Origin of the sequence: Pseudomonas sp. (assembly GCF_040514055.1) — a bacterium.
GTDB lineage: Bacteria > Pseudomonadota > Gammaproteobacteria > Pseudomonadales > Pseudomonadaceae > Aquipseudomonas.
In genome coordinates, this window is sequence record NZ_JBEVDL010000009.1 from 1 (window position 1) to 111,146 (window position 111,146).

The window sequence follows — 111,146 nt, forward strand, 5'->3', positions numbered from 1 at the left end:
GGGGCCATCGAGCTGCGCCTGCAACCGCAGAAAAAACAGATACTGCAGGGCCTGCTGGCAAGCGAAGAGCGCTTCGACCTGACCCTGTGCAATCCGCCCTTCCATGCCTCGCTGGCCGAGGCCACCCGCGGCAGCAGCCGCAAATGGCGCAACCTCGGCAAGCAGGACCCTAGTCGCAAGCTGCCGGTGCTGAATTTCGGTGGCCAGGCCGCCGAGCTCTGGTGCGAGGGCGGCGAAGCGGCCTTTGTCCGGCAACTGGTCGAGGAAAGCCGGCTGGTGGCTCACCAGGTGCTGTGGTTCAGTACCCTGGTCTCCAAGGCCAGCAACCTGCCCGGTTTGCTGGCAGCGGTGAGCAAGGCCGGTGCCCAGGCCGTGCGCACCGTCGACATGGCCCAGGGCCAGAAACAAAGCCGTTTTGTCGCCTGGACCTTTCTCGACAGCACCCAGCAGGGCGCCTGGGCACGCGCGCGCTGGGGCGCCCCGGGCGCACAACGCGCGGAGCCTACGACAGGGCTGTAGCGGTGCTGCGCCAGACGCGCGCTACCTGCGACTTGATGCCTAAGTCGCGGTAACGGCGCAGCCTGGGCTGCGGCAGCCAGCGGAATGCGCAATACTGCCCTGCAGTACCGTGATGATGGTGGGGAGAGCGGATGAAGTGCGCGAACCTGTGGCTCTGCTCGATCCTGCTCAGTGGCGTGGCGCGGGCCGAGGTCTTGCAACCGCTGTCGATCAGTATCGGCGACTGGCCTCCCTACCTGTCGGCGGACCTGAAACACGATGGTGTGGTGGCGCACCTGATCAGCGATATATTCGCCGACGAGGGTTACCGGGTCAGCTACAAGCGCCTGCCCTGGCCACGGGCCTATGCCGAGGCGGCCAGCGGTCGAGTGGCCGCCAGCGCGATCTGGATGCACAAGACCGAGCGTGAAGCGGATTTTCTCTTTAGCGCCCCGGTACTGGAGGAACAGTTCGTATTCTTCCACCTTAAAAGTTTTCCCTTCGACTGGCAGCAGCTCGACGACCTCAAGGGCATGACCCTGGGCGGCGGCCTCGAGTACAGCTACGGTCCGGCCTTCGATGCCGCACTCGCGGCCGGCACCTTCAGCATGGAACGGGTCTCCAGCGATCAGCAGAACTTCGAGAAGCTGCTCAAGGAGCGGGTGGTGCTCTACCCGCAGGAGGTCAATGTCGGCTACTACGCGCTGATGAAGCACTTCCCGGCGCAAGACCTGGCCAAGATCACTCACCATCCCAAGCCCTTGCTCAACAACGCCAGCTACCTGATGCTGCCCAAGCGTCTGCCAGGCAGCCAGGCGCTGATGCAGCGTTTCAACCAGCGACTGGCACAGTACCGGGCCGATGGGCGATACCAGCGCTACTTCGAGAACTTCCAGAACGGCAGCTACTTTCCCGACCCGGCCGCCGCCCCCCTGCCCTCGCCGCTCGGCGAATAAACCCGCTGCCCACGAACCTGTAGGGCGGCCTCCGCGCGCCGTCCGGCAACGGCCCGCCGAGGGCAAAGGCGAGCAGCCGGAAGTCCGCGCGCCTGGATACCCGCCTACGCGGGTATGACGATCAAGGGCAACCGACACCTTCCTGCGGAAGTAGCGTGGCCTCGGCGAGCAACCGAAAGCCCGCGCGCCGGGATACCTACCTAGGGGGTATGACGATCAAGGGCCTCGGCACGCTGTCCGGCGACACCCCGCCGCTGTGGCTCAGGCAACAGGCTCCGGCACCATCCAGGGTTCCAGTAAATCCGCCACCGGCACCGCGACGGCCAGGCGGCAGAGGTTCCAGTAGTGCCCTTCCAGGGTGCGATTGACCAGCAACGTACTGGGCGAGGGTTGCAGGCTGCCCAGGGCGCCCAGCACATTGGGCATCAGGGCCATCAATTGCTGGTGAATCGGCGTTTCGGCGAAATCCCAATTCTCGCCCGGTTGCAGCAGCGGCCCGAGCAGGCCGTGCAGCCGGCGATACAGGCCATTGGGTACCGTGGACGAGGGCTGCCGTGTGCCCAGGGCCTGGAAAGCATTTTCCAGCTGGGCCGAATCCTGTGCCTGCAGGGCGCGAAACAGCTGCACATAGGCCTCACGCAGGGGGGCTCCCAAGGCCTGCACCGAGCCGAAGTCATAGACCACCAGCTCGCCGGCCTCGGTGTAGGCGAAATTGCCCGGATGGGGGTCGGCATGCAACAACCCCAGCTCGAACGCCTGGGCGCCGAGCCAGCGCACCAGGGTCACGGCCAGGCGTTGACGCACCTCAAGGCTGGCCTGGCCCACCTCGGCGAAGGGCAGGCCCGGCTCGTCGGTCAGCACCAGCACGCCGGGCCGGCACAGTTCGACCTGGGGCACGGGCAGGCGCAGCCCGGGCCAGTCGGCAAAAAACGCGGTAAAGCGGCACAACCGCTGCATTTCCGCTGCATAGTCGAGTTCGTCGGCGATCGCCGCTTCCAGTTCGCGGTAAACCCCCTCCAGCTGCGCCGCCGGCGCCCTGAACAACCGCCCCAGGGGCAGCAGACGGCGCAATTGGCGCATGTCGGCGGCACAGATCTCGGCAATGCCCGGGTACTGCACCTTAAGCACCAGCGCCTGGCCGTCCAGGCCCACGGCGCGGTGCACCTGGCCCAGCGAGGCGGCCGCGAAGGGCTGCGCCTCGACGCTCCGGAAAAAATGCCCGAGGTCCTCGCCATACACGGCTTCCAGGTGCGGCAGCAGGGCCTCGAAGGGCAAGGCCGGCACGCGATTCTGCAACTGCGCCAGGGCCTGCGCCACCGGCGCCGGCAACACATCTTCCCACTGCGAGGCCAACTGACCCAGCTTGAGCACCGGGCCTTTCATTTCGCCCAGGACGCTGCCGAGCAAGTCGCCGACCGGTTGCCAATCGGTGGCGCCCGGCCGCAGTTGCTGGCCGAGCAGGTTGCCGGCAATACGCGTGCCGGTGCCGGCCAGTCGCAAAAACCGGCCCAGGGCCGAGGGTGCAGCGGGTGTCCGTTCCATGGTCGAGGCGCCTGCGGGGCTGGGTAAGGCCTCGATCATGCGCCTCGTGGCTTTATAGCGCCATTGCCGGGGCTCAGAGTCGCGGCCACAGGCCGCGCCTACGTCAGCGGGCCAGGTGGCGTCGAGGGGTACTGTGCTTTTAACAAGGCCTCGAACTGGTCACGGGCCAGCGCGGCGCCGAACAGAAAGCCTTGGCCGAAGTCGCAGCCGGCGCGACGCAGGGTGTCGCACTGTTGCCGGGTTTCAACCCCTTCGGCCACTACCTTCAAGCCCAGCTTGTGCGCCATCACGATTATCGCGTCGCATAACGCGACGCTGTCCGGGTCCTGTTCCAGGTTGCAAACGAAGGATTGGTCGATCTTGATAAAGTCGATCTTGAACTTGCGCAAATAGGACAGCGACGAATAGCCGGTGCCGAAGTCGTCCAGCGTCAGCTGCATGCCGGCGACCTGAAACGCCCGCAATTGTTGAATGACCGACGCATTGGAGGCGAGCAGCAAGCCTTCGGTAATCTCCAGCCCGATCGGCGGACGACCATTGCCGACGAGGTAGTCAGGGTTTTCGCATTGACGCAGCCACTCGCCGTGGTAAGGGCCATTGCAGCGGTAAAACTGCGCGGGCGATACGTTGACGTTAACCGTGAAGTCGGCGCGCAAGGCGCGCCAGCCACTGGCTTGGCGCAGCGCCTCGTGAAACACCCAATCACCGATCGAAACGATCAGGCCATTGTGTTCCGCGATCGGGATAAACCGATTCGGGCTGATCAGGCCCTGCTCCGGATGCCACCAGCGCAGCAGGGCCTCCGCCTTGCATATCTGCTCGGACGCCAGGTCGACTATCGGCTGGTAAAACACCTGCAACTGGTTACCGTTGATCGCGCGCCGCAGGTCGTTGCTCAGGGTCATGCGCATCTGCGCCACCTCCTGCATGCTGGCGGTAAAGTAGCTGAAGCGGTTACGCCCCGCCCCTTTCGAGTGGTACAGGGCCTGGTCGGCATTGCGCAACAGGTCGCTGGCGTTAAGCGCGTCCTGAGGGTAGAGGGTGATGCCGATGCTGGCGGAGATATAAGCTTCTTCGCCGCTCAGTTGAAAGGCCTGGCTCAAACCCTCGAGGATGCGTTGCGCCAGGTCAGTGGCGGTATCCACATTTTGCAATTCGCCGAGGGTTATGATGAATTCGTCGCCGCCGAAACGCGCCACCGTATCGGTGCCCCGCACATAGCTGGACAGGCGCTGCCCGACTTGCCGAAGCAACTGATCACCGATCTGATGCCCCAGGGTGTCGTTGATCTCCTTGAAATGGTCAAGGTCGATAAACAGCAGGGCCAACGGCAAATGGCTGCGGTTCGACCGTTTGATCTCCATCTCCAGGCATTGCTGCAATACATTGCGGTTGGGCAAGCCGGTCAGTCGGTCAAAATTCACTTCCCGCAACGCCTGTTCGACCAGCAGGCGGTCATGCACTTCGGCCGCCAGGGCGAAGGCTTGCTGCTGGAGGTCGGCGACATCGCGCCGCAGGGCGCCGACGTCCGCCTGTGGATCGTAGCTTTCGGCCGGCAGCACGGCGCTGTGCAGCTCACAGACCTGGCGGAACACGCTACGGTCCTGTTCCTTGGGGAAGGCGCTCAGCGGATAACCGCAGAGCAAGGTGAAATGATGCCGCTCCAGCAGTTCGTTGAAATAACCTTCCACCTGCAGGGCGGCCTCATGTTTGCCCAACGCGAGCAACGAGCAGGATTCGAGCCCGCAGAGTATCGCCACCATTTCACCGTAGATATACAAATGACCCGCATGATTGGTGGCGGCCTGGACGATGATCGCGCCGACTTCCTCAAGGAAGCGCACCCGGTCCGGCATGCCGTCGTCCATAAACAGCGGCAGCAACTGATCGACCTCCAAGGCGATGAAACGCCGATTGAGTTCGACGTCCGCCTCGGGCAATAAGCCTCGGGCCCGCAGGCTCTGCTCGAGCTGCTGCAAATGCGGCTGGGTGGCAATCACAATGCCCTGGTCGCCGCCACTGAGCGCTGCCCCGATGTACTCGGTCACGCTGCTGATCAGGAAACTGTCGTTCTCGTAAAACTGCACAGAATGCGCGCTGCCGCTTCCCATGGTCCCCCCGTCTGAGCTCGGTCCTAGTGGGGAGGAGTCGACCGCGGGAACTTAGTTCCAGGGTTCGGCGCGCGCGCTGACGCCGCTGGTCTTATAGCTGAAGTCGCCAGCCAGAGCCTCGCGACCCTGGGTGAATCATCGCCAGGGTCCGTTGGCCGGCCTTCGACCTCGCTGCCGGGGGACGCTCAGCGCGCTGCTGGGGATTGGCCCGACGTGCCCAGAAACGGCTCGCGGGTCCCCAGCAACCAATCGCTCCAGGGTTTGGTCACGCACCAGTTGGCGTGTGGGTTGGGGCCCATATGGTGGTCGTAGTGCCAGGGCAGGTGCCGTCGGGCCCAGTCCGGCTGCTCGTGGGCTTTTTTATGGGTCAGGTAATAATTGAGGGCGCAGTACCAGAGGGTCAGGCATAACCAGGGGGCCCAGAGGACCAAGGGCAAGATCGACAGGCTGGCGACGATCAGCGCCCAGGCTTCCTTGCCCTGGGCATGCCAACCCAGCGGGAATTGGCCGTAGCAGGGATCGCGAAACGCATGCTGACGCGCATTGCGATGGTGCTCGTGGAAATGAAAGCTCCAGAAAGTGCCGCGGCGGCGCCCCAGGCCATGCAGCACCTTGCGGTGAAACCACCATTCGGTGAAATTGCCGAGCAGCAGGCCGGCGAAAACGCTCAAGGGCAGTTCGAGATAAAGGGGCATGGGGCACTCCGGGGCCAGGGAAACAGGGCCCCAGTTTCGCCTGCCCACGCTGTCCGTACTTGACCGACCAGGAGCGCGCAGCCGGTCGCTGCGGTCAACCCGCCAGAGCACGCTGTTGTCGGCGGTAGTCGCCGGGGGCACAGCCCTGCCAGCGCCGGAAGGCCCTGGAAAAACAGCTCTGCTCGGCGAACCCCAGCTGATAGGCGATCTCGCCCAATGAACGGTCGCTGTGTTGCAGGTAGAGCCGCGCCAGGTCCTGGCGCACTTCGTCCTGCAGCACGGCAAAGGACAATCCGGCGTCGGCCAGGCGCCGCTTCAGCTGTCGCTCGCTGAGGCCCAGGCGCTCGGCGATCTGCTGCTGCACCTCCCCCAGCGGCAGCGCCTCGCACAGCGCCACGCGCAATGGGCCAGCAGTCAGGCCGTCCTGTGCCAGCTCCGCCTGTGCCTGGCGCTGCATCCACAGGCACAGGACCGGATCCGCCGTGGGCAAGGGCAGCTGCAGCAAGGCGCGCGGAAAGATCAGCGCATTGCGCCCGGCACTCCCGCGCACCGCGCAGCCAAACAACTGCGCGTAGCGCTGCGGCGCATCCGCCAGAGCATGCTGAAACTCGATTCGCAGCGGTTCGGCGTGGCCCTCGCTCAACCGCCGGCCCAGGCTTACCCAGCCGCTCAGGGCAATCTCCACCGCCTGGCGCGGTACCCAGGGCAACGCCCCGGGCCGCCAGCTGAGCACGGCCTCCCCCGCCTCCTCGCGCAACTCGGTCCGGCCAATGTCCCAGACCAGCGTTTCCAGGCGTTGCAACTGCCCAATGGCGTCGCCCAGGGTCGCGCTGCTCAGCGCGGCATAGCCCAGCAGTTGAAAGGCACGTGGTCGCACGGCCAAGCCCAGGCGCAGCCCGATCAAGGGATCGCCGCTTTGCTGTTCGGCCCGCAGCAGCAAATCGAAAGCCTTGAACAAGGGCAGCCGCTGCCCTTGGCGTTGCAGCTGGGCCGGTGACAGCCCGGCGTCGGCCAACAGCGGTTCGACCTGCAGGCCCAAGGCCTGGGCCGCGGGCAGCAGCGCCTCGAGGTAGCTGGCGGCCAGCCCGGCCGCCGAGCGGTGCAGGCTTAACAACCGGTTGGACCAGGGGAAAGTCATCGCCGCTCCGCAGGCAAAAACCCAGGGTGCCGATCGCGTGGCCTGGCCGGAAGCCATCTTTCGGCCAGTGCCCGATTTTGCCCCTCCAGGCGTACCAGGGCCGGGCGTTCAGCGGTAAACTCGCCGCCCATTTTCCGTACTTGCCCAGGCCACGCCCATGAACACCCGACTGCCCCTGCCCAACACCATCAAAGGCTGGGCCCGCGAGGTCCTGCAGGCCCTTGAGGAAGCCGAGGTCATTCGCCAGCAGAGCGAACAGATGGACCAAGACTCGCTGTTCAAGCTGGCCCCGGCCTTTGGCGCGCTGTACCGCGGCATCGAGGAGCCCGAGCTCAAGGAGCGGATGCTCAAGCATGCCTGCGGCACGGTATTTATGATCCACGAACACATTCCCGGCTACAGCGCGTTGTACAAGCGCTGTTTTGTCCATTGCTACCTGGATGCCATGATCCTGATCAAGGTGCTTAAACTGGGCAAGGCCGAACAGGTGATCGAGTTCCTCGAAGCCAAGGGCAAGGTCGAAGCCTGGCAGGCCTGAGGTTTCCCTCGGCGGCCCACCCGCCGCCTCTTTCCACCGGCCCCGAACAGGTGACCCTATGACCCTCTACCCCCACGCCCTTGCCGAGACCCGCGCCTGGGTCGACCGTGCCGTGATCGGCTTGAACCTCTGCCCCTTTGCCAAAGCCGTGCAGGTCAAGGGCCAGGTCCGCTACGTACTGTGCGAAGCCAGTGAACCCGAAGCGCTGCTCGAAGCCCTGTGCCAGGAGCTGACCGCCCTCGCCGAAGGCCAGGCCGAGCAGGTGGACACCACCCTGCTGGTGCATCCCGGCGCGCTGAACGATTTTCTCGATTTCAACGATTTCCTCGAAGTGGCCGACGCCGCAGTGGAGGAACTGGGCTACGCCGGCCTGCTGCAGGTCGCCAGTTTCCACCCGCAGTTCCAGTTCGCCGATACCGAGCCGGACGACATCGGCAACGCCACCAACCGCTCGCCCTACCCGACCCTGCATATCCTGCGCGAAGCCAGCATCGATCGTGCGGTGGCCGCCTTCCCCGAGGCCGAGGTGATCTTCGAGGCCAATATCCAGACCCTGGAAAAGCTCGGCCCGCAAGGCTGGGCCGAGCTGCAGGCGCAGTGCCGGCGGGATGCCGAACTCAGCGCCGAGTAAACAGCCGCCAGGACCGACAGTCAGGATCAGTGGCGCTGCCTGGCAGGCATTTTAGCCAGCAGTGGGCAGCGTGGCCGGCGCCACGCCTCGCCCCTGGCGCAGCGTGGCCACGACCACCAGCACCAGCAGCACGCCGAGCAGGACCAGGGACGAGCCGACCGTGCCGAACCCCAGGCCGCCCTGTTCATGGCCCTTGGTCAGTACGTCGCCCAGGGTTGCGCCAAAGGGCCGGGTCAGGACGAAGGCGACCCAGAACAGCAGCACCGGCGACAGCCGGGTGACCGAGCGGGCCAGTACCACCAGCGCAATCGCCCCGCCGATCAGCAGCGCGCCGCCCGCAAAGCCCAGCCCCGAATCATCTGCCAGGTAGTCGCCCAGCGCCGTGCCGAGGGTGTTGGAGATCAGGATCGCGGTCCAGTAGAACAGTTCGGCGCGGGTGCTGCGCACCGAGTCGACCGCCAGCGAACGCTCCTTGGCGTACCAGAGGGCGAACACCGCCAGCAACAGGCCAATCAGCACCGTCGAGCCACTGGCGTAGCCCAGCCCCAGGGTCCGGTCCATAAAATCCGACAGGGTGGTGCCCGCCGTGCTGGTGGAGAGGATTACCGACCAGTACAGCGCCGGGTGGTAGCGTGTGGAGAACAGCTGAAACACCAGCGTCACCAGAAAGGCTGCGAGCAACACCAGGGTGCTGAGGGCGTAGCCCAGGTTCAGGGTCATCGACAGCAAGTCACCGGCCGTTTCGCCGAGGGTGGTCGCGCAAATTTTCATCACCCAGAACGCCAGGGTGATCTGCGGCAGCTTGTTCATGGTGGTTATCCGGGGGTCGTTCGCAGGGCTGGCCTGACGCGGCGCGTCCGCCAGGTGGTGGCACGAGCGCAGGCTGCGCGAGCCGCCGTGAAAAGCCGGTGAAGAAAAGATGAAAAAAACCTCGTCGCGCATGAGTCGGGGCCGGTTCGTCCGGGCCCCAGACTGGTGCTCAGGCCTTCGCTTTAGCCCTGCCCTTTGCCCGGCTCGGCGCCCTTGGTCGCGCCGCGGGCGCGGGCAAGGCTGGCGAGGCGGGACGCAGAAAGGCGCGAATCGAAGCGGCGGTCTCCGCAGCGCTGGTGACGATGAAAAAATGGCCCTCGTCGGGCAGCACCACCAGGGTCGAACGACGAATCGCCTTGTTCAGGATGCGGGCGTTGTACAGGCGCGTCACCGGGTCGGTTTCGCCCGCCAGGATCAGGGTTGGCGCACGCAACCGCCACAGTCGGGTGAGGCTGGTCCAGCCGAGCACGGCGATCATCTGGTGGTAGTAGGAGCGGGTGTTCAGGCTGACCATGCGGTGCACGCCGCCGACCCTGAGCAAGGAGCGCGCCGAATTGCGGCCACTGGGCTGGGCCAGTGCGCGGCTGGGGCTTTTGATCCCCGTGCCGAAAAAGGCCAGCAGATCGCCCGGTTTCATCAGCAAAAACGGACCCGCCGAGGTGGCCGCAAGAATCAGCCGACCGACGCGCGCGGGATAGCGCAAGGCGAATTCCTGGGCCAGCGCCCCGCCCCAGCTGACCCCAAAAACATCCACCCGTGCCAGCCCCAGTTCGTCGAGCAGGGCCGCCAGCACCTCGGCATGGGCCGGCATGCGCAGCGGCGAAGGCGGTTTTTGCGACAGACCGACCCCCGGTACATCCAGGGTGATGGTGGTGAAGTCCTTGAGTCCGGCGCGCAGCGGATCGAACGAACGGATCAAGCCGCCCAGGCCATTGATCAGTAACAAGGGTGGCCCCTTGCCCCGCAGCGAGACGTTGAGCGTGAGCCCCTTGACCTCGATCAGCCGACTGTCAGCGTTTACCGCCATGGAATGCCCCCGATGCTGCCGTTCAGCGGACCGTCCGCGTCAGCGCTCTAAGGGTTTGGACCGACAGCTGGCGCATTTGTGCGGCCCAACGCAGCGTGCTCACAGTGGCTGTGCCGTTTGCGCCTGGGACGAGCACAGCCCAGCGCACCGGGCCGCTACGGGAGCCACAACTGGCCGGACGCGCCGCTGAAGTCGAGGGTGGTCAATGCCTGCTTGGACAGCGGCGCACCCGTCCAGATATAGGCCTTACGGGCGCCCGCCACCAGGGCCAGCTCGGTGAATCCGCGGACCTCGATCTGGGTCAAGCCACCCTCCAGGCGCGAGAGCAAGTGCACGATCACCGTGGGCGCGGGTCGCAACAAAGATGGCGGCACCAGTGCCTTGACCAGCAATTTGAGGGTGGCTTCTGCCACGGAGAAATCCGCCAGCAAGGTGCGCGGATGCTCGAAGCCATTGCTCAGGGTCACCCCCGGCTGCCCGGCGAGCGCCAGGGCGGCGCTGCCGATTGCCAGGGGGACCCGCTTGTTCTGCACCTGCCGAAAGGCCAGCACGGATGACTCGCTGAGCTGCTTGCCCGATTCCAGGTGCAGGCCGGTCAAGCGATCGACGTGCACCTGGATATACAGGGTGCAGGGGAAAAAACGGCGGTTCCAACGCATGGCACCCTCAATGACGGCGAGCAGAAGCGGCAGTATGCCAGGCGAGCAGCGGCACGACTGTGCCCTGGGTTTGACGGTAGCCGTGCAGGAGTTGATCGACCTTGAATGGGCAAGGAGCCCTGCCTTGGAGGCTCCAGCGTCAGTCTCTGCGGCAAACCGCAGGCCGTTAATCGCCCACGGCGAAACGCCGGTCCAGTGCGCTATAGCCCATGCCCACGCCCTTGTGCACCTTGAGCTGCACCGGGATTCGCTCTTTGAGCGCCTCGACATGGCTGATCACGCCGATCATCTTGCCACTGGCGTTCAGGGCGTCCAGGGCATCCAGCGCCACCTCGAGGGTTTCGCCATCCAGGGTACCGAAGCCCTCGTCGAGGAACAGCGAGTCGATGCTGGTCTTGTGGCTGACCAGGTCGGACAAGGCCAGCGCTAGCGCCAGGCTGACCAGGAAACTCTCGCCGCCGGACAGGGTCTTGCAATCGCGCGCCACGTCACCCTGCCAGGTGTCGACCACCTCCAGCTCCAGGTCGCCACCCTCGCGCCGCCCGAGCTGATAACGGCCATGCAGCCGCTGCAGTTGCTGATTGGCCAGATAGACCAAATGGTCCAGGGTCAGGCCCTGGGCGAACTTGCGGTACTTGGCGCCATCGGCCGAGCCGATCAGACCGTTGAGGTGCTGCCAGAGGTCATGCACCTGCCCCTTTGCGGCGATTTCGGCGAACAGGCCTTGCTGGCCACGGCGCCGAGCCTCGTCGCCTTCCAGTTGCGCGCGTATTTCACCCTGGCGCTGGCCGAGGCCTTTCAACTGCTCGCCAAGCGTCAGCAGCTGTTCGTCCAGCTGCTGGCGATCCAGCGCGTCGCGATTTTCGGCCCGCAGCGCTCTCAGGCCTTGCTCCGCCGCAGCCTGCAGGGCCTCGGCCTCGGTCAGGGTCTTGTCCAGGCCGCTCTTGAGGCCGTGCAGCCCATCGCGCTGCTCGTCGGTCAACAGCGCCGTCCGAAAGGCTGATTCGTCGACGAACGGGCTTTGGGTCAGGGCCTGGACCCAGACCCGGGTCTTCTCGACCTGTTCATGCTGCTGGCGCAGCAGCTGTTCGCTCAGCGACTGCTGGCGACCCAGCAGCCCGTGGGCCAGGGCCTGAGTCTGGAGCAGTTCGGCCTCGACCTCTTGCAAGGCCGGCGCCGGTTCGGCGCAGGGCGCCAGATCGGCCGGCGCGTCCAGCGCGAGGGCGGTCCAACCCCGCTGCCAGTGGGTCGCCTGTTGGGTCGTGTTGTCCCGCGCAGCGCGTTGCGCCAGCTGCTGGCGCTCCAACTGGTGCAGCTGTTCCTGGGCCTGCTGCCAGGCCTGCCATTCCCGTTCCCGTTCAGCCAGCCAAGCGCCGCCGTCCGCCGGCAAGACATGGCCCAGGGCCTCGAGGGCGGTGGCCAGGGCGTTTTCGAGTTCCTTGGACTGGCGATCCAGGTCCTGCAGGCGCGCGGCGCTGGCGCTTAGCTGGTTCTGGTTGTGCTGCTGGCGCTCGTGCAACAGCGCCCGCTGCTGGGCGGCCGCGAGACAGCCGCCGTCGAGGGCCTGGCGTGTGGCCTTCGACGCCTCCAGCGCGGCCTTGAGCCGCTCCAGCTCGCCGAGTGCGCTGTGCAGGTTGGCCAGGGCCGCGCCGTGGCGCGCCTGCTGGGCGACCAGGGCCGGCTCGTCGGCCAACTCGAGGCCGAGCGCCAGGCACAGCCGTTGCCATTCTTCGTCCAGTTGTTGCTGCTCGGCCTGGCCCTGCTGCAATTGCCGCTGATACTCCTCGAGATGGGCGGCCAGGGCCGCCAGCTCGGCAGCGAAGGCCTGGCCCAGACTGGCCAGGTCTTCCAGGGCGCAGCGTTTGTCCGCCAGGGCCCGCTGGGTCGCAGAACCATCCAGGGCCTGGTAGGCGGCGATCGCCGGGTGTTCGTGGGAGCCGCAGAGCGGGCAAGCTTCGTCGGGCCGCAGCTGGGCACGGTGGGCCTCCAGCGCCTGGATGCGCTGCTCCTGCTCCAGCAATTTTTCCTTGTCGACAACCTGCTGCTTGAGGTCCTTGTAGGCCGTTCGCAGCTTGCCCAGTTCGAGGGTCCTGGCCTGCTGCAGCGCGCCCTTGTCGGCCAGGGCCTGGTTCAGCTGCGCTTCCTGGTCCACCAACTGTCGCCGGCTGCGGCCCAGCTGCTGCAGCCGCTCCAGCCCATGCTGCTGGTCGCTCAGGTGCTGCCACTGCAGGCGCAAGTCGGCCTCGGCCTGGCCACCCAGCAACGCGTCCAACTGGGTCTGCTGCTCGGCTTCGGCAGCCATGGCCGCGGTCAACCGGCCCTGCTCGACCGCCAGCAGTTGGTCCTGGGCCCGCACTTGCACCGCCAGGTCCTGCTCGGCCTGCTGCTCCAGCCGCTGCTGGCCGCGCAGGCTGGCGAGTTCCTGGCCGAGCTGCCGACGCGCTTCGAACTGCTGGCGCCAACCGCTGAGCCGCTCGCCCAACAGGCTGTGCTGGGGGTGTTCGGCCAGGTGGCGCTGCAATTGGCGAAGCTGCTCATCGAGCCGGTCCAGCTCGGCCTGCTGCGCCTGGGCGATCTGCCGGCTCAGCTGATGGGCCTGCCAATGCTGCTGGCCGAGCCGCAGCGCGGCCTGCTGCTGCTTGCCGGCCGTTTGCGCCAGGTCCTGCTCGCTGCGCGCCACCGCCTGTTCGATGGCCTGCCAGTCGGCATGCCAGGGCTGCAGGCGAGCGGCCGGTTCGCTGGCGGCCAGGCGCTCAAGGTGCGGCTGGGCCTCGGCCAGGGCCTGGCGGGCCTGCTCGGCCTGCTGCCGTGCCGCGTCCTGCTGCTGTTCGGCCTTGGCCAAGTCCTCGCACCACTGGCGCTGGGCCTGCAACTGGCCGAGCCGGGCGCTCAGGGCCGCTTCCTCGGCCACCCGCTCCCGCGCCTCGGCCTGCAGCGCCTCGCGCTGTTCGTCACTGAGCAGTTCGACGCCGGCGGCCTGGGCCCGCAGCTGGTCCAGGGCGATCTTCACCTCGCGGGTGCGTTCGAACACCCGCTGGGAAATCTGCCCGTAGATGTCGGTGCCGGTCAGCTCCTCGAGCAACTCGGCGCGCTGGTTGGCATTGGCCTCGAGAAAGGCGGCAAACCCGCCCTGGGCCAGCAGCATGGATTTGGTGAAGCGCTCGAAATCCAGGCCGGTGAGGCTTTCGGTGAGTTTCAGCTTTTCGCCGAGCTTATGGCTAAGGATCTGCCCGGCGCCGCTGAGCGGGTCGATCCGCACCAGCTCGGCCTTGGGCGGCTGCAAGTCGCCACTGGGCTTGTCCCGGGCCCGGCGCTGGCTCCAGAAGGCGCGGTAGCCCTGGCCCTTGACCTCGAATTCGACCTCGGCCAGGCAGTCGGCGGTGTGCCGGGTCATGAGTTCGTTGCTGCCCGACAGGCTGGCCATGCGCGGGGTGCGGTGATAGAGGGCCAGGCAGATGGCGTCCAGCAGGGTGGTCTTGCCGGCGCCGGTGGGCCCGGTGATGGCGAACAGGCCGTTGTCCTTGAAGGGTTCGCGCCGGAAATCGATCTTCCATTCACCCTTGAGCGAGTTGAGGTTTTTCAGGCGCAAGCTGAGGATCTTCATGCCGGCTGCTCCTGCAGCTCGCCGAGCACCTGGCGGTACAGCCCCTCCAATTGGTCCTGTAAGGCCGGGGCGAGGGTCTCGCCAGCCAGGCGCTGGGCGAACACCTGCTCGGGGCTCAGTTCGTCCAGGGTTTCCCGGGCCACGGCCTGCAGGCGGGTCGTGGCCGTACCACGGGCGCGGCGAATGCGCAGCACCTCCACCGGCAGGCCGTCGCACAGGGCGGCGATGCGCGGCTGCAGGTCACTGAGGTAATCGTCGCCGCTGACCTGGATCTCCAGCCAGGCGGGGCACTGCGCCGTGCCGTGGCGCGCCGCATCGCCTATCACCAGCTGCAGCTCGGCCAATGACCCCGAAAGCGCCAGCAGCGGCTGGAAGCGTGGCACCGCCAGCGGCGTTACGCCACGCAGGCCGCCCTCGTCCAGCTCCACCAGCAGCACTTCCTTCTGCTGCCGGGCCTCGTCGAAACTCAGGGGAATGGGCGAGCCGCTGTAGCGGATATGTTCCAGCCCGCCGACCTTCTGTGGCTTGTGGATATGGCCCAGGGCGATATAGGCCGCTGGCGGAAAGGCGCTGGTGGGAAAAGCCTCCAGGGCACCGACATAGATTTCGCGCACCGACTCGCTGGCGCTGGCGCCAACGGTGGTCAGGTGACCGGTGGCGATGATCGGCAAGCGACCACCCAGCTCGTCGCGGCGGCTTTCGGCCAAGGCATAGAGCCGCTGGTAGTGCAGGTGGATCGCCGCCTGCAACGACAGCTGTTTTTCTTCGGCGCTTTGCCCGGCCTGGCTCAGCAGGACATCCCGGGGGCGGATAAAGGGAATGGCACAGAGGATGGCGCCGGGCTGGCCCTGGCGGTCGTGCAGCACCAGCACCTGCTGCTCAAGCTCGGCACAGACCCCCGGGATCACCCGGGTGCCCAGTTGGGCCAGCAGGCTGCGGCTTTCCCCGAGCATGGCCACCGAATCGTGGTTGCCGCCCAGCACCACCAATTCGGCGCCGGTGTCGCGCAGGGCGACGACAAAGCCGTTGTACAACTCGCGGGCGTAACTGGGTGGCGCACCGGTGTCGAACACATCGCCGGCGATGATCAGCGCATCCACGCCCTGGACCCGCACCTGTTCGATCAGCCAGGCCATAAACGCCTGATGCTCGGCCTGGCGGCTCTTGCCCATAAAGTGCTGGCCGAGGTGCCAGTCGGAGGTGTGCAGGATGCGCATGGCAAAAACCTTGGACGAAATCAGGCGCCCATCTTAATGCCTGAGGCGGGGCAACGTCCCGCGAACCCATGGTCGCCAACCCTCGCGGCCGCCGCGTCGGGCGAACGCGCGGCCTCAGGCGACGGCGTACATCTTGTTGACGATCAGCCAACGGCCGTTCTCCTTAAGCAAGCCGAGAAAGTCCAGATAGCGCTGCCCAAGCAACGGACAGTCCACCTTGACCATCGCCTGTTCCTCGAGCACCTCGAGGGCGAGCACCTTGAACCCATAGGCATCGCCTTGCTGCTTCGGTACGGGACGTGCGGCGACCTGCGACAGCCACTCTTCCAGGCTGCGCCGCAGCCCGGGGGCTTTCAGGTAGGCGTCCGGATGAAACAGGCCGCGCAATTTGTCCACGTCGGCTTCATAGAGGCCATCGAAGTAGTCCTGCATCAACGCCAGCACCGCCTTGAAGGCCGTGATCTGTCCGTCCCGGGAAGGGTTATCGGCATGTGGCCGCTCAAGGGAACTCATGTCCTGGCTCCATTCGAGCGTTGGCAGCCCTGCTGCGCAGGCGGGTCGACAGGGGTACGGCCGCCAGCCGGGTAAAAATAGCGATCCATAACGAAGCCTCGGAACTGGGACAGGGATCTCAGCCTACGGCCGCTCATTGTCAACATAAAGACCTAGAATAGGGATGAACTGTTCTTAAAATGGAAACATCGTGGATAAACTGCGGGCTATGCACCTCTTCGTTCGCCTGGCCGACCTGGGCAGTTTCACCAAGGTCGCTGACGCGCAAAACAGTTCAAAATCCCTGGTCAGCAAGGAAATCAGCCGCCTTGAAGCCACGCTGGGTGCACGCCTGATCCACCGCTCCACCCGCAACCTGCAACTGACTCCCGTTGGCGAAGGCTACCTGCAACGCTGCCGCGCCCTGCTGCTGCAACTGGAGGATGCCGAGGCCTATGTTCAGGACCAGCAAACGCAACCGCGCGGCAGGTTGAAAATCAACGCCCCCATGGCCCTTGGACTGACCGATCTGTCGCGGGCCTTTTCCGCCTTTATGCAGGCCTACCCACAGCTCGAACTGGATATTCACCTGGGCGACGAGTCCCTCGACCTGGTCGAGCATGGCTTCGACCTCGGTTTGCGCGCCAGCAGCCGTCCCTTCGACTCCAGCTTTGTGGGCAAACCCCTGACCTGTTTCAGCTACAAGGTCTGCGCCGCACCCACCTACCTGCTGCGCCATCCGCCCATCACCGAGGTCCAGCACCTGCAGCGGCACAACGGCTTCCTGTACAGTTACTTCAAGGGCAAGCACATCTGGCCACTGGAGGGGGGTATCGCCATCCAGGGCACACTTAGGGTGAACAGCACGCTGTTTATGAAGCAGCTGGTACTGGACGGGCTGGGCATCGGCCTGCTGCCGGATTTCGTCTGTCACCAGGAGCTCGCCAGCGGGCAGTTGGTGGAAGTTCTGCCCCAGGCGGCGCGCCCACAACTGACCCTCTATGCCCTGTACCCGGCGCGCCAGTTCGTGCCGCCCAAGCTGCTGCACTGCATCGCGTTTATGCAAGACTGGTTCAACCCCACGTGACCGCCCAGCAGTACCTGCGAGCGGCCATGCCTGGGGCCACGAGCCGTACAGCGCGACATACCCGCCGTCAGCGCGCCGGGTCGGGTAAACTGTCCGGTCTTGGCCCCCTGCGCAACGTTAGAGAGACCCATGCCGATTCGTCATTGCATCGTCCACCTGATCGAGAAAAAACCCGATGGCACGCCCGCGGTGCTGCACGCCCGCGACAGCGAGCTGGCCGAGTCCCAGGCCATCGAGAACATGCTGGCGGACCTCAACGAGAGCTATAACGCCAAACAGGGCAAGGCCTGGGGTTTCTTTCACGCCGAGTCCGGCGCCCACCCCTTCAGCGGCTGGCTCAAGGAGTACCAGGACGGCAACAAGGATTTCACCGCGTTCAGTCGCCAGGCCGTGGAGCACCTGCAGAAGCTGATGGAGGAATCCAACCTGTCCACGGGGGGCCATGTGCTGTTTGCCCACTACCATCAGGGCATGACTGACTATCTGGCCATCGCCCTGCTGCACCACAGCGACGGCGTGGCGGTAACCGATTCCCTGGACGTGCAGGCGGCCAAGCACCTGGACCTCAGCCAGCTGCACCTGGCGGCACGGATCAACCTGTCCGAGTGGAAAAACAACGTCCACTCCAAGCAGTACATCTCCTTTATCAAGGGCAAAAACGGCAAGAAGGTGTCGGAGTACTTCCGCGACTTTATCGGCTGCCAGGAAGGCGTCGACGGCCCGGGTGAAACCCGCACCCTGCTCAAGGCTTTCAGCGATTTCGTCGAAAGCGAAGACCTGCCTGAAGAGGCCGCCCGGGAGAAAACCAAGACCCTGGTCGACTATGCCAGTAGCCAGGCGCGTATCGGTGAGCCCATGGGCCTGCAGGAGTTGTCCGGGCTGATCGACGAGGAGCGCCCCCGCGCCTTCTACGAACATATCCGCAACAAGGACTACGGCCTGTCGCCCGAGATCCCCGCGGACAAACGCACCCTGAGCCAGTTCCAGCGCTTCACCGGCCGCGCCGAAGGCCTGTCGATCAGCTTCGAGGCACACCTGCTCGGCTCCAAGATCGAATACGATGAAGCCCAGGACATGCTGGTGATCCGCAACCTGCCGACGCAGTTGACCGACCAGCTGAAACGCCGCAAGCACTGATTCAGGAGGCACGATGTCACGCCTGCCCGACGCGCTGCTGGACGACTGCCGCTGGGATTCCAGCCGCGGGTTCGAGCGCGATCCAGCACGCCACTGGGACCTGGACGAGGCCGACGGCCTGGAGCGCCTGGAGCGCCTCAAACCCTGGCTGAACGACCAGCAGACCCGCCTCTGGGCCAATCGACAGGACGCCCTGCTGCTGGTATTGCAAGGTCCGGATGGCGCCGGCAAGGATGCGGTGATCCGCCGGGTGCTGAATGCCTTTGCCCCCCAGGGGCTGCGCCTGAGCAATTTCAAGGCACCCGACGTGCATGAACGGCGTCAGGATTTCCTCTGGCGCTACCGCCAGCAACTGCCGGAGGCCGGATTGCTCGGCGTCTTCAACCGCAGTTACTACGAGGCCCTGGTCAGCGACCCGCAGGCGGGACTGTGCCCGCCGGACGAGGTGCCCGCACGCCTGGTGCAGATCTGCGGTTTCGAGCGCTCGCTGGCGCAGCCGCCCACCCACCTGCTCAAGTGCTACCTGCATATCTCCCCGGCTGAACAGCAGCAGCGCCTGCAACAGCGCCTGGCGTTGCCGCACAAACGCTGGAAGCTGCAGGCCAGCGACCTGCTCGAAGCGCCGTCACAGGCGCACAGCCAGGCGCAGTGGACCCAGGTCATGACTGCCAGCGACAGCCCGCACGCACCCTGGTACCTGATCCCCGCGGATCACCGCTGGTTACGCGACCTGCTGGTCGCCAGCCTATTGGCGCGGGTGTTCGAGCGCCTTGAGCTGCAATGGCCCCAGGCACACCTGCCGGCGGACCTGGACGCGCTGCGCGACGCCTGACTCGGCGGACGGACGCTGCGCAGCCGCCCAGGCTTAGCAGGCCTCGACGCGAAAGCCGTAGCGCGGAAAGTGCACATGCACCACGCCGGCCCGTTCGTCCTCGCGGCGCAGGATCAGCTCTTCAGTACCGGCGAACAGCAACTCGCCCTGCACCGGATCGACCCCGTAATCGGTGGCGGCGATCGCCACTTGCTGTCCGGCCTTGAAGCCGTTCGGATCGCTGAAGGTTTCGTCCGGCAAGGCCGCCGGGGTCGCTTCACGGGCGATGGCGATGGCCTCCTCGCCGCTGAGCTCGCTGTGCGAGCCATGGCCGAAGCCCAGCACCCGGTTCAGCCATTCGACGACGGCCGGATGCTCGTCCACCAGCGGCGCGGTCACCGGGGTGCCGCGCAGGAACCACAGCGGGTGAGCCATGGCGAAGTCGGCGATCGAGGCCTCGCCAAACAGGAAGTCGCCGCTCTCGCGGGACAGCTGCTGTTGCAGGCGCGCCATCAGGGTCGGCCATTGATGGCGTGCCTGCTCCAGCGGCAGGCGACTGGCTGTGCCGCCACTGAACAGCCCGGCGCGGTCGCTGAGGAACCCCTTGACCGCCTCGGGCGACAGGCGGGCAAAGCGCAGGGCAATGGACTCCGGCTGAAAGACCAGGCTGACCGCATGCTGGAACACCACCGAGTCGGCCCATTGGGCGAAGCTGGCCACATTGAATTCCTCGCCTTCGGGATACAGCGCCGGGGTGGCCTTGTGCGCCTCGAGGCGGCGGGCGATCAACGCGGTATCGCAGTAGATATCCGCGCCGACCTGCAACACCGGGGTTTTGCGGTAACCGCCGGTCAGGGCCGTCAGGTCGGGCTTGGGCATGACCGCCGGGATGCTGACCGAACGCCAGGACAGCTGCTTGAAGCCCAGCAGCAGGCGCGCCTTTTCGGCGAACGGCGACGTCGGGTAATGGTGCAGGATAAGTTCGGACATGCGGGCCTCGGCGGCAGGGACGGTGACTCCGAAGCTTACGCGTCCCCTCCACGCGGGCCTACCCGATCAGACTGATAGTCGATCATCCAGGCCATCCATAAGACCCGCCACCAGGCGCTCCTTGGCGCTTTTCTTGAGCGCCTTGATCGCCCGCTCGCGGCGCAGGGCCGCGCCCTTGTCGGCGCACGCCTCGACATGGACCAGGGCCACCGCCGGACTGGAGTGAAAGAAGCGCGCGCCGCGGCCGCTCTGGTGCACGGCGAAACGCCGCTGCGGGTCGTCGCTGATCCCGCAATACAAGGCGCCGTTTTCAGCCCGTACCAGGTAAACGAACCAGGCTTTGAGCGTGGCTTTTACCGCCCCGGCAACGTCTTCAACCAGGTGGACAGGATCTTCGCACTGAGGAGATTTCGCGGCGGTAGGCATCGCTGGCTTCGACAAAATTGGCGGCATCGAGCTTACCAGAGATAATCCGCGCCACGCCCAACGACTTACCTGAACCGGGAACCCTATGAATATCCAGATCTTCACCACCGGCGGCACCTTCGACAAGGTCTACTACGACGCCCTGTCCGACTTCCAGATCGGCGAGCCGATGGCACCGGAAATCCTCCGCGAAGCAGCGGTGACCTTCGAGTACGCGGTGGAAAGCCTGGTGAAAAAGGACAGCCTGGAACTGACCGACGAGGACCGTGCCCTGATCCGCGCCAAGGTCGCGGCTTGCCCGGCCCGGCATATCCTGATCACCCACGGCACCGATACCATGACCCTGACCGCCGAGGTGCTCAAGGACCTGCCGGGCAAGGTGATACTGTTCACCGGCGCCATGCAGCCGGCGCGCATGCGCAGCACCGACGCACCCTTCAACCTGGGCGTCGCCATCGGCGCCCTGCAGTGCCTGGCCGATGGCATCTATGTAGCCATGAGCGGGCGAATCTTCGAAGCCGGCAAGGTGAAAAAGAACCGTGCCGCAGGCCGCTTTGAAGACAGCCAGGGCTGATTCCCAACCCGGGTGGCCGCTGCCTGGCCACCCTGCTCAGAGCCGCGGCCCTGTAGCCTTTCGCAACTTAGCGCCCGCCGCGAAAGGCTGCCAGGCCCTTGGCGGCCTGGGCCCGAATGGCGTTGTGCACCAGCGGCGTCCAGCCCAGCAGCAAGCCCTTGATACCCAAGGCCTGGCGTGACCAGCGCCACAGGTCGAAACGATCCCGGTGCTGGCAGATCTTGCCGTCGCGAAAGACAAAACGCGCCCGGATATCGTTGACCACGGTACGACCGGTCTGGCTGAACAGGTAGGTCGCCACCCAGCGCGCGCGCCCCTCGCGGTCATCGGCCTGGACCTCGGAAAACTTCAGGGAAAAGCCCTGGGCCCGACTGGCCAGCATGCGCCACATATCCGTCGCCTGGGCGCCGCGCAGGTCGGTGAAAACCGGGTCGCTGAACTGCACATCCTCGGTGTAACAGGCGGCCATGGCCTCGGCGTCCAGGTGCTGGAACGCCTGATAAAAACGGGTGATCAGTTCGGCATTGGGGTGGCTCATGCAAAAACTCCGGCGATTGGCAACGACGCTCAGTATGGCTGGCAAAGGTCGGGACAACGATTGGCTAAATGGCCAGCTTTGTGTCCATAATCGCCAATCGCTCGAATGACCACCGCCATGCTCAGCCTCGCGCTCTATGTCTGCCCGCAAACGGTCTGCTCCAGCCTGAGCATGATCGGCGACGCCTTCGGCCTGGCCAATCGCCTGGCCGGGCAGGCGCTGTTCCGCATCCAGCGCTTCAGCCTCGACGGCCAACCGGTGGAGCTGGACTTCGCCCGTATCCGGGTCGACGGTGGCCTGGCGCTGGCCGACCAGGCCGACCTGGTGCTGTTGCCCGCGACCGGCACGGCCATCGAGCTGACCTTGGCGGCCAACGCGCCCCTGCTGCCCTGGCTGGCCCGGCGCGCCGCCCTGAGGCCACTGGCGAGCCTGTGCAGCAGTGCCTTTCTCCTGGGGGCAGCCGGGGTGCTCGACGGGCGTCGGGCCACCACCCATTGGGCCTTGGCCCAGGGATTTCGCCGACGTTTTCCCGCTGTACGGCTGACCATCGATGAACTCCTGACCCACGACGGCAACCTGCTCTGCTCCGGCGGCGCCCAGGCGGGGCTGGATCTGTGCCTGTACCTGGTTGGCCTGCATGCCGGCGACGGGCTGGCGCAACGGGTCGCCGCGGCACTGGTGATCGACAGCCAACGCGGCCAGCAGTCGCGCTTCGCGCCCCTGCTGCCGGAACCGGGCGGCGGCGATGGGCTGATCGATCCGCTGCTGGACTGGCTGCAGGCCCATTACGCCGAACCCATGGACCTGACGCGCCTGGCGGAGCAAGCCCATTGCTCGCCGCGCACCCTGCTGCGGCGCTTTCGCAGCAGCACCGGGCTGACGCCCAACGACTACCTGCAGCGCCTGCGCATCAGCGCCGCGCAGACCGCCCTGCGCCATCCAGGCCGCACCCTGGAGCAGATCGCCGGCCAGGTCGGCTACAGCGACCGCGCCGCCTTCGCCAAATTGTTCAAGCAGCTCTGCGGTGAAACCCCGGGCGCCTATCGCCGCAGGGTACGGCACTCCAATTGAGCCCGGCAGCGGAACGGAAAGGTTCGGCATCACCGGCAGCCCGTAGGATGGGTTGAGCGCAGCGATACCCATCGCCGCAAAAAAACCAGCAACCCGCCGCGGCCCAAAACGCTGGACGGTCGCCGAACCACGCACCGAGCCCACCCCACATCCTCGCTGGATAGCCGCCTTCGCGGGTATGACGAGGTCCTGAGGATTACCGTTCTGGAGCGGAAAGGTTCAACGCCACCGGCAGCCCCGTAGGAGGGGTTGAGCGCAGCGATACCCATCGCCGCAAAAAAACCAGCAACCCGCCGCGGCCCAAAACGCTGGACGGTCGCCGAACCACGCACCGAGCCCACCCCATATCCTCGCTGGATACCCGCTTTCGCGCGATGCCGACCTCTGTGCGCCGCCGTGCGCCCTGCCAATAAAAAAGGAGCCTTGCGGCTCCTTTTCACAGCTCGTACAACCAGAGGATCAGTGGATGATCTGGCTGAGGAACAGTTTGGTGCGATCGTTCTGCGGGTTGGTGAAGAAACTGTTCGGCTCGTTTTCTTCGACGATCTCGCCCTTGTCCATGAAGATCACCCGGTTCGCCACGGTACGGGCAAAGCCCATCTCATGGGTCACGCAGAGCATGGTCATGCCGTCCTCGGCCAGGCTGACCATGGTGTCCAGCACTTCCTTGACCATTTCCGGGTCGAGGGCCGAGGTCGGCTCGTCGAACAGCATGATCTTGGGTTTCATGCACAGGGCACGGGCAATGGCCACACGCTGCTGCTGGCCGCCGGACAACTGCCCCGGGAATTTGTGGGCCTGCTCCGGGATGCGCACGCGCTCCAGGTAATGCATGGCCACTTCCTCGGCCTGGCGCTTGGGCACATTACGGACCCACATGGGCGCCAGCGTGCAGTTCTGCAGCACGGTCAGGTGCGGGAACAGGTTGAAGTGCTGGAACACCATGCCCACTTCACGACGGATCGCTTCGATGTGCTTGAGGTCGCTGGTCAGCTCGGTACCATCGACCACGATGCGACCCTGCTGGTGCTCTTCCAGACGGTTGAGGCAGCGGATGGTGGTCGACTTGCCGGACCCGGACGGGCCACACAGGACGATACGCTCGCCCTGTTGCACGTTCAGGTTGATGTCCTTGAGCACGTGGAACTGACCGTACCACTTGTGCACGCCCTGCATCTGGATCATGCCTGGCGCGGCGCTCGGGGCCTGCTTGTTAACTTCACTCATGACAAAACTCCTAACGCTTGTGGCCAGTGTCCAGCTTGCGCTCCAGGTGCATGGAGTAGCGGGACATGCCGAAACAGAAGATCCAGAAAATCAAGGCCGCGAAGACATAGCCTTCGGTCGCCATCCCCAGCCAGGCCGGGTCGGTGGTGGCTTGCTTGATGCTGTTGAGCAGGTCGAACAGGCCGATGATGATCACCAGGCTGGTGTCCTTGAACAGCGCGATAAAGGTGTTGACGATACCGGGGATCACCAGCTTCATGGCCTGCGGCAGAATCACCAGGCCCATCATCCGCCAATAGCCCAGACCCATCGCCGCGGCCGCTTCGTATTGACCCTTGGGAATCGCCTGCAGGCCACCGCGAACCACTTCGGCGATATAGGCCGACTGGAACAGGATGACGCCGATCAGCGCGCGCACCAGCTTGTCGAAGCTCAGGCCCTCGGGCAGGAACAACGGCAGCATGACCGAGGACATGAACAGCACGGTGATCAACGGCACGCCGCGCCAGAACTCGATAAAGGTCACGCACAGCACACGGATCGCCGGCAGGTTCGAGCGTCGGCCCAGGGCCAGCAACACACCCAGCGGCAAGGCGCCGGTGATGCCCACCGAGGCGATCACCAGAGTCAGCATCAACCCGCCCCACTGGCTGGTGGACACTTCGCTCAGGCCAAAGAACCCGCCGTGCAGCAGCCAGTAGGCCAGCAGCGGGAACACCACCAGGAAGCCCAGGCCGTAGACAGCCTTGCGCGGCATCTGCGGAATAAACAGCGGCGCAGCGCCAAAGATCGCCAGCCACAGGGTCAGGTCCACCCGCCAACGCAATTCACTGGGGTAGAACCCGTACATGAACTGGCTGAAACGCTGCTGCACAAACACCCAGCAGGCGCCTTCCCCGGTGCAGTCGGCACGGGTGGTACCGGTCCAGTCCGCGTCGATAAAGGCCCATTGCACCAGCGGTGGGATGATCAGCCAGACCAGGTAAGCAGCAAACAGGGTCAGCAGGGTGTTGAACACGCTGGAGAACAGGTTGGCTCGCAGCCAGGCGACCGCGCCGACACTCATAGGGGGTGGCGGCAGGTTCGGTTTGAAAATATGGGTCGTCATGCGTTTTTCCTCACCGCTCGACTAGCGCAATGCGCTTGTTGTACCAGTTCATCAGCAGCGAAATGCTCAGGCTGATGGCCAGGTACACGCTCATGGTTATGGCGATCGCCTCGATGGCCTGGCCGGTCTGATTCAGCACCGTGCCGGCGAACAGCGACACCATGTCCGGGTAGCCGATACCGGCGGCCAGCGAGGAGTTCTTCGCCAGGTTCAGGTATTGGCTGGTCAGCGGTGGAATGATCACGCGCAGCGCCTGGGGAATGATCACCTTGCGCAGCGTCACGCCGGGCTTGAGCCCCAGGGAGCGCGCCGCCTCGGTTTGGCCGTGGTTGACGGCCTGGATCCCGGAACGGACGATCTCGGCAATAAAGGCCGCGGTGTAGATGGTCAACGCCAGGGTCAAGGCGATCAATTCGGGGATCAATACCCAACCGCCGCGGAAGTTGAAACCGGTCAGGGTGGGTATGTCCAGGGTGAGCGGATTGCCCGCCACCAGCACCGACAGCCCCGGGACCACCACCAGCAAGGCCAGCGAGCTGATCAGCAGGGGGAAGGGTTTACCGGTAGCCTCGAAACGCGCACGGCCCCAGCGCACCAGCAGCACAATGCCGATCACGGTGGCGATCAACGTCAGCAGGAACGGCATAAAGGCTTCGGTCGGCACCGGCGACGGCAGGTAGAGACCGCGGTTGTTCAAAAAGAACGCCCCGCCCAGGTCCATGCTCGCCCGCGGTCCCGGCATTGCCAGCATCACCGCGAAGTACCAGAAGAAGATCTGCAGCAGCGGCGGGATGTTGCGGAAGGTCTCGATATAGACGGTGGCCAGCTTGCGCAACATCCAGTTCGGTGACAACCGCGCCACGCCCAACAGAAACCCCATCAGGGTCGCCAGCACGATGCCGATAACCGACACCAGCAGGGTATTGAGCAGGCCGACGACGAACACCCGTCCGTAGGAGTTGCCTTCGTTGTAGTCGATCAGGTGTTGGGCGATGCCGAACCCGGCACTGTTGTTGAGGAAGCCGAAGCCGGAAATGATTCCGCGCTGGGCCAGGTTGTGCTGGGTGTTGTCGAACAGGTACCAGCCGAACGCGATAACCGCGATAACGGCAATAATCTGGAAGAGCCACGCGCGAATCTGCGGGTCGGTCCACACCGACCCCCGAGGACGCGGGGCATTGGCAGTAGTTTGCATAACAGCCCTCTTGGAAGCCCGACGCCCGCAAGTGCGGGCGTGGGGTTCACATGGTCAAGAACGACACCACGGCGCCAGGACTGGCGCCACGGTGCGGATGGTCAGCGCACTGGCGGTGCGTACTGCAGACCACCCTTGTTCCACAGGGCGTTGAGGCCGCGTTCGATCTTCAGTGCGCTGCCGGCACCGATGTTGCGATCGAAGACTTCTGCGTAGTTACCCACTTGCTTGACGATCTGTACGGCCCAGTCTTTCGGCAGTTTCAGATCCTTGCCGAACTCACCCTCGGTACCCAGCAGGCGCGCGATGTCCGGGTTCTTGGTGGTCTTGGCGGTTTCCACCACGTTTTTCGAGTCGATACCCAGTTCTTCGGCGTTGACCATGGCGTACAGCGACCAGCGCACGATATCGAACCACTCCTCGTCACCCTGGCGAACGGCCGGGCCCAGAGGCTCCTTGGAGATCACTTCCGGCAGTACCACGTACTGATCCGGTGCGGCCAGCTTGATGCGCTGTGCGTACAACTGCGACTGGTCGGAGGTCAACACGTCGCAACGGCCGGCTTCGACCGACTTGGCGCTTTCGTCGGAGGTGTCATAGGTGATGGGGGTGTACTTCAGGCCATTGGCACGGAAGTAGTCGGACAGGTTCAGCTCGGTGGTGGTACCGGCCTGGATGCACACGGTCGCGCCATCCAGTTCCTTGGCGCTGGAGACGCCGAGTTTCTTGTTCACCAGGAAGCCCTGGCCGTCGTAGTAAGTCACGCCGGTGAAGTTCAGGCCCATGGCCGCATCACGTGAACTGGTCCAGGTGCTGTTGCGCGAGAGGATGTCGACTTCGCCGGACTGCAGCGCGGTGAAACGCTCCTTGGCGGTCAACGGGCTGAATTTAACTTTGCTGGCATCGCCAAAGACAGCAGCTGCCACGGCACGACAGACGTCCACGTCGATACCCAGGTAATTGCCTTTCTCGTCGGCATAGGAGAAGCCCGGCAGACCATCGCTGATCCCGCACTGAACGAAGCCCTTCTTCTGCACTGCATCAAGAGTTGCGCCCGCCTGAGCGAAGCTGCTGACACCGAGTACCGCTGCAGTGGTCAGCACTGCCAGGGTGGATTTCACCATCTTCATTAAAAACCTCCAGTTGCTCTTGTTGTGTTGGAGTCTCGGTCCTAGCACCGTACCCTTGTGGGGCGGGTTCCACTCGCTCGAACAGCGTCGAGCGGAACCGGGCGCGGACCTCAGGCGCGAGTTTAGATGGCCATGGTCGTCAAGGCTAAAACTCACCCCCCGCCCATCGGTCAAATGGACTGGAGACACATCATCGTACGCGTTAACGCCACGGAGCGGCGCATGAAGAAACGGGCTTTTTTCGAAATCCCCGCCTGCGGATTTCGCGCTGTACGCCACCTGTCTGCCGCAAGAGTGTTACCGCAGGCACGTCCCGTTCAGTGCGGGGCTGAGCATAGCAAAGCCCGTACCAGACCCACCGCCAGGACGGGATAAAAACAGGTCAAGAGCAAAACGGTCAGCCTTGCGACATCTTGTTAAGCAATTCAATCAACCCTTGATCGGCGCACGCCCCATTTTAGGGCGACCGCACCGCACCGGAGCTTTTATGCACGAGCCGCTGCTACTTCAGCCCACACAAACCGCCGATGCCTGCGTGATCTGGCTGCACGGTTTGGGGGCGGACCGTTATGACTTCTTGCCCGTCGCCGAAGCGCTGCAAGCGCGCCTGCGCAGTACCCGATTCGTCCTGCCCCAGGCGCCGGTGCAGCCCGTCACCATCAATGGTGGGCACCCCATGCCCAGTTGGTATGACATCCTGGCCATGAGTCCGGCCCGGGCCATCGACCGGGTGCAGCTCGAGCGCTCCGCCCTGCAGGTAATGGCACTGATCGAAGCCCAGCGCGACAGTGGCATCGACCCCGCGCGTATTATCCTGGCGGGCTTCTCCCAAGGCGGTGCCGTGGTCCTGCACACAGCCTTCCTGCGCTGGCAGGGCCCTCTCGGTGGCGTGCTGGCCCTGTCCACCTACGGCCCCACGTTCGGTGACGGGGTGCAAGTGCCTGCCGCCGCCCAACAAATTCCCGCCTGTTTTCAGCATGGCCGTTTCGACGACGTGGTGCAGCCCGCCATGGGCCGCGGTGCGCACGACTTCCTCGCCGCCCAAGGGGTGACGGTCAGCTGGCAGGAATACCCCATGGCCCACGAGGTCTTGCCCCAGCAGATCCGCGATATTGGCGACTGGCTGAGCATTCGACTGGCCGACACCGGCCCATGAAGGGCTGATCGGAGCAAAGTGATGTTAATAGGCTGCCATTCGTCGATTTTTTTAAGTCGCCAAAAAAATGGCGCCTGGAATTTTCACGCCCGGCTCCACCCCGACAAAGGCTCTGGCTGGGGCACTGGCGCGAACCGGGAGCCAGCTCGGCCGGCCCTGGCGCGTTCCCCCTCGGGTCGCCGCCTGGTGTCAGGTGCCCGACACAGGCGAACTAAGTGCGCGTGCCTGGCTCCAAGGCCACAACCACTGGTCGCTTGGGTTTTTCCCGCGCATTGCCAGTCCTGAGAGACTTGCCTATGGTCGCATCAGGAGTCCGCCCCCCGACAGGATGTGTCTGTGATGCCCTCCGCTTCCCTTGATCGTTGTCTGAATCGCCTGCCAGGCCGTTAATCCCTTGATGAAAAGTGCTCGTTGGCAGGAAGACCTGCAACAACTCCGTCATTTGCGACTGTTCCAGAATGTCGCCGCCAGTAGCCTGCAACAGCTGCTCAAAGAGTTTCGCGCCTGTGAATTGACCGCGGGCGAAGTGCTGCTGTCGCCCTTCAACCGCAACCAGTACCTGTACCTGCTGCTCGAAGGCCGGCTGAAAGTCTATCTGGGCTCGCTGGACAACCAGGCGGTCAGCACGCTCGAGGCGGGGGAATGCGTCGGTGAAATCAGCTTTATCGACAATGATCGGCCGTCGGCCTACGTCGTGGCCGATGAACCCTCGCTGGTGCTGCGCCTGCACCGCGCTTCGCTGATCAACCTGTTCAGCCAGTCGCCACAACTGATGCAGAACTTGCTCGAACTGCTGTGTGAGCGGGTGCGCCAGGGCAACCGCTTGATTCTCGACAGCGAACAGAATGCCAACCTCGACACCCTGACAGGCTCCTACAACCGCCGCTGGCTGGAACATGCGTTCGAGCGGGAAAGCACCCGCTGCCGCTTCAATGACCAACCGCTGAGCATGCTGATGCTCGACGTCGATCACTTCAAGCGCTTCAACGACCAGCACGGCCACCTGGCGGGCGACTACGCCCTGTGCCTGGTCGCCCACACCTTGCGCAACCAGCTGCGGCTCAAGGACATCGTGGTGCGCTATGGCGGTGAGGAGTTCGTCATCCTGCTGCCGGAAATCGCCGCGGAGGAAGGCCGCGCCATCGGCGAACGGCTGCGCGAGAGCCTGGAACAAGCGCGAACCTTTCATTCGCCCGTGGGCATGTTGCCCGGCGTCACCGTGTCGCTGGGCCTGGCACAGCTCACGGCCGAGGACAGCTTGCAGACCTTGATCGCGCGGGCCGACCGCGCGCTGTATCAGGCCAAGCAGGACGGCCGCAATCGCCTCAGCGGCTAAGTCGCTGCCCTGTCCAGTCCTTGCTACAGTGAGCGCACCTGACCCTGCATGGACGCCTGTTGAATGCGCACTCTTGGCCTGATCCTGCTAGCCCTGCTGACGCTGGGGATCGCCCTGTTCTTCGCCGCGCCTAACCTGATGGACCGGCGAATGAACACGGTCGCCACGCCAGGCCCCTACCCGGCCAGCGACCCGGCGCGGCAACTGCACCAACAGCTGTTTATCGCCGACCTGCACGACGATGTGCTGCTCTGGCAACGCGACCTGCTCGAGCGCCACGCCCGGGGTCACTCGGACCTGCCGCGCCTGCTGGAAGGGCGGGTGGCGCTGCAGGTGTTTTCCACCGTGACCAAAAGCCCACGCGGACTGAACTACGAGCGCAACGCCGCCGACAGTGACAACCTTACGCCGCTGGTCATGGCCCAGCGCTGGCCCCGGGCGACCTGGGACAGCTTGCTGCAGCGTGCGCTGTATCAAGCCGAGAAACTGCACCAAGCCGCCGCGGCCAGCGACGGCCGCCTGGTACCCATCAAAACCCGCGGTGATCTGGCGCAGTTTATCCAGGCCTGGCCGCAGGAACCACGCCGCGTCGCCGCACTGCTGGCCACCGAGGGTCTGCACCCACTCGAAGGCCGCCTGGAGAATGTCGACCGGCTGTACGAGGCGGGTTTTCGCATCACCGGCTTGACGCATTTTTTCGATAACGAGGTCGGCGGCTCTGCCCATGGACTGGAAAAGGGCGGACTGACCCCCTTCGGTCGCCGGGCAGTGGCGCGCCTGGAAGAAAAAGCCATGCTGATCGACCTGGCCCATGCCTCGCGCGCGCTGATCGAAGACGTGCTGGCGATCAGCAGCCGCCCTTTGCTGGTGTCCCACACCGGTGTCGAGGGCACGTGCCCCGGCCCACGCAACCTCAGCGACCAACACCTCAAGGCCATTGCTGCGGGCGGTGGCGTGATCGGCATCGGCTACTGGAATGGCGCGGTATGCGACACCTCGGTGGCGGCCATCGTCCGTGCGATCCGCTACACCACCCACCTGATTGGCGTCGAGCACGTCGCCCTGGGCTCCGATTTCGACGGCGCGGTGCACACCCCGTTCGACACCAGCGGCTTGGCGCAACTCACCCAAGGTCTGCTGGAGGGCGGCTTCACCGCCGATGAGATCAGCGCGATCATGGGCGGCAATGTAAAGCGCCTGCTCCTGGAAAACCTGCCACGCTAAAAAACGCATCTGGCCCCGGGAACCCGCGAGGCCCCTGAGGCGCGAAATCGGGGTACTTCGCCACATGACCTTCTTGCTTTACACTGGCCGGCGTACATTCCTTAATCAATTGACGAGATGCCCGTGCTCAAAGCACTGAAGAAGATGTTCAGCAAAGGCGAAGGCGAACTGCCCAGCGCTGGCGTGATCGCCACGCCAGCCGCCTCGACTGCCGAAAGCCCGAACCCTCCCCGCGCCGCCTCGCCGTTGCCGATTGCCGAAACCGCAGCCCCGCACGCACCGGCGACAGCCGCTGACGCGGCCCCCGCCAAGGCGGTTAAACCCCGACGTGAGCGGCAAGCCAAGCCGGTGGACACCTGGACGCTGGCGGATTTCGAGGTAGCGCCACAGCCAGGCAAGACCCGTTTTCATGACTTCGCCCTGGCGCCCGAGTTGATGCACGCCATTCACGACCTCGGGTTCCCTTATTGCACGCCGATCCAAGCCCAGGTGCTGGGCCATACCCTGGCCGGCAAGGACGCCATTGGCCGGGCCCAGACCGGCACCGGCAAGACCGCGGCGTTTCTGGTCTCGATCATCACCCAGCTGCTGCAGACGCCCCCCCCCAAGGAACGCTACATGGGCGAGCCGCGCGCACTGATCATCGCGCCGACCCGCGAGCTGGTGGTGCAGATCGCCAAGGACGCCGCCGGGCTTACCCGTTACACCGGCCTGAACGTGATGACCTTCGTCGGCGGCATGGACTTCGACAAGCAGCTCAAGCAGCTCGAAGCCCGTTATTGCGACATCCTGGTGGCGACCCCCGGCCGCCTGCTGGACTTCAACCAACGCGGCGAAGTGCACCTGGACATGGTCGAGGTCATGGTGCTCGATGAAGCCGACCGGATGCTCGACATGGGTTTTATTCCCCAGGTCCGGCAAATCATTCGCCAGACCCCGCACAAGGGCGAACGGCAGACCTTGCTGTTCTCCGCGACCTTCACCGAAGACGTGATGAACCTGGCCAAGCAGTGGACCACCGACCCGGCCATCGTCGAGATCGAGCCGGAGAACGTCGCCAGTGAAACCGTCGAACAACATGTCTATGCCGTCGCCGGCAGCGACAAATACAAATTGCTCTACAACCTGATCAACGACAACAGTTGGGAACGGGTGATGGTCTTCGCCAACCGCAAGGACGAGGTCCGCCGCATCGAAGAGCGCCTGGTGCGCGATGGGGTCAATGCCGCGCAGCTGTCCGGCGACGTGCCTCAGCACAAGCGAATCAAGACCCTGGAAGGCTTCCGCGAGGGCAAGATTCGCGTGCTGGTGGCCACCGATGTGGCCGGACGCGGCATCCATATCGAGGGCATCAGCCACGTAATCAACTTCACCCTGCCCGAGGTACCGGACGACTACGTGCACCGTATCGGCCGGACCGGCCGCGCCGGGGCCAGTGGCGTGTCGATCAGTTTTGCCGGCGAGGACGACTCCTACCAGCTGCCCTCGATCGAGGCCCTGCTCGGGCGCAAGATCAGCTGCGAGATGCCGTCCGCCGAACTGTTGCGCAGCGTGCCGCGCAAACACTAAGGACAGCACACGCCTCGGGTACAGCAGGCGAAGCCGCATCACGCGCTTCGCCTTTTTTGTGCCCGGTGCTCCCAACCGTGTCGCGACCGCTGGCACGCTCGTCTCCCTTAGGCAGCCGGCGGAGACATCCCGCCTGCGCACCCGCTGTTAAGCCCACCGGAGATCGTCATGCCGTTTACGTTCACCGCAGAGGATTTGACCCGCGCCGTCGGTGCGGGCGTACTGCAACCCGGCCAGGACCGCGCCCTGCTGGAGTTCCTGCAGGGACAGTCAGCCAGCCGCGGCAGCTTTCAACTGGCCCATATCGCCTACTATTTCGGCGCGCTGCTGATCATGGGCGCCCTGGGCTGGCTGCTCACCGAAGCCTGGATGAGCATCGGTAACGGGGCGCTGCTGACTATCGCCCTGACCTATATGGGCCTGTTCACCCTGGGCGGCATCAGCCTGTGGCGGCGCGGCCAGCAGATTCCCGGTGGCTTGCTGGGCGCGGTGGCGGTCAGCCTGACGCCGCTGGTGGTATTCGCCGTGGAACGCCTGACCGGGCTCTGGCCGATGGACGACGGACAGTCCGATTACGGCAACTACTACCAGTATGTGCAAGGCGGCTGGCTGGCCATGGAAGCGGCGACCCTGGTGGTCGGCCTGCTGATGCTGCGCCTGCTGCCCTTCCCCTTTATCGTCCTGCCGATGGCCGTGGCCTTGTGGTTTATGTCGATGGACCTGACCGAACTGTTCTACGGTGAGTCCTTCGACTGGGAAGCGCGGCGCTGGATCTCCCTGTGGTTTGGCCTCGCCCTGCTGCTGGTCAGCCTGCTGGTGGACGCCCGCACCGAACAGGACTTTGCCTTCTGGGGCTACCTGGCCGGCCTGCTGGCGTTCTGGGGCGGACTGAGCCTGATGGACAGCGGCAGTGAGTGGGGCAAAGCCGGCTATGGGCTGATCAACCTGGGGCTGATGGGCCTGGCGGTGCTGCTGCGACGGGCCACGTTCATGGTCTTTGGCGCACTGGGCGTGGCCGGCTACCTGGGCTACCTGGCCTACGAGGTGTTCGACGACTCGCTCTTGTTCCCGATCGTGCTGACCTTGATCGGCCTGGGCATCATCGCCCTGGGGTTGTTCTACCAGAAACGCCGCGAAGCCCTCAGCGCCACGCTACGGGCACAGCTGCCAAAGGGCTTGCTGGCCTTTATTCCGGCGCTGGGTCGTTAACCACCAGGGGCGTTTGGCAGGCTGAGGACAGGTCCTCGCCATTGCCCCAACGTGCAGCGGCCTGCTGGTCGCTGGCACGGCCTTCCACCCAGCGCGGGCCGTCGGCGGTGTCTTCCTTCTTCCAGAACGGCGCGCGGGTCTTGAGGTAGTCCATGACAAAGGCACAGGCTTCAAAAGCCGCCTCGCGGTGCGCGCTGGCGGTGCCGACGAAGACGATGGGCTCGCCCGGTTCAAGCCGACCGATGCGATGGACGATCTCGATATTCAGCAGCGGCCAGCGCTGCCCGGCTGCTTCGGCGATACGGGCCAGGGCTTTTTCGGTCATGCCCGGAAAGTGCTCGAGAAACATGCCGGCAACCTCGCGCCCCTCGTTGAAATCACGCACGTAACCGACAAACCCGACCACCGCACCAACGCCGACCTGGGCGGCATGCAGCGCGTTGAGTTCGGCACCGGGATCGAAAGCGGCCTCCAGCACACGAATACTCACCTCAACCTCCGGTCACAGTGGGAAAGAACGCCACCTCGTCCCCCTCGCGCAGCGGCTCCTGCAGGCTGCACAGTTCCTGATTGCGCGCGCACATCAGGTTCTGTTCGGCCAGCACCTCCCAGACCCCGCCACGGGCCAGCAGGTGCAGGCGCAGGTCGTCCAGGGTGGCGAACTCGCCGCTCAGCTGCTCGGCCTCGATACCCAGCGCCTCGCGGTAGCGGGCGAAATACTGCACCCGGATCATTGCGCAGTCTCCGCCTGGTAGTGCCCGCTCTTGCCGCCGAGCTTTTCCAGCAGACGCACAGACTCGATAACCATGCCACGGTCCACCGCCTTGCACATGTCGTAAATGGTCAGGGCGGCCACGCTCGCGGCGGTCAGGGCCTCCATTTCCACCCCGGTCTGCCCCGACAGCTTGCAGCGCGCGACGATACGCACCGCATCCGCGCCTTCGGTCGTCAGCTCGACCTTGATGCCAGTCAGCAGCAAGGGATGGCAGAGCGGAATCAGATCGGCGGTTTTCTTCGCCGCCTGGATACCGGCGATGCGCGCCACGGCCAGGACGTCACCCTTGGGGTGGCCGCCGTCCTGAATCAGTTGCAGGGTTTCCGGGCGCATGCGCACCCAGGCCTCGGCCACCGCTTCACGGAATGTCAGCGCTTTGTCGGTGACATCGACCATATGCGCGTGGCCTTGGGAATCGAGATGGGTCAGCATGGCAGGGGCTTCGTTGAAAGGATGGCCTATTGTACACCGCAGTCATAAGCGGCAAGCCATTGGCCGTAAGGGGTAGTCGTAAGGGATGAGCTGCAAGCCTGGCGTGGGAGCCAGGCTTGTTGCTCTCTCTTAGCGCTTGCAGCTTTTAGCTGCGCGGCACGCGCCCCTACATATTGGCTTCGGCGTATTCGGCCAGTACCGAACGTGGCACCCCTTGCAGGGTGATATGCACACCGTGGGGGAAATCCTTGAATCGCTCGGTGAGGTAGGTCAGGCCCGAACTGGGCGCCGACAGGTAAGGCGTGTCGATTTGTGCCAGATTGCCCAGACAAACCACCTTCGAACCGGTCCCGGCACGGGTGATGATGGTCTTCATCTGATGCGGCGTCAGGTTTTGGCATTCGTCGATCAGGATCAGGCTCTGCTGGAAGCTGCGACCGCGGATATAGTTCAGCGACTTGAACTGCAGCGGTACCTTTTGCAGGATATAGTCGACGCTGCCGTGGGTGTTTTCATCGTCCATGTGCAGCGCTTCCAGGTTGTCGGTGATGGCGCCCAGCCAAGGCTCCATTTTTTCCGCCTCGGTGCCCGGCAAAAAGCCGATTTCCTGGTCCAACCCCTGCACGCTGCGGGTGGCGATGATGCGACGGTACCTCTTGCTGACCATGGTCTGTTCGATGGCAGCGGCCAGGGCCAGGATGGTCTTGCCGGAACCCGCGGCCCCGGACAGGTTGACCAGGTGGATATCGGGGTCGAGCAAGGCATAGAGCGCCAGGCTCTGGTAGATGTCCCGCGGCCGCAAGCCCCAGGCTTCCTGGTGCAGCAGCGGCTCCTGGTGCAGGTCGAGGATCAGCAATTCGTCGGCCTTGATACCCTTGATCCAGCCGACGAAACCCTGGTCGTCGATGATAAATTCGTTGATATGCACCGCCGGCAGGTTGTCGGTCAGTTGCACCCGGTGCCAGGTACGGCCGTGGTCCTGACGCGTCTCGACCTTGCTCACCCGGTCCCAGAACGAGCCGCTCACCGTGTGGTAGCCGCGGGGTAACAGCGAAATATCGTCGACCAACTGGTCGGTGTGGTAGTCCTCCGACTCGATGCCACAGGCGCGCGCCTTCAGGCGCATGTTGATGTCCTTGGTCACCAGCACCACGGACAACCCCGGGCTGTGGGCTTTCAATTCCACCAGTTGGTTGATGATCTTGTTGTCGTTGAGGTCTTCGGGCAGCCAGGCGATCGGATCGGTCCGTTTGCTCATCAGGATCGAGAGAAAACCGCAGGGTTGGTTCTTGCCCCGCGGGATAGGAACGCCGTGCTCCACCTCCTGAGGGGTGGCGGTGCCGAGGATCTGATCGATCAGGCGAATGGCTTGGCGACACTCGGCGGCGATGCCTTGCTTGCCCGTTTTGAGCTTGTCCAGCTCCTCCAGCACCGTCATCGGAATGGCGACATGGTGCTCTTCGAAATTCAGCAACGCGTTGGGGTCGTGAATCAGCACGTTGGTATCGAGAGCATAGAGAATCGGTGCGGTCAGGCCAGAACGTCCATGGTCATCCATACTCGGTCACCTTTGTTACGAGGGGCCAAGCGGCGGAATGCCCGAACAGCCCTCCGCCGCGGAGGACCGCCGACTTCTCGAGCCAGGAGCGGGAGAAGGTGCAACGAGGTGAGGGCCAAGGCTCGCCACCTGTCTGCAGGGTTCGGCGGTCTGCCTTTGGTAATACCGCAAAAAGCATGACAAAAAAAAGCTCTTTTCATCTTTTTGCAGTTTATTCGTCACCACGACGAATAGCCCTTGGCGCTGGGCTGAGGTGCCGTTAAAGTCAAAGGTTCTCCCTTACCCAAAACAGGCCGACCACGCGCTCGCGCATGTGCTTGCCCTGCGCTCGCCGAATGACCTCAGCGCCCCAACCACAGGCTGGGGCGGCCAGACCCGGAGCATCGAATCGATTGGAATGGCAGGCGGCCGAGGCCCCGCAACAACGCGTCCAAAGAACCTCCCATCGGACCTGTCAGTGCACCGGCGCAGACGCTGCCCCCCTCGAGGGCCTAGAATCGCGCACCTTTTCCGACCTGGAGACCGCGCCATGCTGATGGTGATTTCCCCGGCCAAAACCCTCGACTTCGAGACGCCGCCGGTAACCGAGCACTTCACCCATCCCGAACACCTGGACCACGCCCAGGAGCTGGTCAGCCAGTTACGCACCTACAGCCCGACGCAGTTGGCTGAACTGATGCACCTGTCGGACAAGCTGGCCGGCCTGAATGCCGCCCGGTTCGGCAGTTGGACGCCCACCTTCAGCCCGGACAATGCCAAGCAGGCCCTGCTGGCATTCAAGGGTGACGTCTACACGGGCATGCAGGCTGAAACCTTCGATGAGGCAGACTTCGCGTTCGCCCAGACCCACCTGCGCATGCTGTCGGGCCTCTATGGCCTGCTGCGACCGCTGGATCTGATGCAGCCCTATCGCCTGGAGATGGGGACACGTCTGGGCAATGCACGCGGCAAGGACCTGTATGCCTTCTGGGGTGACTTGATCAGCGGCTGGTTGCAGCAGGCGCTGCGCGACCAAGGTGACCAGGTGCTGCTCAACCTGGCCTCCAACGAGTACTTCAGCGCGGTGCAACGCCCGCAACTCGATGCCAGGATCATCGATGTCCAATTCCGTGACCTGAAAAACGGCCAGTACAAGATCATCAGCTTCCATGCCAAGAAGGCCCGCGGGCTGATGAGCCGCTACGTGATCAAGGAGCGCCTGCGCGATCCCCTGGGATTGCAGGACTTCAACGCCGAAGGCTACCGCTACGCGCGGGAGCAGTCGCAACCCGACCGGCTGGTGTTTCTGCGCGAGCCGCAGTGACACGGCCCTTCAGGCACAGGGTCCAGGGTAACGCCCCCACCGGCAAGCGCCTGTAGCACGGCCCACGGCGCAGGCGCCCGCCCTCCATGCCGACAAGGCGTCCGCCGATCGGCGACATGCAAGGGAAGCGGCGCCATAAGGGCCCGCCCAAGCCATCAAGGCGCTGCGGCGCCCAGTGCAGGAGGTCACAGCGGCGTGAGCCGCTCTGCGGAACCCGTCGCATAGGCGCGCAGCCAATTGTTCAGCAAACTGACATAGCGCACACATAAAGCCGAAACAGTCGGCATTCCGAAAAAAACCTTTGGAAGTTCTGTCATGAGTTGTCATTAAGTAAAATCGTCCAACAATCTCATATTACAACTGGATAACAGCCGGCCAACTTCACAAAACGCGGAAACTGGCACTTGCGTTCAGCTACAATGATGGCAATGAGTCAGCTCCGCTACAGCCCGCTATATTTACGGCATTGAGCGGACATGCCATCATTATGAAATTACTCATTACGAAAAAATTATTTCGAATCACTTCGCAAAAATGACGAACGGTATGAACTAACACTCCGCCGCTGCGTTCATACTCCCTGAACAATTTCGGCGCGGCTTCAAAGCCCATCGCACCAATGTCGGCAAAGGATTGCGGAAGTTCCAAGTGATGTCTTGAGGCTATAGGTTTAACCGTCAAAGACTGGAGAGCACACCCCCTGACAATGACCCCACAAGCGGCCACCTAGAGGCCTCGTGCTCCAGAATGGAGCACTTCGCTGCATTTAAGGGCGATCCTTCATAACAAGCCCAACTTCAGCACAATTTATATTGGTGCCATGTCTTCTTTATGCCTGCGCCCGACCGATTCAATATATTGAACCGGGCGCCATAGAGGACGTGTCATTTTACTGCCGCCATATTAACGGCGAATTAACGGATTAAGGTGAGCGCTATGCGTATTAGTATTTTTGGCCTGGGTTATGTCGGTGCAGTCTGTGCAGGTTGCTTGTCTTCGCGCGGCCACGAAGTGGTTGGCGTGGACATTTCGGCCACTAAGATCGACCTGATCAACAACGGCAAGTCCCCTATCGTCGAACCTGGTCTGGAAGCCTTGCTGGAAAAAGGCATCAAGTCCGGCTTGCTGCGTGGCACCACTGATTTCGCAGCGGCCGTCCGTGACACCGAAGTGTCTTTTATCTGCGTCGGTACTCCGAGCAAGAAAAACGGCGACCTGGAACTGAACTACATCGAGTCGGTTTGCCGTGAAATCGGCTATGTCCTGCGCGACAAGAGCCAACGTCACACCGTGGTGATCCGCAGCACCGTGTTGCCGGGCACGGTGAAAAACGTGGTGATCCCGATCCTCGAAGACTGCTCGGGCAAACGCGCCGGCGTCGATTTCGGTGTAGCGGTCAACCCCGAATTCCTGCGCGAAAGCACGGCGATCAAGGACTACGACTTCCCGCCGATGACCGTGATCGGCGAGCTGGATGCCCAGTCCGGCGACCTGCTGCAAGAAATCTATCAGGAGCTCGACGCGCCGATCATCCGCAAGGACATCGCTGTTGCCGAGATGATCAAGTACACCTGCAACGTCTGGCACGCCGCCAAGGTGACCTTCGCCAACGAAATCGGCAATATCGCCAAGGCCTCGGGTGTCGACGGTCGCGAAGTGATGGACGTGGTCTGCCAGGATCACAAGCTGAACCTGTCCAGCTACTACATGCGCCCCGGCTTCGCCTTCGGCGGCTCCTGCTTGCCCAAGGACGTGCGCGCCCTGACCTACCGTGCCGGCCAGCTGGACGTGGATCACCCGATGCTCGGCGCGATCATGCGCAGCAACGTGGCCCAGGTACAGAATGCCTTCGACATCATCGCCAGCCACGACAAGCGCAAAGTCGCCCTGCTGGGCCTGAGCTTCAAGGCCGGTACCGACGACCTGCGCGAAAGCCCACTGGTCGAACTGGCTGAAATGCTGATCGGCAAAGGTTACGAGCTGAGCATCTACGACAGCAACGTCGAATACGCACGGGTTTACGGAGCGAACAAGGACTACATCGAATCCAAGATTCCCCATGTGTCCTCGCTGCTCAACAGCGATTTCGATCAAGTCATCGACAAGTCCGACATCATCGTGCTGGGTAACGGCGATGAGAAATTCAGGGCACTGGCACAGCACGCACCGGACGGCAAACAAGTCGTCGACCTGGTGGGCTTCATGACCGCCGCGACACGTGGCGGCGCTGAAGGCATCTGCTGGTAGCACCTTTCTCCGCAGGCGTCCCTGACGCCTGCGGGGCTTTAACACCTGCCTTAACCCCATCGATTCGCCGCAGCGCGAAGTGAGGCCTTTGCGCCCGTTTTTTGCTGCGTTGGATCGTGCGAAACAGATCATGGATGCAGCTATGCACAGGCTAAAAAACGGTCTTATCGAGGCCGCTGGTTGGCTGTTCTACCTCAGTTTATTGATGGTCATCGCCCTGGCGTTGCCCCGCACCGTGTTCGACCCCGACTCCAAGGACTTTCTCCTGTTGATCGGCGTGGTCGGCATCTGGCGTTATTCCATGGGCGGGATCCATTTCCTGCGTGGCATGCTGTTCCTCTACCTGGTGTTTCCTTATTACCGGCGCAAGGCGCGCAAATTAGGTGCCGCGGCCGACCCCTCCCACGTGTTCCTGATGGTCACCAGCTTCCGTATCGACGCCCTGACCACTGCCCAGGTCTACTGCTCGGTGATCAAGGAAGCGATCGACTGTGGTCTACCGACCACCGTGGTCTGCTCCATTGTCGAGCTGTCCGACGAGCTGCTGGTCAAGACCCTTTGGGCCAAGTACAACCCACCCGCGCGGGTCAAGCTGGACTTCGTGCGCATCGCCGGCACCGGCAAGCGCGACGGCCTGGCCCACGGCTTTCGCGCCATCTCCCGGCACATGCCGGATGCCAACGCGGTGGTGGCGGTGATCGACGGTGACAGCGTGCTGGAAAGCGGCATTGTTCGCGCCACCGTGCCCTACTTCAAGCTGTTCCCGAATGTCGGCGGCCTGACCACCAACGAGTTCTGCGAGGTACGCGGCGGCTATATCATGAGCGAGTGGCACAAGCTGCGCTTCGCCCAACGCCACCTCAACATGTGCTCCATGGGCCTGTCCAAACGCGTGTTGACCCTGACCGGCCGCATGTCGGTGTTCCGCGCCCAGGTGATCGTCGATCCCGAGTTCATCGCCGACGTCGAGAGCGACTCGCTGGACCACTGGCGCCTGGGCCGTTTCAAGTTTCTCACCGGCGATGACAAATCCAGCTGGTACAGCCTGATGCGCCTGGGCTACGACACCTTCTACGTACCGGACGCCGCGATTTATACGGTGGAACACCCGCCGGAGAAGAGCTTTATCAAGGCCAGTCGCAAGCTGATGTTCCGCTGGTACGGCAACAACCTGCGGCAGAACTCGCGCGCCATGAAACTGGGGACCAAGCGCCTGGGCTGGTTTACCAGCCTGGTGCTCTTCGACCAGCGGGTATCTATGTGGACCTGCCTGCTGGGCCTGGCCGTCGCCTTGATCGCCAGCCTCAAGTACAGCCTGGTCTACCTGCTGATCTACCTGTTGTGGATCGGTACCACACGGTTGGTGTTGACCCTGCTGCTGTCGTTGACCGGCCATGCCATTGGCCCGGCCTACCCGCTGATCCTCTATTACAACCAGATCGTCGGCGCCTTGGTGAAGATCTACGTGTTCTTCCGACTCGACCAGCAATCCTGGACCCGCCAACCCACCAAGCTCAACCGCGACCTGGCCAGCTTTCAGCGCTGGTTCAACACCTGGTCGTCACGAACCATGACCTTTTCCGCCGCCAGCGTCTTCATCGCCGCGCTGCTGATAGTGGTTTGATCGAACATGAATGGATCTTCTAGGAATACCGCCATGAATACAGTCGTGAACCTCAACGTCGTGCATGAATCAGAAGCCCAGCGCCAACATGCGCGGATCAAGCTGCCGGCGAAGATCCGCTTCGCCAGCGGTGGCCAGGCCGTGGCCGAGCATCAATTGGTGGACTTGTCTGCCGGTGGCTTCAGCTTTATCAGCGGCAAGCTGCCGGTCAAGGTCGGCGACTACCACAAGGGCAAGCTGGTGTTTCAGGTCGACAATATCGGCCTGGCCATCGACGTGGAGTTCCAGGTCTGCTCGCTGGACGCGGCCAGTACCCGGGCCGGCTGCCAGTTCCACAACCTCAAGGCGCGGGAGATTTCCACCCTGCGCTACCTGATCAGCGCCCACCTCAGCGGCGAACTGATGAGCGTCGGCGACCTGCTCACCACCCTGCAGCGAGACAACTTCACCAAGGCCCGCAAGAACGGCGGCGGCATGGCCGGCATGGGCATGCTGGGTCGTCTGCGCGCCGTCAGTTTTAGCCTGGGGATCTTCCTGGTCGGCCTGACAGCCTTCGGTTTCATCTTCAAGTCCATCTATGGCCTGTACTTCGTCACACACGCCGAATCCGGCCTGGTGAGCATGCCGCGCCTGCAAGTGACCATGCCCCGCGAAGGCACGGTGCAGAGTCTGGTCGGTGCCGACGGGATGGTGAAAAAGGGCGCGCCCATCGCCGCGTTCAGCACCTCCATGCTGGAGATGCTCAAAGGCCACCTGAGCGAAGAACAACTCAGCCCCGCCAGCGTCGAGCAGCTGTTCGGCGAGCAGATGAAAGGCACCCTGACCAGCCCCTGCGACTGCATCGTCACCGAGCAGTTGGTCGCTGATGGCCAATTCGCCAGCAAAGGCGCGGTGATCTTCCAACTGGTGCCGCGCAACAGCCAAGCCACCATCGAAGCCCGCTTTCCCTACAAGCATTTCCGCCAGGTCAAACCCGGCGCCAGCGTGACCTTCCAGGTCGCCGGCGAAGAGAACGTGCGTCGCGGCACTATCGTCAGCAGCAGCCTGAATGACGGAGACCTGTCGGCCGATATCCGCGTGGTGATCAAACCCGCCGAGCCGCTGGACAGCACCCTGGCCGGGCGCCCCGTGGAAGTGAGCGCCGACCACGGCCCCTCCTTCGACTGGATGCTCGATAAAGCCCTGGCGGCCGGTCGCTAAGGAGAGATGACGGTGTTTACCACTCAACGACTCCTGCTGCTCACCGCCCTTGGCCTGGGCGGTTGCGCGGGACTGCCGGACCAGCAGCTGGCCCAACAGGCGCTGAAGAACGGTGACACGGTCACCGCCGAGCGGCACTACCGGCAACTTGCAGAGCTCGGTTACGCCGATGCCCAAGTCGGCCTCGCCGACCTGCAGGTCGCCAGCGGCGATGCGGAACAACTGCGCCTGGCCGAACAGACCTACCGCCAGGCCCTGGACAACTCGCCACGGGCCAAGGCACGTCTGGGCAAGTTGCTGGCTGGCAAGCCCACGGCGACCGATGCCGAGCGCATCGAAGCCGAAGGCCTGCTGCGCGAGGCCTTCGAGCATGGCGAGCAGGGGGCATTGGTACCCCTGGCCACGCTCTACCTCAATCACGCCCGGCTGTTCGCCGGCGTGGACCTGGAGTCACGCCTGAAGCAATGGCGCCAAGCCGGCTTCACCCAGGTCGACCTGGTACAGATCCAGCTGTATCGCAGCCAAGGCAGCTACGACCAGCACCTGGCGGAGATCGAGCAGATCTGCGTGCAGGCTTTGCCGCGCAACGATGCCTGCTACCTGGAACTCGCCACCGTTTACCAGAAAGGTGAACGCGGCGACGACCAGGCCGCCTTGCTCGAACGCTTGAAGTCGGCCTATGCCGGCGGCTCCGTACCCGCCAGTCGGGTCGAAGACGTCGCCTTGGTGCTGGCCAATGCCGAGCTGGGCAAGACCGACGAAACCACCGCGCAAGCCCTGCTGGAAGAAATCGCGCCGGCGTACCCGGCGGCCTGGGTCAGCTTGGCCCGCCTGCTCTATGAATACCCAGCGCTGGGCTCGGTCGAGAAGATCATGGAGTACCTGGAAGCCGGGAAAGCGGCCGCCGTGCCGCGGGCCGAACTGCTGCTGGGCAAACTCCACTACGAGGGCAAGTTGGTCCCCCGCGACCCGCAAAAAGCCGAACAGCACCTGCTACAGGCCGCGCTCAGCGAAAGCAGTGCGCATTACTACCTCGGGCAGATCTACCTGCGTGGCTACCTGGGGCAGATCGCCCCGGACAAGGCGGTCGAGCACCTGCTGGTGGCCGCCCGAGCCGGCCAGGCCAGCGCGGACTTCGCCCTGGCCCAACTGTTCTCCCAAGGCAAGGGCTTTCAGGTCAACCGCGTCAATGCCTATGTATTCAGTCAGTTGGCCGTGCACACGGCCACCGCGCCACTGCCGGAGCGGCAAGCGCTGGCGCAGGCCATCGACGCGCAGCTGCAACCGCAAGAACGCCCCCAAGCCCTCCAGCTGTTGCGTGAAGAGCAGCAGCTGCGTGGCGCCGCCGCAGTGCCCGATGGCGCGCTGCAGGCCATGCAACTCAAGCAGGTACCGTTATGATACTGACTCACTGGAAGGGCTGCGGCCCACGCATAGGCCTGGGACTCGGCCTGTCGTTGCTGGCCACCAGCACGGCCTGGGCCGTGCAGATGGCCGATAAAAATTTCGGCGTGGATATCAAGATCACCGCGCAGTCCGAAGATGACCGCGACCTGGGTACGCGCAGCGGCGGCGATGTGCAAGGCCTCGGCCTCGACGTCCGCCCCTGGGCCTACGGCCAATGGGGCCACTGGAGCGCCTATGCCATGGGCCAGGCGGTCACCGCCACCGATATCATCCAGACCGACACCTTGGAGTCCGACGACTTGCAGGGCGCGAGCCAGTCGAGCGATGACGGCCGTGAACCGGAAAAAAACTACCTGGCCCTGCGCGAATTCTGGGTCGACTACGCCGGCCTCACCGACTACCCGGGCGAACACCTGCGCCTGGGTCGCCAGCGATTGCGCAACCCCGACGGCCAATGGCGCGACACCAATATCGAAGCGTTGAACTGGACCTTCGACACTACCCTGCTGCGCGCCCACCTGGGCCTGGCCGAACGCTTCAGCGACTACCGCACCGATCTCGACGAACTGTCGGCCAACGACGAGGATCGCACCCATCTGTTTGGCGATGTCGCCACGCAGTGGACGCCCGGTCACTGGGCCGGCCTGCGCGCGCACCACCGGCGCGATGACGGCCAGCTGTCCAGCCCGGATGGCGAGGTCGATATCGACGACAAACGCTCGATCGGCGACCTGACCTGGCTGGGTATCACCGCCGACAGCGATGCCTATGATTTCCGCAACCCCAACGCGCTGAACTACTGGGCCAGCCTGACCTGGCTGACCGGCGATCGCAAGACGCTGCTCAACCCGCTCGACCCCATCGACGGGCGTACCGTGCAGAGCAGCGACGTCAGCGCCTGGGCCACCGATCTCGGCCTGCGCTGGCGCCTCGACCCACAGTGGCAGGTGGGCGCCGCCTATGCCCGTGGCAGCGGCGGCGGCAACAACCGTGACCAGCAGTTCGAGCAGACGGGCCTGGAAAGCAACCGCTCCAATTTCACCGGCACCCGTTCGAGCAGCCACCGTCTCGGCGAAGCCTTCCGTGGCGAGCTGAGCAACCTGCAGGCCGTCAGCCTGTTCGGCTCCTGGCAGCTGGCCGAGGACTATGACGCCAGCCTGATCTACCACCGTTTCTGGCGCCTCGATGACGACCAACAGATCGGCAGAAGTGGCATCAATGCCCAACTCGACGACGGTGGTTTCAGCCGTCCGCTGCTGCAGGGTGAAAAAGACCTTGGGCAGGAAGTCGATCTGGTAATGACCAAGTACTTCAAACAGGGGCTGCTGCCGGCCGCCCTTAGCCAATCCCTGGACGAACCCTCGGCACTGGTGCGCTTTCGTGGCGGCCTGTTCGTCCCGGGCGACGCCTATGGCGAGGATGTCGATTCGCTGATGCACCGCGCGTTCGTCGACGTGATCTGGCGCTACTGATGCAAACGGGAATCGCATACGCCATGAGCCATTTCAACGCCCCCGGTCGGCCGCGCCGCTTGTCCCTGCTGGCTGCCGCCCTGCTACTGGGCAGCAGCTGGGTACAGGCCTCGTCCCCCGAGGCGGTCAAGGAGCTGCGCACCGCCAAGACCTATACCGTCAGCAGCGCGCCGATCGAACCGCTGCACCTGGACCCACCGAAACTGCCCGACCTGAGCGGCTACACGGCCGCCGCGGTGCAAGCCAAGATCGTCACCAGCCCTGGTGGCAGCGTGACCGTGCGGCGCATGCTGCAACAGGACGCGCTGAAGGACTTTATTGGCGGCAACAACCGTATGTCCGAGTGGGTGACTCGCCAGCGTGGCATGCCCCAGGCGATCTTTATCGAAGGCGGCTACGTCAACCTGACCCAACTGGCGCGGCAGTTGCCCAAGGAGTACTTCAGCGAAACCGCGCCGGGCGTTTACCTGGCGCGGCTGCCAATCGTCGTGGGCCACGATGCGACCCTGCACATCGACAAGCAGACCCAGGAGTTGCGTCTGTCCGAGGAGCGCGGCTCCTTTATGGTCAACGACGGCAAATTGTTCGTCACCGACAGCAAGATCACCGCCTGGCGCGAGGCCGACAACGGTCCGGCGACTTTCCGTAAAGCCACCGAATTTCGTCCTTTCCTGCTGGCCTGGGGGGGTACCGAGACCTATATCCTCAACAGCACCCTGACCAGTTTCGGCTACGAGACCAGTAAGTCCTACGGCGTCAGTATTTCCCAGTACACGCCCAACCAGCATAAGGTCATGCAACGTCCTGAACCAACGGGTTGGGTGCTCGACTCCGAGTTCATCGACATGTACTACGGCTTCTATTGCTACGAAGCCCGCGACGTGGTGATCAAGGGCAATACCTACCGTGACAACGTGGTCTATGGCATCGACCCCCACGACCGCTCGCACCGCTTGATCATTGCCGAGAACACCGTATTCGGCACCAAGAAAAAGCACGGCATCATCATTTCCCGCGAAGTCAACGACAGCTGGATTTTCAACAACCGCAGCTACGACAACAAATTGTCGGGCATGGTGATCGACCGCAACAGCGTCAATAACCTGATCGCCTACAACGAGCTGTACCGCAACCACTCCGACGGCATCACCCTGTACGAAAGCCCGGATAATCTGTTGTGGGGCAACCGCATCCTCAACAACCGCCGTCACGGCATCCGCTTGCGCAACAGCGTGAACATCCGCCTGTATGAAAACCTCTCGGCGGGCAACGCCCTGACCGGGGTCTACGGGCACATCAAGGATCTCAGCGACACCGACCGCAACATTGCCCTCGATCCCTTCGACACCGAAGTCTCGATGCTGGTGGTGGGTGGGCGCCTGGCCGGCAACGGCTCGGGCCCGCTGTCGATCGACTCGCCCCTGAGCGTCGAACTCTATCGCGTCGACCTGCTGGCACCGACCAAGACCTCGGGCATCAGCTTCAGCGGCATCCTCGGCGAACGCCAGGAGGAAATCCTCGACCTGATGGTACGCCAGGGTAAAGCCGTATTGATCGACCCGGTTGAAAGCCAGGCCGAATTGCAGAACACAGGACACTGACCCATGCGAGCACGCACCCCTTTCCGGCTAGGCGCCCTTAGCGCCGCCCTACTCGCCGCCACGTTGGCCCCAACCGGGTTGGCGTTCGCCGAACCGCACTACAGCGCCCAGGTGATAGGCCCGCTCTGCCCCAAGGCAACCGACGTCCGCCAGTACAACACCCCGTACCTGAATTTCTTCAGCAGCCTGGTGCAGGCCCAGGACGACTGGCTGTTCCGCACCCGCTACGACCTGCGCACCGACTTTGGCACCACCGCGGCCGGCTATGCACAGTTCAAGCAGCTGAGCCAGGCGCTCAAGCGCAAAGGCATCGAACTGCTGGTGGTCTACCAACCGACCCGCGGCCTGGTGCACCCCGACAAACTGATCGGTGCCGAACGGGCCAGCTTCGACTACGAACTGGCTAAACGTAACTACCTTGACACCGTCGAGCAGCTGCGCAAGACCGGTGTTTGGGTCACCGACCTGTCGCCGCTGTTCGCCGAGCACGAACAGCGCGCCTACTTTTTCAAGGGTGACAACCATTGGACGCCCACTGGCGCTAACCGTACCGCAGCGCTGGTCGCCGAAACGCTGAAACAGATGCCGGGCTTCGAGACAATTCCCAAGCAGGAGTTCGTCAGCAAACGGGTCGGTCTGTTTCCCAAGGAAGGGGCGCTGCACAAAGTCGCCGGTCAGTTCTGCAACACCAGCTACGCCACCGAACATGTCGACCGTTACGAAACCGAACCCGTGGGTGAAAGCACCAGCGACGACGCCCTGTTCGGAGAGGAAAAAACCACCGAGGTGACCGTGGTCGGCACCAGTAACAGCGGACCGGCCTATAACTTCGTCGGTTTCCTGCAGGAGTACAGCGGCGTCGAGATGCTCAACCTGGCGGTCAGCGGTGGCGGCTTCGACAGTTCCATCCTGCAGTACATGAGCAGCAAGGACTTCCACGACAAACCGCCCAAAATTCTGATCTGGGAATTCGCCCCCCACTACGACCTGGCGCAGAAGAGCTTCTACCGCCAGGCGGTTCCCCTGGCCGACAACGGTTGCGATGGCCGGCCAGCAGTACTCAAAAACAAGATCAAACTGCGCCCTGGCAGCAACGAAGTATTGATCAACGCCCACCCGGATAAGCAGCAGCTGCGTGGTGGCGACTATCAGGTCGATCTGACATTCAGCGACCCCTCAGTACACGCGGCCCAGGCCACCCTCTGGTACCTCAACGGGCGCCGTGAACAGTACAAGCTCGAGCAAAGCGAACGCGTCGACACCGGCGGACGCTATGTCTTTGAGCTGCGTAACGATCCGGATTGGCGCGACCTGAACCTGTTGGCCATGGAAATCCAGGGTGCCACCGACATGCCGGAAAACCTCAGCGTCGAGGCCACCCTGTGCAAACGCCCTGACGGCAATCGCCTGACGGCGCAAAGCGAATGAGGCTCAAGACCGCCATGAAACCCTTGTGCTACCCCACGCTGCTTGGCCTGGCGCTGTACAGCGCCGTCAGTCAGGCAAGCGCCCTGGTGCCGCCGCCGGGTTACTACGCGGCGGTGCCGATGCAACAAAAATCCAAGGTCGAGAAGTGCCCCACGGTACCTGCGCCCTTTACCGGCGCCCTGATCTTTCACAGCAAATACGAAGGGTCGGATAAAGCCCGGGCCACCTTGAACACGGCGGCGGAACAGTCCTTTCGTGACCAGACCCGCGACATCACCGACATGGAGAAGGGCCTGACCAAACTGGTCATGCACTACCTGCGTGATGGCCAACCGCAGCAACTGGAGTGTGCTCTGCAGTGGCTGGACAGTTGGGCCCAGGCCGATGCCTTGCGCTCCGAGGACTTCAACCATACCGGCAAGTCGATGCGCAAATGGGCCCTGGGCAGTCTGGCTGGGGCCTACCTGCGCCTGAAGTTTTCCGCCTCGCAGCCGTTGCAGCCCTATGGGCACCAGACCCGCGCGATCGAAGCCTGGTTTGTGCGGCTGGCTGATCAGGTGGTGGGCGACTGGAGCGAGCTGCCCCTGAAAAACATCAACAACCACAGCTACTGGGCCGCCTGGTCGGTCATGACCGTCGCCGTGGTGAGCGATCGCCGCGACCTGTTCGACTGGTCGGTGAAACAACTCGAAGTGGCGGCCCAGCAGGTTGACGAGCAAGGGTTCCTGCCCAACGAGCTCAAGCGCGAGCAGCGCGCCCTGGCTTATCACAACTACAGCCTGCCGCCCTTGCTGATGATCGCGGCCTTTGCCCAGAGCAATGGCGTGGATCTGCGCGAGACCAACCACCGCGCGTTACAACGCCTCGCCCAACGGGTCATCGAAGGCGTGGACGACGCCGATGCATTTGTCGCGCGCACCGACGAGGACCAGGACATGGCCGGGTTGGAAAAGAGCGGCAAGCTCGCCTGGTTGGAGCCCTACTGCGCCCTCTATGCATGCACAGCCGACGTGCTCGAGTGGCGGGACTCACTGCAGCCGTTCAAGACGTCGCGCCTGGGCGGCGATGTCACCCCGTTGTTTCAGCAAGCCCTGCCCGGCGCCCCGGCAGCCATTGCCGAACGCCCGGTGGAAAAAAAGCGCTTCTGGTTCTGGTGAAGGAACCCGGCTGACCCTGGGGTCGGCGGTGCTGTTGCAGCGTTTTACCGGTCGCTGAGGCCGGTATCAGCAACAAAAGGGGAGGTCCAACGGGGCCTCAAAGTTGGCACGTGTTAGTGAGACTGGCGTTATGGTTTTTTCATCCAACGTGTTTCTGTTTTTGTTCCTGCCGATATTCCTCGGCCTGTACTACCTGAGCGGGCAACGCTATCGCAACCTGCTGCTGCTGGTGGCCAGCTACGTGTTCTACGCCTGGTGGCGTGTGGACTTCCTCGCGCTGTTCGCCGGCGTCACCCTGTGGAACTATTGGATCGGCCTGAAGGTGGGGGCCGCCGGGGTCCGCACCAAACCGGCGCAGCGCTGGCTGCTGCTCGGCGTGGTGGTCGACCTGTGCATCCTGGGCTACTTCAAGTACGCCAACTTCGGGGTCGACAGCATCAACGCCCTGATGTCCGGCTGGGGCTTCGAGCCCTTCATCCTGACCCATATCCTGCTGCCGATCGGTATCTCGTTCTACATTTTCGAGTCGATCAGCTACATCATCGACGTCTACCGGGGCGACACTCCGGCGACCCGCAACCTGATCGATTTCGCAGCCTTCGTGGCGATCTTCCCGCACCTGATCGCCGGTCCGGTGTTGCGCTTCAAGGACCTGGTCGACCAGTTCAACCACCGCACCCATACCGTCGACAAGTTCTCCGAAGGCGCCACTCGCTTTATGCAGGGCTTTATCAAGAAGGTGTTTATCGCTGACAGCCTGGCACCGCTGGCCGATCACTTCTTCGGTCTGGCCAATCCCAGTACCGGGGATGCCTGGCTGGGTGCGCTGGCCTACACCGCCCAGCTCTACTTCGACTTCTCCGGTTACAGCGACATGGCCATCGGCCTGGGCCTGATGATGGGCTTCCGTTTCATGGAGAACTTCAACCAGCCCTACATGAGCCAGTCGATCACCGAGTTCTGGCGGCGTTGGCACATCAGCCTGTCGACCTGGCTGCGCGACTATCTGTACATCAGCCTGGGCGGCAACCGTGGCGGTACCTTTGCCACCTACCGCAACCTGTTCCTGACCATGTTGCTGGGCGGCCTGTGGCACGGCGCCAACTTCACCTACATCATCTGGGGCGCCTGGCATGGGGTCTGGCTGGCGATCGAGCGCTACTTCGACGTGGACGCCGCGCCGCGCCGCCTGAATCCGCTGAAGTGGGCCTTTACCTTCCTGCTGGTGGTACTGGGCTGGGTCATCTTCCGCGCCGAGAACCTCGATGTGGCCTGGCGCATGTACGGCGCCATGTTCAGTCCGGCGATGTTCAGCCTGCAGGGTTGGCAGCTCTCGGAACTGGGTCGCGCCAGCATTACCCAGCTGCAGAGCACCACCCTGGTGTTGGCCTACGTCACCCTGGCCGTGTGCGGGCTGCACCAGTTCTACCGCAACCCCATGTCCAAGAGTGCGCCCAAGGCCGAGGCCAAGCTGACCGCGGCGCAAGCAGGCGCTGGCGGCGCAGCGCCGCTGGCCACGGCCGGAGGCGCAGCACCCACCGCCGCCTGGACCGCCGCGCTGCCCTTGTACGGCCTGCGCGCCATGATCCTGTTGCTGTTCTGCGTGTCGATCCTGAAGTTGTCGGCGCAGAGCTACTCCCCTTTCCTGTATTTCCAGTTCTAAGCGAGGACGAGCATGACGCTTAAATTAAGACTCCTCTATGTCGGGCTGTTTATGGGCCTGCTGCTGGGCCTGGGTGCCTGGTCGGTGCGCAGCTTCGGCGAGTTCAGCGCCCCGCCGGACGGCAAGTTCCTCCAGGGCCAGTGGGCCAAGGCCTTCGAGACCCACTACGACAAGGAATTCCCGATCAAGCGCCTGGGCACCAACCTCTGGGCCGCGCTGGATTACCAGGTGTTCGGCGAAGGCCGCCCCGGGGTGGTGCTGGGCCGCGAGGACTGGCTGTACAGCGACGAGGAATTCAAGCCGGTGGCCAATGCCCAGCAGCATATCCAGGACAACTGGGCGCTGATCGAAGGGGTGCGCAATCGCCTGGCCGAGAAGAACATCAAGCTGGTGTTGGCGATCCTGCCAGCCAAGGCGCGGCTGTACCCCGAGTACATCGGCGAGACCGTGCCGGCGACCTTGCACGGCGACCTGTTCCAGGCCTTCCAGGCCCGTGCCCGCCAGGCCGGGGTGCTCGCCCCGGACCTCTTGGGGCCGTTGCAGCAGGCCAAACTGAGCGGCGACGTATTCCTGCGCACTGACACCCACTGGACACCACGGGGGGCTGAAGTGGTGGCCCAACAGCTGAGCGCGGTTATCCGTCGCGAGGCACCGCTGGCCGTCGCACCGCAAGCCTTCGTCACCGAGTCGGTGGGCGAGCAGGAGGCCTACCAGGGCGACCTGGTCACCTTCCTGCCGCTGGACCCGCTGTTCAGCGACATGCTGCCGGCCCCGGACCAGGTCCAGGTGCGCAAGACCCGCGCCGCCGAGGAAGGCGCGCCCCAGAGCGACGACGCGCTGTTCGGCGAAACCCAGGTGCCACTGGCGCTGGTCGGCACCAGCTACAGCGCCAACGCACGCTGGAATTTCGCCGGCGCGCTGCGCCAGGCGCTGGGCAGCGACCTGGTCAACCATGCCGAGGACGGCAAGGGACCGGTGTTGCCGATGCTCAAGTACCTGCAGAGCGACGACCTGAAGAACGCTGCGCCGCAAGTGGTGATCTGGGAATTCCCCGAGCGCTACCTGCCGGTGGCCAACGACCTGAGCAGCTTCGATCCGAACTGGATCGCGCAGCTGAAAAAGACCGCCCCAACCGACCAGGGATTGGCCAGCCTGATGGCCGACCCATCCACCTCATCCATCATGCCCACCCGGGCTCAGCAATGAGGGGCACCAGCCCCGTCAATGGAGAAACCCCATGATTCGTTCCACCCTGTCCCGTCGTGTCGCCCAGTCCAGTGCCCTGCTCTTCGGGCTAATGGCCCTGTCCACCAGCCAGGCCGGTGAAGGCGGCCTGTACGGTCCAACCGCGCCCAAGGGCTCGGCCTTCGTCCGGCTGTACAACGCCACCAATCAGGAGGCCAGCGCCACCGTCGGCACCGCCAAGGTCAACGACGTCGCGCCGCTGGGCAGCAGCGACTTCAGCTTCCTGGCCAAGGGCGACTACACCGCCCAGGTCGGCAGCCAGAACCTGCCGGTGCAATTGGGCGCCGACCAGTACTACACCCTGGTCAACCTGCCGAGCGGCGCTCCCAAGCTGGTCGAGGAGCCGCTGTTCAAGAACAAGCAGAAGGCCCTGATCCGGGTGCAGAACCTCAGCGACACCACCCTCACGCTGAAAACCGCCGACGGCAAGACCGACGTGGTCAAGGCCGTGGCCGCCGAAAGCCGTGGCGAGCGTGAAATCAACCCGGTCAAGGTCAGCCTCGCGCTGTTCGATGGCGAGCGCAAGGTCAGCGACCTGAAGCCCGTGGTGCTGCCCCGTGGCGAAATCGTCAGCCTCTACATCACCGGCTCGGCCGGCAACCTGTCGCCGGTCTGGGTCAAGCGTCCCGGTGCCGAATAAGCCCTGACCCTCGAACAATCAGCGCCCACGCCTGGCGGTGTGGGGCGCATAGAAACGACACACACAAAGTGGCAAACCTTCCGAATGTTCAAGGAGAGACATCATGATTCCGGTGATTTTGTCAGGTGGTAGCGGTTCCAGACTCTGGCCGTTGTCGCGCAAGCAGTTTCCCAAGCAGTTTCTCGCCCTCACCGGCGAACACACGCTGTTCCAGCAGACCCTGGAACGACTGACTTTCGAGGGCATGCAGAAACCGCTGATCGTCTGCAACAAAGAACACCGCTTTATCGTGCAGGAACAACTGGCCACCCTCGGGCTGGCCATCAATGGCCTGATCCTCGAGCCCTTCGGCCGCAACACCGCGCCCGCCGTGGCCATCTCCGCCATGAAACTGCTGGCCGAAGGCCGCGACGAGCTGATGCTGGTGCTGCCCGCCGACCACGTGCTCAAGGACCAGGCTGCCTTCCAGCGCGTGCTGGGCCTGGCCACCGAAGCCGCGGAAAACGGTGAGATGGTGCTGTTTGGTGTACCGGCCAACAGCCCGGAAACCGGCTATGGCTATATCCGCTGCGACATGCAGGACGTCGCCGGCTTGCCCCAGGGCATCAACCGCGTACTGCAGTTCGTCGAAAAGCCGGATCAGCAGCGCGCCAAGGCGTTTGTCGAGTCTGGCGACTACTTCTGGAACAGCGGCATGTTCCTGTTCCGCGCCAGTCGCTTCCTGGAAGAACTGAAAAAGCACGACGCGGATATCTACGACACCTGCCTGCTGGCCTTGGAACGCAGTCAGCGTGACGGCGATACCATCCTGATCGACGCCGACACCTTCGCCTGCTGCCCGGACAACTCCATCGACTACGCCGTGATGGAAAAAACCGAGCAGGCCTGCGTGGTGCCGCTGTCCGCCGGCTGGAGCGATGTCGGCTGCTGGGCCTCGCTGTGGGACGTGCAGGACAAGGACGCCAACGGCAACGTACTCAAGGGCGACGTGGTGGTGCACGACAGCCACAACTGCATGGTCCACGGCAACGGCAAGCTGGTTACCGTGCTGGGCATGGACAACATCGTCGTGGTGGAAACCAAGGACGCGCTGATGATCGCGCCCAAGGACCGCGTGCAGGAAGTCAAAACCCTGGTCAACACCCTTAACGAACAGGGCCGCCAGGAAACCCAGAGCCACTGCGAAGTCTTTCGCCCTTGGGGTTCCTACGACTCGGTGGACATGGGCGGCCGGTTCCAGGTCAAGCGCATCTCGGTCAAGCCGGGCGCGCAACTGTCGCTGCAGATGCACCACCACCGCGCCGAGCACTGGATCGTGGTGTCTGGCACCGCCGAGGTGACCTGCAACGACAAGACCTTCCTGCTCACCGAGAACCAGTCGACCTATATCCCGATCACCGCGGTCCACCGCCTGGCGAACCCAGGCAAGATCCCCCTGGAAATCATCGAGGTGCAATCGGGCAGCTACCTGGGCGAAGACGACATCGAACGTCTGGAAGACGTCTACGGGCGCACCAAGGACCACGCGACCCCCAGCAAACAGAGCATCCCCGGCTAACCACGGGTCAGTGCCTGCAGCCCGCCCCCTCCAGGGGCGGGCTTTTTTATGCCTGCGCAGCCATAACGCCGCGCAAGCGCATAGTGTCTGCAGTCCCTAGGACTCTCCCCGGCGGCGATCCTGTAGAGTGTTGGTCCGTATCCCGCGAGGCCCCTGCCATGTTCCGCCTGTGCGCCGCCCATCGGCCGCCCCCATGCTGATCGGCGCCCTGCTGCTCCTGACCTGGGGGGCGTTGCTGTTACGCCACCCGACCAAGGCCCTGCCGGTCTCGGCCGCCGCCCTGTGTGGCCTGCTGCTGCTGGCCCTGTGGACGGTCTGGCTGGTCAACCGCGAGCAGCGCCAGCTGGCCCACCTGGAATTGCGCCTGGACTATGTACCTGGCACCGGCGCCGCCCCCACCTGCCCGGCGGACCGCCCCCTGCTGCTGACCCTGAAAAACGCCAGTGACGCGCCGCTGACGGAGTTGCGCTGGAAAATCAGCGCCTACGCCCCGGGCGACAACCTCGACCTAGGGCCTGTTGACACTATGCGCACGGCCGCGCCGGCGCCTGGTTGGGTGCGAGACCAGGCACGAGGCGCGAGGTTTGGTTATTCCAAATGAGCGACGAGTAACGCCGTATCGCGCTCAACCAGGCCCGGCCCTGCGGGTTGCGCGTAAAATAGCCCCATGCGGCGTTGCGGGACTTGGCAAGGGAATGACCATTGCCTGCGTCCCGCGCCTGGCCTGGGGCCATTTTGCGCGGCAACGCGGCACGTGTGGCTAGTGTCAACAGGCCCTAACCCAGGACCTGTATGCTGCGCCGCGCTACCGGGGACCCGGTGCGCTGCAGCCCGACGTCAGTTGGCAGGACTGCCTGCCCGTGCCGCCCTTGCGTCCCGGCTACCGCCCCGCCACCCTGGTCTTTAGGGCGACCGCGCTGCACGGCCGCTTCGCCGATTGAGCCAGATGCGTTGCCCCCCTACTTACACCGTCCCCCAGGAGCTTGCATGACCCCGCCCAACGTTTTGATCACCGGCTGCTCCAGCGGCATTGGCCGGGCCCTGGCGGATGCCTTTTATGCCGCCGGCTACCGGGTCTGGGCCACCGCCCGCAAGACCGAGGACCTGAGTAGCCTGGCCGCGGCAGGTTTTACCGCCGTGCAACTGGACGTCAACGATCCGCTCGGCTGCGAACAACTGGCCAGCCGCCTCAGCGCCGAGGTGGAGGGGCTCGATGTCCTGATCAACAACGCCGGCTACGGCGCCATGGGGCCGTTGTTCGACGGCGGAGTGGCGGCCCTGCAGCGGCAATTCGAGACCAATGTCTTCGCCGTGATCGGCGTCAGCCGCGCGCTGTTTCCCCTGCTGCGCGCCCGCCGAGGCCTGGTGGTGAACATCGGCAGCGTGTCCGGCGTGCTGGTCACCCCGTTCGCCGGGGCCTACTGCGCCTCCAAGGCTGCGGTGCACGCCCTGTCCGATGCGCTACGGCTGGAACTGGCGCCCTTCGGTATCCGCGTCATGGAAGTGCAACCCGGCGCCATCGCCTCCCAGTTCGGCGCCAACGCCAGCCAGCGGGCCGAACAACTGATTGACGAACGTTCACCCTGGTGGCCGCTGCGCGAAGGCATTCGCGCCCGCGCCCGGGCGTCCCAGGACAACCCGACGCCGGCCAGCGAACTGGCCCGCGACCTGCTCAAGGCCGTGCACAAGTCCAAGCCACCGCGCCTGTTGCGCCTGGGCAATGGCAGCCGCGCCCTGCCGCTGCTCGCTGCCCTGGTGCCCAAGGCAGTGTTGGAAAAGGTCCTGCGCAAGCGCTTTGGCCTGGACGGAACGCTGTGAAGCAGTTAATGGCACTAAGCTATTAATTATTGCTAAATTGCTCGCTGACTTTTCAGCCGCGGCCAGCTGCATCAGCAGGCACTGCACCCTCAGGGCACCGCGGCGTACCTCGGCAGACACAGGAGTGCGGGCATGTTCAGGGTCAATGGCGGCTTTATTGGCGTATCCACCCACGCCCTGTTCTTTACCACCCGCGAGGACCTGCCCGTCCACACCCTGGCCACCTTGGGCCAGGCCGACCAAGCGGGGTTGGGCGAGCACGGCCGCCTGATCGAAAAAGAGCAGATCGCCGAGATCCAGGCCGTGCAGGACGGGCGGTTCACCACTGTTATCCGGGCCAAAGGCTTGGCCGAGGATATTGGCGTGCACAGCGACTCCCTGGCGACCCAGCAGTCACTGATCGCCGCCGTGCAAGCACTGAAAGGCCAACCAGGGCACGTACTGCAAACCACCCAGGGGCTGCTCTTCAGTAGCGGAAAATACCTTCTGCTGGCGCTTTGCGCCGCCCTTATTACCGGACTGCTGCACTACCTGGTGATCAGCCTGGCGGGCCAGGCCTCGCCCCAGTCGAGCACCAGCAAGGAGGGGATGCTCTTCGCCCTGGCCAATCTCCTCGGCCCTACCGGCACCTTGCTGATCGGCGGCGCCATTACCCTGGTGCTGGCGCTCAAGGCGCTCAGCAAGGCTCGCAATCGCCCCTTGATACTGCGCTACACATTTTAACCTGTTGATCCGGGCCCGGCAGGTGCCCGGAGCAGGCGATCCGTCACCCTCGCCGCTGGATACCCCAAACCCATGGAATTTCATTTTACCCTGCAGATCCGCCCCTCCACGCGCTGGCCCCTGGACGCGCTGAAAACCCTACTCAGCATCGAATGCCAGACCGCCGAAGCCGATAGTCTGGTGCAGTTTCTAAGCGCCGCGAAGGTTGTTAATCCCGAGCATGGCGAGAGGCTTGCCCAAGGGTTTATCCGGGACCTGGATAAAGTCATGGGCGAGGATTTCCGCGCCGAGGGCGTGGGCCTGTATACCCCTTACCTGGCCGACGGCAGCCTGGTGTTCAGTTTCGTCTACGGTGACCCCACGGTGGCAGCGATACTGGCCGAATTTCTTGGGTTCCTATGCCCTGGACTGGACTTCGAGGCTCGAGGTGACTATGACGAAGATCCCTACGGTTTCAGGTACGGGTACAAAGACGGTCAATATTTTCAGGAAGAAGGATTTCTTATGGACGACGAGTACCAGGATGAATGATCGCTTGCAGCCAGGGTGCCGCCGCGTGGGTATGACGGCCGATCGCCTCGCCGACAGGGCTGGATATGCTTGAGCGGATCGTCGACTTTCTGGGTTTTATCGGCCTGCACGTAGAAGCCGCCGAGGTGCCCCTGGACACCGTATTGCCCGCCATCTGGGTCGAGAACGGTTGCCTGTATTACGACCCCCAGCGCCTGCGCCATCCCGGCGACCTGCTGCACGAAGCCGGGCACCTGGCGGTGGCACCCGCAGCGGAACGCACGAGCCTGACCGGCAATATCGACCGCGGACCCGGCGAGGAAATGATGGCCATCGCCTGGTCCTGGGCGGCCCTGACGCACCTGCGCCTTCCCCCCTCGAGCGTGTTCCATGCCGAAGGCTACCGCGGCGGGTCGCAGTCGATCATCGACAATTTCAGCGCCGGACGTTTTTTTGGGGTGCCTATGCTGCAGTGGACCGGCATGACGCTGGAGCCGCCACAGGCCATCGCCCGTGGCCTCGCCCCCTTCCCGCATATGCTGAAATGGCTGCGCGACTGACCGCCAACGCGAACCTCGTCACGCCCCCGACGCGAGGTGCCGACACACAATAGCCCGGTGCCATCCACCAGAGCCCGAACCCACATGGCCACCCTGCGTGAGATCGCCGCGACCCTGCTATTCGTGCTGGCAATGGCCTTGGTCATCCAGTTATTCGCCAGCGGCTTCGCCTGGGGGTCGCTGCTCGGAGCGCTGCTGTGTTTTGCCCTGGCCTATGCCTGCTGGCCGAGCCGTCGACGGGGTCAGCGTGATGATGCCAGCGGTTGGATCGATCTATTCGAAGTGGTGATCGAGCTACCCGTCCAGGCCTTGCTCTGGTTGCTGCGGTGGGTGGGCGGGCTGTTTCGCTGGCTGGATTTCTGATCCGCCCCCGGACTGCCGTCCCCTACTCGCCTAACGCATTTCAATCAGCGGCGTACAGCTCTTGAACAGCAGCGCATCGTCGAAAAAGCCGCACAAATCTTTAACCTCTAGGGTCCACTTGCCAAAGGCGTACAGATCGAATTCTTCCAGGGTCCACCGGCGGTTGGCCGTGAATCTCGTGGTGTGCTCCTCGCGGGCATCCGCTCTGGCGATACGGTACGGCATCCACTCGGGATAGTGCCCGTTACCAGCTTGCAAAGCCCTGTCGGCGGAGCCAATACGGCCGCTGAAGACCGCGGTCCCGGTCAGAAAGTTGATGCTGCGGCGATTCTCATAAAAGCGACGCGCACCGCCCTTATCGCTGAAATCGACACTGATCTCCTCCTCCCCAATCAGCACAAAACGCTCCCCAGCCAGCCTGAATTGATAGGTCCTGCCACTGTGGCCACAGCAGCCTGCTGACCCATGCAGGGTCAGGTAGATAGACGAGTTCCTCATTTCAACCAGAGTAACCGTCCTGCCACCGACATCAAACGATTCGGAGTTGATAACTTCTGAAAGTGCGCCGCTTTCCGTCTCCTTGACCACCACTAACAACTCAGGACCAGGAGGGACACCCGCCCTCTGGATCAAAGCCGCATGATAACGACCACCGTTGGCCACTATGGACCCTGACGGCTCGCTCATCACTTTGGCGCCTGGATAGAACTTGGCAATCGCAGTTGTGACTTCGGCAGCACCCGCAGAGGCCGACCAGCCGATCACCCATGCCACCAGCAGGTGCCATTGCGCCCGCGGCCTATGACTAAACAAAATGATTCACCCTCCCCGCTACAAAATTCCGCCGGCCCGGCAGCGAGATTCGCATGCCGCGCCACCCAAGGCAAAACACGGCACTAATGAGTTGCGGCCTTGAGGACGACGCAGACGCCCCGGGGCTCAGACCCGCAACGCGCTCGGCGCCGGGGACACGGCCTTGGCCTTACGAAACACCAGCACGTTGCCCAGCATCACCAGTACCAGGCCGACCAAGGCCGGTGCCGTCCATTGATAGCCCTCGACAAAGGCCGAAATATTCAGCGCTACCACCGGGAACAGCACGGTGCTGTAAGCCGCGCGCTCAGGCCCCAGGCGCCCGACCAGGGTCAGGTAGGCGGTGAAGCCGATCACCGAGCCGGGAATCGCCAGGTACAGCAGCGAGCCGACATAGCGGGTGTTCCACTCGAAGGCGAAGGGCGTGGCGCTGACCAGGCAATAGCCGCTCAGCATCAGCGCGCCATAGAGCATGCCCCAGGCATTGGTGGTCAGCGGCCGTAGCCCGGCTTTTTGCTGCAGGCTGGAGAGCATATTGCCCGCCGAGAAAAACAACGTGCCGCACAGTGCCAGGCCAAGTCCCATCCAGGTTTCGCGGCTGGCGGTATGGCCGACCAGTTCAGGCCAGAACAGCAACGCCAGGCCGCCCAGGCCCAGCGCCCCGCCGGCCAGCACATTGGCGGCGACCCGCTGGCCCAGGAAGACCCGGGCATTCAGGGCGTTCCATAAGGTGGCGGTGGAAAACACCACGGCGATCAGGCCACTGGGGATCCACTGGCTGGCGGTGTAGAAGCACAGAAAATTCAGGCAGAACAGGCACAGGCCTTGGAGCAGGCAAATCAGCTGGCCACGGCCATTGACCGGTTGCAATCGACGGGTCAGCAGCAAGCCGACAAACAGCACCAGCGCCGCCAAGGCGAAACGGTAGGCAATGGAGGCGGCCACGGCGACCACTTCCAGTTGCAACTTGATGGCGATCCAGGTGGTGCCCCAGATCAGTACGGTCAGCAGGTAAAGCGACAGGTTCATCAGTAGGCTCCCGGTGGATAACCGACAGTCTGTGGCCTGCCGCCCAGGAGTGCTTGCATAAACTTGCTCTTATGTGGGGCTTGGATGGCCCCGGTAGCGGCCATCTCTGATGGCACTGCGCTGACCCGGTACAGTGTCCAGCGCATTAGTCGCCATAAACCGCATCGCCATGGGTTTGTCGGGCACGTCAGGCTGTTGCTCAAAGGTGGGTGTGGATAAAGTGGCTACCTCAGCCGCCGCACTCGGGTCGTCCGGGACGGATATCAGCCATTGCCAACCCAGCCCTGGTGACCATGAGCACTAACCCGGAACTCCTCGATTTCATTGTGTTTTTCGAGTCGGATCCCGAGTGGATCCATGATTTGGGCTGGTTTTATGGGGCGCGTTTTGTCGCCTCCCGTGGCCCGGACACCCTTATCGCGACGGTCGCGCCCGACGACGCGGAATTTACCCTCGAATGGCGTCAGGGCGAACGCAAGCTGATGCACTTCAAGCTGGTCATGGTCACCGAGTGGCTATTGGAGACCCGCGGTGCAAAGGAACAGTTAATACTAAAGGCCGCCCTGGACCGGGAAGTGTTCTGTGTGCTGACACTGAGACCCGAAGTGAATGTGCATCTTGAATTCCAGTGGTAATTCGCCGCCATGATTTATTTGCGACACCGTTAACGGCACTGAACAGGCCCCGCAGCAGGCGGACTGAGCATTCGCATCAACTCGAGATTTTCACTACACCCCGACATCTATTTCGGCCGATTCCTGCCTGGTCGCCCTCGCAGCAGCCATACAGGTATTTTTTTGTACCGTCGCTGCACCGTCGTGGGACTTATTATTCATAAAAAAATCATTTGGCTATTTTTTGCACTGCCCTGCAGTTTGCTGCTGGCGCTAGCCCTTTGGGCAGGCATCCACATCAACCATGACGTCGATGAGCCGCGCGGCAGCAGTCATGCCAGCAGCCACTAGTTACTTGCCACGACTCCCCCAAGTGTTTACAGCTTAATAAGCCAAGGTGCCAAAAGGGTTTATGGACATCAAAAAGCGGCTCAGCCAACTGGAACAAAAAGCACAGGCCGAAGGCCAATTCGCCGTGAGCGCAACGGCCTTCCAACTGCTGGCCCAGCCGAACAGCCTGGACAATCAAATCAACCTGATTGGCGCCCTGCATGAACTGGGGACTCTGCCGAACTCCCTGGCGCCCTTTTGGAAAGCGTTGCGCAACGACGAGGCGGCCTGGATCGCACGATGCCTGGCGCGCCTGCTGAGCGCCGATGCGGACTACTGGGCGCTGGCCGCGCTGCTCGGGTGTGGCGGCCAGGCGGTCCTTGCCCGGGCCAAGAGCCTGGGTTTTACCCCCTTGGCCACGCAACGCCATCAGCGCTACGACAAGCCCGACCTTCAGCTACAGACGCTCTTCCTCGGCCACACCGGCCGGGTCCTGCATCCGCTGCTGGAAGTGGGCCATGACAGCAAAACCGAGGCGGTCGTCGATATCGCCCGGGCCCGCTCACTGATCCTGCACAACCAGCACTGGCAGCCCGGACAGGTTGCAGGCGCCGGTTCACTGTCCTGTTTTATGCGGGCAACGCTGCCCCATGGCGCCTGGCGCTTGCGTACCGCCGAGTTTCAACTCGACGCAAACCAGCAGCCAACCTAGCATCAGCGTCCCAGCCAAACAGCCGGTCCAGCTGCCGAGACCCTGCCGCCATACCGGCCCAGGCGCCAGGACCACTTGCCTAACCTTGCGCTTTTTTCGCCCGGCGGGCTGGCAAGTGGCGGGCGCTGGAGTAGCATCGGCGTTCAGGAGCCCCGCCCCATGTCACAACTCGAACAACTGCAGGTCTTCCAGGCCATGAGCCGCTCGCCGAACTCGCGGCTGGAGCGCTGCGTCGAGCTGGGCGAAGGCTTGAGCCTCGCGCTCTGGACCAACCAGCACGACAGCCGCGACTATCAGGCACCGACCCACCACACCCTGAGTTGCTACCTGGCCGGCGGCACCGGCACCTTTCGCCGCGAACGCCCGGGCGACCGTGGCGCGCCGGGCAAGTTGTGCATCCTGCCGGCCGACCATCAATCGGCCTGGGTGATCAACGGGCAGATCCGCCTGGCGCACCTGTATGTCAGCACCGAGCGCTTCGCCCAGGACGCGGTCACCCTGCTCGACCGCGAACCGCGCACCCTGCAACTACGGGAGGCGACTTTCCTCGACGATGCGCAGCAGACCCTGGGTTTTCAGCAACTGGCCCGCCTGGACTGGCACGAGCCGGGCGAGCGCCTGCTGGCCAGCAGCCTGGCCCAGGACCTGCTCAGCCATGCCCTGCTGTCCCAGGTCGGGCAACGCGAGGGCCTGCGCCTCAAGGGCGGGCTGGCCCCCGTCCAGCGCCGGCGATTGCGTGACTATATCGAGCAGCATCTGGCCGAGCCGATCAGCCTGGGCGATCTGGCCAGCGTAGTGGCGCTTTCGCAATACCACTGCGCACGGATGTTCCGCGAAAGTTTCGGCGTGCCGCCGCACCGCTACCTGCTGGCACGGCGCCTGGCCCGGGCCCGGCACTGGCTGGCCAGCAGCCAGATGCCATTGGGCGATGTGGCCCTGGCCTGCGGTTTCGCCAGCGCCAGCCACTTCAGCAACCGCTTTCGCGCCGCCTTTGGCGCCACGCCGGGCCAGTACCGCCAGGTCATGGGCCGCTGATTCAGCCGGATGTCGACAGGCTTCAGCTAAAAACCGCACCCGCCGCGCCGCGAATAACAGCGCCCCTGCGGGGCCCGGCTGTGCGAAAATCACCGGCTTTGTTTGCCGTGTAGCGCCCATGTTCAGCCACCTTGTGTACCCTCACCGATGACCCTGGACCTGCAGCACCTGCGCCAGCAGGACTGGCAGCACGCCATTGACGCGGGCGCCCTGCAGCGTGGCGAACGTTATGCGCGCCTGGGCTACTCACGCATCCTCAGCCTGGGCAGCGACAGTTTGAGCGCCAGTTGCCAGGGTTCCGGGGACGAACGTTACCGTCAGCAGGTCAAACTGAAGGAACAAGGCGGGCGCTGGCGGGTGGATGGCAATTGCAACTGCCCGGTGGGCTTCAATTGCAAGCACGTGGTCGCCGCCCTGTTGACCTTGGAGGCCCAATGGCAGGCCGGTGTGGTATTCCCGCCGCCCTCGCCCAAGGTCCCCCGAGCGCCGAAACCACCACCCAGTCCTGCGCGGCCCGAACCGGTGGAACAGCTGCTGGGCAACCTCAAGCCCCAGGGCTTGCTGGTCCTGGGCAGCCATGTGCGGGTGCACTACGACGCCCGCAAGGCGCGCATGCTGGAGCAGACCCAGCACCGCGCCGCGCTGGCCTTCGATTACCAGGGTCGCCTGGCGTTCGGCAAGCCGGCCAAGGACCTGCTGGTGCGCGTCGATGCCGAGCACAGCCTGCGCATCCGCCGCGATGCCCAGGCCGAAGCGCAGCTGCGCCAGACCCTGGTGGACGCCGGGTTCTCGGTGGCCCTGCGGCAGAGCGAAGCCCTGGCCCTGCAGCCCGGCGAACACTTCGAACTGCCTGGCGAGCAGGCCTGGCTGGGGTTTGTCCAGACCGTGTTACCGCGCCTGCGCGAACAAGGCTGGCAGATCCAGATGCAGCCGGATTTTTTGTTTAACCTGGCCGAGATCGACGATTGGTACGCCACGGTCGAGGAATCCCCGCAACAGGACTGGTTCGACCTGGAGCTGGGCATCGACATCCAGGGGCAGCGCCTGAGCCTGCTGCCCATCCTGCTGCAGGCCATTCGCCGCACGCCCTGGCTGCTGACCCCGGACGCCGTGGCCCAGCGCCAGGCGGGCGAAGTACTGCTGGTGGCCTTGCCCCAGGGGGGTGGGCAGCGCCTGGCCCTGCCGTTTGCCCGTCTCAAGCCGTTGCTGGCGACCCTCGGCGAATTGTTCTGGCGCGACCATCCCGCCGACCTGGAGCGCCTGCGCCTGCCGCGGGCCGACCTGTCACGCCTGGCCACCCTGGATGAGCAGCTGGCGCCGCGCTGGCAAGGCGGTGAGCAACTGCGCGACCTGGCCAGGCGCCTTCAGGCCCTGCCCGAGCGCAACGTGACGGCTCCGCAAGGGTTGAATGCGCAGTTACGCCCCTATCAACTGCAGGGCCTGGCCTGGATGCAGACCCTGGCCGAACTCGAGGTCGGCGGCATCCTCGCCGATGACATGGGCCTGGGCAAAACGCTGCAGACCTTGGCGCACCTGCTCGGCGAGAAACAGGCCGGACGTCTCGCCCAGCCGGCGCTGATCGTGATGCCCACCAGCCTGATCCCCAACTGGCAGGACGAGGCCGCGCGTTTCACCCCGCAGTTGCGGGTGCTGGCGCTGCACGGCAGCAAACGTCGGGCCCTGTTCGCCCAGATTGCCGAACACGATTTGGTACTGACCAGTTATGCGCTGCTGGGCCGCGACCTCAAGACCCTGGCCGGGCAGCCTTGGCAGCTGTTGATTCTCGACGAGGCCCAAGCGATCAAGAATCCACGGAGCAAGGCCGCGCTCGCCGCCGGCCAGTTGAATGCCCGCCAGCGCCTGTGCCTGACCGGCACGCCGCTGGAGAACCACTTGGGCGAACTCTGGTCGCTGTTCAATTTCCTGATGCCGGGGTGGCTGGGCGACAGCAAGGGTTTCAACCGCGACTACCGCCAGCCGATCGAGAAGCGCGCCGACCCACAGCGCCTGTCGCACCTCAATGGCCGGATCAAACCCTTTATGCTGCGGCGCACCAAGGAACAGGTGGCCACCGAACTGCCGTCCAAGACCGAAATCATCCACTGGGTCGAATTGACCGCCGCGCAACGCGATCGCTACGAAACCCTGCGCCTGGCCATGGACAAGAAAGTCCGCGCGGAGATCGCCCGCCAAGGCCTGGCGCGCAGCCAGATCGTCATCCTCGAGGCCCTGTTGCGCCTGCGCCAGGCCTGCTGCGACCTGCGTCTGCTGGGCGACAGCGAACGGCCGTTGAGCAGCGCCGACTCGGGCAAGCTGAGCGCCCTGCTGGAGATGCTCGAGGAGCTGTTCGCCGAGGGCCGCCGGGTGCTGCTGTTTTCCCAGTTCACCTCGATGCTGGCCTTGATCGAACGCGAGCTGCAGGCGCGGCATATCCCCTACGCCCTGCTCACCGGCAGCACGACCGACCGGCGCAAACCGGTGCAGGCCTTCCAGAGCGGCGAGCTGCCGATCTTCCTGATCAGCCTGAAGGCCGGGGGCGCCGGACTGAATCTGACCGCCGCCGACACCGTGATTCATTTCGACCCATGGTGGAACCCGGCGGCCGAAGCCCAAGCCAGCGACCGCGCCTACCGCATCGGCCAGGACAAGCCGGTGTTCGTCTACAAGTTGATCGCCCGCGGCAGCGTCGAGGAAAAGATCCAACAGCTGCAACAGGCCAAGGCCAGCCTGGCCCGGGGCGTGCTCGACGGCGGCAGCCAGGCGGACTGGCGCCTGGACCAGGACGACCTGGACGCCCTGTTCGCCCCGCTGCGCTAGTGTCCACAGGACCCAGGGTGGTCTCGGCGCGTTGTCCCGCGCCAGCCCACCGCCGATAATCCGTCAGCGTCTGGACGCCCATCCGCGTGGGTTACGCCGCGCCGAGAGTGCCGCGTCGTTTTCCAGGTCTGCTTTGCGCGCGACTAACCCACCCTACGAACCACGACAGCAAAGCCGTACTTTGTAGGGCGGGCAGCGCCCGGCGAGGCTGCCACAGGGTTAGATTCGCGGGATTCCCCCGCCCTACCCAAGCGTCCTGCTCACAGGCGCGGGCAGGGTGGATAACGGATTTCTTATCCACCGCAGCCTCTCTGAGCGCGCGGACGTAGGGCGGCCTCGGCGCGCCGTCCGCGGTTGCCATGGCCCGCAGCCCATCCCCTACCGCGCGATCAGGCTTCGTTGGCGGCGGCGCGGCTGATCTTCGCCAGGCAGCGCATGCCCTGCCCCCGGTCGATGGCCAGGCCGAAGCGGATGCTCTGGATGCGGTGACGCAGTTTCGCCGGGTCCGCCAGTTGCTCGCCGCTGAGCATCCGCTGGGCCACGGTGACCCCCGCCTCGTGCAACGACAGGGTTACGCTGCCGTCCAGTCGCTCGATGCTGAACCTGACCTGAAATTCATCCTTGAAGCAGTCGTTCACGAATTTGAATGGGTTGTGCATCAGCGGATCATCCCTGGGTTATCGACAGTGAACTGACCAGCAAGTCAGGTGCCAAGTCGAGGATTGTGCTGATCAAGGGTCGTTAACTGGTCGGACCAGGTCGCAGGCGGGCCCGCTGTTCACGCCTGGATACCAAGGCGCTGCCCTGCTTCGGCGCACGTAGCGATTTAAATGATGTTCTGCCCATTTTCAGGGCAAGCGAACCGGCGCCCATCACCGCTCGGCCGGCGGGTCACTCCCCGCGCCTCGGCCAATCGGTCCTGGCGAAACGAACTTTAACGGCTGCTCTCGGGTCAACCTTGCCAACAGTTTTTTTGTGATGAGCTTTCAAGCCAGGAACCGGCGATGGACAATCCCCTGCACGCACTGACCGAGTTATTCCAACCCCAGTACCGGGTCAACCTCAGCCTTGAGCGCCTGGACGGCTGCCTGACCCTCAGGTTGTCGGACGCCCAGGGCCGGGTCAGCAAACACCTGATCAGCCCGGCGCAACGCCAGGATCCCGAGCAACTGCAACAGCTGATCACCCGCGTGCAGCACGAGCTCAGCCTGCGCCAGCCCACGCCGCCACCTTCGCCACCCCGCGCCCTTGGCCGCCATCGCACCGGGCGGGTCAGCGGCCTGCCGGCCTGAGCCCGCTATTTCTCCACCGGACTGCCGATCACTTGGCCCGTGGCGTCTATGGCCTTGCTGGAGGGGAATTGATAGGACGCGAAACGCACCGCCAGCACCGACAGCGCCAACAGGAAGATGCCGCCACACAGGTAGAGCAAGCCCACATCCGGGGCCTTGTGGTGGGAGACATCACCGATCAGGTAACGGGTCAGGGCGGTGATCGCGATATAGAGCAGAAAGCGGATCGGCAGGTGATTGGTCTTGAAGTAGATCCCGACCATCGCCCCCAATTCCAGGTAGATAAACAGCAGCAGTATGTCGTCGACGCTGGCCTGGCCCTTGTCGAGCATGGCCATAAAGGCGCCGACCGACGCCCAGGCAGTCACGCCGCCGATGGCGAACAGGCCCAGGTAATGGAAGCCCTCGACCAGCAAACTGCCCACCGAATTGGCACTTTTGTGCATTTGCTTGCGGCTACTTTCCGCCCATTTCATGCCCTTTACTCCACAGTCGAATGGCCCTCGGCGGCGCGCACCGGGACGGTGGCATACGCCCGCTCAGGACCCGCCCCTGGTGGGACAGGCCAGCGCGACGATGCAGAAACAAGGCCAGGTGCACCGGGTGGTCACCCAGGCACCCGCGCCAGGAAGAAAAACGCCCTGGCTGCGCGCTAGCGGCCAGGTGTGCAGGCCTTAGCCGACCTGATTGAGCGCCTGCTCCAGGCTGGCCACGGTGCGCTCGATCGCATGCAGCTTGTCCAGGCCGAACAGCCCGATGCGGAAGGTACGGAAATCCGCCGGTTCGTCGCACTGCAGCGGCACGCCGGCGGCCGTTTGCAGGCCCAGGCCGAGAAACGCCTTGCCCGACTGGATCTCGGGGTCCTGGGTGTAACTGACCACCACGCCCGGGGCCTGAAAACCCGGCGCGGCCACGCTTTTGAAGCCCTTGCGGCTCAATAGCGCACGCACCTGGTCACCCAGGGCCTGCTGCTCGGCCCGCACCTTGTCGAAGCCATAGGCTTCGGTTTCCTTCATCACGTCGCGCAGGCGCACCAGGCCATCGGTGGGCATGGTCGCGTGGTAGGCATGGCCGCCACTTTCATAGGTCTCCATGATTTGCAGCCATTTGCGCAAATCGCAGGCGAAGCTGCTGCTCTGGGTGGTTTCGATGACCTCGCGGGCGCGCTCGCCAAGCATCACCAGGGCGCAGCAGGGCGAGGCGCTCCAGCCTTTCTGCGGCGCGCTGATCAGCACGTCGACGCCGGTGGCGCGCATGTCCACCCAGATGGCGCCGGAGGCGATGCAGTCGAGCACAAAGAGCCCGCCCACCGCGTGCACGGCATCGGCCACGGCGCGCAGGTAGTCGTCCGGCAACAGCATGCCGGAGGCGGTTTCGACATGGGGCGCAAAGACCACCGCGGGGCGCTGCGCGGCGATCGCCGCCAGCACCTCCTCGAGCGGAGCCGGGGCAAAGGCCGCCTGGGAGCCCGTTTCGACCGGACGGGCCTTGAGCACCTGGGTCTGGGCGGGAATCCGGCCCATTTCGAGAATCTGGCTCCAGCGGTAACTGAACCAGCCATTGCGGATCACCAGGCAGTGCTTGTCGGTGGCGAACTGACGCGCCACCGCCTCCATACCAAAGGTGCCGCTGCCCGGCACGACGATGGCGGAGCGGGCCTGGTAGACCTGCTTAAGCACGCCGGAGATGTCCTGCATGACAGCCTGGAAACTGCGCGACATATGGTTGAGCGCGCGGTCGGTGTAGACCACGGAGTATTCGAGCAACCCCTCGGGGTCGACATGGGGCAGCAAGCCGGGCATCTGAAATCTCCTTGAATAACGGACACAAACTGAGGAGCGAACCTTAGCATGGGCGATCGCCTGGATCGCCCCGCGCGGCGCTTACCCCAGGTTCACCAGCAACAGCCCGACCACCAGCATCAGCGTCGACGACGCCCGCACCCAGCGCGGCTGCCAGGCCAGCATCGCCACCAGCAACAGGCCGGCGAGCATCAGCAGGCAGCACCAGACCACCAGGCCGATTTCCGTACCCAAGCCGGTGACGCATTGCCACAGCGCAACGGCCAGCAACAGGCACCCCAGCACCCGACCAACCCACCGGCGCCGTACTGTTGGCTCACTGCGCAGCAGTACCCGGGCATGGCGCGGCATGACCTCACAGAAGGCGAGCATGGCCATATAGGCAAACACAAAGCTTATCCACAGCATCAGACGCCCTCCTCGGCCAGGCGCTGGCGGCGTTGGGGCGCCGTCTGGGGTTGTCGGCGCGCATACCCGAGCCAGGCGCACAATACACCGACACCCAGCAGCGTCAGGTCGATGGCCGCCAGGGGCCAATCCGCCCGTCCCAGGCTGGTCAACAAGCTGCCCTGGGGCGTAAGCAACGCGTTGAGCAGCGGCAGGCCCACCGCCAGCACGCTGCCCAGCAGCAGCAAATCACGGCCCACCCGACCGCTATTGCGCCGCAGCACCGCCCACAGCGCCACCAGCAGCCAGGCCGCGACAAAGGCGTACGCCTCGGCGCTGGCCCGTTCGGCCAGGCTGCCGGGCAACAGCCGGTTGGCATACAGCAGCACCAGGCTGGCCAGCGGCAGGCCGCCGATCACCGCGCCGTTGAGGGCCCGTACCAGGCCGATGCCCGCCCCGCCGCGGGCCTCGCGTTTACGCAGCCACACCTGCAGCCCGCCCACCACCATGGCGCAACCGGCCAGCCCCATCAGCAGGTAGAGCACGCGCACCAGGCTGCCGCCGAACTGCGCCATATGCACACCGGTCATCCAGGCATAGGTCTGATAACCCGCGTCGTAGGGCTTCTGCTCGTGCAGCAACTCACCGGTGCCGGCATCGTAGGAAAGGATCCACTGAAAATCGGCGATCCGACTGCGGCTGTACTGGCGCAGGTCCACCACCGCGGCCGCGTCGGCCGGGTGATGGATGCTGACCCAACCCGCCTGATCGTTGCCCCAGCGGAGCCTGGCCTGTTCCAGCAGCGTGTCCAGCGAGACCGGCGCCGGCGCCGGCTGGTGCACTTCCTCGCGGCCGTAGCCGCCCATCACCTCGTTGAAAAACCGCTCGCCGTCGCTTTGGTACGCCACCTGCACGGCCGCCGGCATGTAAGAGGCAACGAAGATCGCCACCCCGGTGTAGGCCATCAGCAGGTGAAAGGGCAGGCCCAGCACGCCGAACAGGTTATGCGCGTCCAGCCAGGCCCGTTGGCCATTGGCAGTGGGCCGCAAGGTGAAAAAATCCTTGAAGATACGCCGGTGGATAATCACCCCGCTGACCAACGCCACCAGCATAAACATGCCGGCCAGCCCGACTATGTACATGCCGACGGTGCCGGCGTGCAGGTTGTAGTGCAGAGTAAAGAAGAACTCGCCGCCTTGGGTCTCGGCCAGGGGCGCACCCGTGGCAGGGTCCAGGGCAAAGCTGACGAACTCGCTTTCATCGGCGGGCTCGTAACCGGCGCGCCAGAACGGCTGCCGCGCATCCGCCGGACGGATCCAGAAGGCGTGCGCGTCCGGCGCCTGCTGGCTCAACCAGGCCCGCGCCTGGTCCAGCGTCAGGGTCGGCGCCCCGGGCACATGCAAGGCCGGGCGCATCCAGCGCTCCAGTTCCCGGTCGAAACAGGCCAAGCTGCCAGTGAACAGGATGACGAACAACAGCCAGCTGGGCAGCAACCCGCCCCAGGTGTGCAGGCCGGCCATGCTGCGGCGCAGGCTCATGGCCGGGCTCCGAATTCAGTCGGCAGAAACGCCGCCAGGGCCAGCAGGCCGCCCAGGCCCAGCAGCCCCAACCAGGCACGACCGGCGCTGCGCGCGGCGAAGACGTAGATGACCACCGCCGTCCACACGGCGAAGCAGGCCAGGCTGGCGAACACCGCACGGTCGCCGCGGGCCAGGGGCAAATAGACGGTCAGAAAGGCGGTCGCCGTGTACGCCAGGGCATAACCGCCCAGTACGGCGGCCAGCACCCGGGAAAGGGTGGACCAGGGAAAGTCGAGGAGACGCTGTTTGGACATAGGGAATACCGGCACGGGACGCACAAGCAGCCAGACCGGCTGCGCGGGGCGCACAAGACAACAAGGGACACAGCGGATCGATGGAGCGCCCACTGCCAACATCGCGATATGTTCTCATTCGAGAACCAATCTTGCGAAAAAAATTTGTTACCGTTGTCAGACCGACCCGCCCCGGGCTCAACCCGCCAGGGCGCGCACGCAATTACGGCCGGCGTTCTTGGCGCGGTAGAGCTGGGTATCGGCAGTCTTGAGCAGGTGCTCGAAGCTGCTGTGGTGGGTCAACTGGGCCACACCGGCACTGACAGTCACTTGCACCTCGGCGCAGTCGTTGACCGCCAGGGACTCTTCGCCCAGCAGATGAACGATGCGCTCGGCCCAGCCCTGGGCCTGCTCGATCCCGGTGTGGGGCAGGATCACGGCGAACTCCTCGCCGCCCAGGCGTCCAAAATAGTCGTTGCGCCGCAGATGCCCGCCCACCAGTTGACTGAAAGCCATCAGCACGCTGTCACCGGTGGCATGGCCGAAGCGGTCGTTGACCGCCTTGAAGTGATCGATGTCGAACATCACCAGGCTCAACGGCAGTCCATAACGCAGTGCCCTGGACACTTCGCGGTTACCCACTTCGAACAGCTTGCGACGGTTGAACACGCCGGTCAGCTCGTCGGTTTCGGCCTGCAGGCGCAGCTTCTCGGTCAACTGCTTGAGTTGGCTGATATCGGTGGCCACCAGGCCGGATGCGAACAATTGGCCGCTCAGGTCATAGACCGGAAACTTCACCGAGAGGTAATGACGCAGGCTGCCGTCGACCGGTGCGGTTTCCTCGACCAGGATCGCTTCCTCGCGTTTGAGCGCCTTCAGATCCGTGCGACGCAGCGTCCGGGCGACCTCCGGGCCGAATAACTCGAGATCGGTACGCCCGATGCAGTGGTCCCGGTGGCGCTGGAACAGGCGGGAAAACTCGTGGTTGACGAAGATATATCGGCCCTGCAAGTCCTTGGCGCCGATCACCGCCCGCGAATAGCGGGTGATGGCCTTGAAGAGCAGCAACTGGCGCGTCAGCTCATCATCGATCTGCATAAAATCCCTTCCTTGCTCCTGTACTAGGCCCTCAGCCGCCACGGCCGCAGCCCGCGTGCTGCTCTCCTTTATAGCGCGCCGCGCGGCCAAATAAAGGTTCAGGCGATGGGCGGAAAGCCCCGTCCTTAAGCGGCTGCGAGCGTGTTTGGTTGTGTTGCGCTAGACTGCGGAGCGTTTTTCAGCCGCCGGGAATTGGCACTATCCAAGCCATCGGCGCTTCTTTATACTGTACAAATAAACAGTAATATCAACCCGCAGCGTGAAGGCAAATGAGGTGATGAATGGCCGTCGAAGTGGTGTACCGCAGCAGCCGAGACCTGGAGCGTTTGTTCATGGATAAAGCCGAAGCCGATCGACATGACAAGATGCTGGAGCTGGCCGAGCTGCTGAGCGATGTGTTGCACAAAGCCGTGCCATCGCTCAACGAGCAGCAAGGCGAGGAACTGGGTATTTACATGGCGAAAAATCGCGACGTATTTGCCCGCGCCTTCAAGAACCAGGCAGATGCCTTGAACGAGCTGATCAGCCCAACGGCCGACCCCGCGGACGAGTAACGCGCCGGGCCCGTTAAAGCTCCCGAGCCACAGCGCAGCTGGATTCCCCCGCTCGCGGGAACGATGGTGAAACGACTCGACCTCCACACCCCGCCCTGCCCACGCAAACGTGGTATCCAGAGACTTCGGCGCACCTGGGTTCCCGCCTTCGCGGGAACGACGGCGAAGTTATCCACCTCCATAGATACCCGCCCTGCCCACGCCGACGTGGCAGCCAGAGCCGTCAGTACAACCGGGCTTGCACCTTTGCGGGATCGACGGTGAAACGACTCGGCCTCCCATACCCCGTCATACCCGCGCAGGTGGATATCCAGAACCTTTAGCGCAGATGGATTTCCGCCTGCGCGGCAACGACGGCGAAGTTATCCGCCTCCATAGATACCCGCCCTGCCCACGCAAACGTGGTATCCAGAGACTTCGGCGCACCTGGGTTCCCGCCTTCGCGGGATCGACGGTGAAACGACTCGACCTCCCACACCCCGTCATACCCGCGCAGGCGGGTATCCAGTGCCTTTAGCGCATATCAGGTCCCGACCTCGCGGGAACGATGGCGAAGTTATCCGCCTCCATAGACACCCGTCCTACCCACGCCGACACGGTATACAGAGCCGTCAGTACAACCGGGCTTGCACCTTTGCGGCAACGACGGCGAAGTTATCCGCCTCCATAGACACCCGCCCTGCCCACGCCGACACGGTATCCAGAGCCGTCAGTACAACCGGGCTTGCACCTTTGCGGGATCGACGGTGAAACGACTCGGCCTCCCATACCCCGTCATACCCGCGCAGGCGGGTATCCAGAGCCTTTAGCGCAGCAGAGTTGCCGGCCTCGCGGGATCGACGGTGAAATCACCCGACCTCGAGGATCGAGCGTGCCGCGTCAGGGCATGCGTGCTTTGTTCAAGCGTTCGGCCGCTGTGCCGCCCCATGCTGCGGGTGACCAATCACCCCGGGGAACCCCATGCGCTACCTCTACGCTCCGAGCTTTTGCTTCGGCTTTATCGGCCTGGCACTGTGGCTGATCGGCTATGGCCAGCACAGCCTTTGGTGGCTGCCGGCCTTGCTGCTGTGCGCCATCAGCCTGTCCTTTCTCGCCGAAGCGCTGCTGCCTTTCCAACCGGCCTGGAACCAGCCGAGGCAAGACCGCTGGCGCGATATGCTGCATGCCGGCATCAACGAAGGCCTTACCGTCTGTGGGCTGGCCAGCCTGCCGCTGCTCGCCGGCGTGCTGCCTGCCAGCCACCTCTGGCCCCAGACCTGGCCGCTGTGGCTGCAACTGCTGCTGACCATCGCCGTGGCCGATCTGGGCATCACCCTGATGCACTGGCTCAGTCACCGCAGCGCCTTGCTCTGGCGCCTGCACGCCGTGCACCACAGCGTCCGTCGCCTGTATGGCTTGAATGGCCTGCTGAAACACCCGTTGCATCAGGCCCTGGAAGCGCTGGCCGGCACCGCCCCCCTGCTGCTGCTGGGCATGCCGCCAGTGATCGCCGCGCTGCTGGCCTTCGCCATTGCCGTGCAACTGCTGTTGCAGCACAGCAATGTCGACATGCGCATCGGCGCCCTGCGTCATCTGTTCGCCTGGGCGCCGGTACACCGGTTTCACCATCTGAAGTACGGCCAGGTCGGTGACGTCAACTTCGCCCTGTTCTTCAGCGTCTGGGATCGCCTGCTGGGTACCCATTTCCGCCATCCGGGTTACCGGCTCGCCCCGGACGACCTTGGCATCGGCAGCCAGCCGAACTACCCCGATGCCTATCTGGCGCAGCTGCTCGAACCGTTTAGAACGCCAATGCGTGCCTCGCGGCCCTGCCCTGTCCCCGCCGCATTGCGCTCACTCGAGCAGCCGTAGCTGAAGGTGCCGCAGGCTGTGGTCGGCGCGGATGCCGAACATGGCACGCACGGTGCGGGACAAATGCGCCGAATCGGCAAAGCCGGCGCCATGGGCGGCGGCGGTAAGGGGAGCACCATCCAGCGCCAGACGCAGGGCCAGGCGCAGCCGACGCCACAACACCAGACGCCGCACGGACAGCCCGACCTGAGCCCCGAACAGGCGCTGCAATTGGCTGAGCGACAGACTCACCTCGCGTGCCAAGCCAGCGGCCTCGACCTTGCCCTGCAGCCGCCGATCCAGGGCGTGCAAGGCCTGCTCGACACGCGGGTCAAGAACCTTGCGCTCGACCTGCGCCATGCGAGCGGCCAGCACCTCCAGTTCGGCGGGGGCCTGGGCCAAGGCCGCACGCAGTGGTGGGACGTCGAAGGCCAGCGGCTCGGCATAGACGGCCACCAGCGGTTGGTTGGCCTCGGCAAAGGCATGGGGCTGCAGCGATTCGATCAGGACAAAGGGTGCGCTCAGACGCTGATCGGTCAGTGCCACGCGCAGCGGCCCGTCCCGCCCCAGCATGGCCTGATGGGCATAGTGGGCATGCACGCCGGTATGCCCGGACAGCCCGGCGAATAGGCAGTAATCGCGCGCCAACCACAAGGCGCCTTGCCACCTCTGCACCACCGGCGCGCTCCCGCATCAGGTATCCGCCAGCAGCAATACCCGCTTGTGCCAACCACCGCAACCCCGACGCCCGGCCACGGCGAGGTCTACAGGTGGATTCAGTCGGGATACAACAAACGCTCGGCCAGCTCATCGGCGATCCGTGCCGGGGAACGCTTGTCGGCCTGGGCCTGGCCGTAGAGTTCGGCCAGCCGCTGGGGGATCCGCGCCAGGTGCGCGGTGACGGCCACGGCGTCCTGTCCGCGATGGGTCAGGGCAGCCTGGATCAAGCCCCCGGCGTTGATGACGTAATCCGGGGCATAGAGGATGCCACGCCGCTCCAGCTCATCGGCCATGTCCGGGCTGGCGAGCTGGTTGTTCGCCGCACCCGCCACCGCGCAACAGCGCAGTTGGGCGATGCTGGCGGGGTTCAGCACCGCGCCCAGCCCACAGGGCGCAAAAATGTCGCAGGGCACCGCGAAAATCCCCTCGGGGTCCAGTCCCCGCGCGCCGAACTGCTCGACTGCCAGGCTGACCCGCCCGGGATCGAGGTCGCTGACCAGCAACTCGGTACCGACCGCATGCAGCTGTTCGGCCAGGGCATAGCCTACATTGCCCAGGCCCTGGATGACCACGCGCAAGCCCTGCAGATCATTGCTGCCCAGGCGCGCCTTGGCCGTGGCGCGCAGGCCGGCGAACAGCCCCAGGGCGGTCTGCACGCTGGGGTCTGCGCTGCGGGTGGTGCTGGTCACATACCGGGTGTGCTGGGCCACGCAGTCCATGTCAGCGCTCGAGGTGCCGCTGTCCGTGGCGGTGATGTAGTTGCCCTGTAACGTTTCGACAAACCGGCCGAAGGCTTCGAACAGCGCCCCGCGGCTGGCGACGTGCGGCGGGCGGATCAGCACCGCCTGGCCGCCGCCCAGCGCCAGTCCCGCGAGGGCCGCCTTGTAACTCATGCCCTGGGCCAGGCGCGCCGCGTCACGCAGGGCACTGGTTTGGTCGGGGTAGGCCAGATAGCGGCAGCCGCCCAACGCAGGTCCGAGGCAGGTACTGTGGATGGCGATAATGGCTTTCAGGCCGGTGGCCGGATCGTGCGCCAGGTGCAGCGTTTCCAGGCGGGTCGCTTCCATAACGGCGAACATGCGGTGGCTCCCTTGCTGGTCATTTCATCCAGTATAGGTGTGACCGCTGGCGGGACTGGACGGGGGCACGGCGGCCGGCTACAAGCTAAGTGCCCATGGGAGAATTAGATGAACCCGCGCCACGCCTGCCTTGCCTGCCTCGACCGCGATCCACCGGCGGTATTCGAAGCCGCGCTGTGGATTGCCGTCGAACATGACCCGGCCTTGCAACCCGCTCAGGTACTGCAGGACATCAACACGCTGCAGCTGCAAGTCAGCGCCGGTCTGCCAACGGGCAGCGCAGCGGAACAGGCGCAAGCGCTGCTGCGCCGGCTCAATGCCCTGGACTTCCATGAGGACGATGACAACCCACCGCATCCCCAGGCGGCCTTGCTGCACCGGGTGCTGCAGAGCCGCCGTGGGCAACCGCTGTCACTGGCACTGATTGCCCTGGAGTTGGCCCGGCGCTTGCTGATCCCACTGGTGGGGGTGAATTTCCCCGGGCATTTTCTGCTGCGGGTACCGGGGGCCGATCACCTGCTGGACCCTTGCGGCGGCCGGCGCCTGTATACCCGCGACTGCCGTGAGCTGTTGCACCGTCAGCTCGGGCCCCAGGCCGTGCTGAGCGGCGGGCATCTGCACAGTTGCGACGCCCGGGGCCTGTTGCAGCGCCTGTCGCGCAATCTGCGCCATCTGTACCAGCAAGACGGCGACTACCTGTCGGCCCTCAAGGATGCCGAGCGGGTGCTGCAGCTGGGCCCGCCGACGGTGGTCGACCACCTGGCCCGTGCCGAGCTGTACCAGCAACTGGCGTGCCCCCAGGCGGAACGTTATGACCTGCAACACGCGCTGCTGCTCACCGAGGACCCGGCTCAGCGGCTGCAGCTGACCCAGCGCCTGCGCCTGCTGACCCGGGTCCCGGCGCTGCATTGAGGCAGTCGGAACAGAACCGCCGTGACTTTTTCAAAAACGTCCGTGGCGACCCTGTCCGGCGCTGAAGCGCAGGGCGCCGTCGCGTGTTTCGCCGCTGTCGATCACCGCCAAGCCACCGACGAATTCCGCCTCCAGCGCCTGGGCCAGCGGCAGGTCCCATTGCCCCTGCACACTGGCCCGGTCGGCCAGCATGCAGCGCTGGGGGAACGCGGCGATTTCCCGGGCCAACTGCACGGCCGCCTGGCGCGCCGATCCGGCGGCCACCACGCGATTGACCAGGCCCATGGCCAGCGCCTCTTCGGCGTGCACGGGGCGGCCGGTGAGCACCAGGTCCAGGGCACGGCCCTGGCCGATCAGCCGCGGCAGGCGGACGGTGCCGCCGTCGATCAGCGGCACGCCAAAGCGCCGGCAGAACACCCCCAGCACCGCATCCTCGGCCATCACCCGCAGGTCGGCCAGCAACGCCAGTTCCAGTCCGCCGGCGACGGCATGCCCTTCGATCGCGGCGATCAAGGGCTTGCTCAGCTGCAAGCGGCTGGGCCCCATGGGCGCATCGCCCTGGCGGTCGAGGCGATTGGCCCGCGCGGGGTCTTCGGCCAGCGCCTTCAAGTCGGCCCCGGCACAAAAGGTCCCGCCGGCCCCGGTCAATACCGCGACCCGGGCCGTCGGGTCCAGCTCGAACGCCCGTAAGGCCGCCGTCAGGGCGGCGGCGGTGGGACCGTCCACGGCGTTGCGCGCCGGGACGCGGTCGATGGTAAGGACCGTCACCGGGCCTTCGATTTCGATCAGAACGGACATAGGCGGTTCCTGTTGGCGATGGGCATGAAAAAGCCGGCCCAGGGGCCGGCTTCTTATCTTAGGGCCTGTGGATATTAGCCACACCCCCGGGGAAATCCGCCAGATGACCGAATGACCGCCCAGGGCGGCCGGATCAGCCGCTGTATTTTTGCAGATTGGCCAACATGGCCTGCATCGCCTGCAGATTGTCCGCCGGGTGGCTGGCGCCCTCGAAATCGCAGATACGCTGCCAGCATTCGGCGACATCCTCGGGGCTGAAGCCCACACGCGGATCGAAGCCGGCGCCGTTGCTGCGCTCCCAACGCACCTTGCCGATCCAGCCGCCACCGACTTCGAACAGGCCACCGGTGTCCTCGCAGGACTCGCTGCCGAGGAACACCACCAGGGGGCTGACCAACTCGGGCTTGAGCTGCTCGAACACCTGGGGCGGAATCAGCCCTTCGGTCATGCGCGTGCCGCCCGTGGGGGCGATGGCGTTGACCAGGATATTGTTCTTGCGCCCTTCCAGGGCCAGGGTGCGGGTCAGGCCATACAGGCCCAGCTTGGCCATGCCGTAGTTGGACTGACCGAAGTTGCCGTAGATGCCCGAGGTCGAGGCGGTGAAGATCACCCGCCCATAACCCTGCTCGCGCAGGTGCGGCCAGGCGGCGCGGGTGACCTTGTAGGCGCCCTCGACGTGCACCTTGTAAACCAGGTCCCAGTCGGCGTCTTCCATCTTGTGGAAGGTCTTGTCGCGCAGGATGCCGGCGTTGTTGACCAGCACGTCGACGCGGCCGAACGCATCCAGGGCGTGTTGCACGATCTTGTCGCCGTCGATCACCGAATCGTGGTTGGCCACGGCGGTACCGCCGGCTTCACGGATTTCCGCCACCACCCGATCGGCCGCCGAAGCATTGGCGCCTTCGCCATGGGTGCTGCCGCCCAGGTCGTTGACCACCACCCGCGCCCCGTGGCGGGCGAACAGCAGGGCATGGGCGCGGCCCAGGCCACCCCCGGCCCCGGTGACTATCACGACTTTGTCTTCGAACCGAACGGCTTGGCTCATGCAACATGACTCCTGGACAGGCATTGGGTCAGCGAGTGTCGTTCAGCGCCGTTCTGGTCACAAGCAAAACCGCTCAAAACGGATTCGCCTGAATGGCAGCCGATAAGCCAGTGCGATGCCCGCGGGTTCAAGCCAGGCCGCGCAACTCGCTGAGGTGGTTGTACAGGTGCAGCACATGGGCCTGGGCATACTCCGCGTGACTGAGCACGCCATAGGCAAAATGCGGCGCCAGCGGCCCCGGGTGCGCGGCGAAGCGCTCAAAGGCCTGTTGCAGGCGCAGCAAGGCCTGGTCCTGGTCGGCCGGCAGGTCCAGCACCGCCGCACCGGGGATGGGTTGGTCGAGTGCATGGCGCATCGCCCCGCGGGCGGAAAACACCTCGAATACCGCCGGGCCAAGGGTCTGGCGGAACCAGGCAGGCTTGAGTTCGGGATAACCGTCCAGGGAGTATTCGATGCTCTGCGCGCAGTGGTTGAACACCGCGGCGACGCTCCAGGCGCCCTCGCTGCGCAGCGCCCGCCCCTGCAGGCCCTGCAGCAGCGGCTGCACCGAGGCCAGGCGCAGGTCCGCCGGCACCTCGCCCACGGGCAGCGCCCAGAAGCCGGCGCCCAGGGCTCCGGCGGTGGCGCCCAGGGCGCCTAGTTGCAGCAATCGACGACGGCGCATCTACGCACCTCCAGAAAAAATATCGACAACGGCGCGTCAGGGCTCCGCCAGGGCAGCAATCGACGGCGACACATCAACCCACCTCCAGAAAAAATATCGACAGCGGCGCGTCAGGGCTCCGCCAGGGCAGCAATCGACGGCGACACATCAACCCACCTCCAGAAAAAATATCGACAGCGGCGCGTCAGGGCTCCGCCAGGGCAGCAATCGACGGCGACACATCAACGCACGTCCAGGGCCGTACGAAACGCCAGGTAATGGGCCAGCACCTGGTCAGGGGCCTCGGTCTGCGGGTAATGCCCGATACCGTCCAACAGCACCGTGTCGGGCTGTGGGATCAACTCCCGGTAGCGCGCCACCATATGCGCGCCGGAGATCGGGTCCACCGCGCCGTCGATCACCCGCAGCGGCACCTCGCCGGTCTGCATCGCCGTTACCCAGCGTTCGCGCTGGACACGGCGCTCGGGGATGTAGTGGATCAACCGGTGCATCACCCCGGGGCCGTCATGGGCCGCGATCAGGCTCCAGAAATCGTCCAGTTCGGCCGCGCCCGGACAAGTATCCGGACCGAATACCTGGCGAAAGCTGGCCGCCAGCTTGCGACGGCTGAACAGCCGACCGATCAGCGGCCCCAGCGGACTGAGCAGCAGTTTTTGCACCAGCACCGGGCGGTGTGTTTCGGGAAACAGCCCGCCGTTGAGAAACACGCAGCTGGCGATCTGTACCCGTTGCTCGCAGTGCCGCGCCAGCAGCTCCTGGGCCACGCTGTCGCCGTAATCGTGGGCCAGCACGTGCACCGGCCCTTGAATGTCCAGGTGCGCCAGCAGGGCCTGCTGGATATCCGCCTGCTCGATCAGTCGATAGGCATGGCCACGGGGTTTGGCCGAGTCGCCGAAGCCCAGCATGTCGCAGGCGATGACCCGGTAACGCTGTGCCAGCGGCTGCCAGAGGTAGTGCCAGTCCCAACTGGCGGTGGGAAAGCCATGGATCAGCAGCAGCGGTTCGGCCTGGGGGTCACCGGCCACCCAGTAACGCAAGCCATGGCCCTGAAAATCGAAAGACTGGCCCTGAGCGCGCCAGGTCGCCAGGGGAATGCCAGCCATCATGCGCGGTAGCCGGGGTTGTGCTGATCCAGTTTGCGCAGCAAGGCGGGCCAGGCCATTTGCCCGCCCATGCCCTGGCTGCTGCGCATCACGCCGGCGATCATGGCCTGGGCGCCGTCGAGGATCGGCTGGGGAATATGGATCAGTTCGGCGCCGCCGCCCTGGGCCATCACCTGCACCTCACAGGCCCGCTGCAGGGTGAACATCATCAAAAAGGCGTCGGCGATGCTGGCCGCGCAGGTCATCAGGCCGTGATTGGGCAGGATCATGAAATTGCTCGGTCCCAGGTCCGCCTGCAACCGGGCTTTTTCCTCGTGGTTCAGCGCCACGCCCTCATAGCCGTGGTAGGACAGGCTGGACAGCACGAACAGGGACTGCTGGGACAGCGGCAACAGGCCCTGTTTTTGCGCCGACACGGCGATGCCGGCGGCGGTGTGGGTGTGCAGCACGCACACCACGTCATGGCGCACCTCGTGGACGGCGCTGTGAATGGTGTAACCGGCCGGATTGATCTCGTAGGGGCTGTCCATGCGTTTGACGCCCTCGAGGTCGACCTTGACCAGGCTGGAGGCGGTGATCTCATGGAACATCAACCCGAAGGGATTGATCAGGAAGTCCTCGGTACCGGGCACCTTGGCCGAGATATGGGTGAAGATCAGGTCGTCCCAGCCGTGCAGGGCGACCAGCCGGTAACAGGCCGCCAGATCGACCCTGGCCTGCCATTCGGCGGCGGAAACCTGATCCTGGACATTCAGAGTGGGCAGCGCATGGACAGCGGTCATGGTGATCTTCCTCGGCCTTTCTGGTTGGAGACTGCCGAGAGTCTAGCGAGGGACGCCCGGAAGGCGAGTTGCCCTGGCAGCCAGCTTAATGACCTTGCGAGTCAAAACCGCCCGGCACGTCGGATGGGCCTGCCCGCCGCAGGCGCGAGCGTTCGCCGCGACGGCAGCGGTGCTGGCGGGTGATAATGGCCGGCGATCTTTCCGCGGAGCGACACGTCTGTGATATTCGAACTTCAACCCTGGGATCCCGAGCTGTACCGCCGGCAGACCCGACGCATCACCCTGGCCATCGTCGTCAGCTTCGTGCTGTTGGCCCTGGTCTGCTCGACCCTGGCGGTGCAGCTGTTGGGTACCCCCGGGGGCGACAATTTCCGCTGCAACCTGGGCGGTGTGCTGGTGGCGGCGGCGCTCACGCTGCTGCTGGTGCGCGGCCACCTCTGGACACAGGCCTGGATGGCCCCGGCGGTCTATGGCTGGCGGCTCAAGCGCAGCCTGATGCGCGTGACCAACGTCATGCACCAGGTCACCGCCGGGGTCGCCGCCGAGGATGCAACGGCGATGAAGCTGCTGCGCTTTTATCACCTGGGGCTGACCCAGATGTACCAACTGGATGCCAATACCAGCGCCCTCAGCCAAGCCGTGCGGGAGATCGATCAGCACCAGGCACGGATGCAGGCCCTGAGGTTGGACATCGACCAGCCCGGTCTCGAAAGCGCCTGGCTGGAGCACGTGGCCAAAGGCGTTGCCTGAGTCGCCGTCAGCCCGGCGTTGGCAGAACGCTTAGAGAAACTCGGGGTGCAGGCGCTCCAGGTGCGGCCAGGCGCGCCGCGCCTGGTCGTCCTCGGCCAGCAAGGTAAAGCCAGCGAACTCGAAAGCCGGCGACAGGGTGCAGCCCACCAGGGTAAAGCCGCCGCACGAACGCGAGGCCTGCCAGGACTGAGCCGGCACCGCCCGTTGTGGCAGGCAATCGACGCCGACCGGTCCCAGCAATTCGCTGCGCAGCGACTGCGACGCTTCGGCGATCCACAGCTGCAACGGCGCCCCTTCGTAGAAATGCCAGAGTTCCTCGACGTCCAGCCGGTGCCAACGCCCCACCACACCGGCCGGCAGCAGGAACAGGATGGCACTGGCGCAGGCCCGTCCGCCCGGCAAGCGTTGCGCCGACTCGAAGACCCGCCGGTAAAACCCACCCTCGGGATGGGGCACCAACTGCAGCGACCGAATAAGCTCGGCTGCGCGCGGTTCCATCAAGGCTGCAGCGCCGCGGCGAACGCCGCCAACCAGGCTTCGGCGTCGGTTTCCGGCGTCACCGTTTCGCTCGCGTCCAGGCGCAAGATGGGCTGAACTTCACGGATACCCAGTTCGGCGAACAGTTCGCCCAGCAGTTCGCCGCCGGCGCAGTAGGTATCGCCATAACTGGAGTCGCCCAGGGCGATCACGCCGCCCGGGCAGCCCCGCCAGGCCGGCAGGCGATCGCGCAAGGCGGCATACAGCGGTTGCAGGTTGTCCGGCAGCTCGCCCATTCCGGTGGTCGAGGTGACGCCCAGGAAGGCCGCGGGGCCAAAAGCCAGCAGTTCCTCCAGCGTGGCCCGCGGGTTGTGCCAGGCCTCGAAGCCCGCCAGTTTGAGTACCCGTTCGGCGTGACGGGCGACTTCTTCGGCGGTACCGTAGACCGAGCCGGAGAGGATCGCGATTTTCATGGGTAAAACTCCATAAACAGGCTGAAAACGCCGACATTATGCCGTAAATGTGCGCCATGTTTTAGAATGCGGATTCCCTTCCCGAGACCTTTACGATGATCGATGCCAAACTGTTGCAACTGGTGATCAACGCTTCCAACGACGGCATTGTGGTCGCCGAACAGGAAGGCGACGACAATATCCTGATCTACGCCAATCCCGCGTTCGAGCGCCTGACCGGCTATGCCAGCGACGATATCCTGTATCAGGATTGCCGCTTTCTGCAGGCCGGTGACCGCAATCAGATCGGCCTCGCGGCCATCCGTGAAGCGGTCAAAACCAACACGCCCTGTCGTCAGATTATCCGCAATTATCGCAAGGATGGCAGCCCGTTCTGGAACGAACTGTCGATCACCCCGGTCTTTAACGAAGGTGATCAGCTGACGTATTTCATCGGTATCCAGAAGGACGTGACCCTGCAGGTCGAAGCGCAAAGCCGCGTGCGCGAACTGGAAATCGAAGTGGCGGCGTTAAAGGCCGAGCGCGACCGCCTGAGCACCACCCCTTAAACCCCGCCATCGGTGTAATGGCGCAGCAGCTTGGATCAGCCCAACGTCTTAGGGACAAGATACTTTTCATATGTCGGATCAATCACCCCTGTCACAAGACGAGCGCGACTTCATTCGCCAGCTGCTCGTCAACCCGGTACTGGGCAAGCCCGTGCAAACCCCGAGCTTTCGCGTGGACGGCGGAGACCAGGCCAATGCGCTGCTGGCACGCCTGGCGGCCAACACCCAGCTCAGCCTGGAGTCGCATTTCGACGACCACTGGATGAGCTTTCCCCTGCAACTGGTCGAGGACGAATTCCACGCCCTGCACCTGCAGATGGGGGCACCCTGCATCTATGAAAACGGGCCGGTACTACGCCCCTGGCGCCTGCACCTGGACGAACCCATTGCCCTGCAGGATGACGAGGGCGGCGACCCCTGCCTGGCGGTGCGCGAACTGTCACCCAACGGGCTGCTGATCAGCTCCCCCGGCAAGGCGCCGCTGCACTTTTCGCTGTGGCTGCCGCTGCCCGGCCAGGAACCTATCCCGTTGCAAGCTAAACGGGTGCGTACCGTCGGGAACAATCGAACCGCTTACCGGCTGGTCGGCTGCCACGCCCGCCATACCGAGCGCATACGCCACTTTATCTTCGAGCAGCACCGCCTGAAGCATCCGCAGCTCTGCCTGCCCTGAACGCGGCCGTCAGCGTCGCGGCGGGTAGCACGGAAAAAAGCCAAGAAAAGATCCGTCGGACAATGGATCGAACGCTGCGGGACATCGCCTTAACAGAGCCGACGGCAAAAGGGGCGTTAACAGCCCCTCTCCTCGCTCCTTGTACTCGGCACCTGGGGCCAGCCCTAGCGATCACCCACAGCGCTTAGCGGGGCCCGCCTGTTCGACCAACCCGCCGGCCTCCTGCACGCTGGCGCCACCGAACGTCCACGCACCGGCTCGGCGCGTTGGCCGGGCTACAGCACCCCAAGGCGCCAGGAAGTCAGGTGTCCAGGTGTCCGGCGAGGAACTGGTGCAGGCGGCGCTGCATCAAACGCGGTTCGCCGCCCAGGCATGCCACGGGGGAACCGTTCAGGCTGTCGTCCACCAGGTCCGCGGCATCACCGGCCAGGGCCAACGGACAGTTCAACGACAAGGCCAGCTTGGTCAGCTGACGACCCAGGTCATCGGCCGGTGGCTGGTTGGAAAACAGCACCAGGGCACGGGGGTTGGTCTTTTCGCAGATCAGGGTCAACTCGTTCAGCGGCTGGCCCAGGCCCAGCACATGAATGGAGGTGTCTATACCGCTCAGCATCAGGCCAGCCACCAGCAATTCGAGCTCCCGGCAGTGGCCGGGAAATGCCGACAGCAGCACCCGTCGCTCATGCTGACCGCGTGCCATCTGAAGGCGCTGCTGGACACGTGCGCGTAGGAAACTGTCGAGAAACAGCCACTCACTGGTCCGCCCGAACTCATCCTGGCGCAGCAGCAATTCCTGCCAGAGGGGCATCAGGATGTCCTGGAACACCACGGCCAGGGGGTAACTGGAGAACACCTGGCCATACAACCGTTCGAGCAACCCTTCATCGAAACCAGCCACCGCACGCCGCACCTGGACCTGCCATTCGGCCCACTCACGGGCACTGACCTCTTCATAGACCGGTGCCGCGGCGGCTTTGCTCTGGCTGCTCTTGGCCAGGATCTTGCCCACTTTGCTGACCGCCACGCCCCGCTCCATCCAGCCGAGGATACTGTGCACCGAGTCGATGTCAGCCTGGGAGTAGAGGCGATGGCCACTTTCGGTACGGGTCGGCTGGATCAGGCCATAGCGCCGTTCCCAGGCACGCAGGGTCACCGGGTTGACCCCGGTCAGGCGCGAGACCTCGCGGATCGGGAACAACTCCTCCTGCTTGAGCGCACTGGAAACGAAGAACGAAGCACCGAGACTTTCAGACATGGCAGGCAGCATCTGCGAAGAGTGAAGACTGCCGCCAGTGTAACCCAGTTGACCTGGGCTGACTCCGTACAGGACCTATACAAGAATATCGAAGACCTTCGACAGGACAGGCACGGCCCCGGGCTATGGTTTCCACCCGCCCGCCGATGCGCGCAGACAACGCCGGCGGCAGGCCCTTGAACGCACAAAATCTTGTACAATAACCCCCTAATCGCACAGCCTTTGAACAAGAACTACCGATCCGGAACGCCGTTAAAAACACCTTAGAGCTCAGCAATTTAGCGCCTCACCCAGAACACAGGGTGTTTCTCCAGGGCAAACAGGATTGTACAGAACAAACGACTGGTATAAGTTTGTCTGAGGTTCAAAGAGGTCCCTGCCGCCGAGTCAGGTAGCCGTTGGGATATCGCTGAACCGCCTGTTTGCTCCCCCTACTACCGGTGCCCTCGTTCCCATGAGCGTCCAGTCCGCCCCCATCTTGATTACCGGCGCCAGCCAGCGTATTGGCCTGCATTGCGCCGAGCGCCTGCTGGCCGACGGTCACCCGGTTATCGTCTCCTATCGCGCCGAACGTCCGGCCCTGGCGCAATTGCGTGAACGCGGCGCGCTGACCTTGCAGGGTGATTTTTCCAGCGAAGCCGGCATCCTGGCCTTTATCGCCGAACTGCAACACTGCACGGATCGCCTGCGCGCCATCGTGCACAACGCCTCGGAGTGGTTGGCCGAGACGCCGGGCGACGAGGCCGACGTTTTCCAACGGCTGTTCAGCGTGCATATGCTGGCGCCCTACCTGATCAACCTGCGCTGCGCCAAGTTGCTGCAGCGCAGCACCCCGGCCGATATCGTGCACATCAGCGACGATGTGGTGCGCAGCGGTAGCGCCAACCGACCGGCCTATTGCGCCAGCAAGGCCGGACTGGAGAGCCTGACGCTGTCCTTTGCCGCCCGCCTGGCGCCGCAGGTCAAGGTCAACGGTATCGCGCCAGCACTGGTGCTATTCAATGACCAGGACGACGCGGCCTATCGGAGCAAAACCCTGGCCAAGTCGGCGCTGGCCATCGAGCCCGGCGCCGAGGTGATTTACCAAAGCCTGCGTTACCTGCTGGACACCCCCTACCTGACCGGCACCACCCTTACTGTCAACGGCGGCCGCCACCTCAAGTGAGGGGCACCGCGAGGACCTGCATTGATGAATTCACAGCTGCCTCACCATTACCGTGAGATTTTGCTTGGCCTGGGTGAAGACCCCGAGCGCGAAGGGCTGCTGGACACCCCGAAACGGGCAGCCAAGGCCATGCAGTACCTGTGCCACGGTTATGCCCAGAGTGTCGAGGAAATCGTCAACGGCGCCCTGTTCGCCTCGGACAATGACGAAATGGTGATCGTCAAGGACATCGAACTCTACTCGCTGTGCGAACACCACCTGCTGCCCTTTATCGGCAAGGCCCATGTGGCCTACATTCCCACCGGCAAGGTGTTGGGCTTGTCCAAGGTCGCGCGAATTGTCGACATGTTCGCCCGCCGGCTGCAGATCCAGGAGAACCTCACCCGGGAAATCGCCGAGGCTATCCAGAGCGTCACCCATGCGGCCGGCGTCGCCGTGGTGATCGAAGCCAAACACATGTGCATGATGATGCGCGGGGTGGAAAAACAGAACTCGGTGATGAACACCTCGGTCATGCTCGGGGCGTTTCGCGAGTCGACCAACACCCGCCAGGAATTTCTACAACTGATCGGAAGGAGTCGCTGAGCATGCCCAGATTGGAGCCCGGGATGGCGCGGATTCGGGTCAAGGACCTGTGCCTGCGAACCTACATCGGCATAAAGGAAGAGGAGATCAACAACAAGCAGGATGTGCTGATCAACCTGACCATTCTCTACCCGGCCGTCGACGCGGTGCGTGACAACGATATCGACCACGCGCTGAACTACCGCACCATCACCAAGGCGATCATCCAGCACGTCGAAGGTAATCGCTTCGCCCTGCTCGAGCGCCTGACCCAGGAAATACTCGACTTGGTCATGCAGCATGAGGCGGTGCGCTACGCCGAAGTGGAAGTCGACAAACCCCACGCCCTGCGCTTCGCCGAATCGGTGTCGATCACCCTCGCTGGCCACCGCTAGCGTCAGTGCCGCCAGCGGGTCGCGGACCCGCGGTGCCCCGGCCGGGATTGCCCCAAGCGCCCTGCGCTTTTATCATCCGCGCATTGTTGCCCCGCCCGACCGAGACCCCCGCCATGACCGAGCAAGAACAACTCGAACTGGAAGCCGCCGCTTTCCGCCAACTGGTGCTGCACTTGCGCAGCCGCCCGGATGTGCAAAACATCGAGCTGATGAACCTGGCAGGCTTCTGCCGCAACTGCCTGTCCAAATGGTACAAGGCCGCCGCGGATGACATCGGTCTGCAAGTCAGCGCCGACCAGGCCCGTGAAGAAATCTACGGCATGCCCTACAGCGAGTGGAAGGCCAGGTACCAGAGCGAAGCCAGCAGCGAGCAACAGGCGGCATTCAACCAGGCGCACCAGGCGCCCAAGTCATGAGTCCGCTGCAGCAGTGGCGGGCAGGCCTGGATGGCGAGCTGTACGCCTTCGCCGACACACTGGCCTTTGTCCACGCCCACTACGACTACCGGCCCTGCGCTTTCAGCAATGGCCCGGTTGCCAGTGCAGCCGGGCAGAACGAAGGTTCGTGCAAGACCCTCGGCCTGGCGTTGCTCGAAGGGCTGAGCCTGAACGAAACCCTGCAAGCCTTTGGCGAGCACTATCGTAGCGTGCTGGCGAACCCCGACGGCAGCGACCACGCCAATATCCGCGCCCTGCTCGCCCACGGGCTGGAGGCAGTATCCTTCGACGGCCAGCCGCTGAGCGCCCGCGGCTGAACCGCACCCAGCACCGCGCGCGAAAACGCGCTCATTCCTGCGCGCAGGCCACCCGGTGCCGATATTCATCGTCCGCCTCCGGCCCGGGCCGGTAGGCGTGCGGCCCGGGCTGCCAGTGCAGCGACGGCAGCCGATAATCACCGGAAACGGTCGGGCTGCGCACCTGCAAGCCGATCCGCTGCGGCCAGCCACGCTGAAAACGGTCCATCTCCACCTCCAGAACCTCTGGTGACTCCAGGGGAAACAGCAGCGGCAACTGCGCCAGGCAGTTCCCCTTGGCATCCAGCAGGCGCGGCCGGGGAAACGACTGCCAGGCCGCATCCGCCGGCTGCCCGCTGTAATACTGCTGCTCGAAGACAGTCAGCAGACGCGGCGGTGCCATGTCGCCAACGGGCCCAGGCACCTCGCACAAACGCGCCGCCCCACGGTAAGCCGCCCAGCTGGCCGGCAGTTCGAACGCCGCCGGCAGCGGCGCGCAGTGTTCGGCACGCCACTGCAGCGGTGCGGCGCCCAGCCCGGCGCTAAACAGCGCACAACTCGACAGCCACCAACGGGGAGCGGCATCCAGCCAGCTCAAAAACGCCATGGGGTACTCCTGGTTCAAGGACAAGCGGCACGCCAGGATAAAGCAGAGGTTCCGTGAAATCCTCGAATGGCTACGCAAGTGTCGGTTGTGCAGGACTGGCTCGTCCTGAAGGGCCCGTCGCCCAAGCAAAGTGCGCCCGAGACAACCGGTACGTCCGTCTTAAAAAGTGACAGACATCACAAAAATTCCCGCTTATGCTGCACCCCTTGCAATGCCTCGGGCGGTGGCAGCCGCACCGCCGAGCGCCGTTGCCGCGCGGACGACCCGCCGTACCATCCTGGAGAGACTTGGATGCAGCAGTACCTGGTATGGAAACCGCTTCACCACCCCGGCGTGGAACACCTGCGCCTGAACATCGATGCCCATGGCGTTCACGCCAGCAGCCAGTTGATGCAGAGCCTGCGTGGCCACAGCATTGCAGCCAGTTACGGCTTGAAGTGCGATCCGCACTGGCAGTTCCAACGGCTGTGGATGAAAGTCGACGCCTCGGGGCAGCGCAGCCTCGATCTGCAGCGCGACGGAGGGGGCAACTGGACCCACAATGGTCGGCCCCGTCCCGATCTCGCGGCCTGCCAGGACGTGATGCTGTCCGCCTCGCCCTTTACCCATACCCCGGCGTTACGCCGCTGCGCCTTGCGCAAAGGCCAACGCCAGGTCTTGCAAGTGGCCTACGTGGACCTGCTGACCCTGGACGTCGAGGCGCGTAGCCAGGCCTATCAATGCCTGGGGCTTCACGCGGGCACTCATCGCTACCTCAGTGAGCCCCAGGACCACGCGAGTAGCGAACTGACCCTGGACCCGGAAGCACTGCTGATGCAGGTGAGTGACCAGTACCTGCGCCTGAGTGCGCGCCAGCTCGATCCGACCAAGCCGCAGCCCACGGCCTGAGGCACCGCAGCCGGCACCGGCTGAGGTCGTTTTATTTGCCGGATGAGGTCAGACGGCTACCTATACTGCAGGCAAAGAAGTTCGGAGCTTCGCTCATGCCGTTGCGTCGGCGGTTGTTGCTGCTGTTCCTGCCGCTGATCCTGCTGAGCGTGCTGGCCGTCTGGCTGCTCAGCCAGCAGCTGCTGCTGCGTCGTTTCGATCAGTTGGATGCCGAACACCTGAGCGCCACCGCCCACCAATTGCATCGCCTGGTTCACCAGCAATTGGCCCAGACGCGGGCCCTGGCCTGGGACTGGGCCCACTGGGACGACACCTTCAGCTACCTGCAGACGCCGAACGCCCGGTTTGTCGAGAGCAACCTCGACGACACTACCCTGGTAAATCTAAAACTCGATTTTCTCCTGCTGTTCGACCTGCAGGGCCGGCTGGTGCTGCAAAAATGGCGGCCGCTGGCCGTCGAACAGCTGGTCAGCCTGAACCCGCCGCGACCGACCGATATTGCCCAGGTTAACCAGCAGACGCTGCGATTCCTGCAACGTCATGGCTACGACCGCGCGACACCTGGGACACCGGCAGGAACCACCTTGCTGCAGGTGCAGGACGGCCTCCCCCTCGTACTCAGCAGCAGCCCTGTCACCGCCTCCGAGGGCAGCGGGCCGAGCAATGGCACCCTGGTCCTGGGGTTCTACCTGACCCACGAAGTGTTGCGCGCTCAGCGCGAGCAATTGCTCGCGACCTTCGAGCCTCAGCTGCCGACCCTGGAGGACACCGCGCATCGCCTCCTGGAAGTCCAGGGCGCGGGCCTGAGCAGCCACGCCTGGCTCACGCCACGACGCCTCGATGGCGGGCTGCAGCACAGTGAGCTGGTGCTGCTCGATGACCAGCAGCGGCCCACCCTGCAATTCGCCCTGCAGCACCCACGCCCGCTGTATCGGCAAGGCCAGCAGGTCATCCGGCTGTTCTTCCTGGGTCTGTTGGGGGTGCTGGTGCTCGGGGGCGGCCTGGCTTACGCGGCCCTGGAGGTCTGGGTCCTGCGCCGCATCCAGCGCATGCAGCGCGAGGTTACACGCATCGGCCCGGATGCCCGCCAGGTGCGTCTGAGCGACCCCGGGCAGGACGAATTGGGCCAGTTAGCCGGTGCGGTCAATGGCATGCTGGAACGGGTGATACAGAGCGAAGCCCGGGATCGCGCCATCCTGCATTCGATCCAGGATGGCTTTTTCGAGATCGACACCCACGGCAACCTGCTGGCGATCAATCCAGCCCTGGAGGAGATGCTCGGTTACCCGCCGGGCCAGCTACTCGGCCGGTCCTACCGCGACCTGCTGCCGGTCGAAGACCTCAAGCGCGCCTGGGACCTGATCCGCCAGACCGGCCAGGACGGCGTGCGCAACAGCCTGACCACCTCGTTACGCCGCCAGGATGGCCGACCGCTGTTTATCGAAACGCGGTTTTCCCCGATCCAGACCTCGGGTCAGTTTGCCGGGGTGCGCGGCATCGTGCGCGATGTCAGCACGCAGGTGGCCTACCAGAACCGGCTACTGGACATGGCCTACCGGGACGCCTTGACCGGTTTGGGCAACCGCAAGGCATTCTCCGAACAGTTGCAGGTCTGCCTGGAGCAGGCCAGCGCGTCGGCGCCTCTGGCCTTGCTCTACATCGACCTGGACCGCTTCAAGGAGGTCAACGATCGCTTCGGCCACGCGCTCGGCGATGCCCTGTTGAAGGCCCTTGGCGAACGCCTGCGCACGACCCTGCGCCAACCGGACCTGTTCTACCGGGTCGGCGGCGACGAATTCACCATGTTGCTGCCCGGTACGCCGGCCAACGGCGCGCAACGCTTGGCGGAGCGCCTGCTCGCCTGCATGGCGCCACCTTTTGTGCTGAACGGCGAGAACGTCGATTTTGTCACCTTGAGCATCGGCATCGCCCTGTATCCCGAGCACGCCGGCGATGCCCAGGCGTTGGTGAAAGCAGCCGACAGTGCCATGTACCTGGCCAAGCAAACCCGCAACGGTCTGCGCCTGCACCCGGACGCGCCCCTTCCCCCCTCTGCCTAAAGTCGGTAAGGTCGGCGCGATTTCACTTTCCGGAGACGCCCATGCCCGCCCCCGTGTTGTCCGGCCCCGACTACCTGCGCGAAGGCCTGAAACTGGTGCTCAGCCCCGGACTGCGGCTGTTCGTGCTGCTGCCATTGACGCTCAACCTGCTGCTGTTCGTTGGCTTGATCTGGCTGGCCCTGGATCAATTCGGCGGCTGGGTAGAAACCTTTATGCCGCAACTGCCCAGCTGGCTAGGGTTTCTCGAATACCTGCTGTGGCCGCTGTTCGTGGCGCTGGTGCTGCTGATGGTGTTTTTCACCTTCAACCTGCTGGCCAATATCATCGCCGCGCCGTTCAACGGCTTCCTGGCGGAAAAGGTCGAAGTGGTGGTGCGCGGCGAAGACCCCTTTCCGCCCTTTCACTGGGCCGAGTTGATCAGCCTGATTCCACGCACCCTGAGCCGCGAACTGCGCAAGCTGGGCTATTTCCTGCCACGGGCGCTGGCGCTATTGGTGCTCTCGCTGATTCCCGTGCTCAACCTCGTCGCCGCCCCGCTGTGGTTGCTGTTCGGCGTGTGGATGATGGCTGTGCAGTACATCGACTACCCGGCCGACAACAACAAGGTCGGTTGGGACGAGATGCTCGCCTGGTTGCGCGCCAAACGCTGGCAGAGCCTGAGTTTTGGCGGCATCACCTATCTGGCCCTGATGATACCGGGGGTCAATGTGCTGATGATGCCGGCGGCGGTGGCAGGTGCCACGCTGTTCTGGGTGCGCGAACGGGGTGAACGGGCAGCGCCTCCTTCGCGCCCTTGAGGGTCCCTGAGCAGACCGCTAGACGACCGCTGGAGCATCGCCCATGGAGCCCTTGCAACTGATCGAGGCGAATGCCGCCGATGCCGCCTGGGCCGCACGGCTGACCGAAGCCAATATGGCGGTGTATTACCGGCGCAACGGCCTGCACTGGAATCCGCCCGCATTCACGGTGCAGTGGGCCCACTGCGAGAACTGGCGCGTGCAGTGCGGTGATCGAGCCGCCGGTTTCGTCAGCCTCGACAGTGACGGGCAATTCCTCTATCTGCGCGACCTGCAGTTGATCGACAGCTGTCAAGGGCGAGGCCTGGGCGCACAAATACTGTGCTGGGCGCTGCAGATCGCCGCGCGCCGGCGATTAGCCGGTGCCCGGCTCAAGGTTTTCGCGGATAATCCCGCCCAGCGACTCTACCGACGCCACGGCTTCGTCGAAGTCGGTGAAGAAGGCGCACTGCTGCGCCTGGAGCATCGCTTCGCCCCCAAGGAATAGCATGAAGGAAATCGGCGTCCTGGCCGGCTTGTTCGTGGCCACCTGCGTGATCGCGGGGAGCAGCCTGTGGCTGCTGCCGGCGGCCGACAGCGCGCTGTTCGCCCTGGTGGTGATAGCGCCCGCCGCCGCCTTGGCCCTGGTCCTGGCGGTCGAGCTCAGCAGCGGCCGCCTCAACGGCCTGGGCGATATCCGCAGGGCCGTGGCGAACCGCACCTCCATCCCATTGTGCCTGGCGGTCTATGCCCTGGGCTGCATGCTGGTGGCGACCTCGCTGGTGCTGGCCTGGCGCCTGCTGCAACGACTGCTGGGATAAGCCTGGCAGTTGATCAACCGCTAACGAGACCTGAAATGACTGTGAGCAAAAGCGTGAACGGCTATAACGTGCAACAGCTGGCCGATGGCGGCTGGTGGATCTGCACCCCCGACGGCGAGAGCGTTGCCGGCCCTTTCGGCACGCTCGAACAAGCCTGCGAAGTGGCCGCCGTGTTGCAGGACCAGCCCGCCGCACCCCGCCGGCGTCCGTCCTGATTCCACCTGGCCTGGTGGCGACTGCGCCGCCGGCAAGAAAAACCCCGGCGAACCGGGGTCTCAAGCGGGCATCTGGACATGCCGGGATGCAGGCGATTACACCAGGCTGGTCAAGGCGTCCCGGCTGAACGGCAGGATGTCCTGTTGGCGACCTTCGCGGACCTTGAGGGCCCAGTCCGGGTCCACCAGCAGCGCGCGGCCCACCGCAACCAGGTCGAACTCCTGGTTGTTCAAACGCGTCATCAAACCGCCGAGGTCTGCCGGCTGGGCCACCTTGTCGGTCTTGACCATGAACTGCAGGAACTCGCCGTCCAGCCCGACGCTGCCGACGGTAATGGTCGGTTTGCCGGTCAGCTGACGGGTCCAACCGGCCAGGTTCAACTCCGAGCCTTCGAACTCCGGCTCCCAGAAGCGCCGCGTGGAACAGTGGAAAATGTCCACACCCGCGTCGGACAAGGGCTTGAGAAACTCACCCAGCGCCTCCGGGGTCTGCACCAGACGCGCGCTGTAGTCCTGCTGCTTCCACTGCGAAAAGCGGAAGATGATCGGGAACTCGGGGCCCACCGCAGCGCGTACGGCCTGCACCAGCTCGATAGCGAAGCGCGAGCGATTGGCCAGGCTGCCGCCGTACTGGTCGGTACGCTGGTTGCTGCCTTCCCAGAAGAACTGGTCGATCAGGTAGCCGTGGGCGCCGTGGATTTCGACACCGTCCATGCCAATGGCTTGGGCATCGCGAGCCGCCTGGGCGAAAGCGGCGATCACCTCGTCGATGTCCTGCTGGTCCATGCCATGCACGACCTGCACACCGTCCTTGATCTTCTCACTGGGGCCGTAACCCGGCACGCTGGCGTCCGGCTCGGTGCCCAGCTTGCGCACGTTGCCCACATGCCACAGCTGCGGGACTATCTTGCCACCGACGCCGTGCACCGCCTCGACCACCTGCTTCCAGCCGGCCAGGGCATCCTCGCCGTGAAAGCGCGGCACGTTGGGGTAGCCGTTGGCCGCCGGGTGGCCGACCGTGGTGCCTTCGCTGACGATCAGACCGACGCCACCGGCGGCGCGGCGGCGGTAGTACTCGACCACCTGAGCATTGGGCACGCCGCCCGGCGAAAAGGAGCGGGTCATGGGCGCCATTACCACCCGGGTGGGCAGCTCCAAGGTGCCAAGGCGAAAGGGTTCGAACAGGGCTTTAACGGCAGCAGGCATCGGGGCATTCCTCAAGGGGGTCAGGGGCGGCGGGCATCGGCCACGCCGCGGGTTCGTCAGCCGCGCGCCAGCAACAGGCGCTCGAGCTGGTTCAAAAAAACCGTTAGGGGGGCCGCGCTGGCACCCACTTTCATCCGCATCAGCGTTCCCTCCCAGGCGTTGCCGATAAATTCAGCCAACGCCTGGCAGTCGCTGTCTGGCTCCAGTTCACCCGTCTCCCGCGCGGCCTCCAGGCACTCGACGAGAATGGCCACCGAGCGTTGCAGGATGGCCTCCACCTGGCTGCCGATGGGCTGACAGAGCTCAGCCATCTCGAAGCTCAGGCTACCGATGAAGCAATGGTGCTGGGGGGTCTCCTGGCGACTGAAATGCGCCACCAGGTCCGCGTAGTAGGCCAGGATCCGTGCGCGCGGGCTCAACGCCGGACTGCTCAGCGCCTGGGCATAGCGCTGCAGGCGCGGCCCATAAAGGTACTCCAGGGCCTGCAGGGCAAAGTCTTCCTTGCTGGAAAAGTAGTGATAAAAGGAGCCTTTGGGGATCCCCGCGGCCTGGACTATCTGCAAGACGCCGGTGCCGTGGTAACCCTGACGGGTCATCAGCTGTGCGCCCTTGGCGAGGATCAGGTCACGCTTGTCGAGTCGAATGCTGGAAGTCATGCACCAGCATATGACCGGTCGTCTCGCTTCGCCCAGCACTATTGATGACAGTGATAAGCCGGCCAAAACCCAGCGGCATCAAGGTCATGACCGGGACCATGCCGTGGCGAGGAAGAGGAAGAGGAAGAAGAAGAAGAAGAATATTGGACATCTGACCGCCTGTGAGCACAGGCGGGTACATCAGTCGCGCGGGACGCGACCACCGCTAGCGCGCAGGACCGGTGGGACCGGTACTCGCGCCAGCGGGTCAGCCCAAGGCTTTTTCGATGGCTTGCACCAGCGCGGGGTCGTCCGGAGTGGTACGCGGGCTGAAACGGGCCAATACCCGACCGTCCTTGCCGACCAGGAACTTTTCGAAGTTCCAGCTGATATCGCCAGGGAATTCCGCGCCCTCGCCCGCCAGCAGGCGGTACAGCGGATGACGGTCGTGACCGTTGACTTCGAGTTTGGCGCTCAGGGGAAAGCTCACCCCATAACGACTGCTGCAAAACGCCTGGATCTCGGCTTCGCTGTCCGGCTCCTGGCCGGCGAACTGGTTGCACGGCAACCCGAGGACGCTGAAACCGCGACCTTGGTAAGCCTGGTGCAGGCTTTCGAGGCCCGTATACTGGGGCGTCAGGCCGCACTTGGACGCGACATTGACCACCAGCAGCACCTGGCCCTTGAACGGCGCGAGGGGCAGATCCTTACCATCCAGCGCGCGTAGATTGAGGTCGTGAAAGGCACTCATGACAGACTCCTTGTTCATCGTAGAGAGTACGCAAAGAACGCTGCGGACAAAAAAGGCGCCCGAAGGCGCCTCTCGCGGTGTCCAGCTTAATTTAGCAGCTGGGTCGCCGGCTAGCGCAATCAGTGATGATGACCGCCTTCACCGTGCACGTGGCCGTGGGCGATTTCTTCCTGGCTGGCATCACGGATATCGACGATCTTGACCTGGAAGGTCAGGCGTTGGCCAGCCAGTGGGTGGTTACCGTCAACAGTCACGTCGTCGCCGTCCAGGTCGCGGATGGTGACGATCTGCATGCTGCCGTCCGGACCGGAAGCGTGGAACTGCATGCCCACTTCCAGTTCATCGACGCCTTCGAACATCGAGCGGCTCAGGGTGCTGACCAGCTCGGCGCTGTATTCGCCGTAGGCGTCTTCGGGCTCAACGGTCACGTTCAGCTCGTCGCCGACCTGCTTGCCATCGAGGGCTTTTTCCAGACCGGCAATAATGTTGCCGGCGCCTTGCAGGTAAACCAGCGGAGCACCACCGGCGGAGCTGTCGATCACCTCACCGGCGTCGTTGGTCAGGGTATAGTCGATGGAGACAGCCTTGTTGGCGGCGATCAGCATGGGGCGAGACCTTTTGCATAAGAATGAAGAACGGGCAAGTTTAACCAAGGCCTCGCCCGAAAGCGAACCAGGCGCGGACAGACGGACCTTGCCTGCGCGTATCCTCGATTTTTATCAGGACGCCGCGGGCGATTGGGTGGCAGTCTTGTCTTGCGGCCATACCCAGCACCTGCGCCACCAGCCTCCCTGGCAATCCCGCGCCTGGGTGCTCGACCCCGTGCAGCGCCACGCCCAGCGGGGTCGTCCCTTCCCGTGTGGCTGGTGCGCCCAGGACTCGCCGCCCCCTCCCGACCCCACAAGGAAACCCGATGCCGGCACGTAATATTCTGGTGATCAACTGCGGCAGCTCATCGATCAAGTTCGCCCTGGTCAACGAAGCCCACAGCCAGTTCACCCTCAGCGGCCTGGCCGAACGCCTGGGCAGCCACGACGCGGTGCTGCGCTGGCAGCGCGGCGGCCAGCAGGACAGCCTGATGCTGCCCAACGGTGATCACCGTGCGGCCCTGGCCCAGCTGCTGCCGTTGGTGCACGGCGCCGCGGGCGGCACCTTGCACGGCATCGGCCATCGTGTGGTGCATGGTGGCGAACACTTCACCGCCGCCAGCCGGCTCGATGCCGCGACCCTGGACGCAATTCGCCGCACGGCCCCACTGGCGCCCCTGCACAACCCGGCGAACCTGTTGGGCATCGAAGCGGCGATCAAGCTGTTCCCCAGCCTGACCCAGGTAGCGGTCTTCGACACGGCCTTCCACCAGAGCCTGCCGGAACATGCGTTCCGCTACGCGGTACCCGAGTCGCTGTACCGTGAGCAGGGGGTCCGGCGCTACGGCTTCCACGGCACCAGCCACCGTTATGTCAGCCATCGCGCCGCGGAACTGGCGGGCCTGGCCAGTGGTGACAGCAGCTGGCTGTCGGCCCACCTGGGTAACGGCTGTTCGACCTGCGCCATCGTCAACGGCCAGAGCCGCGACACCAGCATGGGCCTGACGCCGCTGGAGGGCCTGGTCATGGGCACCCGCAGTGGCGACGTCGACCCCAACCTGCACGGGCACCTGGTGCGCGCCCTGGGCTGGAGCCTGGAGCAGGTCGAGCACTTGCTCAACCACGAAAGCGGCCTGCTCGGCCTGTCCGGGCTGTCCAACGACATGCGCAGCCTGGAGCAGGCCCGGGAACAGGGCCATGCCGGGGCCACCCTGGCCATCGAAGTTTTCTGCTATCGCCTGGCCAAATCCCTGGCGGCCATGAGTTGCGCCCTGCCGCAGCTCGACGGACTGATATTTACCGGCGGAATCGGCGAGAATTCACCGCTGATCCGCAGCAAGACCGTGGCCCATCTGCGCCTGTTCAACCTCAGCCTGGACCCCCAGGCCAACGCCCGCTGCATCCGCGGCGTGGCCGGCCCGATCCAGGCGTACGGCCACCCGCGGGTGCTGGTGGTGCCGACCAACGAGGAACGCCAGATCGCCCTGGACACCCTGGCCTTGCTGCCCTGACATTGGCCCGCCTGCCTGACACGTACCCGTGCAGCGCGCCCCGAGGACATTTCATGCAGACCTTTTACATCGCCCCGACCGGTTTTGGCGTCGGCCTCACTTCCATCAGCCTGGGGCTGGTCGCCGCGCTGGAACGGGCCGGCCTGAAGGTCGGCTTTTTCAAACCCATCGCCCAGCCGCACCCCGGTGACCTGGGGCCCGAGCGCTCCAGCGAACTGATCGCGCGCACCCACGGCCTGCATTCGCCCAAGCCACTCGGGCTGGCCCATGTCGAGCGCATGCTCGGCGATGGCCAACTGGATGACTTGCTGGAAGAGATCATCAGCCTGTACCACGAGGCCGCCGAGGGTAAAGACGTGGTCATAGTCGAAGGCATGGTGCCGACCCGTCAGGCCAGCTACGCGGCGCGTATCAACGGTCACCTGGCCAAGGGCCTGGATGCGGAGGTCATTCTGGTCTCGGCGCCGGAGAACGAGGCCCTCAGCGAACTGTCCGACCGCATCGATATCCAGGCCCAGCTGTTCGGCGGCCCGCAAGACCCCAAGGTGCTGGGCGTGATCATCAACAAGGTGCGCAGCGAGGACGGCCTGGAGGCGTTCAAGACGCGCCTGCGCGACCTTTCACCGCTGCTGCGGCGCGGCGATTTCCGCCTGCTCGGCTGCATTCCCTGGTTGGAGGAACTGAACGCTCCGCGCACCCGCGACGTCGCCGACCTGCTCGGCGCCCGGGTGCTCAACGCCGGCGATTACGAACAGCGGCGCATGCTCAAGATCGTGCTCTGCGCCCGCGCCGTGGCCAACACCGTGCAGCTGCTCAAGCCCGGGGTGCTGGTGGTCACCCCCGGCGATCGTGACGACATCATCCTGGCCGCCAGCCTGGCCGCCATGAACGGCATGCCGTTGGCCGGCCTGCTGCTGTGCAGCGACTTCGCCCCGGACCCACGGATCCTGGAACTGTGCCGCGGCGCCTTGCAGAGCGGCTTGCCGGTGATGACCGTGAGCACCGGCTCCTACGACACGGCGACCAACCTCAACCGGCTGAACAAGGAAATCCCGGTGGACGACCGCGAACGGGCGGAGAAGGTCAGCGATTTCGTCGCCAGTCACCTGGATTACGAGTGGCTGCGTCAGCGCTGCGGTTCGGTGCGCGAGCTGCGCATGTCGCCACCGGCCTTCCGTTATCAGCTGGTGCAGCGCGCCCAGGCGGCCAACAAGCGCATCGTCCTGCCCGAGGGCAGCGAGCCCCGCACGGTGCAGGCCGCGGCACTGTGCCAGGCCCGCGGCATCGCCCGCTGCGTATTGCTGGCCAAACCCGAGGAGGTGCACGCGGTGGCCCGTGCCCACGGTATCGAGCTGCCCCCCGGACTGGAAATCCTCGACCCCGACCTGATCCGTGAACGCTACGTCGCGCCGATGGTGGAGTTGCGCAAGGGCAAGGGGCTGAACGCGCCCATGGCCGCCGCGCAGCTGGAGGACAGCGTGGTGCTGGGCACCATGATGCTGGCCCTGGACGAGGTCGACGGCCTGGTCTCCGGTGCCATCCACACCACCGCCAGTACCATTCGCCCCGCGCTGCAGTTGATCAAGACCGCGCCGGGTTACCAGTTGGTCTCGTCGGTGTTTTTCATGCTGTTGCCCGAGCAGGTGGTGGTCTACGGTGACTGCGCGGTCAACCCCGACCCGAGCGCCAGTGAACTGGCGGAAATTGCCGTGCAGAGCGCCGCCTCGGCGCGGGCCTTTGGCATCGAGCCACGCGTGGCCATGCTCAGCTATTCCACCGGCGACTCGGGCAGTGGCGAGGAGGTGCAGAAGGTCCGCGAGGCCACTCATCTGGCCCGGGCCCAGCAACCCGAGCTACTGATCGACGGCCCGCTGCAGTACGACGCCGCCACCAGCGCCAGCGTGGCCCTGCAAAAAGCACCGAACAGCCCGGTGGCGGGCCGTGCCACGGTGTTTATCTTCCCCGACCTGAACACGGGCAACACCACCTACAAGGCGGTCCAGCGCAGCGCCAACTGCCTGAGCGTCGGCCCGATGCTGCAAGGGCTGCGCAAGCCGGTCAACGACCTGTCCCGCGGCGCCTTGGTCGACGATATTGTCTACACCATCGCCCTCACCGCCATCCAGGCCGCCACCCTGCCCACCCTCAACGCTTGATTGGTACGCTTATCCCAGGCTTGCAGTTCGCCCGCCACAGGTTAACCTGTGGCGCCCCCGCTGCCGCACGGCCTCGGCGGTGGCCGGTCAATCAGGGACCGAAACACCTGTCATAACGAACCCGGGCGATTGCCGCCCCTTGTTGGAGGCCTTTGCCCCCATGCTGAAGTTCTTGCGTTTGCTGCCCGCCCCCGTGCGAGGAACCCTTGCCGCCCTGCTGTTGATGCTGAACACCCTGGTGTTCTGTTGGCCGCTGTTTATCGGCGCGCTGGTCAAGGCCCTGCTGCCCTTCCAGGCGGCGCGGCGGGTGATCAATGTCGCCATGCACTGGTCCGCCGAAAGCTGGATCAGCGTCAACAAGACCTGGATGGACGGAGTGCACCCCACCCAATGGGACGTTCAGGGCCTGGAGGGCCTGGACCAGCACCACACCTATCTGGTGACCAGCAATCACCAGAGCTGGGTGGACATCCTGGTGCTGCAGTACCAGCTCAACCGGCGCGCGCCCTTCCTGAAGTTCTTTCTCAAGCGCGAGCTGATCTGGGTGCCGGTGATCGGCCTGTGCTGGTGGGCGCTGGAGTTCCCCTTTATGAAGCGCTTCAGCAAGGAGTTCCTGCACAAGCATCCGGAGAAACGCGGCCAGGACCTGGCCACCACGCGCAAGGCCTGCGAACGCTACAAGACCAATCCGGTGTCGGTGTTCAACTTCCTCGAAGGCACCCGCTTCACCCCGGGCAAACACCAGCGCCAGGCCTCGCCCTTTCGCTACCTGCTCAAACCCAAGGCCGGCGGTATCGCCTTTGTACTCGACGCCATGGGCGAGCAGCTGACCAGCCTGGTCAATGTCACCATTCACTACCCACAGGGCAACCCGAGCTTCTGGAGCCTGTTGTCCGGGCAAATCCGGCAGATCGTCGTGCGGATCGAGCAGACGCCCATCCCACGCGAGTTTATCGGCAAGAACTACGACCAGGACGAGGTTTACCGGCTGGCCTTTCAGCAGTGGGTCAATCGACTGTGGGAGGTCAAGGACGCCCAGTTGGCGACGCTGCACGCCGAGTTTGCGCCGCCGCGCGACTGAGCCGAGCCACCGGGGGGCCTTGGGGCCCGCTGACGCCGATCCGGCTTGCGGCTACTCGCCGCGAAACAGGCTCCAGTCGATCTGGCTGGGGAAAGTCGCGGCATCTGCGCTCGACAGCCCCTTGGCCACCAGGAAGCCCTGCATCACGCTGCACTGGTGCGCCACCAGCCAGTCGCGCTGTTCGATTGTTTCCACGCCTTCGGCGATCACCTCCAGGCCCAGGTTGCGGGCCAGTTCGATGATGGTGCTGACCACCGCCGCGTCCCGTGGCGACTCGAGCATATTGGCAATAAACAGCCGATCGATCTTCAAGGTATCCAGCTCGAAATGACGCAGGTAGGCGAGCGACGAATAACCGGTGCCAAAATCGTCGATGGCGATCCGCACGCCCAGCTCGCGTAGCTGGCGCAGTTGCTCGCGGGTGGTTTCCAGGTCCTGCATCAAGGCGCTCTCGGTCACCTCCACCTCCAGTTGCCGAGGGTTGAGCCCATGCTGCTCGAGGATCCGCCGCAGGTCGTCGACCAACTGCGGCATGCCGAACTGCACCGGGCTGACATTCAGGCTCAGCACCAGGTCATCACCGAACAACGGCCGCCAGGCGCAGCACTGCTGGACACCATGCTGGAAGATCCAGTCACCCAGGCGGTTGATCAGCCGCGTCTCTTCCAGCAAGGGAATGAACACATTCGGCGCGATCGTCCCCGCCACCGGGTGCTGCCAACGCAGTAACGCTTCGAACCCCCGCAGGCGCCCGCTTTCGAGGTGGATCTGCGGCTGGTAGACCAGCACGAAATCGTTCTGCTCGATGGCGCTGCGCAAGCTTTCTTCGAGCATCAGACGCGAGCGCGCGCGGCCGTTCATTTCCGGCGAAAAGAAGCGGTACTGTTGGCGGCCCGCGCGTTTGGCTTCGTACATGGCCATGTCCGCCGCGCGCATCAGGCCGTCCACCGTCTGCCCGCACTCGGGGAAACAGGCGATGCCGATGCTGGCGCCCAGCGTCACTTCGATGCCATCGACTCGGTGCCGCACGGAAATCAGCTCGATGAGTTTTTCCGCCACCCGCGCCGCATCTTCGGGATGTTCGAGGGAGTCGAGCAGCGCGGTGAATTCGTCGCCGCCCATGCGCGCCAGGATATCGTAGGGACGCAGGCTGGTCTTGAGCAACTCCGCCACCTGGCGCAACACCTGGTCACCGGCGGCATGACCGAGCGAGTCATTGATCCGCTTGAAGCCGTCCAGGTCCAGGTAGAGGATGGCCATGCGCTTGCCGCTGCGGTCGACCCGCGCCAGCGCCGACTCCAGGGCTTGATGAAAGCCGCGCCGGTTGAGCAACCCGGTCAGGGCATCGGTGACGGCCTGGGACTCCAGCTGCGCGTGCAGGTTGCGCACCACCGACATGTCCAGCGCCAACACCACCATCGCCCGCTGCAAACGCGGCAACGGCGAACTGGATAAGGCCACCGGCACCAACTGGCCGGTGCAGGTGCGCAAGCTGGCATCGTGCAGGCGATAGGCCTCGCCGCGCCGCCAATGCTGGTAGAACTCCGAATCCTGCCACTCCTCGGGCATCGACGGCGAATGCAGGTAATTGGCCAGGAGCGTGCCTTCCAGGGTCGCCACGCTGCCGTGCAGCATGCGCGCCATGGCCGGGTTGGCGAAGCTGATGCAGCCACCCTCGTCGACCACCAGGATGCCCTCCGCCGCGTTCTCCAGCACCGAGGCATTAAAGGCCCGGGCATTGTCCAGTTGCTTGCTCAGCAGTTGCAGCTCATGGCGGTTGCGCTCGTGTTCGAGCAGGGCATTGATCTTGTGCTGCAGGACCTGCGGATCGAAGGGTTTGAGAATGAAGTCGACCGCGCCGGTGGCATACCCACGCAGCACCGCATCGGCGGTCTGGGCCATGGCCGAAAGGAAGATGATCGGCGTGTAGCGGGTGCGCGAATTGCCTCGCATCAACCGCGCCACTTCGAAACCGTCCATATGCGGCATCTGCACATCCAGCAACACCAGGCCGACCTCCTCGTCGAGCAGGCATTGCAACGCGGCTTCACCCGAATTGACCGTGCGCACGCGCCAGGGGCCCTCCCCCAGCAAGGCCTCCATGGCGATCAGGTTTTCTTCGCGGTCATCGACCACCAGCAGGATCTGTTCGCTGGCCTGGGGTTTAAGCTGCGCTAGTGCCATGAGATCCCTCCGTCTGGTTCAACCATCGGTGCAACAATTCGAGCAAGTCCTGGCGGGCCACCGGCTTGGCCAGGTAATCGTCCGCGCCCGCCGCCAGGCAGCGTTCGCGGTCGCCCTTCATCGCGTGGGCGGTCAGCGCAATGATCGGTATGCGACATCCGCGCTCCTCCTTCAAAAGACGAGTGGCCGTGTAACCGTCCATATTCGGCATTGCCATGTCCATCAGGATCAGTTCGAAGACGCCAGCGGCCTTTTCCAAGGCCTCCAGACCGTCCTGGGCGGTCGTCACTTCGAGTCCGAGCTCATCGAGCAAGGCGCTCATGGCGTAGATATTGCGCACGTCGTCGTCCACCAGCAGCACCCGCTTGCCTTCCAGGGGCAGTGCCTCCGGCGGCGGGACGAGCAGTGCGGGTTGCCGCACGCCAGCCAGAAACCCCTGCACCGCGGTGCTCAATGCGGCCAGGTCGGCACCGGCTTTGCGCACCACCACCGCCGAATAGCGGCGCAGGCGCTGCACGCTCTGCTGGGTCACGTCCACACCGGTATTGACCACCACCCGGGTGCTTTGCAACGGACGCTCACGCTGCAGGCTGTCGAGCAACTCGAAGCCATCCTGGTCTGGCAGGTCAAGGTCGATCACCAGGGCCGTGAACGGCTGCTCGGCGTACAACCGGCGTGCTTCCTCGGCACTGCCCACGGCACTGACCGCGAACCCCAGCTGGCTGAGGTGGGCCCGGTAATGCTCGCGCTCCACTTCGACATCCTCCACCAGCAGCAGGCGCGGCGCGTCATCCCGCGCCGTCAGCATCAGCTCGGCGAACAGCCGCTCCAGGTCGGCACGGGCGATGGGTTTGACCAGATAGCCGGTGCCGTCCTCATGCCAATCCTGGGGCTGCGGCACGCAAGAAATGATTTGCACCGGCAAGCCGCGGTGCTGCAGCTGGTTGCGCAGGCTGCGATAGACCTGCCAGCCACTGATATCCGGCAGCAGGATATCGAGGATCACCGCGACGAAGCGCTCCTGATGCAACAGGCCGATGGCCTGTTTGCCGCTGCTGCACAGGACACTGGAAAAGCCGTGGGTCTGGGCCTCCTCGGCAATCAAGGTGGCGAAATTGAGGTCATCCTCAACCACCAGCAGTGCCGGTCCCTGACCACTGCGCACCGGTTCACGGAGGCTCTCCTGCGGCTCGTTGGCCGATTGCTGCAGGACCGCCACCGGCAGTCGCACGACAAATCGGGAGCCCTCGCCGGGTGCGCTGTCCAGGCGGATATCGCCCTCCAGTACTTCGACCAGTTGCCGGGTGATCGCCAGCCCCAGCCCGGTTCCGCCGAAACGCCGATTGGTCGAACCGTCGAGTTGCTGGAAGGCCTGGAATACCTGCTGGTGCTGTTCGACCGGGATGCCGATACCGGTGTCACGGACCAGGATCCGCAGCATTTCGCGACCGTCGTCCAGGCCCTGGGTCTCGCAACTGATGGCCAGTTCCACTTCGCCGCGCTCGGTGAACTTAAGGGCATTCGACAACAGGTTACGCAAGATCTGTTGCAACCGTCCACGGTCGCTGTAGATCACCCGCGGCACACCCGGCTCCAGCGAAGAGAGCAGGCGTAGGCCTTTGAGTTCGGCCATCGGCCGCAGGCTGGCATCCAGTTCCACCAGCATGTCGTGCACATTCAGTGGCTCGAGCTTGAGCTGCACGCGCCCGGCCTCGATCTTCGCCAGGTCCAATACATCGTTGATCAACTGCAGCAGGTCGCTGCCGGCGCGGTGCACGATATCCGCATGTTTGACCTGCTTGTCGCTCAGGTTGCCCGCCACGTTCTGTTTGAGCTGCTCGCTGAGAATCAGGATACTGTTGAGCGGCGTGCGCAGCTCGTGGGACATATTGGCCAGAAACTCGGACTTGTAGCGGTTGGCCAAGGCCAACTGCTCGGCCTGCTCGCGTAGCCGGTGCTCGGCCGCCTTGCGTTCGCTGATATCGATGATCACCGCTTGCACCAGCACATCGGCGCCGCTGCGCAGCGGCGACAGGCCCACCTCCAGGGGGATCAACCGACCGTCCTGGTGTTGCCCGAACAACTCGCGGTTGTTGCCCATCTGCCGAGGCTCGGGGGCCTTGAGAAACCCCTTGCGTAAACTCACATGGCTGCCGCGCATCGCCTCCGGCAACAAACGCTCCACCGGTTGACCGATCAGCTCGACTCGCGGATAACCGAACATGCGCTCGGTTTGACGGTTGACCATGGCGATGGCGCCCGCACTGTCGACCAGCACGATGGCATTAGGCGAAGCTTCCACCACCAAGCGGAAGCGCTCCTCGGCGGCCTTGCGCGCACTGATGTCGATGATAACCGCCTGCACCAGCACATCCTCGCCACTGCGCAGTGGCGACAGCCCCACCTCCACCGGAATCGAGCGGCCATCGCGGTGCTGGCCGAACAGCTCGCGGTTGCCCCCCATGCGCCGCGGCTCAGGCGCCTGCTGAAAACCCTGGCGCATGGCGACATGGGCCGCCCGCAAGGATTCAGGCAATAGCACTTCCACCGGGCCGCCGAGCAATTCGGTGCGTGAGTAGCCGAACATTTGCTCCGTCTGGCGATTGACCATGGCGATAAGTCCGCCGCTGTCGACCAGCACGATGGCATTGGGTGAGGCTTCCACCACCAAGCGGAAGCGTTCCTCGCGCTCACGCAGGCGCGCGCTCAACAGCCGGCTGTTGATCAAGGTGCGTTCACGCAGGTACAGATAGCCCCCCACCAGGGCGGCTAACAGGCCCGCCGCCACCAGGCCGGCCCATAGGCTGAGGGAAACGCGCGTGTTCCGCAGGCTTTGTTCATAAGCCGGCGTACTGCTGACCGTCAGTTGCCAGGTGCGGCCGAACATCGCCAGCTCGCGGCTGAGCTGGAACCGCGCCTCGGCGCCGTAGTTGCCATTGAGCAACGAACCACCGTTTTCCCCCAGATCGGCCAGCTCAAGCTGGTACAGGTCAGCGCTCGAATCAAGAATGCCGCGCAGCAAGTCTTTCAGCCGAAAGGTGCCCGCAACGGTGCCCAACATGGCCGCGGCGCGCTCCTCGCGGGTGGTCACCGGTTCGCTGGCCAGGTACACCGGCAGGTACAACAAGACCCCGACCTGGATATCTTGTTCGGTCTCCTGCCTCAGGTGCAGCGGCGCGGTGAGCACCGCCTCGCCGCTGTCGCGGGCTTGCTCGATCGCCTGGCGTCGCAACGCCTCGCTGAGCATATCGAAACCCAACACCCGACGGTTGCGCCAATCCAGCGGGTTGATATAGGTGATCACCAGCCAGTGGTCCCGCTCGCCGGGCGGGAATACCCGGAAATCCCGACGGCCCGCGCCCTGTTGCTGGGCCAGGAACCCGGGCAATTGCTCAGGGGCCAGGTACCTGGACCAACTGATCGCCTGGATACCGGGATATCGCTCTTGCAGCCGCAATTGATCGCTGGCGCGCTGCCATTCCTCGACCGACACCTCTTCGCTGCCGGCCAGCAGCCCGGACATGCCGCGCAACACCATTTCATAGGCGCGCATGCGCTCGACAATCCGGTGCTGGATATTATCGACGGTCAGGCTGAAACGTTGGGCATCGTCATTTTGGTTACTGTTTTGCAGCAGCTGCCATTGCCACACCACCAACGCGCCCAGCAGCGTCATCAGGCTCAGAGAGACCAGCAGGGGCAACCAGGGGAAACGCGGGTGAAAAACCGGTTCATCGTCCATGCAGACTCCAATCCACTGCCGACGCTTATCACCCCCAAGGCAGAGGCGTCGGGATTTGCAGCGTTTCTACGTGAAACGCTGTTGAGCAGTCTAGTCAGGAATTGGCGCCAGCATTTAGCCGTCGGGTTCAGACGACCAACGGCAATCGGCCATCAGCTCGGCATCTGCGGGCCAGCATCCATCAGTAGCACAGGGGCAGGGCTGTAGCTTTGGGCTGACCAGCCATGCGGACCTATGAGACGGTCAGTCTCGCCCTCAAGGGCAGCCCCAGGACGAGCGGCCCGTGGAGTGCCAATGGGCCGCGTTACGCGGCGCGGATAAAGGGGTTCTCACGCATTTCATCCCCCAGGCAGGTATCCGGGCCGTGGCCGGTCACCACGGTGGCGTCTTCGTCCAGGCAATAGAGGCGCTGGCGGATCGAGCGCTCGATGGTCGCGTAATCGCCACCCCACAGGTCGGTGCGACCGATGCCGCGGCGGAACAGGGTGTCGCCAGCAATCAGCAGCTTGGCCTCGGGGAACCAGAAACTCATCGAGCCAGGGGTATGCCCCGGCGTATGCAGGGCCACGCCACAGCCGCAATCCAGCGCCTGGTCGTCCTGCAGCCAGTGATCCGGTGCCGGCACCGGGCGGTAGGGCACACCGAACATGCCGCACTGCATCTCCAGATTATCCCAGAGGAACTGGTCCTCCTTGTGCAGGTGCAGGGTCGCCCCGGTCAGTTCCTTCATCTGCCCGGAGGCGAGAAAGTGATCCAGGTGCGCATGGGTGTGGATGATGCTCACCACCTTCAGCCCATGGGCTTCCAGGCGCGCCATGATCACCTCCGGGTTGCCACCCGGGTCCACCACCAGGGCTTTTTTGCTCACCGGGTCACCAATGATGGTGCAGTTGCACTGCAAGGGGCCAACGGGGAAGGTTTCGCGAATCAGCGCGGGTTTGACGGCGTCCATGGGTGTTCCTGTAAGGCCAATAACGATGGATTAACGCGGCTTATGCGTGACGAGGGACTGCGGCCCGCAGCCCTGTCCGCAAGGCTCTACAGAGTGCCGTGTACCTGCCCTGGCTTCAAGGTCGACCCGGTGAAAGTGCCAGAGCAGAATCAATGTAAGCCATTGCTTACACAACCTGTTGTGGATCACGACTTCCGCCGTCCCCGGGGGGACACTAATATTCTCCCCATGGACGCAGCTAAGCAGGGTGCTTCAGCAGCCATAGGGAAGTGCAGGGATCACCGCCAGGATGGTGGTAAAGACAGGATGTCATGCAAGACCCAAGACCCCACTTCGGTGGGGTTTTATTTTGCCCGCAGTTTGCCTCGCATCGGGGCCCATCCCTTCAATGCTGCCCCTATTTTTCGGCCACCAGCCGACGCACCTCGGTACGCACCATGCTGGCGTACTCCACCGGTGTCAGTGCCTCCAGTTCGGTTCTGAACCAGGCTTCCCACTTGCCCTTGCGCTTGCTGCGCTCTGCAAAGAACTTGGCCGCCTGCACTTTTGCGCGCCCCAGGTTCTGCTGACGCAACTCGAATAGCCGGGCCTTTTCGGTTTCAATGGCAGTGCGTTCGGCGCCGCTCTTGCTGGCGATATTGAAGCTCATTCAGGCATTCCTGCTGCGGGAAAAAAGCCGCGCAGTCTACCGGGGCTCGGCAAATATGCCAGCGTTCTTTGCGCCTTGGGGCCTGTTGACACTATGCGCACGGCCGCTCCGGCGCCTCGCTGGACGCGGGACCCGGCGCATGTCGCGAGGCTTGGTCATTCCCAATGAGCGACGAGTAACGCCGCATCGCGCCCAACCAGGCCTGGCCTCTCGTGGCCCAGCCCTCCGGTTTGCGCGCAAAAGACGGTTGCGCCACACGTGGCGATGCCTATCAAAAGGCCTCCTACCGTTGGTCAAGCTCCCCCCATCTTTGGGAAACCATTAAATGACGTGCCCCTCTGTACCTAGACGAGGCACATTCGCCTCACTACTACATTTTGTAAGGAGATGGACCATGCCTACCAACCCAGGTAATAAAAACCCAGGTAACTTCGCCAATGACCGTGAGAAAGCATCGGAAGCCGGCCGCAAAGGTGGCCAGAGCTCCGGCAGCAACATCTCGACTGAGCGCGACAAAGGCTCGGACACCAGCCGCAAAGGCGGTAAACATTAAGGGTGACTCACCCGACGCGCGGGAGGCCAGTCGGTCTCCCGCGTCGCCCCCCGCCCCCCCCCATTGCCTTCCCGTCCGATCGCCCCCCAGCCCCGGCGCTGCGACTCCGTAGGCGATAGTGGCCTATCCGCACATAAGCACATAACAAGCAGATGATCGTCGTGGCCTGGTGTCGCTCAACCTAACGTAGGCGTCGGTGATCTGTGATCTGTGACAAAGGTTCCAGCGGCCATTGGGTCATGGACTACTCCTGAGGCCCTCGGGTCGAAACTCCGGTGCGTGTTGGCCTTAGCGGGCTGGCGCCGGACGACGCGCCGAGGCCGCCCTACGCTGCCGCCCGCGGGCCGAGGCGTTTTCCGCGGGCAAAAACAAACCCCCATGCGCTTACGCGAATGGGGGTTTGGAATTGAAGCTTGACGATGACCTACTCTCACATGGGGAAACCCCACACTACCATCGGCGATGCATCGTTTCACGGCTGAGTTCGGGATGGGATCAGGTGGTTCCAATGCTCTATGGT

General features: G+C 64.3%; 107 protein-coding genes, 1 rRNA gene and 4 pseudogenes. 61 read left to right on the forward strand and 51 right to left on the reverse strand.

Annotated features, from left to right (window positions below):
• Positions 1 to 519, forward strand: a 519-nt coding sequence (locus ABWY06_RS02155; protein WP_353923917.1) for an RlmF-related methyltransferase, incomplete at its 5' end; no start/stop codon positions are given.
• Positions 520 to 650: 131 nt separating this feature from the next.
• Positions 651 to 1,454, forward strand: coding sequence for a substrate-binding periplasmic protein (locus tag ABWY06_RS02160; protein WP_353923918.1), 804 nt, complete (start codon positions 651 to 653; stop codon positions 1,452 to 1,454).
• A 261-nt stretch (positions 1,455 to 1,715) separates the two neighbouring features.
• Here the strand turns inward: ABWY06_RS02160 and ABWY06_RS02165 are convergent, their stop codons facing one another.
• The 4 genes from ABWY06_RS02165 to ABWY06_RS02180 form a co-directional block, all read right to left on the reverse strand.
• Positions 1,716 to 2,996 (reverse strand): ABC1 kinase family protein, encoded by a 1,281-nt coding sequence (locus ABWY06_RS02165; protein WP_353923919.1) that lies wholly within the window; start codon positions 2,994 to 2,996, stop codon positions 1,716 to 1,718.
• Positions 2,997 to 3,094: 98 nt separating this feature from the next.
• A complete protein-coding gene (locus tag ABWY06_RS02170) occupies positions 3,095 to 5,107 on the reverse strand; it encodes a putative bifunctional diguanylate cyclase/phosphodiesterase (RefSeq protein ID WP_353923920.1) in 2,013 nt (670 codons plus the stop codon).
• Positions 5,108 to 5,292: 185 nt separating this feature from the next.
• The gene (locus ABWY06_RS02175; RefSeq protein ID WP_353923921.1) at positions 5,293 to 5,802 is read right to left on the reverse strand and encodes a hypothetical protein; all 510 of its coding nucleotides are present in this window, start codon (positions 5,800 to 5,802) and stop codon (positions 5,293 to 5,295) included.
• Between the two features lie 94 nt (positions 5,803 to 5,896).
• Positions 5,897 to 6,940: an AraC family transcriptional regulator gene (locus tag ABWY06_RS02180; RefSeq protein ID WP_353923922.1), complete on the reverse strand. Its 1,044-nt coding sequence runs from the start codon at positions 6,938 to 6,940 to the stop codon at positions 5,897 to 5,899.
• Positions 6,941 to 7,097: 157 nt separating this feature from the next.
• Here ABWY06_RS02180 and ABWY06_RS02185 point away from each other — a divergent pair, with 157 nt between their 5' ends.
• Positions 7,098 to 7,478: a hypothetical protein gene (locus ABWY06_RS02185; protein ID WP_353923923.1), complete on the forward strand. Its 381-nt coding sequence runs from the start codon at positions 7,098 to 7,100 to the stop codon at positions 7,476 to 7,478.
• Between the two features lie 58 nt (positions 7,479 to 7,536).
• On the forward strand, positions 7,537 to 8,109 hold the full coding sequence (locus ABWY06_RS02190; protein ID WP_353923924.1) for a DUF1415 domain-containing protein: 573 nt from the start codon (positions 7,537 to 7,539) through the stop codon (positions 8,107 to 8,109).
• 51 nt (positions 8,110 to 8,160) lie between these two features.
• Here the strand turns inward: ABWY06_RS02190 and ABWY06_RS02195 are convergent, their stop codons facing one another.
• From ABWY06_RS02195 to ABWY06_RS02220, 6 genes are all read right to left on the reverse strand, one after another.
• Positions 8,161 to 8,919: a COG4705 family protein gene (locus ABWY06_RS02195; RefSeq protein ID WP_353923925.1), complete on the reverse strand. Its 759-nt coding sequence runs from the start codon at positions 8,917 to 8,919 to the stop codon at positions 8,161 to 8,163.
• Positions 8,920 to 9,088: 169 nt separating this feature from the next.
• Positions 9,089 to 9,946 carry an alpha/beta fold hydrolase gene (locus ABWY06_RS02200; protein ID WP_353923926.1) on the reverse strand — a complete coding sequence of 286 codons (858 nt, stop codon included), beginning with the start codon at positions 9,944 to 9,946 and terminating at the stop codon, positions 9,089 to 9,091.
• 155 nt (positions 9,947 to 10,101) lie between these two features.
• Entirely contained in the window at positions 10,102 to 10,605 is a 504-nt protein-coding gene (locus ABWY06_RS02205) for a hypothetical protein (RefSeq protein ID WP_353923927.1), read from the reverse strand.
• 166 nt (positions 10,606 to 10,771) lie between these two features.
• Complete coding sequence (locus ABWY06_RS02210) at positions 10,772 to 14,209, reverse strand: SbcC/MukB-like Walker B domain-containing protein (RefSeq protein ID WP_353923928.1); 3,438 nt, start codon at positions 14,207 to 14,209, stop codon at positions 10,772 to 10,774.
• On the reverse strand, positions 14,206 to 15,426 hold the full coding sequence (gene sbcD, locus ABWY06_RS02215) for an exonuclease subunit SbcD (RefSeq protein WP_353923929.1): 1,221 nt from the start codon (positions 15,424 to 15,426) through the stop codon (positions 14,206 to 14,208). Before sbcD ends, ABWY06_RS02210 begins: the two co-directional genes overlap by 4 nt.
• 114 nt (positions 15,427 to 15,540) lie before the next feature.
• A complete protein-coding gene (locus ABWY06_RS02220; protein ID WP_353923930.1) occupies positions 15,541 to 15,939 on the reverse strand; it encodes a nuclear transport factor 2 family protein in 399 nt (132 codons plus the stop codon).
• Between the two features lie 208 nt (positions 15,940 to 16,147).
• Here ABWY06_RS02220 and ABWY06_RS02225 point away from each other — a divergent pair, with 208 nt between their 5' ends.
• The 3 genes from ABWY06_RS02225 to ABWY06_RS02235 all read left to right on the forward strand — a co-directional run bounded on the left by ABWY06_RS02225 (position 16,148) and on the right by ABWY06_RS02235 (position 18,974).
• Positions 16,148 to 17,005 (forward strand): LysR family transcriptional regulator, encoded by an 858-nt coding sequence (locus tag ABWY06_RS02225; RefSeq protein ID WP_353923931.1) that lies wholly within the window; start codon positions 16,148 to 16,150, stop codon positions 17,003 to 17,005.
• A 129-nt stretch (positions 17,006 to 17,134) separates the two neighbouring features.
• The gene (gene yejK / locus ABWY06_RS02230; RefSeq protein WP_353923932.1) at positions 17,135 to 18,142 is read left to right on the forward strand and encodes a nucleoid-associated protein YejK; all 1,008 of its coding nucleotides are present in this window, start codon (positions 17,135 to 17,137) and stop codon (positions 18,140 to 18,142) included.
• A gap of 13 nt (positions 18,143 to 18,155) precedes the next feature.
• Positions 18,156 to 18,974: a polyphosphate kinase 2 family protein gene (locus ABWY06_RS02235; protein ID WP_353923933.1), complete on the forward strand. Its 819-nt coding sequence runs from the start codon at positions 18,156 to 18,158 to the stop codon at positions 18,972 to 18,974.
• A gap of 33 nt (positions 18,975 to 19,007) precedes the next feature.
• Here the strand turns inward: ABWY06_RS02235 and ABWY06_RS02240 are convergent, their stop codons facing one another.
• Both ABWY06_RS02240 and ABWY06_RS02245 read right to left on the reverse strand, forming a co-directional pair.
• Complete coding sequence (locus ABWY06_RS02240) at positions 19,008 to 19,943, reverse strand: glutathione S-transferase N-terminal domain-containing protein (RefSeq protein WP_353923934.1); 936 nt, start codon at positions 19,941 to 19,943, stop codon at positions 19,008 to 19,010.
• A gap of 66 nt (positions 19,944 to 20,009) precedes the next feature.
• Entirely contained in the window at positions 20,010 to 20,369 is a 360-nt protein-coding gene (locus ABWY06_RS02245; RefSeq protein ID WP_502948137.1) for a GIY-YIG nuclease family protein, read from the reverse strand.
• An 85-nt stretch (positions 20,370 to 20,454) separates the two neighbouring features.
• On the opposite strand from ABWY06_RS02245, the gene ABWY06_RS02250 reads away from it, so the two are divergent.
• Complete coding sequence (locus ABWY06_RS02250; RefSeq protein WP_353923935.1) at positions 20,455 to 20,943, forward strand: asparaginase domain-containing protein; 489 nt, start codon at positions 20,455 to 20,457, stop codon at positions 20,941 to 20,943.
• 67 nt (positions 20,944 to 21,010) lie between these two features.
• Here the strand turns inward: ABWY06_RS02250 and ABWY06_RS02255 are convergent, their stop codons facing one another.
• Complete coding sequence (locus ABWY06_RS02255; protein ID WP_353923936.1) at positions 21,011 to 21,481, reverse strand: nuclear transport factor 2 family protein; 471 nt, start codon at positions 21,479 to 21,481, stop codon at positions 21,011 to 21,013.
• A 117-nt stretch (positions 21,482 to 21,598) separates the two neighbouring features.
• Here ABWY06_RS02255 and ABWY06_RS02260 point away from each other — a divergent pair, with 117 nt between their 5' ends.
• Positions 21,599 to 22,552 (forward strand): GlxA family transcriptional regulator, encoded by a 954-nt coding sequence (locus tag ABWY06_RS02260; protein ID WP_353923937.1) that lies wholly within the window; start codon positions 21,599 to 21,601, stop codon positions 22,550 to 22,552.
• Between the two features lie 459 nt (positions 22,553 to 23,011).
• Here the strand turns inward: ABWY06_RS02260 and ABWY06_RS02265 are convergent, their stop codons facing one another.
• From ABWY06_RS02265 to ABWY06_RS02280, 4 genes are all read right to left on the reverse strand, one after another.
• Positions 23,012 to 23,779 carry an amino acid ABC transporter ATP-binding protein gene (locus tag ABWY06_RS02265; protein ID WP_353923938.1) on the reverse strand — a complete coding sequence of 256 codons (768 nt, stop codon included), beginning with the start codon at positions 23,777 to 23,779 and terminating at the stop codon, positions 23,012 to 23,014.
• A 10-nt stretch (positions 23,780 to 23,789) separates the two neighbouring features.
• Complete coding sequence (locus ABWY06_RS02270; RefSeq protein WP_353923939.1) at positions 23,790 to 24,887, reverse strand: amino acid ABC transporter permease; 1,098 nt, start codon at positions 24,885 to 24,887, stop codon at positions 23,790 to 23,792.
• 10 nt (positions 24,888 to 24,897) lie between these two features.
• Positions 24,898 to 26,082: an amino acid ABC transporter permease gene (locus ABWY06_RS02275; RefSeq protein ID WP_353923940.1), complete on the reverse strand. Its 1,185-nt coding sequence runs from the start codon at positions 26,080 to 26,082 to the stop codon at positions 24,898 to 24,900.
• 101 nt (positions 26,083 to 26,183) lie between these two features.
• The gene (locus tag ABWY06_RS02280; RefSeq protein ID WP_353923941.1) at positions 26,184 to 27,212 is read right to left on the reverse strand and encodes an amino acid ABC transporter substrate-binding protein; all 1,029 of its coding nucleotides are present in this window, start codon (positions 27,210 to 27,212) and stop codon (positions 26,184 to 26,186) included.
• A 487-nt stretch (positions 27,213 to 27,699) separates the two neighbouring features.
• Here ABWY06_RS02280 and ABWY06_RS02285 point away from each other — a divergent pair, with 487 nt between their 5' ends.
• The 5 genes from ABWY06_RS02285 to ABWY06_RS02305 all read left to right on the forward strand — a co-directional run bounded on the left by ABWY06_RS02285 (position 27,700) and on the right by ABWY06_RS02305 (position 33,706).
• On the forward strand, positions 27,700 to 28,368 hold the full coding sequence (locus tag ABWY06_RS02285; protein ID WP_353923942.1) for an alpha/beta hydrolase: 669 nt from the start codon (positions 27,700 to 27,702) through the stop codon (positions 28,366 to 28,368).
• A 397-nt stretch (positions 28,369 to 28,765) separates the two neighbouring features.
• On the forward strand, positions 28,766 to 29,704 hold the full coding sequence (locus tag ABWY06_RS02290; protein WP_353923943.1) for a GGDEF domain-containing protein: 939 nt from the start codon (positions 28,766 to 28,768) through the stop codon (positions 29,702 to 29,704).
• 63 nt (positions 29,705 to 29,767) lie between these two features.
• Positions 29,768 to 30,928 carry a dipeptidase gene (locus ABWY06_RS02295; protein WP_353923944.1) on the forward strand — a complete coding sequence of 387 codons (1,161 nt, stop codon included), beginning with the start codon at positions 29,768 to 29,770 and terminating at the stop codon, positions 30,926 to 30,928.
• Positions 30,929 to 31,051: 123 nt separating this feature from the next.
• Entirely contained in the window at positions 31,052 to 32,497 is a 1,446-nt protein-coding gene (gene rhlB / locus ABWY06_RS02300; protein WP_502948138.1) for an ATP-dependent RNA helicase RhlB, read from the forward strand.
• A gap of 168 nt (positions 32,498 to 32,665) precedes the next feature.
• Positions 32,666 to 33,706 carry a DUF2157 domain-containing protein gene (locus tag ABWY06_RS02305; RefSeq protein WP_353923946.1) on the forward strand — a complete coding sequence of 347 codons (1,041 nt, stop codon included), beginning with the start codon at positions 32,666 to 32,668 and terminating at the stop codon, positions 33,704 to 33,706.
• Between the two features lie 46 nt (positions 33,707 to 33,752).
• Here the strand turns inward: ABWY06_RS02305 and moaE are convergent.
• The 4 genes and pseudogenes from moaE to ABWY06_RS02325 form a co-directional block, all read right to left on the reverse strand.
• Positions 33,753 to 34,196 (reverse strand): annotated as a pseudogene (moaE, locus tag ABWY06_RS02310) (molybdopterin synthase catalytic subunit MoaE); the annotation flags it as partial.
• Between the two features lies 1 nt (position 34,197).
• Positions 34,198 to 34,440 (reverse strand): MoaD/ThiS family protein, encoded by a 243-nt coding sequence (locus ABWY06_RS02315; protein WP_353923947.1) that lies wholly within the window; start codon positions 34,438 to 34,440, stop codon positions 34,198 to 34,200.
• Positions 34,437 to 34,913, reverse strand: coding sequence for a cyclic pyranopterin monophosphate synthase MoaC (gene moaC, locus ABWY06_RS02320; protein WP_353923948.1), 477 nt, complete (start codon positions 34,911 to 34,913; stop codon positions 34,437 to 34,439). The genes ABWY06_RS02315 and moaC overlap by 4 nt, the downstream gene beginning before the upstream one ends.
• Before the next feature lie 166 nt (positions 34,914 to 35,079).
• Positions 35,080 to 36,471 carry a PhoH family protein gene (locus tag ABWY06_RS02325; protein WP_353923949.1) on the reverse strand — a complete coding sequence of 464 codons (1,392 nt, stop codon included), beginning with the start codon at positions 36,469 to 36,471 and terminating at the stop codon, positions 35,080 to 35,082.
• Between the two features lie 529 nt (positions 36,472 to 37,000).
• Between ABWY06_RS02325 and yaaA the strand changes: the two genes are divergently transcribed.
• From yaaA to ABWY06_RS02425, 20 genes and pseudogenes are all read left to right on the forward strand, one after another.
• Positions 37,001 to 37,774: a peroxide stress protein YaaA gene (yaaA, locus tag ABWY06_RS02330; RefSeq protein ID WP_353923950.1), complete on the forward strand. Its 774-nt coding sequence runs from the start codon at positions 37,001 to 37,003 to the stop codon at positions 37,772 to 37,774.
• 936 nt (positions 37,775 to 38,710) lie between these two features.
• Positions 38,711 to 40,021 (forward strand): GDP-mannose 6-dehydrogenase, encoded by a 1,311-nt coding sequence (gene algD / locus ABWY06_RS02335; RefSeq protein WP_353923951.1) that lies wholly within the window; start codon positions 38,711 to 38,713, stop codon positions 40,019 to 40,021.
• 142 nt (positions 40,022 to 40,163) lie between these two features.
• Entirely contained in the window at positions 40,164 to 41,645 is a 1,482-nt protein-coding gene (gene alg8, locus ABWY06_RS02340) for a mannuronan synthase (RefSeq protein WP_353923952.1), read from the forward strand.
• A gap of 33 nt (positions 41,646 to 41,678) precedes the next feature.
• On the forward strand, positions 41,679 to 42,845 hold the full coding sequence (locus tag ABWY06_RS02345) for a PilZ domain-containing protein (protein ID WP_353923953.1): 1,167 nt from the start codon (positions 41,679 to 41,681) through the stop codon (positions 42,843 to 42,845).
• A gap of 6 nt (positions 42,846 to 42,851) precedes the next feature.
• Positions 42,852 to 44,246 carry an alginate biosynthesis protein AlgK gene (locus ABWY06_RS02350; RefSeq protein ID WP_502948139.1) on the forward strand — a complete coding sequence of 465 codons (1,395 nt, stop codon included), beginning with the start codon at positions 42,852 to 42,854 and terminating at the stop codon, positions 44,244 to 44,246.
• Entirely contained in the window at positions 44,243 to 45,724 is a 1,482-nt protein-coding gene (locus tag ABWY06_RS02355; protein ID WP_353923955.1) for an alginate export family protein, read from the forward strand. The genes ABWY06_RS02350 and ABWY06_RS02355 overlap by 4 nt, the downstream gene beginning before the upstream one ends.
• 23 nt (positions 45,725 to 45,747) lie before the next feature.
• Entirely contained in the window at positions 45,748 to 47,325 is a 1,578-nt protein-coding gene (gene algG, locus ABWY06_RS02360) for a mannuronan 5-epimerase AlgG (RefSeq protein ID WP_353923956.1), read from the forward strand.
• Positions 47,326 to 47,328: 3 nt separating this feature from the next.
• Positions 47,329 to 48,753 carry an alginate O-acetyltransferase gene (locus tag ABWY06_RS02365; protein ID WP_353923957.1) on the forward strand — a complete coding sequence of 475 codons (1,425 nt, stop codon included), beginning with the start codon at positions 47,329 to 47,331 and terminating at the stop codon, positions 48,751 to 48,753.
• Positions 48,750 to 49,910 carry a mannuronate-specific alginate lyase gene (locus tag ABWY06_RS02370; RefSeq protein WP_353923958.1) on the forward strand — a complete coding sequence of 387 codons (1,161 nt, stop codon included), beginning with the start codon at positions 48,750 to 48,752 and terminating at the stop codon, positions 49,908 to 49,910. The genes ABWY06_RS02365 and ABWY06_RS02370 overlap by 4 nt, the downstream gene beginning before the upstream one ends.
• Before the next feature lie 130 nt (positions 49,911 to 50,040).
• On the forward strand, positions 50,041 to 51,573 hold the full coding sequence (locus ABWY06_RS02375) for an MBOAT family O-acyltransferase (RefSeq protein ID WP_353923959.1): 1,533 nt from the start codon (positions 50,041 to 50,043) through the stop codon (positions 51,571 to 51,573).
• Between the two features lie 12 nt (positions 51,574 to 51,585).
• Positions 51,586 to 52,779 (forward strand): alginate O-acetyltransferase, encoded by a 1,194-nt coding sequence (locus ABWY06_RS02380; RefSeq protein ID WP_353923960.1) that lies wholly within the window; start codon positions 51,586 to 51,588, stop codon positions 52,777 to 52,779.
• Positions 52,780 to 52,810: 31 nt separating this feature from the next.
• Complete coding sequence (locus ABWY06_RS02385; RefSeq protein WP_353923961.1) at positions 52,811 to 53,458, forward strand: alginate O-acetyltransferase AlgF; 648 nt, start codon at positions 52,811 to 52,813, stop codon at positions 53,456 to 53,458.
• Positions 53,459 to 53,561: 103 nt separating this feature from the next.
• Entirely contained in the window at positions 53,562 to 55,016 is a 1,455-nt protein-coding gene (locus tag ABWY06_RS02390; RefSeq protein WP_353923962.1) for a mannose-1-phosphate guanylyltransferase/mannose-6-phosphate isomerase, read from the forward strand.
• Between the two features lie 193 nt (positions 55,017 to 55,209).
• Positions 55,210 to 55,527 (forward strand): annotated as a pseudogene (locus ABWY06_RS02395) (multidrug transporter); the annotation flags it as partial.
• Between the two features lie 265 nt (positions 55,528 to 55,792).
• A pseudogene (locus tag ABWY06_RS02400) lies at positions 55,793 to 55,957 on the forward strand (multidrug transporter); the annotation flags it as partial.
• Positions 55,958 to 56,003: 46 nt separating this feature from the next.
• Positions 56,004 to 56,834, forward strand: coding sequence for an SDR family oxidoreductase (locus ABWY06_RS02405; RefSeq protein WP_353923963.1), 831 nt, complete (start codon positions 56,004 to 56,006; stop codon positions 56,832 to 56,834).
• Between the two features lie 132 nt (positions 56,835 to 56,966).
• Positions 56,967 to 57,557 (forward strand): hypothetical protein, encoded by a 591-nt coding sequence (locus ABWY06_RS02410; protein ID WP_353923964.1) that lies wholly within the window; start codon positions 56,967 to 56,969, stop codon positions 57,555 to 57,557.
• Between the two features lie 72 nt (positions 57,558 to 57,629).
• Entirely contained in the window at positions 57,630 to 58,088 is a 459-nt protein-coding gene (locus ABWY06_RS02415; protein ID WP_353923965.1) for a 6-phosphofructokinase, read from the forward strand.
• Between the two features lie 65 nt (positions 58,089 to 58,153).
• Positions 58,154 to 58,627 carry a hypothetical protein gene (locus tag ABWY06_RS02420; RefSeq protein ID WP_353923966.1) on the forward strand — a complete coding sequence of 158 codons (474 nt, stop codon included), beginning with the start codon at positions 58,154 to 58,156 and terminating at the stop codon, positions 58,625 to 58,627.
• 84 nt (positions 58,628 to 58,711) lie between these two features.
• The gene (locus ABWY06_RS02425) at positions 58,712 to 58,990 is read left to right on the forward strand and encodes a hypothetical protein (protein ID WP_353923967.1); all 279 of its coding nucleotides are present in this window, start codon (positions 58,712 to 58,714) and stop codon (positions 58,988 to 58,990) included.
• Between the two features lie 30 nt (positions 58,991 to 59,020).
• Here ABWY06_RS02425 and ABWY06_RS02430 read toward each other — a convergent pair whose 3' ends face one another.
• Positions 59,021 to 59,764: a hypothetical protein gene (locus ABWY06_RS02430; protein ID WP_353923968.1), complete on the reverse strand. Its 744-nt coding sequence runs from the start codon at positions 59,762 to 59,764 to the stop codon at positions 59,021 to 59,023.
• A 165-nt stretch (positions 59,765 to 59,929) separates the two neighbouring features.
• Positions 59,930 to 60,832 carry a DMT family transporter gene (locus ABWY06_RS02435; protein WP_353923969.1) on the reverse strand — a complete coding sequence of 301 codons (903 nt, stop codon included), beginning with the start codon at positions 60,830 to 60,832 and terminating at the stop codon, positions 59,930 to 59,932.
• A gap of 293 nt (positions 60,833 to 61,125) precedes the next feature.
• Between ABWY06_RS02435 and ABWY06_RS02440 the strand changes: the two genes are divergently transcribed.
• The 4 genes from ABWY06_RS02440 to ABWY06_RS02455 all read left to right on the forward strand — a co-directional run bounded on the left by ABWY06_RS02440 (position 61,126) and on the right by ABWY06_RS02455 (position 66,340).
• Positions 61,126 to 61,467 (forward strand): hypothetical protein, encoded by a 342-nt coding sequence (locus tag ABWY06_RS02440; protein WP_353923970.1) that lies wholly within the window; start codon positions 61,126 to 61,128, stop codon positions 61,465 to 61,467.
• A gap of 391 nt (positions 61,468 to 61,858) precedes the next feature.
• Entirely contained in the window at positions 61,859 to 62,488 is a 630-nt protein-coding gene (locus tag ABWY06_RS02445) for a hypothetical protein (RefSeq protein ID WP_353923971.1), read from the forward strand.
• Between the two features lie 159 nt (positions 62,489 to 62,647).
• Entirely contained in the window at positions 62,648 to 63,523 is an 876-nt protein-coding gene (locus tag ABWY06_RS02450; RefSeq protein ID WP_353923972.1) for a helix-turn-helix domain-containing protein, read from the forward strand.
• A 147-nt stretch (positions 63,524 to 63,670) separates the two neighbouring features.
• Positions 63,671 to 66,340: a DEAD/DEAH box helicase gene (locus tag ABWY06_RS02455; protein WP_353923973.1), complete on the forward strand. Its 2,670-nt coding sequence runs from the start codon at positions 63,671 to 63,673 to the stop codon at positions 66,338 to 66,340.
• 389 nt (positions 66,341 to 66,729) lie between these two features.
• Here ABWY06_RS02455 and ABWY06_RS02460 read toward each other — a convergent pair whose 3' ends face one another.
• Positions 66,730 to 66,999: a DUF3509 domain-containing protein gene (locus ABWY06_RS02460; RefSeq protein ID WP_353923974.1), complete on the reverse strand. Its 270-nt coding sequence runs from the start codon at positions 66,997 to 66,999 to the stop codon at positions 66,730 to 66,732.
• A 345-nt stretch (positions 67,000 to 67,344) separates the two neighbouring features.
• On the opposite strand from ABWY06_RS02460, the gene ABWY06_RS02465 reads away from it, so the two are divergent.
• Positions 67,345 to 67,632 (forward strand): DUF3509 domain-containing protein, encoded by a 288-nt coding sequence (locus tag ABWY06_RS02465; protein WP_353923975.1) that lies wholly within the window; start codon positions 67,345 to 67,347, stop codon positions 67,630 to 67,632.
• Between the two features lie 5 nt (positions 67,633 to 67,637).
• On the opposite strand, the gene ABWY06_RS02470 is transcribed toward ABWY06_RS02465, so the two are convergent.
• The 6 genes from ABWY06_RS02470 to ABWY06_RS02495 form a co-directional block, all read right to left on the reverse strand.
• A complete protein-coding gene (locus tag ABWY06_RS02470; RefSeq protein WP_353923976.1) occupies positions 67,638 to 68,108 on the reverse strand; it encodes a phosphate-starvation-inducible protein PsiE in 471 nt (156 codons plus the stop codon).
• Between the two features lie 198 nt (positions 68,109 to 68,306).
• The gene (locus ABWY06_RS02475) at positions 68,307 to 69,434 is read right to left on the reverse strand and encodes an aminotransferase class V-fold PLP-dependent enzyme (protein ID WP_353923977.1); all 1,128 of its coding nucleotides are present in this window, start codon (positions 69,432 to 69,434) and stop codon (positions 68,307 to 68,309) included.
• An 81-nt stretch (positions 69,435 to 69,515) separates the two neighbouring features.
• Positions 69,516 to 69,842 (reverse strand): DUF3325 domain-containing protein, encoded by a 327-nt coding sequence (locus tag ABWY06_RS02480; protein WP_353923978.1) that lies wholly within the window; start codon positions 69,840 to 69,842, stop codon positions 69,516 to 69,518.
• On the reverse strand, positions 69,842 to 71,359 hold the full coding sequence (locus ABWY06_RS02485) for a PepSY-associated TM helix domain-containing protein (RefSeq protein WP_353923979.1): 1,518 nt from the start codon (positions 71,357 to 71,359) through the stop codon (positions 69,842 to 69,844). The genes ABWY06_RS02480 and ABWY06_RS02485 overlap by 1 nt, the downstream gene beginning before the upstream one ends.
• Positions 71,356 to 71,655, reverse strand: coding sequence for a DUF3649 domain-containing protein (locus ABWY06_RS02490; RefSeq protein WP_353923980.1), 300 nt, complete (start codon positions 71,653 to 71,655; stop codon positions 71,356 to 71,358). Before ABWY06_RS02490 ends, ABWY06_RS02485 begins: the two co-directional genes overlap by 4 nt.
• 177 nt (positions 71,656 to 71,832) lie before the next feature.
• On the reverse strand, positions 71,833 to 72,732 hold the full coding sequence (locus tag ABWY06_RS02495; protein ID WP_353923981.1) for a sensor domain-containing diguanylate cyclase: 900 nt from the start codon (positions 72,730 to 72,732) through the stop codon (positions 71,833 to 71,835).
• 281 nt (positions 72,733 to 73,013) lie between these two features.
• Here ABWY06_RS02495 and ABWY06_RS02500 point away from each other — a divergent pair, with 281 nt between their 5' ends.
• A complete protein-coding gene (locus ABWY06_RS02500) occupies positions 73,014 to 73,286 on the forward strand; it encodes a YebG family protein (RefSeq protein WP_353923982.1) in 273 nt (90 codons plus the stop codon).
• Between the two features lie 960 nt (positions 73,287 to 74,246).
• On the forward strand, positions 74,247 to 75,137 hold the full coding sequence (locus ABWY06_RS02505; RefSeq protein ID WP_353923983.1) for a sterol desaturase family protein: 891 nt from the start codon (positions 74,247 to 74,249) through the stop codon (positions 75,135 to 75,137).
• Here ABWY06_RS02505 and ABWY06_RS02510 read toward each other — a convergent pair.
• Both ABWY06_RS02510 and ABWY06_RS02515 read right to left on the reverse strand, forming a co-directional pair.
• Positions 75,120 to 75,794 carry a helix-turn-helix domain-containing protein gene (locus tag ABWY06_RS02510; protein ID WP_353923984.1) on the reverse strand — a complete coding sequence of 225 codons (675 nt, stop codon included), beginning with the start codon at positions 75,792 to 75,794 and terminating at the stop codon, positions 75,120 to 75,122. The two genes, ABWY06_RS02505 and ABWY06_RS02510, sit on opposite strands and share 18 nt — an antisense overlap.
• 98 nt (positions 75,795 to 75,892) lie before the next feature.
• Positions 75,893 to 76,915: a Glu/Leu/Phe/Val dehydrogenase family protein gene (locus ABWY06_RS02515; RefSeq protein WP_353923985.1), complete on the reverse strand. Its 1,023-nt coding sequence runs from the start codon at positions 76,913 to 76,915 to the stop codon at positions 75,893 to 75,895.
• A 108-nt stretch (positions 76,916 to 77,023) separates the two neighbouring features.
• On the opposite strand from ABWY06_RS02515, the gene ABWY06_RS02520 reads away from it, so the two are divergent.
• Positions 77,024 to 77,827, forward strand: coding sequence for a SirB1 family protein (locus ABWY06_RS02520; protein ID WP_353923986.1), 804 nt, complete (start codon positions 77,024 to 77,026; stop codon positions 77,825 to 77,827).
• A 30-nt stretch (positions 77,828 to 77,857) separates the two neighbouring features.
• On the opposite strand, the gene ABWY06_RS02525 is transcribed toward ABWY06_RS02520, so the two are convergent.
• The 5 genes from ABWY06_RS02525 to ABWY06_RS02545 all read right to left on the reverse strand — a co-directional run bounded on the left by ABWY06_RS02525 (position 77,858) and on the right by ABWY06_RS02545 (position 82,219).
• On the reverse strand, positions 77,858 to 78,625 hold the full coding sequence (locus tag ABWY06_RS02525) for a crotonase/enoyl-CoA hydratase family protein (RefSeq protein WP_353923987.1): 768 nt from the start codon (positions 78,623 to 78,625) through the stop codon (positions 77,858 to 77,860).
• A 133-nt stretch (positions 78,626 to 78,758) separates the two neighbouring features.
• Positions 78,759 to 79,670, reverse strand: coding sequence for an SDR family oxidoreductase (locus ABWY06_RS02530; RefSeq protein ID WP_353923988.1), 912 nt, complete (start codon positions 79,668 to 79,670; stop codon positions 78,759 to 78,761).
• A gap of 127 nt (positions 79,671 to 79,797) precedes the next feature.
• The gene (locus tag ABWY06_RS02535) at positions 79,798 to 80,334 is read right to left on the reverse strand and encodes a DUF1569 domain-containing protein (RefSeq protein ID WP_353923989.1); all 537 of its coding nucleotides are present in this window, start codon (positions 80,332 to 80,334) and stop codon (positions 79,798 to 79,800) included.
• A gap of 221 nt (positions 80,335 to 80,555) precedes the next feature.
• On the reverse strand, positions 80,556 to 81,440 hold the full coding sequence (locus tag ABWY06_RS02540) for an alpha/beta fold hydrolase (RefSeq protein WP_353923990.1): 885 nt from the start codon (positions 81,438 to 81,440) through the stop codon (positions 80,556 to 80,558).
• Positions 81,437 to 82,219, reverse strand: coding sequence for a class II aldolase/adducin family protein (locus ABWY06_RS02545; RefSeq protein WP_353923991.1), 783 nt, complete (start codon positions 82,217 to 82,219; stop codon positions 81,437 to 81,439). The genes ABWY06_RS02540 and ABWY06_RS02545 overlap by 4 nt, the downstream gene beginning before the upstream one ends.
• Before the next feature lie 222 nt (positions 82,220 to 82,441).
• On the opposite strand from ABWY06_RS02545, the gene ABWY06_RS02550 reads away from it, so the two are divergent.
• Positions 82,442 to 82,969, forward strand: a complete 528-nt coding sequence (locus ABWY06_RS02550; RefSeq protein WP_353924024.1) for a DUF3087 family protein — start codon at positions 82,442 to 82,444, stop codon at positions 82,967 to 82,969.
• Positions 82,970 to 82,999: 30 nt separating this feature from the next.
• On the opposite strand, the gene ABWY06_RS02555 is transcribed toward ABWY06_RS02550, so the two are convergent.
• Positions 83,000 to 83,467 (reverse strand): cupin domain-containing protein, encoded by a 468-nt coding sequence (locus ABWY06_RS02555; protein ID WP_353923992.1) that lies wholly within the window; start codon positions 83,465 to 83,467, stop codon positions 83,000 to 83,002.
• The gene (locus ABWY06_RS02560; protein ID WP_353923993.1) at positions 83,467 to 83,919 is read right to left on the reverse strand and encodes a flavodoxin; all 453 of its coding nucleotides are present in this window, start codon (positions 83,917 to 83,919) and stop codon (positions 83,467 to 83,469) included. Before ABWY06_RS02560 ends, ABWY06_RS02555 begins: the two co-directional genes overlap by 1 nt.
• Positions 83,920 to 84,014: 95 nt before the next feature.
• Here ABWY06_RS02560 and ABWY06_RS02565 point away from each other — a divergent pair, with 95 nt between their 5' ends.
• Both ABWY06_RS02565 and ABWY06_RS02570 read left to right on the forward strand, forming a co-directional pair.
• Positions 84,015 to 84,467, forward strand: a complete 453-nt coding sequence (locus tag ABWY06_RS02565; RefSeq protein ID WP_353923994.1) for a PAS domain-containing protein — start codon at positions 84,015 to 84,017, stop codon at positions 84,465 to 84,467.
• A gap of 70 nt (positions 84,468 to 84,537) precedes the next feature.
• Positions 84,538 to 85,140 carry a PilZ domain-containing protein gene (locus ABWY06_RS02570; protein WP_353923995.1) on the forward strand — a complete coding sequence of 201 codons (603 nt, stop codon included), beginning with the start codon at positions 84,538 to 84,540 and terminating at the stop codon, positions 85,138 to 85,140.
• Between the two features lie 301 nt (positions 85,141 to 85,441).
• Here the strand turns inward: ABWY06_RS02570 and ABWY06_RS02575 are convergent, their stop codons facing one another.
• Positions 85,442 to 86,395 carry a MerR family transcriptional regulator gene (locus ABWY06_RS02575; RefSeq protein WP_353923996.1) on the reverse strand — a complete coding sequence of 318 codons (954 nt, stop codon included), beginning with the start codon at positions 86,393 to 86,395 and terminating at the stop codon, positions 85,442 to 85,444.
• Positions 86,396 to 86,849: 454 nt separating this feature from the next.
• On the opposite strand from ABWY06_RS02575, the gene folM reads away from it, so the two are divergent.
• From folM to ABWY06_RS02600, 5 genes are all read left to right on the forward strand, one after another.
• On the forward strand, positions 86,850 to 87,560 hold the full coding sequence (gene folM, locus ABWY06_RS02580) for a dihydromonapterin reductase (RefSeq protein WP_353923997.1): 711 nt from the start codon (positions 86,850 to 86,852) through the stop codon (positions 87,558 to 87,560).
• Positions 87,561 to 87,584: 24 nt separating this feature from the next.
• Positions 87,585 to 88,145 carry a GTP cyclohydrolase I FolE gene (folE, locus tag ABWY06_RS02585; protein WP_353923998.1) on the forward strand — a complete coding sequence of 187 codons (561 nt, stop codon included), beginning with the start codon at positions 87,585 to 87,587 and terminating at the stop codon, positions 88,143 to 88,145.
• A gap of 2 nt (positions 88,146 to 88,147) precedes the next feature.
• Positions 88,148 to 88,519, forward strand: coding sequence for a dihydroneopterin triphosphate 2'-epimerase (gene folX / locus ABWY06_RS02590; protein WP_353923999.1), 372 nt, complete (start codon positions 88,148 to 88,150; stop codon positions 88,517 to 88,519).
• Positions 88,520 to 88,632: 113 nt separating this feature from the next.
• Complete coding sequence (locus ABWY06_RS02595) at positions 88,633 to 88,935, forward strand: DUF1244 domain-containing protein (RefSeq protein ID WP_353924000.1); 303 nt, start codon at positions 88,633 to 88,635, stop codon at positions 88,933 to 88,935.
• A complete protein-coding gene (locus ABWY06_RS02600) occupies positions 88,932 to 89,273 on the forward strand; it encodes a HopJ type III effector protein (protein WP_353924001.1) in 342 nt (113 codons plus the stop codon). The genes ABWY06_RS02595 and ABWY06_RS02600 overlap by 4 nt, the downstream gene beginning before the upstream one ends.
• Positions 89,274 to 89,304: 31 nt before the next feature.
• Here the strand turns inward: ABWY06_RS02600 and ABWY06_RS02605 are convergent, their stop codons facing one another.
• Positions 89,305 to 89,859, reverse strand: a complete 555-nt coding sequence (locus ABWY06_RS02605) for a hypothetical protein (protein ID WP_353924002.1) — start codon at positions 89,857 to 89,859, stop codon at positions 89,305 to 89,307.
• Positions 89,860 to 90,150: 291 nt separating this feature from the next.
• Between ABWY06_RS02605 and ABWY06_RS02610 the strand changes: the two genes are divergently transcribed.
• The 6 genes from ABWY06_RS02610 (at position 90,151) to ABWY06_RS02635 (ending at position 94,619) form a co-directional block, all read left to right on the forward strand.
• Positions 90,151 to 90,747, forward strand: coding sequence for a putative glycolipid-binding domain-containing protein (locus ABWY06_RS02610; protein ID WP_353924003.1), 597 nt, complete (start codon positions 90,151 to 90,153; stop codon positions 90,745 to 90,747).
• Positions 90,748 to 90,842: 95 nt separating this feature from the next.
• Entirely contained in the window at positions 90,843 to 92,807 is a 1,965-nt protein-coding gene (locus ABWY06_RS02615; RefSeq protein WP_353924004.1) for a sensor domain-containing diguanylate cyclase, read from the forward strand.
• Positions 92,808 to 92,848: 41 nt separating this feature from the next.
• A complete protein-coding gene (gene cysZ, locus ABWY06_RS02620; protein WP_353924005.1) occupies positions 92,849 to 93,604 on the forward strand; it encodes a sulfate transporter CysZ in 756 nt (251 codons plus the stop codon).
• Between the two features lie 43 nt (positions 93,605 to 93,647).
• Entirely contained in the window at positions 93,648 to 94,091 is a 444-nt protein-coding gene (locus ABWY06_RS02625; RefSeq protein WP_353924006.1) for a GNAT family N-acetyltransferase, read from the forward strand.
• A 1-nt stretch (position 94,092) separates the two neighbouring features.
• Positions 94,093 to 94,404: a hypothetical protein gene (locus tag ABWY06_RS02630; RefSeq protein WP_353924007.1), complete on the forward strand. Its 312-nt coding sequence runs from the start codon at positions 94,093 to 94,095 to the stop codon at positions 94,402 to 94,404.
• 35 nt (positions 94,405 to 94,439) lie between these two features.
• Positions 94,440 to 94,619, forward strand: coding sequence for a hypothetical protein (locus tag ABWY06_RS02635; protein ID WP_353924008.1), 180 nt, complete (start codon positions 94,440 to 94,442; stop codon positions 94,617 to 94,619).
• A gap of 96 nt (positions 94,620 to 94,715) precedes the next feature.
• Here the strand turns inward: ABWY06_RS02635 and ABWY06_RS02640 are convergent, their stop codons facing one another.
• The 5 genes from ABWY06_RS02640 to ABWY06_RS02660 form a co-directional block, all read right to left on the reverse strand.
• Positions 94,716 to 95,825, reverse strand: a complete 1,110-nt coding sequence (locus ABWY06_RS02640) for an NADH:flavin oxidoreductase (protein ID WP_353924009.1) — start codon at positions 95,823 to 95,825, stop codon at positions 94,716 to 94,718.
• 56 nt (positions 95,826 to 95,881) lie between these two features.
• Positions 95,882 to 96,481, reverse strand: coding sequence for a TetR/AcrR family transcriptional regulator (locus ABWY06_RS02645; RefSeq protein WP_353924010.1), 600 nt, complete (start codon positions 96,479 to 96,481; stop codon positions 95,882 to 95,884).
• On the reverse strand, positions 96,450 to 96,632 hold the full coding sequence (locus ABWY06_RS02650; RefSeq protein ID WP_353924011.1) for a hypothetical protein: 183 nt from the start codon (positions 96,630 to 96,632) through the stop codon (positions 96,450 to 96,452). The genes ABWY06_RS02645 and ABWY06_RS02650 overlap by 32 nt, the downstream gene beginning before the upstream one ends.
• Before the next feature lie 96 nt (positions 96,633 to 96,728).
• Positions 96,729 to 97,211, reverse strand: a complete 483-nt coding sequence (locus ABWY06_RS02655; RefSeq protein WP_353924012.1) for a glutathione peroxidase — start codon at positions 97,209 to 97,211, stop codon at positions 96,729 to 96,731.
• A gap of 119 nt (positions 97,212 to 97,330) precedes the next feature.
• Entirely contained in the window at positions 97,331 to 97,816 is a 486-nt protein-coding gene (locus ABWY06_RS02660) for an FKBP-type peptidyl-prolyl cis-trans isomerase (protein ID WP_353924013.1), read from the reverse strand.
• Between ABWY06_RS02660 and ABWY06_RS02665 the strand changes: the two genes are divergently transcribed.
• The 4 genes from ABWY06_RS02665 to yihG all read left to right on the forward strand — a co-directional run bounded on the left by ABWY06_RS02665 (position 97,785) and on the right by yihG (position 102,546).
• Positions 97,785 to 98,138, forward strand: coding sequence for a DUF3565 domain-containing protein (locus ABWY06_RS02665; protein WP_353924014.1), 354 nt, complete (start codon positions 97,785 to 97,787; stop codon positions 98,136 to 98,138). The genes ABWY06_RS02660 and ABWY06_RS02665 overlap by 32 nt on opposite strands.
• Positions 98,125 to 99,309, forward strand: a complete 1,185-nt coding sequence (locus ABWY06_RS02670) for an acetate kinase (protein WP_353924015.1) — start codon at positions 98,125 to 98,127, stop codon at positions 99,307 to 99,309. Before ABWY06_RS02665 ends, ABWY06_RS02670 begins: the two co-directional genes overlap by 14 nt.
• A gap of 53 nt (positions 99,310 to 99,362) precedes the next feature.
• Positions 99,363 to 101,465 (forward strand): phosphate acetyltransferase, encoded by a 2,103-nt coding sequence (gene pta, locus ABWY06_RS02675; protein ID WP_353924016.1) that lies wholly within the window; start codon positions 99,363 to 99,365, stop codon positions 101,463 to 101,465.
• 160 nt (positions 101,466 to 101,625) lie between these two features.
• Positions 101,626 to 102,546, forward strand: a complete 921-nt coding sequence (yihG, locus tag ABWY06_RS02680; RefSeq protein ID WP_353924017.1) for a 1-acylglycerol-3-phosphate O-acyltransferase, YihG family — start codon at positions 101,626 to 101,628, stop codon at positions 102,544 to 102,546.
• Between the two features lie 51 nt (positions 102,547 to 102,597).
• On the opposite strand, the gene ABWY06_RS02685 is transcribed toward yihG, so the two are convergent.
• The 4 genes from ABWY06_RS02685 to ABWY06_RS02700 all read right to left on the reverse strand — a co-directional run bounded on the left by ABWY06_RS02685 (position 102,598) and on the right by ABWY06_RS02700 (position 110,073).
• Positions 102,598 to 104,730, reverse strand: a complete 2,133-nt coding sequence (locus tag ABWY06_RS02685; protein ID WP_353924018.1) for a putative bifunctional diguanylate cyclase/phosphodiesterase — start codon at positions 104,728 to 104,730, stop codon at positions 102,598 to 102,600.
• Positions 104,711 to 108,472, reverse strand: coding sequence for a PAS domain S-box protein (locus ABWY06_RS02690; RefSeq protein WP_353924019.1), 3,762 nt, complete (start codon positions 108,470 to 108,472; stop codon positions 104,711 to 104,713). The genes ABWY06_RS02685 and ABWY06_RS02690 overlap by 20 nt, the downstream gene beginning before the upstream one ends.
• Positions 108,473 to 108,776: 304 nt before the next feature.
• Positions 108,777 to 109,424: an MBL fold metallo-hydrolase gene (locus tag ABWY06_RS02695; RefSeq protein ID WP_353924020.1), complete on the reverse strand. Its 648-nt coding sequence runs from the start codon at positions 109,422 to 109,424 to the stop codon at positions 108,777 to 108,779.
• A gap of 397 nt (positions 109,425 to 109,821) precedes the next feature.
• A complete protein-coding gene (locus ABWY06_RS02700) occupies positions 109,822 to 110,073 on the reverse strand; it encodes a hypothetical protein (RefSeq protein WP_353924021.1) in 252 nt (83 codons plus the stop codon).
• Positions 110,074 to 110,482: 409 nt separating this feature from the next.
• On the opposite strand from ABWY06_RS02700, the pseudogene ABWY06_RS02705 reads away from it, so the two are divergent.
• Positions 110,483 to 110,626, forward strand: a pseudogene (locus ABWY06_RS02705) (con-10 family general stress protein); the annotation flags it as partial.
• A 411-nt stretch (positions 110,627 to 111,037) separates the two neighbouring features.
• On the opposite strand, the gene rrf reads toward ABWY06_RS02705, so the two are convergent.
• Positions 111,038 to 111,146 (reverse strand): 5S ribosomal RNA (gene rrf, locus ABWY06_RS02710); the annotation flags it as partial.

Bases quoted from the DNA above. Each gene is read 5' to 3' on its own strand.
- ABWY06_RS02160 (WP_353923918.1), top strand. From the start codon at position 651: ATGAAGTGCGCGAACCTGTGGCTCTGCTCGATCCTGCTCAGTGGCGTG.
- ABWY06_RS02165 (WP_353923919.1), bottom strand. From the start codon at position 2,996: ATGGAACGGACACCCGCTGCACCCTCGGCCCTGGGCCGGTTTTTGCGA.
- ABWY06_RS02170 (WP_353923920.1), bottom strand. From the start codon at position 5,107: ATGGGAAGCGGCAGCGCGCATTCTGTGCAGTTTTACGAGAACGACAGT.
- ABWY06_RS02175 (WP_353923921.1), bottom strand. From the start codon at position 5,802: ATGCCCCTTTATCTCGAACTGCCCTTGAGCGTTTTCGCCGGCCTGCTG.
- ABWY06_RS02180 (WP_353923922.1), bottom strand. From the start codon at position 6,940: ATGACTTTCCCCTGGTCCAACCGGTTGTTAAGCCTGCACCGCTCGGCG.
- ABWY06_RS02185 (WP_353923923.1), top strand. From the start codon at position 7,098: ATGAACACCCGACTGCCCCTGCCCAACACCATCAAAGGCTGGGCCCGC.
- ABWY06_RS02190 (WP_353923924.1), top strand. From the start codon at position 7,537: ATGACCCTCTACCCCCACGCCCTTGCCGAGACCCGCGCCTGGGTCGAC.
- ABWY06_RS02195 (WP_353923925.1), bottom strand. From the start codon at position 8,919: ATGAACAAGCTGCCGCAGATCACCCTGGCGTTCTGGGTGATGAAAATT.
- ABWY06_RS02200 (WP_353923926.1), bottom strand. From the start codon at position 9,946: ATGGCGGTAAACGCTGACAGTCGGCTGATCGAGGTCAAGGGGCTCACG.
- ABWY06_RS02205 (WP_353923927.1), bottom strand. From the start codon at position 10,605: ATGCGTTGGAACCGCCGTTTTTTCCCCTGCACCCTGTATATCCAGGTG.
- ABWY06_RS02210 (WP_353923928.1), bottom strand. From the start codon at position 14,209: ATGAAGATCCTCAGCTTGCGCCTGAAAAACCTCAACTCGCTCAAGGGT.
- sbcD (WP_353923929.1), bottom strand. From the start codon at position 15,426: ATGCGCATCCTGCACACCTCCGACTGGCACCTCGGCCAGCACTTTATG.
- ABWY06_RS02220 (WP_353923930.1), bottom strand. From the start codon at position 15,939: ATGAGTTCCCTTGAGCGGCCACATGCCGATAACCCTTCCCGGGACGGA.
- ABWY06_RS02225 (WP_353923931.1), top strand. From the start codon at position 16,148: ATGCACCTCTTCGTTCGCCTGGCCGACCTGGGCAGTTTCACCAAGGTC.
- yejK (WP_353923932.1), top strand. From the start codon at position 17,135: ATGCCGATTCGTCATTGCATCGTCCACCTGATCGAGAAAAAACCCGAT.
- ABWY06_RS02235 (WP_353923933.1), top strand. From the start codon at position 18,156: ATGTCACGCCTGCCCGACGCGCTGCTGGACGACTGCCGCTGGGATTCC.
- ABWY06_RS02240 (WP_353923934.1), bottom strand. From the start codon at position 19,943: ATGTCCGAACTTATCCTGCACCATTACCCGACGTCGCCGTTCGCCGAA.
- ABWY06_RS02245 (WP_502948137.1), bottom strand. From the start codon at position 20,369: ATGCCTACCGCCGCGAAATCTCCTCAGTGCGAAGATCCTGTCCACCTG.
- ABWY06_RS02250 (WP_353923935.1), top strand. From the start codon at position 20,455: ATGAATATCCAGATCTTCACCACCGGCGGCACCTTCGACAAGGTCTAC.
- ABWY06_RS02255 (WP_353923936.1), bottom strand. From the start codon at position 21,481: ATGAGCCACCCCAATGCCGAACTGATCACCCGTTTTTATCAGGCGTTC.
- ABWY06_RS02260 (WP_353923937.1), top strand. From the start codon at position 21,599: ATGCTCAGCCTCGCGCTCTATGTCTGCCCGCAAACGGTCTGCTCCAGC.
- ABWY06_RS02265 (WP_353923938.1), bottom strand. From the start codon at position 23,779: ATGAGTGAAGTTAACAAGCAGGCCCCGAGCGCCGCGCCAGGCATGATC.
- ABWY06_RS02270 (WP_353923939.1), bottom strand. From the start codon at position 24,887: ATGACGACCCATATTTTCAAACCGAACCTGCCGCCACCCCCTATGAGT.
- ABWY06_RS02275 (WP_353923940.1), bottom strand. From the start codon at position 26,082: ATGCAAACTACTGCCAATGCCCCGCGTCCTCGGGGGTCGGTGTGGACC.
- ABWY06_RS02280 (WP_353923941.1), bottom strand. From the start codon at position 27,212: ATGAAGATGGTGAAATCCACCCTGGCAGTGCTGACCACTGCAGCGGTA.
- ABWY06_RS02285 (WP_353923942.1), top strand. From the start codon at position 27,700: ATGCACGAGCCGCTGCTACTTCAGCCCACACAAACCGCCGATGCCTGC.
- ABWY06_RS02290 (WP_353923943.1), top strand. From the start codon at position 28,766: ATGAAAAGTGCTCGTTGGCAGGAAGACCTGCAACAACTCCGTCATTTG.
- ABWY06_RS02295 (WP_353923944.1), top strand. From the start codon at position 29,768: ATGCGCACTCTTGGCCTGATCCTGCTAGCCCTGCTGACGCTGGGGATC.
- ABWY06_RS02305 (WP_353923946.1), top strand. From the start codon at position 32,666: ATGCCGTTTACGTTCACCGCAGAGGATTTGACCCGCGCCGTCGGTGCG.
- ABWY06_RS02315 (WP_353923947.1), bottom strand. From the start codon at position 34,440: ATGATCCGGGTGCAGTATTTCGCCCGCTACCGCGAGGCGCTGGGTATC.
- moaC (WP_353923948.1), bottom strand. From the start codon at position 34,913: ATGCTGACCCATCTCGATTCCCAAGGCCACGCGCATATGGTCGATGTC.
- ABWY06_RS02325 (WP_353923949.1), bottom strand. From the start codon at position 36,471: ATGGATGACCATGGACGTTCTGGCCTGACCGCACCGATTCTCTATGCT.
- yaaA (WP_353923950.1), top strand. From the start codon at position 37,001: ATGCTGATGGTGATTTCCCCGGCCAAAACCCTCGACTTCGAGACGCCG.
- algD (WP_353923951.1), top strand. From the start codon at position 38,711: ATGCGTATTAGTATTTTTGGCCTGGGTTATGTCGGTGCAGTCTGTGCA.
- alg8 (WP_353923952.1), top strand. From the start codon at position 40,164: ATGCACAGGCTAAAAAACGGTCTTATCGAGGCCGCTGGTTGGCTGTTC.
- ABWY06_RS02345 (WP_353923953.1), top strand. From the start codon at position 41,679: ATGAATACAGTCGTGAACCTCAACGTCGTGCATGAATCAGAAGCCCAG.
- ABWY06_RS02350 (WP_502948139.1), top strand. From the start codon at position 42,852: ATGACGGTGTTTACCACTCAACGACTCCTGCTGCTCACCGCCCTTGGC.
- ABWY06_RS02355 (WP_353923955.1), top strand. From the start codon at position 44,243: ATGATACTGACTCACTGGAAGGGCTGCGGCCCACGCATAGGCCTGGGA.
- algG (WP_353923956.1), top strand. From the start codon at position 45,748: ATGAGCCATTTCAACGCCCCCGGTCGGCCGCGCCGCTTGTCCCTGCTG.
- ABWY06_RS02365 (WP_353923957.1), top strand. From the start codon at position 47,329: ATGCGAGCACGCACCCCTTTCCGGCTAGGCGCCCTTAGCGCCGCCCTA.
- ABWY06_RS02370 (WP_353923958.1), top strand. From the start codon at position 48,750: ATGAGGCTCAAGACCGCCATGAAACCCTTGTGCTACCCCACGCTGCTT.
- ABWY06_RS02375 (WP_353923959.1), top strand. From the start codon at position 50,041: ATGGTTTTTTCATCCAACGTGTTTCTGTTTTTGTTCCTGCCGATATTC.
- ABWY06_RS02380 (WP_353923960.1), top strand. From the start codon at position 51,586: ATGACGCTTAAATTAAGACTCCTCTATGTCGGGCTGTTTATGGGCCTG.
- ABWY06_RS02385 (WP_353923961.1), top strand. From the start codon at position 52,811: ATGATTCGTTCCACCCTGTCCCGTCGTGTCGCCCAGTCCAGTGCCCTG.
- ABWY06_RS02390 (WP_353923962.1), top strand. From the start codon at position 53,562: ATGATTCCGGTGATTTTGTCAGGTGGTAGCGGTTCCAGACTCTGGCCG.
- ABWY06_RS02405 (WP_353923963.1), top strand. From the start codon at position 56,004: ATGACCCCGCCCAACGTTTTGATCACCGGCTGCTCCAGCGGCATTGGC.
- ABWY06_RS02410 (WP_353923964.1), top strand. From the start codon at position 56,967: ATGTTCAGGGTCAATGGCGGCTTTATTGGCGTATCCACCCACGCCCTG.
- ABWY06_RS02415 (WP_353923965.1), top strand. From the start codon at position 57,630: ATGGAATTTCATTTTACCCTGCAGATCCGCCCCTCCACGCGCTGGCCC.
- ABWY06_RS02420 (WP_353923966.1), top strand. From the start codon at position 58,154: ATGCTTGAGCGGATCGTCGACTTTCTGGGTTTTATCGGCCTGCACGTA.
- ABWY06_RS02425 (WP_353923967.1), top strand. From the start codon at position 58,712: ATGGCCACCCTGCGTGAGATCGCCGCGACCCTGCTATTCGTGCTGGCA.
- ABWY06_RS02435 (WP_353923969.1), bottom strand. From the start codon at position 60,832: ATGAACCTGTCGCTTTACCTGCTGACCGTACTGATCTGGGGCACCACC.
- ABWY06_RS02440 (WP_353923970.1), top strand. From the start codon at position 61,126: ATGAGCACTAACCCGGAACTCCTCGATTTCATTGTGTTTTTCGAGTCG.
- ABWY06_RS02445 (WP_353923971.1), top strand. From the start codon at position 61,859: ATGGACATCAAAAAGCGGCTCAGCCAACTGGAACAAAAAGCACAGGCC.
- ABWY06_RS02450 (WP_353923972.1), top strand. From the start codon at position 62,648: ATGTCACAACTCGAACAACTGCAGGTCTTCCAGGCCATGAGCCGCTCG.
- ABWY06_RS02455 (WP_353923973.1), top strand. From the start codon at position 63,671: ATGACCCTGGACCTGCAGCACCTGCGCCAGCAGGACTGGCAGCACGCC.
- ABWY06_RS02460 (WP_353923974.1), bottom strand. From the start codon at position 66,999: ATGCACAACCCATTCAAATTCGTGAACGACTGCTTCAAGGATGAATTT.
- ABWY06_RS02465 (WP_353923975.1), top strand. From the start codon at position 67,345: ATGGACAATCCCCTGCACGCACTGACCGAGTTATTCCAACCCCAGTAC.
- ABWY06_RS02470 (WP_353923976.1), bottom strand. From the start codon at position 68,108: ATGAAATGGGCGGAAAGTAGCCGCAAGCAAATGCACAAAAGTGCCAAT.
- ABWY06_RS02475 (WP_353923977.1), bottom strand. From the start codon at position 69,434: ATGCCCGGCTTGCTGCCCCATGTCGACCCCGAGGGGTTGCTCGAATAC.
- ABWY06_RS02480 (WP_353923978.1), bottom strand. From the start codon at position 69,842: ATGCTGTGGATAAGCTTTGTGTTTGCCTATATGGCCATGCTCGCCTTC.
- ABWY06_RS02485 (WP_353923979.1), bottom strand. From the start codon at position 71,359: ATGAGCCTGCGCCGCAGCATGGCCGGCCTGCACACCTGGGGCGGGTTG.
- ABWY06_RS02490 (WP_353923980.1), bottom strand. From the start codon at position 71,655: ATGTCCAAACAGCGTCTCCTCGACTTTCCCTGGTCCACCCTTTCCCGG.
- ABWY06_RS02495 (WP_353923981.1), bottom strand. From the start codon at position 72,732: ATGCAGATCGATGATGAGCTGACGCGCCAGTTGCTGCTCTTCAAGGCC.
- ABWY06_RS02500 (WP_353923982.1), top strand. From the start codon at position 73,014: ATGGCCGTCGAAGTGGTGTACCGCAGCAGCCGAGACCTGGAGCGTTTG.
- ABWY06_RS02505 (WP_353923983.1), top strand. From the start codon at position 74,247: ATGCGCTACCTCTACGCTCCGAGCTTTTGCTTCGGCTTTATCGGCCTG.
- ABWY06_RS02515 (WP_353923985.1), bottom strand. From the start codon at position 76,915: ATGTTCGCCGTTATGGAAGCGACCCGCCTGGAAACGCTGCACCTGGCG.
- ABWY06_RS02520 (WP_353923986.1), top strand. From the start codon at position 77,024: ATGAACCCGCGCCACGCCTGCCTTGCCTGCCTCGACCGCGATCCACCG.
- ABWY06_RS02525 (WP_353923987.1), bottom strand. From the start codon at position 78,625: ATGTCCGTTCTGATCGAAATCGAAGGCCCGGTGACGGTCCTTACCATC.
- ABWY06_RS02530 (WP_353923988.1), bottom strand. From the start codon at position 79,670: ATGAGCCAAGCCGTTCGGTTCGAAGACAAAGTCGTGATAGTCACCGGG.
- ABWY06_RS02535 (WP_353923989.1), bottom strand. From the start codon at position 80,334: ATGCGCCGTCGTCGATTGCTGCAACTAGGCGCCCTGGGCGCCACCGCC.
- ABWY06_RS02540 (WP_353923990.1), bottom strand. From the start codon at position 81,440: ATGATGGCTGGCATTCCCCTGGCGACCTGGCGCGCTCAGGGCCAGTCT.
- ABWY06_RS02545 (WP_353923991.1), bottom strand. From the start codon at position 82,219: ATGACCGCTGTCCATGCGCTGCCCACTCTGAATGTCCAGGATCAGGTT.
- ABWY06_RS02555 (WP_353923992.1), bottom strand. From the start codon at position 83,467: ATGGAACCGCGCGCAGCCGAGCTTATTCGGTCGCTGCAGTTGGTGCCC.
- ABWY06_RS02560 (WP_353923993.1), bottom strand. From the start codon at position 83,919: ATGAAAATCGCGATCCTCTCCGGCTCGGTCTACGGTACCGCCGAAGAA.
- ABWY06_RS02565 (WP_353923994.1), top strand. From the start codon at position 84,015: ATGATCGATGCCAAACTGTTGCAACTGGTGATCAACGCTTCCAACGAC.
- ABWY06_RS02570 (WP_353923995.1), top strand. From the start codon at position 84,538: ATGTCGGATCAATCACCCCTGTCACAAGACGAGCGCGACTTCATTCGC.
- ABWY06_RS02575 (WP_353923996.1), bottom strand. From the start codon at position 86,395: ATGTCTGAAAGTCTCGGTGCTTCGTTCTTCGTTTCCAGTGCGCTCAAG.
- folM (WP_353923997.1), top strand. From the start codon at position 86,850: ATGAGCGTCCAGTCCGCCCCCATCTTGATTACCGGCGCCAGCCAGCGT.
- folE (WP_353923998.1), top strand. From the start codon at position 87,585: ATGAATTCACAGCTGCCTCACCATTACCGTGAGATTTTGCTTGGCCTG.
- folX (WP_353923999.1), top strand. From the start codon at position 88,148: ATGCCCAGATTGGAGCCCGGGATGGCGCGGATTCGGGTCAAGGACCTG.
- ABWY06_RS02595 (WP_353924000.1), top strand. From the start codon at position 88,633: ATGACCGAGCAAGAACAACTCGAACTGGAAGCCGCCGCTTTCCGCCAA.
- ABWY06_RS02600 (WP_353924001.1), top strand. From the start codon at position 88,932: ATGAGTCCGCTGCAGCAGTGGCGGGCAGGCCTGGATGGCGAGCTGTAC.
- ABWY06_RS02605 (WP_353924002.1), bottom strand. From the start codon at position 89,859: ATGGCGTTTTTGAGCTGGCTGGATGCCGCTCCCCGTTGGTGGCTGTCG.
- ABWY06_RS02610 (WP_353924003.1), top strand. From the start codon at position 90,151: ATGCAGCAGTACCTGGTATGGAAACCGCTTCACCACCCCGGCGTGGAA.
- ABWY06_RS02615 (WP_353924004.1), top strand. From the start codon at position 90,843: ATGCCGTTGCGTCGGCGGTTGTTGCTGCTGTTCCTGCCGCTGATCCTG.
- cysZ (WP_353924005.1), top strand. From the start codon at position 92,849: ATGCCCGCCCCCGTGTTGTCCGGCCCCGACTACCTGCGCGAAGGCCTG.
- ABWY06_RS02625 (WP_353924006.1), top strand. From the start codon at position 93,648: ATGGAGCCCTTGCAACTGATCGAGGCGAATGCCGCCGATGCCGCCTGG.
- ABWY06_RS02630 (WP_353924007.1), top strand. From the start codon at position 94,093: ATGAAGGAAATCGGCGTCCTGGCCGGCTTGTTCGTGGCCACCTGCGTG.
- ABWY06_RS02635 (WP_353924008.1), top strand. From the start codon at position 94,440: ATGACTGTGAGCAAAAGCGTGAACGGCTATAACGTGCAACAGCTGGCC.
- ABWY06_RS02640 (WP_353924009.1), bottom strand. From the start codon at position 95,825: ATGCCTGCTGCCGTTAAAGCCCTGTTCGAACCCTTTCGCCTTGGCACC.
- ABWY06_RS02645 (WP_353924010.1), bottom strand. From the start codon at position 96,481: ATGACTTCCAGCATTCGACTCGACAAGCGTGACCTGATCCTCGCCAAG.
- ABWY06_RS02650 (WP_353924011.1), bottom strand. From the start codon at position 96,632: ATGTCCAATATTCTTCTTCTTCTTCTTCCTCTTCCTCTTCCTCGCCAC.
- ABWY06_RS02655 (WP_353924012.1), bottom strand. From the start codon at position 97,211: ATGAGTGCCTTTCACGACCTCAATCTACGCGCGCTGGATGGTAAGGAT.
- ABWY06_RS02665 (WP_353924014.1), top strand. From the start codon at position 97,785: ATGGAGACAGCCTTGTTGGCGGCGATCAGCATGGGGCGAGACCTTTTG.
- ABWY06_RS02660 (WP_353924013.1), bottom strand. From the start codon at position 97,816: ATGCTGATCGCCGCCAACAAGGCTGTCTCCATCGACTATACCCTGACC.
- ABWY06_RS02670 (WP_353924015.1), top strand. From the start codon at position 98,125: ATGCCGGCACGTAATATTCTGGTGATCAACTGCGGCAGCTCATCGATC.
- pta (WP_353924016.1), top strand. From the start codon at position 99,363: ATGCAGACCTTTTACATCGCCCCGACCGGTTTTGGCGTCGGCCTCACT.
- yihG (WP_353924017.1), top strand. From the start codon at position 101,626: ATGCTGAAGTTCTTGCGTTTGCTGCCCGCCCCCGTGCGAGGAACCCTT.
- ABWY06_RS02685 (WP_353924018.1), bottom strand. From the start codon at position 104,730: ATGGCACTAGCGCAGCTTAAACCCCAGGCCAGCGAACAGATCCTGCTG.
- ABWY06_RS02690 (WP_353924019.1), bottom strand. From the start codon at position 108,472: ATGGACGATGAACCGGTTTTTCACCCGCGTTTCCCCTGGTTGCCCCTG.
- ABWY06_RS02695 (WP_353924020.1), bottom strand. From the start codon at position 109,424: ATGGACGCCGTCAAACCCGCGCTGATTCGCGAAACCTTCCCCGTTGGC.
- ABWY06_RS02700 (WP_353924021.1), bottom strand. From the start codon at position 110,073: ATGAGCTTCAATATCGCCAGCAAGAGCGGCGCCGAACGCACTGCCATT.